The organism is Granulicella rosea (assembly GCF_900188085.1).
In the GTDB taxonomy this organism is placed as follows: Bacteria; Acidobacteriota; Terriglobia; order Terriglobales; family Acidobacteriaceae; genus Edaphobacter; species Edaphobacter rosea.
Genome location: NZ_FZOU01000003.1, coordinates 1 through 113,584, shown reverse-complemented (window position 1 = coordinate 113,584; position 113,584 = coordinate 1). Strand labels below are relative to the sequence as shown.

The following is a 113,584-nucleotide window of genomic DNA, read 5'->3' as shown; positions in this document are numbered from 1 at the left end:
GTCGGCGCATTCCTGAACACACAGCCGCACCACCAGATGAAGACCATGGCCTACATGGCCGCCTACACGCCCGGCACGAAGGAGGCCGAGAAGCTCGGCGTGCTGCGCCCCGTCGTAGCCTTCCTGCGCGGAGACCACACGGTGAACGAGGCCAAACTCTCGGCCGTCACCGGCGGCGAGCTGCGTCCCATGACGCCCGAGGAGATCGCCGATGTCTTCCACGCGCCCGCCGGCTACCTTGGCCCCATCGGCCTGACCGGCGTGGCTCCGCATCCGAAGAAGCCCGGCGTCATCGTCATCCTCGACAAGGCGCTCGAAGGCCGCAAAAACCTCATCGCCGGCGCGAACAAGGCGGAGTATCACCTGCGCAACGTCACGCCGATGCGCGACTTCAAGCCCTCGCTCGCGGCGGACATCCGCAACGTGATCGAAGGCGAGGCCGACCCCATCGACGGCTCGCCCCTGCGTCTGGGCAAAGCGGTCGAGATCGGCCACATCTTCAAACTCGGCTACAAATACTCCGAGAGCATGGGCGCGCGCGTGCTCGACCAGAACGGCAAGGAGGTCACGCCGATCATGGGCAGCTACGGCATCGGCATCGAGCGCATCCTGACGGCGGCGATCGAAACCTCCGCCGCAAAGAACGGGGGCGAGGCCTATGCTCTGCCCCCAACCATCGCCCCCTTCCAGGTGATCGTGACCGTGACGAACATCAAGGAGCCAGCGCTGCTCGAAGCCGGCGAAAAGCTCGCCGCCGACCTGACGAAGGCGGGCGTCGACGTGTTGCTGGACGACCGCGACGAACGCGCCGGCGTGAAGTTCAAGGACGCCGACCTGACCGGAGTGCCGTACCGCATCGCCGTCGGCAAGAAGCTGTCCGAAGGACAGGTGGAGCTGCTCGACCGCCTCAAGAACGAAACCGCCGACGTAGCCGTACCCGATGTAGTCCATGCCCTGCAGACCAAACTAGGCGTCTAAGCAACCAGAGCCCGGCGAAGCATCGCAAGTCGCCGGGCCTGTTTTTCCCTATTTCCTAAACCCTATTCCCTGGTCCTCTATGCCCGTCAAACTGAAACTCGGTCCGAATCGCCCGAAGGTCGGCTTCTTCACGAGCCTGCTGCGCGTCTGCGTGGTCGCGTTCGTCTTCTGCCTGCTCGTGGGCGTGGCCGTCTTCGGCTATTTCTACTTCCACTTCCAGGAAGTGGTGGACGAGCGCCTGCGCAACGGCCCGCTCTTCGCCTCCATCGCGCAGATCTACGCCGCGCCGCGCGAGGTCCGCGTGGGCCAACACCAAACCGTCGAGCTCATCGCGCAGGATCTGCGCGCCACCGGCTACAACTCCAACCCGCAGCTCGGCACCTTCGAGCAGCGGTCGGAGTCGATCCTCATCAAGCCCGGCCCGCAGTCCTATCACTCCACCGACGGCGCGACCATCTCCACCTCCGACGGCATCGTCACCGCCATCACGGGCGAGACCGGCGTCGCGCTCAAGGCCTACGACCTCGAACCGCAGCTCATCACCGCGCTCTCCGAAGACAAGAATCGCACCAAGCGCCGGCTCGTCAGCTACAACGAGATTCCGCAGCGCATGGTCGAAGCCGTGGTCGCCATCGAGGACCGCCGCTTCTTCGAGCACGGCGGCATCAACTACGTCCGCACCGCGAAGTGCGGCTTCGAGGACATCGTCTCGCACAAGATGAGCTGCGGCGGCTCGACCCTGACCCAGCAGCTCGCACGCGGCTTCTTCCTTTCGCCCGACAAGAACATCGTGCGCAAGCTGCGCGAGATCATGATCACCTTTCAGCTCGAATCGCGCTTCACCAAGCAGCAGATCTTCGAGATGTACGCCAACCAGATCAACTTGGGCCAGCGCGGCAGCTTCGCCATCAACGGATTCGGCGAGGCCGCGCAGGCCTTCTTCGGCAAGGATCTTCGCCAGCTCGACACCGCGCAGTACGCGCTGCTCGCGGGCACCATCCAGAGTCCGAACCGCCTGAATCCCTATCGCCACCCCGAGCGCGCCATGGAGCGCCGCAACGTCGTGCTGGACTCGATGGTCGAGACCGGCGCCATCTCCGACTCCGACGCCATCCGCGCCAAGGCTGAGCCGCTGAACCTGGCGCCGCCGAACGTGGACGCCAGCGAAGCCCCCTACTTCGTCGACCTCGTGCATGAGCAGCTCGTCCAGCGACTGGGCGACGACCTCAACAAGCAGTCGCTGCGCATCTACACCTCGCTCGACCCCGAACTGCAGCGCGCCGCCGCCGAGGCAGTCGCCATCGGCATGAAGAACGTCGACGAACTCGTCCGCAAGCGCAAGCACGCGCCCGGCGAACCGATCACCTACCCGCAGGTCTCGCTCGTCGCGCTCGATCCGCACACCGGACAGATCCTCGCGCTGGTCGGCGGACGCAACTACGGCGTCTCGCAGTTGAACCACGCTACCTCCGAGCGGCCCACCGGTTCGATCTTCAAGCCCTTCGTCTACGCGACCGCCTTCAACTCCTCCCTGCGCGGCACAGCGATCGACGGCAACGGCGTCTTCACCGCCATCACCCGCATCAACGACGACCCGCAGGACTTCGGCCGCAACGGACAGTCTTACGTTCCCGGCAACTTCGAAAAGGGCGAGTACCCCGGTATGGTTACCGCCGCGGACGCGCTCGCTCACTCGCTCAACATCGCGACCATCGCCCTCGCGCAGAAGGTCGGCTTCGAGAACGTCGCCGCCCTGGCCCACGCCGCGGGTATCGTCTCCGCCCGTCCCACGCCGTCGATGGCCATCGGCACCTACAGCGCCACGCCCATCGACATGGCCGGCGCCTACACCACCTTCGCCAACAGCGGCGTCCACCTGACGCCTTGGATGCTCGCCAGCGTGCGCAACAACGCTGGCGATATCGTCGCCGACTTCGCGCCCGTCGCCAAGCAGACCATCGACCCGCGCGTGGCCTTCCTGACGCAGTCGCTGATGGAGGGCGTCATGCAGCGCGGAACCGCCGCGGCCGTTCGCGCGCATGGCTTTACCGCACCCGCCGCCGGCAAGACCGGCACCTCGCACGACGCCTGGTTCGCGGGCTACACCTCAAACCTGATCTGCATCGTCTGGATCGGCAACGACGACTACACGGACGTGAAGCTACAGGGCGCACAGGCTGCCGCACCGCTCTGGGCGGAGTTCATGAAGCGCGCCATCCAGCTCCCGCAGTACTCCGACGTGCATCCGTTCACGCCGCCGGACGGCGTCTCCATCGTCCGCATCGACCGCGCCACCAACCTGCCCGCCGACGCCACCTGCCCGAACGACATCACGGTCGCCTTCCTTGACGGCACCGCCCCTGCCGGTACCTGCAGCCGCATGGGCGACAGCACGCAGAACTTCATCGACCGCATGACCGGCGACGGCAGCAACTCACCGCAGCCGGAGCAGAGCGTCCCACCCGCCGCAGCCGACCTGAACGAGGCCAGCGAACCCGGCCCGCCGAAGAAGAAGAACTTCATCAAACGGCTCTTCACCGGCGGCGACAAGCAGCAAGGAGATGCACCCCAGCAGTAAATCGATTGCAGTCAAGCTATTGGCGTATCGCGGCACAAACGCTCGTCATCCTGAGCGCGGTGAAGGACCCCTGTATTTCGTTCTTGTTGTCGCCTTCCGCCCTAGTAGCGCGTGTTCCGGTAGGCGTAATCCTGAAGGTTGATGACGCCGATGGGCACCTTCCGCTGACCCTTCCAAACGACGGAGTAGGGAGTGAAAGAGAGTGGAGCGCCCGCGCAGATGTACGCGCGGTGATTCTCATCCAGCGCCCGAAACTGGAAGTTGATATACGACCGCCAGATGGGCGTCAATCCGAACTCCACCGAAGGATTGGGCATGCCCACCCAGGTCTCGCCATAGCCGCCTTCGTCGTCGCGCGGCTCGCCTTGGAAACACTTCGACTGCGAAGCCTGCACAACCGCCAGCATGAGCGCCGGCGGACGCAAAGGCGCCAGGCAACTCAAGCCTCCCCATTCGCTCAGGGAGCAGGTGCCGCCTCCCGCAAGGGCGAGCTTGCCGCTCGGCATGGTGGTATAGGCGGTCTTGCCGGCTTCGAGCGCGGTCATCGCCAGTGTAATCGAGGCCGTCACCGGCTTGCCCTTGGCCCGCTCGTAGAAGGCGTTGCTGATCTTCAATCCAAGAGAGGCTTGCGTCGTCGCCGGACCCCAGTCCGAATGAATGCTCTGCCAGTGCGAGACCCAGCGCTCGCCCGATGCGGACGTGATCTCCACCTTGGCGTAGTCTTCGCGGATCGCGGTGCGCGACTGGATGCCCCCGATCTTGAGCGGCACGTTCAGCGCGATCTCCCGCTTGTCGTCGAAGACAAACGGATGATCCTCGCTCTTCTTGGCCTCCGGTTTGAAGGCGATATCCACGCTCACCGCCGCGCTGCCGGCCTGCGACGGATAGCTCAACCGCATCGGCAGGTTCTCCGGCCCGAAGAGTGTAAGCAGTCCGATGATCAGCGCCATTCCGGCCGTCAGCAGGCGCGACAAGCCAGTGCGGCGCTGCGCATACTGCAGCACGATCACCGTGATCAGAACGCCCAACAGCACCAGACTGGTGAGGGTTCCCATGTAATCGTCGGCAAAGCCGGAGGTCGGCAGCCGCGAATCGATATAGGCGACAAGCCCGATATAGAGAATCACGAACAGAATCCCCAGCAGCATCCTGCCGAAGTTGCTCGTCATGGTGGCGATGGCCGCCATCGGAACCACCGCGATCGCTACGAGAAACAGCATGTTCCAAGCGACGCCGGGAAGAGACGGCAGCGCCGGAAAGCCGGCGATATGCAACAAGATCAGTTGCACCAGGAAAAACGGAAACAGAAGAAAGACGAACAGAAAGAGCGCCTTCGCGCCTAGCAGCAGAGGCCAGCGATAGGGACGCGTGATCCAGAACTGGCGTTCGCCCACCAGCGTCTCGCCGTGGATGTCGCGCGTGATCATCAGCAGCCAGCCAAAGATGACAAGGAAGACGGTCGCGCCCGGCAGCCACCGGAACTGCGGCAGGACGACCGACCGCACACCCCATTCCGACGGAAAGATCCAGACGAACGCGCTAAGCGTCGCCAACGAAATCAAGATCTCTGGCCACAGCCGGCGCACATCCTTGGCGAAGATATGGAGTATCTGCTTCATCGCGCTGCCTCCGCCTTCTCCCGCGCGCTGGCCCGGCCCGCGCGTGCGATCGCCACAAAGATGGACCGCAGGTTCATCGGCGCGACGGACGCATCGACGCTCTGCGGAAAGAATCTTCCGGTCCGCAAGCCGGCCGCCTCGTCATAGCTGGAGTCGACAAAGTGAAACACGCCATCCGCCAGCTTTGGCGTCAGCCAGGTCTCCGGCAGGTTGGGCGGCAGGGTCGCGCCATCGCCGACCACGACGGTTACCTCGCGGAAGCGATCGCCCAGCGTCGACAGCTCCTCCGAAAAGAGCAGCCGGCCATCCTGCAGATACCCCACATGCGTGGCGAAGCTCTCCACCTCTTCCAGGTCGTGCGACGAGAGCAGGATGGTGCTTTCGCCCTTGCGCTCGCGCAGGCTTTCGATCAGCTCGTCGCGAACCAGTGGGTCGAGGCCGGAAAAGGGCTCGTCCAGCACGATGAACGCCGGACGATAAGCCAGCACGCTCGCCAGCGCGGCCTTCATCTTCATGCCGCGCGAAAGGTTCTTCAGCCGTCGCTTCAGCGGCAGGTCGAGCCGTTCGACGAGGTCCGCCTCCAGCGCGCGGTCCCACGTGGGATAAAAGCCACGCACATAAGCCAGGAAGTCCCCCACCGTCATGGCTTCCGGCATCTCCTGATTCTCGGAGACATAGCCGATGCGCTCGAAGACCGCGCCGGCCACCTCGGTCGAGGCGAAGCCCAGCACCGTCGCTGCACCCGCGGTCGGCTGCACGATATTCATCAGCAGCTTGATGAACGTGCTCTTGCCCGCGCCGTTCGCGCCCACCAGCGCATACACCGCGCCGGGTGGAATCGCGAGCGACACCTCGCGCAAAGCCGTCTCCGCGCGATACTGCTTCGAGAGCCGCTGGGTCTCGACGATCGGGGTCATGCTGCCTCCATGTGTTTGGGTAAGACTACATCGTGGGCGGGGATTTGGCAGGAGAAATTGATATAACCTTGACGGAATGTATTCCTTTGATGGAATATTAGCCATGCCGTATGAGGTCGAATTCACTGAAGAATTTGAGCAGTGGTGGAATAGCCTGACGGAAGACGAGCAGGACAGCGTGGACTATTCCGTCGGCTTGCTGGAGGAACACGGCGTCAATCTGAAGCGCCCGCACGCGGATACGATTCACGGCTCAAAGGTCGGCAATATGCGGGAGCTTCGCTGTCAGCATGAGGGCCGACCCTATCGTGTCCTCTACGCCTTTGACCCAAGGCGCACCGCCATGTTGCTCATCGGCGGAGACAAGACAGGCAATCCGCGCTGGTATGAAGAGTTTGTCCCGCGAGCGGAAAAGATCTACGAGCAGCATCTCAAAGAAAGTGACGTTCAACCGAACGTCCGTAACGGGTAGATCCCGTGGAGGAACAGACCGATGGCCCGTAACTTCAATGAACTTCGCACAAAGATGTCTCCCGAACGACGCGAGCGCAACGCACAGCGCGTCAAGGAAGCACTCGAGGCGATGCCTCTCGAAGAATTGCGCGAGGCCCGCGAGCTTACCCAGACGCAGCTCGCGCAGGTCTTGAATATCTCGCAGGGCGCAGTCTCGAAGGTCGAACGGCGTGCGGATATGTACATCAGCACACTGCGCAGCTACGTCCGCGCCATGGGCGGCGATGTACAGATTCGCGCTGTCTTCCCCGAGGGCGAGGTGCTGATCAACCAGTTCGAAGACCTTGCCCGGCCGAAAGAAGATACAGCCAAGGCCTCCTGATGCCATCGCGCGCATCCAATCCACATGCCTGAAGGCGACACCATCTACCGAGCCGCGCGCGCCCTGCACAAGGCGCTCGCGGGCAAGGTCGTCACGAGCTTCGAGACCGGCCTGGCGCCGCTCGCCAGCGTGAACGACAACACGCCCATCGTGGGCCGGACGGTCGAGAAGGTGGAGGCGCGCGGCAAGTGGTGCCTCCTTTACCTCTCGGGAGACCTCATCCTCGTCACGCACATGCTGATGAGCGGTTCGTGGCATCTCTATCGCACCGGCGAGCGCTGGCGCATGCGCCACAGCAGCATGCGCGTCGCGCTGCATACGGCGGACTGGCAGGCCGTCGCCTTCAACGTGCCCATCGCGCAGTTCCACACGGCGCGTTCGCTCGAACGCAGCACGCAGGTGCCGAAGCTCGGGCCGGATCTGCTCTCGAACGAGTACACCGTCGGCGCAGGCATCGCGCGGTTGAAGGAGTATGCGCGCGAGCATCCGGCCGCCGAGATCGCCGTCGTGCTGCTGAACCAGCGCGTGCTGGCTGGGCTGGGCAACGTGTACAAATCCGAGGTTGCCTTTGCCGCCGGCGTGAATCCCTTCCGCGCCATGAGCACGATCAAGGATCGCGAGTTCGAGGTGATGGCCGACGTCGCGCAGCGCTGGATGAAGGCCAACGTCGTCGACGGCGCGGGCGACGGCATCGTGACCTACGCGGGCAACCGCCGCACCACGCATGCCATGGATCGCAGCGACCGCCTGTGGGTCTACGGACGGCAGGGACAGGAGTGCAGGCGCTGCGGCGCAATCGTCGAGATGCGCAAGCAGGGCGAGCAGGCGCGCAGCACCTACTGGTGCCCCTCGTGCCAACCCTGGGTTCCAGTCGCCGGACAGAGCACCGTGGCCCCGGTCGGCAATACCGTGAAGCTGAAGGGTCCACGCCGCCGCGTGGGCTGCTGAGCTTTCTTCAAGCTGCCTGAAATGACTTGTCATCCTGAGCGAAGGTCTTCACAGTCTCATCGCGAAGACCGCAGCCGAAGGACCTGCGTCTTGCCTGGATCGCGATGGCTGCCCGAGCAGGACGCAGATCCTTCGCTGCGCTCAGGATGACAGGCATTGTTGCAAGGCTAAGCGCGGCCAAAAATAAACTTCGAAATCCGGGAACGGAATCCTCGTGCAAGCGGTCTATAACAACGCTGCATAAGGAGATCCATGCGCCCTCATTACGCCGTCCTCGTCGCCGGAGTTGGATTCGGTATCACCGCAGCAGCCCAGACCAAACCTCATCCGGCAACCGCGAAGGCATCCACCGCCACGCAGCTTCCCGTCACGCGCGTCGCGCTCTACAAGAACGGCGTCGGCTTCTTCGAGCACGACGGCCATGTCACCGGAAACCAGGCCGTCACCATTGACTTCACCACCGCGCAGTTGAACGATGTGCTGCAATCGCTGACCGCCATCGATCTGAACGGTGGACGCATCTCGGGCGCGGGCTACAACTCCACCACGCCGCTTGAACAGCAGTTGAAGTCGCTGCCGCTGGCGCTCGGGGCGGACGCCTCGGACGTGGACTTCTACAACGCCATCCGCGGCGCGCGGGTCGAGGTGCATGCGGCAGGCGCGACCATCACCGGACGCCTGCTCTCGATCGACCTGCGCACATCTCCGCCGAAAGAGGGCGAGCCGACAGCGCCCGCGGCTGGAAATCCAGAAAAGCGATTCGTCACCGTCATCGGCGACTCCGGCGCGGTGCGCACGCTGGAGCTGCTGCCGACCACCGAGGTCCGGCTGCTCGACACCAGCCTGCACACCGACGTCACGCGCTACCTCGAACTGCTGGCCAGCACGCGCAACTCCGGCCTGCGCCACCTGACGCTCCAGGACAATGGCACCGGCGCCCGCGACCTGCGCGTCAGCTACATCTCCGAGGTGCCAATCTGGAAGTCGACCTACCGCATCCTCTTCACCGATCCCAAAACCAAATCGAATACGCAGACGGCAACGCTGCAGGGCTGGTCGGTCGTCGACAACACAACCGGCACGGACTGGAACAACGTGCAGCTCTCGCTGGTCGCGGGCGCGCCGCAGAGCTTCATCCAGCCGCTGTCGATTCCCTATTACAGCCGCCGCCCGGAGATCGGCCTGCCGCAGGAGGCGCAGCTCACGCCGCAGACGCACGAGTCCGGCGATGCGAACGTCCCCATGGTCGGAGTGACGAGTGGAGGCGGCGGCTCAGGTGGCGGATTAGGCTCAGGCCACGGCAACAGCATAGGCGCAGTCAGCGGCGGTAACGCGGGCGGCGGCATTGCCCGGTACGGTATGGCGCTCGCAGCTCCCAAGGCAAGCATGAAAGCCCGCCTCGGCGAAGGCATGGGCGCCGACGCCAGGTTCACCGCCGCCCCGCCCATCGAGTACGAAGAAGCCGCCAGCCAGTCCATAGCTCCCAGCACCACCACCAACGCCTTCGACGACTTCTTCGAGTACAAGATCACCGACCCGATCACCATCCGCAAGAACGAGTCCGCGCTCGTCCCGATCCTCCAGACGAAGATCACCGCCGAGCGCGTCACGCTCTGGTCGCAGGCCCAGCCCACGCCATTGCGCGCGCTCTGGATCACCAACACCAGCGACCTCACACTCGACCGCGGCTCGTTCTCCATCGTCGAGAACGGCAGCTTCGGCGGCGAAGGCCTGCTCGACCCCATCCATCCGGCGGAGAAGCGGTTGCTCTCCTACGCGGCCGACCAGGCCATCCGGGTCACGTCCGATCATCTTAGCAACTCGCGCAAGATCAAGCAGTTCAAGATCAGCAAGGGCGTCATCCGCGAGACCTCGCTCGACGTGAACGAGGTGGAGTACCTCGTCCACAACGCCGCGCCGGAGACTCGCTCGGTGGTCATCGAGCATCCGGTCCGGCAGGGCTGGAGCGTCGACTCCGACCCGAAGCCGGTAGAAACGACAGCCACAGTCAACCGCTTCCGCATCGAAGCCGCGCCGGGCCAGACGGCGCGCCTGCACATCGGCGAGCGCCACACCAACTACGAGTACATCCGCCTGGTCGACCGCAACGAAGACCAGATTCGCCTGCTCATCAAGGAAGCCAACGTCGGCCCGGCGACGCTCGCCGCGCTCCAACCGGTCTTCGACCTGCACCACCAGGTGATCGCGTTCGACGACCAGATCAACGATCGCGAGGCAAAGGTGAAGACCATCACCGAGGACCAGAACCGGCTGCGCGAGAACCTGAAGGCGCTGAAAGGAACGGCCGAGGAGCGGTCGCTCGCCAAACGCTACACCACCGAGATGAACGCGCAGGAGGACACGCTCGCCACGCTGCACAAGGAACTCGACAGCCTGCGCGCCGAGCGCGCCGCAAAGGATCAGGAGTTTCAGGACAAGCTGGAGGCGGTCGAGATCGACGAGACGCTGTAAGTCAAAACTCCCGGATGGGTGGTTTCGAACTTCCGAAATGTCTTTAGGCTGAGATCTACTCGTTGCACTCAGCCATCTCGGAGGCTCCATGCCATCTCTGCTCTCCCGTCTGCGTCTCGCTGCATCTGCGTCTGCGCTCTTCTTCCTCGCCACCGGCTGCGCCAACATGACGACCACCGCGCCTTCGACCGATGCCTTCGCGGTCGCGGGCGCGATCCAGGGACATATCCACGGCGGCAACCAGCCGATCGCCTTCGCCAGCATCCAGCTCTACGCCGCCGGAACGACGGGCTATGGCTCCGCCGGCACGCTCTACGCGACCACCACCTCGGCCGACGACGGCAGAGGTTCGTGGAGCTTCAGCAAGCAAGCCAACACCGATACGCCCTACACTCCCACGGGCAACACCTGGGCCTGCCCCGCCAGCAGCAATCCGTTCATGTACCTCATCGCGCGCGGCGGCAACACGCAGGGCACGCACAACTCCGCCACCACCAACACCGCCGCCGTGTCGCTGATCGGCCTGGGTCCGTGCAGCTCCATCACCAGCGCCAGCTTCTACGACATGAACGAGGTCACCACCGTCGCCTCGCTCGCCGCGCTGCAGCAGTACTTCAACCCCGGCGCCGAGAGCGTCGGCGCGCCCTCAAGCACGCAGGCGCAGACCGGACTCGCGAACGCCTTCACGACCATTCCGCTGCTCGCCACGCTCTCCACCGGCGTCGCCCAGACCACCACCACGAATCCTGCCTTCACCGCGATTGCCGAGGCGCCGAAGGTCAATACCATCGCCAACATCCTGGCCGCCTGCATCAACAACGCGAGCGCTTCGAATACCTCGTGCAACACGCTCTTCGCGAACGCCACGCCGCCTTCGCCCGCAGTCACCAGCCAGCCGTCGACGACCTTCGCCACCGCGACCGACGTCCTCCAGGCCGCGTACTACATGTTGACCAATCCATCCGACGGCAGCAGCGCACGGCTTGCCACGCTCTTCGGACTCAGCTCCGCGGCCGCGCCCTTCCAGCCGTCGATCACCGCCACGCCGACCGACTGGACCGTTGGCATCTCGTACTACGGCACGCCCGGAAATCTGGAGTGCAGCACCGGATTGCCGGTCATCCACTCCGAATCCGCCATCTCCATCGACAAGAGCGGCAACGTCGTCGTCACCGCCAACGGGAACGGCTATGGCGGCTCCGTTGTGCTGAGGCCCGGCGGTCTCCTCGGCAGCTACAGCTACATCTGCTCTTCCGCCTATAACGGCCATCAGGCGACCGTCGACCCGAGTGGGAATATCTTCACCACGATCAGCAGCGGTTATAACGAGATCCTTGTCACGAACGCGCCCGCCTTCACGCTCATCAACACTCCCGTCAGCCCCTGGGCGATCGCGTCCGACGGCGCCGGAAACATCTTTTACTCCTCGACCACGAACAACGGTATCTACGAGATCGCCGCCGCTTCGATCGCCTCTGCCGTGGGCAGCCTACCCACATCCAGCTCTACCCTGATCGCCACCGTAGGCGGCACACCCAACTTCCTGGTGGCCGATCAATCCGGCAACATCTGGGTCTCGGCCAGCGGCGCCGGACTCTACGAGCTCTACAAACCCGCCGGTTACGCCGCCGCGCTGGTTCCCGGAACCGGCTCGACCTACGGCTTCACCGTGCCGCAGGCCGCCGTGCGGATCGACGGAGCCGTCGTCTTCCCTTACTACATCAGCCCGAACTACTACTACGGCGTTGTCAGGGGCACACCTGGCGCCTATACCTTCACCAACTTCACGGGCGTCTTCGCGCAGAACGGCCTCGCCTTCGACGGAGCCGTCAACCTCTTCTCCGCCAACGAAGGAAGCTACAACATCAACGGCGTCAACTCCGGCTTCTCCATCGTGGACAATAGCGCCGGAACCTCGCTCATCACGCCCTACGGCATCACCAAGCCAGCCACCTCGACCGAGTTCAGCAGCACGCTGGTGCAGAATGAGACCGTCCTCGGAACCTCGTCCAACGTCGCGGTCGATCCGTCGGGCAATGTCTGGTTCAACAACAGCTTCCCGAATATCTTCACCACCGCGCAAGGCAGCGTCTACACCGTAACGGAGGTCGTTGGCGCGGGCGTGCCGACCGTGACGCCGTTCTCCGCAGCCCTCGCCGCCGGAACCCTGGGCGAAAAACCGTAACCCTCGCAGTCACTTGCAAACGACAAAGCCCCTGCGCGGACTGCGGGGGCTTTGTCGTTTGCGGAGCCTCAAGTCGCGTCATCTCGACCGAAGCTCATGGCCGCTTCGCGTTCGTCGTCAGCGCCGCCGCCGCACTCTTGTTGGACTTGGGAAAGTAGCCGCTGCGCGTCCGCACCGTCAGCCTGCCATAGCCCTTGGCCTTGGCCTCGACATGCACCTGGCGGTAGCCGCCGTTCTGCGGCGGGTTGGTCGAGTGGTAGGCGATGGTGTACTGCGTCCGGATATCCTGAGCGACGAGCGCCGCGATGGAGTCGACCTCTTTCAGGCTCTTGGGAAAGTAGGCCTGTCCGCCGGTCTGCTCGCTCAACTGTTCGAGCACGCGGCGGGCGTGGCGGCTCTCGCGCTTGTCCGTATCCTCGCCGAAGAGCAGGCCGATCGAATAGATCACCGGGCCATCGAGATCCTGAATGCGGCGGATCGCCTGTTCGATGGTCGCGCTCGACGCGTTGTCCTCGCCGTCGGTCACGATCACCAGCACCTGCTTGGGATGCTTGGCGTTCTTGGTCAGGTAGTCGGCCGAGGCGACCAGCGCATCGTAGATCGCCGTGCCCCCCGAGCTCTTGATGTAGGTCAGCCCCTGCTTCAACTTGTTGATATCGCTCGTCAGATCCTGGTCGATGAAGGCCTCGAAGCTGAAGTCGACCAGAAACGCCTCGTCGACAGGATTGGACAGCTTCACCAGGTCGAGCGCCGCCTGATCGACCGCGCTGCGCTTGTCGTACATCGAACCCGAGCTGTCGATCAGCAGTCCGATCGAGACCGGCAGGTCCTCATGCCGGAAGGCCGCGATCTGCTGCGGCACGCCATCTTCGTAGACGTGGAAGGCGTCCTTGTCAAGCGTCTGGATGGAGTGGCCGCCGCCGTCGAGCACTGTGGCGTTCAGCGCCACCTCGTAAGCGTCCGACCGCAGCGTGTAGGTGCCGTTCGCGCCCTTGGAGACGCCGCCGATGGCTCCGGTCCCCTGCTGCCCAGGGGCAAGCGTCGGCGCCACTACCGGCTCAGGGTCGGGCGATGGCACGGGGTCGCGGTCGACCGTGAGCGACGGCTGCTGGGCCGGCGCCTGACCATGGGCCGTAGCCAAAGGAGCCATCAGGAAGATCGTGGCGATGCAGGCCAGAAGACCTTTACTGCGAAGGTGCATAGTATCCCTCGGGAGCGCGAATCTCGGCCCCCTCACTTCGATGCGCCTTGGCGAACGCGATATGTATCTGTTCCTCGTGACCGTCCCTGGCCGGCTTCCGCGCGGTCAGGGTCAGGCTGTAGCGGGAGCGCATCGCCTGCGGCAGAGCCTCGACGATCGCATTCAGATCGGCCATGGTGTGCGGCACGTAGGTCATGCCGCCGCCAAAGTCGGTGATGGTAAAGGCCGCGTTCAACCTCGGGTTACCCTGCTTTCTCAGCGCGTGACCGAAGGCCTCCGGCAGACAGATCATATGCACCACCGGGCCTCCCGCCATCTCCATGCCGCGCTTGAATGCTTCGCGGCTGGACTTCGAGTGTTCGTCGATGCCATCGCTGAACAAGATGATAACCCGGCTGCGATGCTGAGACTTCTCGCGCATATAGGTGGAGAGGTCGAGCAGCGCGTCGCGCAACTGCGTCCCGCGCGCGGGATAGATCTGCGGCAGCGCCTGCTGGTCCGCGGCCCGATCCCCGGTCAACGGCTGGACGACCCACAGGCTGGTCGAAAACGCCGCCACGCAGACCTCGTCCTCCGCCGGCAGCCTGGCGAGCAGGCGGCGCGCCTTGTTCCGCACCAGCGTCAACCCGTCGCCCACCGAGTCCGACCCGTCGATCAGGATGCAGACGCTCTGCGGCTCGGCCACCGGCGTCAGTTCGACGACCGGCGTCTTCTTGCCGCCGATGTAAGCCTCAAGCGAGTCCGCAGTCACCGGCGGCGGCAGCGGCCGGCCGTCCGCGTCGACCGCGAGCACCTCCATCTTCACCTGCGGCCAGCTCGAAAGATCCACCTGACCGATCGCGGGCAGCGCGCACGAAAGCAGCGCAAGCCCAAGGCTCAAACGTCCGATCCAGTTATTGTGAAGGCGCATAGTATCCCTGTCGAAAATGTACATTCAGTGGCGGCAGGCCCGGCGGCGGCACGAGTCGAACCTTTAATTTACGCCAGTTGCCATCCTTGTTCACCTCGGACGGACGATAGCCTGCAACATACTCATTCCGCAGCTCCGCGCTGATGCGCGTGGCGATGTCGCCCATATCGCCGAGGTCGAGCACCTTGAACATGCGCCCGCCGGTGAGCTCGCAGATGTCGGTCAGCAGGATCGGCCCGAGCTGCTCCTCGGTCGTCGGCGCATAGGCGTCGAAGATGCCGATCGAATAGATCTGCACGTCGCTCTCCCGCACCGCGCGCTTCAACTCGCCCTCGGTGTAGCGGCTGCGGTTGTCGCCGCCGTCCGAGATAATGAGCAGCGCCTTGCGGTCGTACTTGGCCTGCTTCAGCTTGTTCACCCCCAGATAGACCGCGTCGATCAGGGCTGTCCGGTTCTCCGGCTTCAACATCACCATCCTGGCCTCCACGTCGTCGACGTCCGAGGTGTAATCGACGATGACCGCCGGCCGGTCGTTGAAGCCGACGACGAAGAACTCGTCCGCCGGGTTCGAGGTCCGCATGAACTCGCTGAGCGCCTTGCGCGCGCGCAGGAACTTCGACTCCATCGACCCGCTCAGGTCGAAGACGATGCCGATCGTCACCGGCGCATCCTGGGTCGAGAAGGTCTTGATCACCTGGCCGTTGTTATTGTCGAAGATCTCGAAGTTTTCTTTTTCAAGGCCGGTCACCAGCCGGTTCAGCGGGTCGGTGACGGTCATGGGGACCAGCACCAGGTTTACATCGACGCGCAGGGTGGAGATGCCGCCCGGCTTGCCCGACAGACCCAAAGGCGTCGGCGGAGCCGCCGGCTTCGGCGCGGGCGTCTCGGTGTGGACGTTGCTCAGCGGATTCTCCTGCGCCCGCGCCACGGCGACCAGGGCCAGCAACAGCATCGCCAGCAACCCGCCCCACCGGACTTTTGTCCATCGCATTCGCCTCACGGTCTCCATGCCGCCCTCGCGAAGTATCTCGAATCCGCGCTGCTGCCCAGCTCGGGTTGTGACGTTGGATGCAGCTTCCGGTTGGCCTGCAGACTACACCAATCCCGGCGTCGTGCCTAGCCTCATCTCCCTTTCACGCCGAACCTCGTACAATGGCGGAGGCGACATAACGTCCAGATCGACGGCGCCCCCTGGAGACTTCACCCGCACATGGCACGCATCTACCCTTTCCGCGCCCTCCGCTACGACACCGATAAAGTTCAGATGGAAGATGTCGTCACCCAGCCCTACGACAAGATCACGCCCGAGATGCAGCAGGCCTACTACGACCGGTCGAAGTACAATCTCATCCGCGTCATCCTGGGCAAGAAGGAGCCGGGGGACACCGACGCCTTCAACCCGCCGACCGACCCCGACGTGGTCCCGCAGAACGTCTACACCCGCGCCGCCGAGTCGCTGACGAGCTGGCGCAAGAAGGCGATTCTGAAGCCCGAGGCCGAGCCCGCGCTCTACGGCTACTCGCAAACCTACCAGGTTCCCGGCACCGAAGAGATCCAGGAACGCCGCGGCTTCATCGCCCTCGGCCAGCTCTACGACTACGCCGAAAAGGTCGTCTACCGGCACGAGCAGACCTTCCCCAAGCACAAATCCGACCGGCTCGCGCTCTTCAAGGCCACCCGCGCCTACTGCGAGCAGATCTACATGCTCTACTCCGACCCGGCGTTCACGGCGGAAAAGCTCATCTTCGGCGATGAAGGCGAGCATGCCCGTCCCGCCGACCTGCGCATCACCGATGAGTACAACGTGCTGCATCGCGTCTGGAAGCTGACCGACCCGAAGCTCATCAACCTGATCGTGACCGCGATGGCGGACAAGAAGCTCATCATCGCCGACGGCCACCACCGCTACGAGACATCCGTCACCTACATGAAGGAGCGCGCCGCCGAGCTGGGCCGCGCCATCTCGCCCGAGGCCGACGACGACGCGCTCGGCAGCGTGCCCGAGGAAAATCCGCTGCCCGTGCCCGCCTTCCCCGAGGCCGCCATGATGATGACGCTGGTCAATATGGACGCGCCGGGCATCACCATTCTGCCCACGCACCGCGTCGTCTTCGGCCTCCACGACGACTTCGACTACGAAGACTTCACCGACGCCGCCGCCACCTACTTCGACATGGAAAAGCTGGAGACAGCCGACATGGTCGAGCTGAAGCGGACCGACGGCGTCGCCTTCATCGTCGCGCATCCGGACGGCTTCGACCTCTTCCGCGCCCGGCACGACGTCGTCAAGGCGCGTCTGAAGGAGCTACACCCGGAGATCACCGACCGGCAGGCGGAGCTGGACGTCGTTCAGCTTCACCGCATCGTGCTCGAAGACCTGCTCGCCCTGACGCACGAGTCGATCGCCAACCTCGAGAACATCCGCTACATCCGCTCGGCGGAGGAGGCCATCGAGCAGGTGCAGTCCGGCAAGGCGAACATGGCCTTCCTCATCAAGCCCGTGACCCTGCAGCAGTTGAAAGACATCTCGCTCTCGGGCGACGTGATGCCGCAGAAGTCGACCGATTTCTACCCCAAGCTGCTGAGCGGGCTGGCCATCTACGCGCTCGACTAGTTCCCTTTGTTGTCATTCCCGAAGAGAATCTGCTTTCGCGGTTTGCCGTAAGCATTACGACTGTAGCCAAGTAAACTCAACCAGTGACCCGAAACCCAAGCCGCGCACGTCTGTTCCAGTCAGCCCTGCTGCTGGGGCTTTCGTGCGCGGCGTTGCATGCCCAGGCGCCGAATCCGCCACGCAGCACCATTCTGATCGACCCGGCGCACGGCGGGCCGGATAACGGCGCACGGCTGGCGGCCGATCTCGTCGAGAAAGACGTGAACCTCGCCCTCGCTCAGCGGCTTCGCAGCCTGCTCGCCGAACGCGGCTTCAACGTCGTCTTCACCCGCGAGGACGATCCACCCGCACAGGCCGACGGCTCGCGCCCGCCCGCGGTCACCACGGACCAGCGCGCCGAGACAGCCAACCACGCACATCCGCTGGCCTGCCTGCTGCTGCACGCCACCAACGGCGGACACGGCGTACACCTCTTCACCTCGTCCCTGATACCGCTGACCATGATCGACGAGCCAAAGGCCGTGCTGAACTGGGAGACGGCGCAGGCCGGGTCCATCCCGCAGAGCCTGCGCCTGGTCAACGAGCTTTCGTCCTCCTTCAACAGCGCGCGCCTGCCGCTGGTCGTGGGCCGAGCCTCCATCCGGCCGATCGACTCGCTCACCTGCCCGGCGATCCTGATCGAGGTCGCGCCGCTTGAGGGCGAGGGGGGCGCGAAGACGCCGGTCAGCGACGCGACGTATCAGCAGAACGTCGCCGAGGCCATCGCCAACGGACTGATCTCCTGGCGCAGCCACGCCGCGCCGGCCGAGGCTGCCGAAAAGACCGTCACGCCCGAAAAGCCGGCAAAGCCTGCCTCGCCGAAGCCCGCACCCGCCAAACCCGCCGCGCCGGCGAAGCAGGAAGACGGGGACAAGCCATGATTCCCCGCTACCAGCGCATCCTTTTCTGGACCATGGCCTTCGCCATCCTGCTGATGGCCGGCCTGCTCGCGCGCGGCTGCGAGAAGGCGCATGCCCGGCTGAACGCCATCCAGGACGATAGTCCCATTGCCGCGCCCATCGACGCCCCGGAAGAGCCGACCACGCTCGAACTCGCCAACGACGCCAACGGCTTCATTACGCAGGAGCAACGCCTGATCGCGCTGCCGCACGAGCCCAGCGGGAGGGCCCGCGCGCTGCTCGAACGCCTGCTGACCGACTACGCCCTGCCCGGCTCCGTCCATCCCCTGCCGGCCGGCTCGGCGGTCGCCGACGTCTTCTTCCTCGACCTCCCAGGCACGCACACGTCCTATGCCCACCCCACCGGCGCACAGCTTGCCGTGGTGAACCTGAAGGGCAGCTTCGCCGACGCGCACCCGTCGGGCATCGAGAGCGAGGAACTGACGCTGCGCTCGATCATCGGCACTTTACACACCAACTTCCCCATGGTCGAGCAGGTTCGCTTCGTCGTCGACGGCCAGCCGCGCGATACGCTGAACGGCCATGCCGACCTCAGCCAGCCTTATCCGGCGGTCGACACCGTCGACCACCCGCTGCACAACCTCGCGCCAGACGGTACACGCCAATGAGCAATCCTTCCAAAGCCGGTCCGACGATCGGCGTCTTCGACTCCGGCTTCGGCGGCCTGACCGTCCTGCGGCGCCTGCTGCCGCTCATCCCCGGCGCGCACTACATCTACCTCGGCGACACAGCCCGCCTGCCCTACGGCGCCAAATCGCAGCAGACCATCGCGCGGTACACGCTTTCGAGCGCGCAGTTTCTCGAGCAGCAAGGCGCCGAAATGCTGGTCGTCGCATGCAATACCGCCTCCGCGCTGGCAATGGCGGAGCTGAAGGCCGGCCTGTCGATCCCGGTCGTAGGCGTCATCGAACCCGGCGTCCAGGCCGCTGGGCCAGCCGACCATGCGGGCGCCCCACGTCTCGCCTCTGCGACGTGGGATTCAACCGAGCCGACCGTGCTCGTCCTGGCCACCGCAGCCACCGTCCAATCCCACGCCTACGCCCAGGCCTGCGAGGCGCTCGGCCTCAAGGCGTACGAAAAGGCCTGCCCGCTGCTCGTTCCGCTGGTCGAAGAGGGCTGGATCGACCACCCGGTCACGGCGGATGTCCTCCGCATCTACCTCAAAGAGGCGCTCGCAGCCGCGCCCACCGTGACGACCCTCCTGCTCGGCTGCACGCACTATCCGCTGATCGAACCGCTCGTCCGCCGCACCCTCGCCGAGCTGGGCCATCCGCTGCGCATCGTCGACTCCGCCACCGCGACCGCGCAAGCCGCGTCGCTGGTGCTACCCGCCACGGCGAGCACGGAGGCGCCGACCTGCGAGTTCTACGCGACCGATTCGGTCGAGAAGTTCCAGCGGCTGGGAAGCCAGTTCCTCGGCCAGACCCTGCCAAAGGTGGAACTGATCGACCTGGGCGGCTAGACTGAAAGAGACAAAAACGGAAGCAGATTCCCTGCGGAAATGACAGACAAGAAAGACTGAATCCTATGCCTTATCTTCTTAAGACCGAACCCAACAAGTACAGCTACGACGACCTGCTCCGCGACGGCGAAACCGTATGGGACGGCATCGCCAACAACCAGGCGCTGCTCTACCTGCGCGGCATGAAGAAGGGCGAAAAGCTCGTCATCTACCACTCGAACATCGGCAAGGCCGCCATCGGCACGGCGAAGGTCGTCAGCGTAGACGCCAGCGACCCGAAGAACCCCAAGGTTGTCATCGCCCCCGTAAAGCGCCTGAAGACCGAAAAGCCCCTCGACGCCATCCGCTCCGCCGCAGTCTTCACGGACTCCATCATGTTCCGCCAGTTCCGCCTCTCGGTCGTGCCGATCACGGACGAGCAGTACGACTGGCTGGTCGCGTAACCCACTTCGAAAGCCCGTCATCTCAACCGAAGCGCAGCGAAGTGGAGAGACCCTTGCATTGGCTTTCGAGGGGCCCCGTAACTTCAAGGGAGTATTGCGGATTCTATTCACTCCGCCGTAAGCGCTCCTGCTCGAGATACACCCGCACCTCATCGGTCAGCGCCAGATCAAGCGCAGGTCCGAACACCTTCGATTTCAGCCATTCCAACGCACTTCTACTCGGTACAGGCGTCAGTTTGAAGTAACGCTGGTTCTGTAACTCCACCGGCCAGATCACACGAGATTGCCATTCCGTCGACGATGTCAGAGCAAGTGAGAGCTCTGTTCCCCAGCTCTTACTCAGGTCACGAAGCAGGGGCTCAAAATTGCTGCTGAGAACCGTCCTGTAGCTCATTTCGGCTTCAAGGCTATGAATCACCAGGAAATAGTCATCCACCGCAAAAGGCCCCGCATCCGTAGTGTATTCGGCGATGAGAACAATCGAATCCGGAGGTGGTGGCCATGGCAGCTCGTCCCCCCGATAGGCGACGAGCGAATTGGCGACCATCTCCGCTCCAGACTTCGCAGTAAGGCTCATTGCCCCAAAGCATACCCCGTAAGCCCGCCAACTGCTATCCTTGGCTTGCAGTTTTCGAAGGAGTTCCAAGCAAAATGATCGATCTCAAGGGCAAAGTCGCCGTCGTCTTCGGCCTCGCCAACAAGCGCAGCATCGCCTGGGCCATCTGCCAGAAGCTCTCCGAAGCCGGCGCCACCCTCGCCATCTGCTACCAGTCCGAGCGCCTGCAGCGCGACGCCGAAACCCTCGCCGCCGAGCTTCCCTCCGCGAAGACCTACCGCTGCGACGTCTCCTCCGACGAGGAGATCGACGCCGTCTTCGCCCAGATCGCCGCCGACTTCCCGGTCATCTACACCGTCGTCCACGCCGTGGCCTTCGCGCCGGCCGACGCCATCAAGAACGACTTCCTGCTCACCAAACGCGACGACTTCCGCATCGCCATGGACGTCAGCGTCTACTCGCTGATCGCCGTCGCGCGCGCCGCGGCCCCGCTGATGACCGAGGGCGGCTCCATCCTCACCCTCACCTACTTCGGCTCGGACAAGGTCTTCCCGAACTACAACGTCATGGGCGTGGCGAAGGCCGGGCTTGAATCCTCGGTCCGGTATCTCGCCGCCTCGCTCGGCCCGAAGAACATCCGCGTCAACGCCATCTCCGCCGGGCCGATCAAGACGCTGGCCGCGCGCGGCATCGGCGACTTCTCGAAGATCCTGAACGCGGTCGAAGAGCGCAGCCCGCTGCACCGCAACGTCGAGGCCATCGAGGTCGGCAAGACCGCGCTCTTCCTCTCCAGCGACCTCGCCAGCGGCATCACCGGCGAAGTGACCTTCGTCGACTGCGGATACAACATCACCGGCCTGTAACCCTCTTTTTGTTTGTCATCCTTCGCAAAGCGGAGGATCTGCTGTTGTCTTTTGTTTCAAGGAGCCCCATGTCCCTCAGTGCCCTGCTCCTCCCCGAACTCGAATCCGAACTCGCCAAGACCCGCAAGGTCCTGGCCAACGTCCCGGACGGCAAGAACGACTACAAACCGCACGAGAAGTCCATGCTGCTGAACCGCCTCGCCGGACACACGGCGGAGCTGGTCGGCTTCACCTCGCTCATCCTCACCACGCCCGGCATCGACATGGGCACGCCGCAGGATCCACGCAAGATCATCCGCATGACGACAAAGGATGAGCTGCTGGCCGAGTACGACGAGATGGCCGCCAAAGCCGTCGCCGCTCTCAAAGCCACCACCGACGAGGCCTTCGCCGAACACTGGTTCCTGAGCAAGCAAGGCACGCCCGTCTTCAACGGCACGCGCTACACGGCGTACCGCCAGATGAACCAGAACCACATGATCCACCACCGCGCCCAGCTTGGCGTCTACCTGCGACTGCTGGACATTCCCGTTCCCGCCACCTTCGGCCCCACCGCCGACGAGAAGTAATCAGGTTGCCCAGCGATCGCCGGGGACTTTGCCCTCGCGATCACTGGGCGCCCCCGCTACACCCCGGCCTTCTCGCTCAGCTCCGCCCACCGTGCGTAGAGAGCATCGGCAGCCTCCTGAGCATCGTCCATCTCCTTCAGCGCGGCGGTCAGCTTCACCGGATCGGTCGCGACGGCATTGTCGTCCAGCGCCTCGCGCGCGGCCTGCAGGCGATTCTCCGCCTCGTCGACCTTCGCCTCGATCCCCGCGAACTCCCGCGCATCGAGGTACGAGAGCTTCTTCTTGCCGCCCGAAGCAGGCTCAGCCGCGGCAGGATTGACCGCCACCCCCGCGCCGCCCGGGACGATCGACTCCTCCACCTTTTCGCCGCGCCACTGCTCCCACTGAGTGTAGTCCGCAAAGCGTTGCGTGCCGCCCTTGCCGTCCAGGCCGAGCACAATCGTCGAGACGCGATCGAGCATGTAGCGATCGTGCGTGACGAGAACCAGCGCGCCGGTGTATTCGAGCAGGCTCTCTTCCAGAATCTCGAGCGTCTGAATGTCGAGGTCGTTCGTCGGCTCGTCCAGCAGCAGCAGGTCGGCCGGTTCGAGCATCAGTTTGGCGATCAGCACGCGAGCGCGCTCGCCTCCGCTCAGCCGTTCGACCGGCTGATTGAGCTGCTCGCTCGTAAAGAGAAACTTCGTCGCGTAGCTGGCCACGTGGACGACCCGTCCCTGGTAGACGACCGAGTCCGAATCCGGCGCGAGCGCACGCCGCAGCGTCAGCCCCTCGTCCAGCTCGCGGGTCTGCGAGAAGTAGACGATCTTCAACATCGCCGCCTTCTTGATCGTGCCCGCGCTCGGCTCCAGTTCGCCCGTCAGCAGGCGCAGCAGCGTCGTCTTGCCCGAGCCGTTCGGCCCGACCAGGCCGACGCGCATGCCCGAGGTGATGAGGAAGTCCAGATTCTCGACGATCTTGCGCTGGTTCGCGCCCTCGCCCAGCGTCACGCTGACGCCTTCGAACTCCACCAGCCGCTTGGTCTGGCGCTCGGTGGCTGAAAAATCGATCCCGGCGGAGTTGACCTGCGTGCGCGAGTTCACATCCTTCAACTGGCCGATCAGCTCCTGCGCGCTGTCGATGCGGGCCTTGGACTTAGTCGTCCGGGCCTTGGGGCCGCGGCGCAGCCACTCGGTCTCGATCTTCACGCGATTCTTCAGCGCGTCCTGCAGGCGCGACTGCGCGTCGAGGTACTGCTCCTTGCCTTCGAGAAACTTGTTGTACGAACCCTTCACCCGCAGCAGGCCGTCGGCGTAGACCCGGTTCAGCTCCACCATTTCGGTCGCGACGTTTTCGAGGAAGTACCGGTCGTGGCTGACCATCACGCAGGCGAACTCGGCTTGGCTCAGCGTCTCTTCCAGCCACGCGATGCCGGCCAGGTCGAGATGGTTCGTCGGTTCGTCGAGCATCAGCACATCCGGCCCGCGCACGATGGCCTCGGCAATCGCCAGCCGCTTGCGCCAGCCGCCCGAGAGACGGCAGGCCTCGGCCGCCATGTCGGGGAAGCCCGTCCGCCCGCTGGTCTCGCGCAGGCGCCCTTCGCGTTCGCCCTCCGGCACGCCGGCCCGGACAAGCGCCTTTTCGAGCACGTCGCGAATCGTCAGCCCCGCGGCAAAGGTCGACTCCTGCTGCACATAACCGACGCGTGCGCGCTTGCGCGTGGCGACATCGCCCTCGTCGGCGTCTTCTTCTCCGGCAAGAACCTTCATCAGCGTGGACTTACCCGCGCCGTTCGGCCCAATCAGGCCGATCCGGTCGCCATCGGAGACGGTAAACGAGATATCGCGAAACAGGGGCGTCGCGCCAAAGGCCTTGGTGATGCCCTGCGCGTTGAGGATTGGTGGCATTTCTCCAGTCTACCCTGCCCGGCTTACTGAACGAGAATGTCCTTGCTCACCGTGCCGGAGGTTCCAAGCAGATGCATCGTCAACGGCAGCCCGCCGACCACCGGCGCGATCTTGCGCCCGGCGATCTCCATGTCCTTCCACAGGTCGGGATTCTGCACCGTCGCGTCCTTGAAGTAGTAGGTCACCACCGTGCCGTGCTCGTCCTTCGTCAGCAACGGTCTCGACCCCTGCCCATTCATATAGCCCGCCGCGACCAGCGCGTCGCCCATCGCCTTGGCCTCGGCCGCCGTCGCCATCCCGGCATACCCGACGCTGTCGCTTGCGTTGATCATCACGGCGCCGGCGTCGATCTCGACCTCGCCCCGCCGCTCACCTTTCTTGTTGTCGAGCTCGATGTCGAGCGGCGGCCCGCCGGCGGCCGAGGCCAGCACCGGCCCGATCTCACGCAGATACAGCAGGAACGACGGGCTCTTCCACGGCAGCGGCTTGCCGTTCGCGCCCGATTGCGTCTCGTCACCCTTCAGCGAGAGCGATATCGTCGTCTTGCCTTCCTCCTTGCTCAACAGCAACGTCACATTGGGACTCGCAAAGACCCTGGTCAACACCAGCGCCTTCGCCAGCGACTCGGCGTCCGCCTTCGTGGCGTCGCCGCTATAGATGACGCGATCGTTCTGACCCACCGTGACCGTGGCGCCGTCCGCCACGCCCATAAGCTCCTCCGCCTGGGTGCTGGTGACCCTCGGGGCCTTCGTCACCGCGCCGGCCAGCGCAAGGGCGATGGCCGCGACCGCTGCCAGCAGCCGCATCGGCTCCTCCGGCCCGGCCCAGGCCAGCAGGCACCCGACGACGAAGCCGACGATCAGTCCGCCGACGTGCGCCGTCAGGTCCGTCTTCACGCTCGCGACGCCATAGATCAGGTTGTAGGCCAGAAAGATGCCCGCCGACTTCGCAATCGCCCACGCCCGCTCCGTCGCGATCACGTTGCGCCGCACCAGCAGAAAGCCCAGCACGCCGCCGTACACGCCGAAGATCGCGCCTGAGGCGCCCGCCGCCACCGTCAGCGGATGGATGTACAACCCGGCAAGATTGCCGCCGACCCCAGCCGCCAGATACAGCAGAAGATACCGCGCACGGCCGTAGAGCTTCTCCGCAAACGGCCCCACCTGCCACAGCACGTACATATTCATGCCGATGTGGATGATGCCGAAGTGCAGGTAGCAGGCCGTCAACAGCCGCCACCACTGGCCCGAAGCCGTCAGAGGCCCGAAGTTCGCGCCCCACGGCAGCACCTGCTCCGCCGTCGGATCGACAAAGCCGACGCCGCGAGCCACCATGACGAAGAAGACCGCCACGTTGAGCGCAATCGTCGCGTAGGTGACAACGGGAGTGAAGACCGCGACCGGCTCCACGCTGGGTGTTTCGTAGTAGGCCGGACCATCTGGTTGACTCATATAACTCTGTGCATCGGGCATAGCGCCACCTGAACCTTAAAACTTTCGTCGACGTAGACTTACGCGTTGAGCTGTCGGCTTTCCTCGACTGCCGGTCTACATACCAATTCGGTATTGGATACCAATTCAGTATTGGGTCCAAAAGGCATCATGACTGCTTAACCTGGCCTTCGCCGTCCTCGTACGATCCCACCGTCTAGGTACGCGCAGGACCTGTCGCAGTACGAGGTATAGGAGCACCCCGCAATACACCATATCAATCGCGAGCGCGACGGGCGGAACGTACAGGAAATCCCAATGGTTGGGATGGCCCGGAAACCATAGCCCAGGGTAGTACCCAGGACTGATCAGACAGCGTAACCAAATCGGCACGGAATTTTCCGCCCAGATGAAAAGAAAGATTGCTCCAGGCGGGCAGAGAAACGCTGCTCCAGCGGCCGCGAAGATGGGATGCAGCTTTCTCATCGTGCCTCCACCTTCAGGCCAAGCCCAATCAGTTCCAATGTCATCCACGTCAGACACATTACGGCCAGCAGGCCGCACTTGTGCTGAAACGGATTGACCCACGTCGAAGGCCGCGAGATCGTCACGTAAAAATGCCGCTCGACGATGCAGATCACCGTCGCGACAAAAGCCGCGCAGACCGCGATGAAGGATCGGAAAAGCGCTGTCATACGAACTCCTGAAGACGACACAACCCTAATCCAGGTCGAAATCCCTGAGCGGCTTGCCCGTCATCGGCGTCTCTTTCGCCTTCTTCACCGCATCGGCGAACTTCTTCGACAGCAGCTCCTGCGAGTTCTTCTGCGCGTTCACACTCTGGGCAAACAGCGAGTCGCGCCGCTGGTCGGCCTCGCGCAGCGCCTTCGCGGCCTCGCCGAAGTCCTCGAACATCTTCTTCTTCGGCGCGGACTTGTGCGCCACGATTGACCGCGTCACCGGGTCGATCGTCAGCATCCCCCCGCAATCCGGACACATCACCTCAAACGTCTCGTCGCTCAGACCCATGGCAAAATCACTCCGCACTCATTCTAGATCGAAAACCATTTGCAACCCTTGCACCCGCCGATGTACTCTCATGGACAGAATGAACGCACGTCTCCACCTCGCCGACGCCTCCTTTAGCTGCTTTAGCTACTGGCGGAGCGCGGCTCCGGCTGGAAATGTGTCTGTCTCCTGATCCACGAGAACATTCACCCCATCCACCCGAGCCGCGACCCACAAGGTCGCGGCTTTTGCTTTGCGCCGAATCCAGAACCGCGTTGTAACCTTGAACGGAGACGCAACATGACCGCCACGCAAACCGACATCCAGACCCAGCCCGAACTCCAGACGAACCCCGCCATCCCGCCCACCATCCGTCGCATCGTCCTCACGGGCTTCATGGGCTCGGGCAAATCGACCGTCGGCGCCTTGCTGGCCGAGCGGCTGGGCTGGGAGTTTCTCGATCTCGACGCGCACATCGAGGCGCGCTCCGGCTCCTCCGTCCGCGATCTCTTCGCCAATCACGGCGAGCCGCACTTCCGGCTGCTGGAGTCCTCCGCACTCGCCAACGCGCTCGGCCGCAGGAACGTCGTCCTGTCCCTTGGCGGCGGCGCTCCGGAGCAGTTGACCAACCGCCTGCTGATCGAGCAGACGCCCGGCACTCACACCATCTTCCTCGACGCGCCGTTCCCCGTCCTCTTCGACCGATGCGTCCTGCAGGCCATCGCGCGCCCCGTGCTGGCCGACCCCGCCATCGCCGAGGCGCGCTTCCACCAGCGTCAGCCGCACTACCGGCGGCTCGCGCGACTCATCGTCGACACCGCCGCGCTTTCCCCGCGCGAGACGGTCGACCTCCTCGTACACTCATTGCAGACTCGCAAATAGTCTTTGGCGCGGCGGATTTTTCTGCATCCAACGGAGAAAGCCCCTTGCAGGAGAACGACTTGACCACGCCGAACGAAGCCGAAAACGCAACCCGGAGCCCCGAAACCGACCTCAAGGTCAGGGAGCAGGCCACGCGGGCCAACATCGTCTTCTTCTTTACCGTCATCCTGCTGCTCTTTCTCGCCTGGCATCTGACCAAAGAGCTGGAGATGCTCTACGTCAGCGCGCTCTTTGCCGTCGTGCTGATGCCCATCGTGGACAAGATCCGGCATCTGCACTTCGGCCGCCGGCAGCTTCCGCGCGCGGCCGCCATCGTCATCCTGATCGTCGGCGTGCTCGCCGCCCTGACGCTCTTCTTCACCATCGGTCTGCCGCCGGTCATGCGCGATCTGCACGAGTTCATGACCGAGCTGCCGAAGCGCATCCCCACCGCCGTCGGCAAGCTGAAGAAGCTGCCCATCGCGAACCAGATCGGCGTCGACACCATCGCCGCCAAGGCCGAAAACGCCGCCGCCGCGGTCGGCTCGTACGTCTTTTCATCGCTGCCCAACTGGCTCTCGCACGTCTTCGACATCCTCACCTGCGCCTTCCTCTGTATCTACTTCATGCTCGAAGGCGAGCACGCCTATGCTTTCTTTCTCTCGCTCTTCGGTCGCGAAAGCCGCATCCGGCTGGACCTGACGCTGAAGAAGGCCGAGGTAAAGATGAGCAAGTGGCTGATCGGCCAGGGTCTGCTCATGCTGACGCTCGGCGTCTGCAGCCTGACCGTCTTCGGCCTGCTGCATGTACGCTACTTCATCCTGCTGGGCGCGCTGATGGGTCTGCTGAACATCATCCCCATCGCCGGCGGCGTGATTACGATTATTCTCGCGGCGGGCGTCGCGGCGCTCGATAGCTGGACCAAGATGGCCGGCGTGCTGATCTTCTACGGCATCTATGTGAACCTCGAAAACGCGGTGCTGACGCCGCGAATCATGCGCTCGTCGGTCAACCTGATGGGTCTGACCGTGCTGGTCTCGCTGCTCATCGGCACCGCGCTGGCCGGCATCGTCGGCGCGCTCGTAGCCGTACCCACCGCCGCGCTCATCACCGTGCTGCTGGACGAATACGCCGTACGCAAGTAAAAATACCCAGCATGAACGTCGCCGACTTTCGCCGCATTGCGCTCAGCCTCGAAGGCGTGGAGGAGAGTTCGCACATGGGTTCGCCCGACTTTCGGGTCGGCGGCAGAATCTTCGCCACGCTCGCCATGCAGGCGCAGGGTTACGGCAACCTGATGCTCTCGCCCGAACAGCAGGCGGCGTTTCTCGCCGACCAGCCGAAGCTCTTCCTGCCCGTTCATGGCGGCTGGGGACGCATGGGCGCGACCCATATCCGGCTGGCCCAGGCAAACGAAGACCAGCTCGCCGGCGCTCTCCACACCGCATGGAATCGCCGCATCCAGTTGAACGGCAAGACGAAGTCTAAGCCTGCGAAGAGGGCCGCAAAGCGCGCGCGCTGAACGAAAACGCGTGACCGTTTATCCTACCCACATGGCCGATCTCGCCTTCGCCCAATCCGAGCGCCGCAGCTACGCCGGCCCGCTGATCCTCGCGCTGGCCGCCATCGTCGGCGCGCTGGTCATCGCGCGTCACTTCTTCGCCGCCACCTCCATCAAAGCGGAGCACCTTCACACCGACATCCTGGCGACGAAGACCGAGTTCAAGTCCGACTCGAACGTCGCCGTCCTCGGCGTGGACCACACGCAGTCGATGCTCTATGTGCTCACGCGCGCCCGCGTGAGCGACAACCTGCACATGCCGATCTTCCTCGACAGCTTCCACGCCACGATCGTCGAACAGGACGGCTCCGAGATCACCGCGAAGGGTCTCGACAAGAAAGAGATCGCAGCCGTCCAGCTCACCTTTCCCGCGCTCAAGCCGCTCATCACCCCGGCGCTCGAGCGCGAGCTCACCATCGAACCCGGCCACAACGCCGAAGGCATGATCCTGCTGCCCTTCCCTATCTCTCAGGCCGTCTGGGACACGCGCAAGTCCGCCACCGTGCGGATCGACTTCTACCACCAGCCGCCGTTCTTCTACGACATCCCCCCTGACGCTACGAAAAACGACGCAACCCCAAAGGCCGCACCCCAAAAATGACAAGACGCCGCTGGATCGCCGACAACTGGAGCCCCACCACCGCCACCCTCACCGGCGAGCAGGCCAACCACCTCGCACGCGTACTCCGCGCCCAGACAGGGCAGATCTTCGACGTCGTCGCGGGCGGATTCCTGCACCGGGCCGAGATCGTCTCCGTCTCACCCGAGGCAGTCGAGTTCGCGTTGCACGAGGAGCTCGAGGCCGAAGCCGCGCTGCCTCTGCACCTCTACCTCGCCGTCTTCAAGTTCGACCACTTCGAGTGGGCGATCGAAAAGTCCACCGAACTGGGCGTCGGCCGCATCACGCCGATTCTCGCGCGCCGCACGGAAAAGCACCTCGCACAGGCCGCCGTAAAACGGGTGGAACGCTGGCGAAAGATCGCGCACGAGGCCGCGCAGCAGTCCCGCCGGACCGACGTCCCCGCCATCGCCGACCCGCTTGCCCTGAAGCTCGCGCTCACCCAGGAGTCCAGCCCCACCCGCATCCTGTTGAGCGAGACCGAGCAGGAGACCACCATCACCTACGCGCTCGACCGCGCCAAGTCGCTGCGCGATCCAGGCCAGGAGTCCGAGACGTGGGTTCCAACAGACGACTCCATCGCCCTCGCCATCGGCCCCGAAGGAGGCTGGACGCCCGAAGAGATGGCCCTCTTCGCCGAGCACAAGTGGCAGCACGTCACGCTCGGGCCACGCATCCTGCGCGCCGAAACCGCGGCCATCGCAGCCATCGCCATCGCGGGAACTCACTTTGCTTAGGGCATGATCGGAAGCTGTAAGCTGAACAGCCTTGAGCTTACAGCTCCCGAAAAAACCTCTAGCTGAACATGTCCTTGACCTTCGAGAAGATGCTGCGCGACTGCGGCTCGTTCTCGACCGTCATCGTCTCCTCAAGCTGCTTCATCAGATCGCGCTGCGTCTTGGTCAGCTTGGTCGGCGTCGCCACCCGGATCTCGACGATCAGGTCACCCTTGCCATGCTCGTTCAGGTGCGGAACGCCCTTGCCGCGCAGCTTGAACTCGCGTCCGCTCTGCGTGCCTTCGGGCACCTTGATCGTCTCCGGCCCGTGCAGCGTCTCGATCTTTACCTCGGTGCCGAGCGTCGCCTGCGGGAATGAGATCGGCATCACGCAGTGCAGATCGTCGCCATCGCGCTCGAAGAACGAGTGCGGCTTTACGTTCAACACGACGTACAGATCGCCCGCCGGTCCGCCAAACTTGCCCGATTCGCCCTCGCCCTGATAGCGGATGCGCGTATCCTGCTCCACGCCGCCGGGAATCTTGACCAGGATGCTGTGCTCCTTCTGCACCGTCGTCTGCCCCGAGCAGGTCTTGCACGGATCGGTGATGATCGTGCCCGTCCCGTTGCACTGCGTGCAGGTGCGCGCGACCGAGAAGAAGCCCTGCTGGAAACGCATCTGCCCCGCGCCCTTGCACTGCGGGCAGGTGGTCGGCTGCTTGCCCTTGGCCGCGCCCGTTCCGCGGCAGTCGGTGCAGGTTTCGGCCCGGCGGATGTTGATCTCGCGCTCCTTGCCGAAGACCGCTTCCTCGAACTCGATCGTCAGGTCGTAACGCAGGTCGCGCCCACGCTGCACGCGCGAGCCCTGCCGCTGCCCGCCCATGTTGAACATCTCGCCAAAGAGATCGCCGAAGATGTCGCCCAGATCCTGGGCGTTGCCGCCGAAGCCGCCGCCCTGGAACGGATTTCCGCCGCCCGAACTCGACCCATTGAACGCCGCATGACCGTAACGGTCGTATGCCGCGCGCTTTTCCGGGTCCGAAAGCACCTGGTAGGCCTCGCTGCAGGCCTTGAACTTCTCCTCCGCCTCCGGATTGTCCGGGTTGCGGTCGGGATGGTACTGCATCGCGAGCTTGCGATAGGCAGTCTTCAACTCCTGATCGCTCGCGGTCTTCGAAACCATCAATAGCTCGTAGTAGTCGATCTTCACGTTGGCCGTCGCACTCATCTCTTCAAATTCTCTCTAGCGGTGTCGCTTTTCTTGTTTTCATTCCCGAAGGGAATCTGCTCTCTCGTCCTAGTCCGAAACCTGCGAAGGATTCGACGCAATCTTCACCATCGCCGGACGCAGCAGCTTCTCGCGCAGCTTGTATCCGCGACGAATCTCCTCCAATACCTGATGATCGGGAAACTCCAAAGTCTCAACACTTCCCAGCGCCTCGTGGACGCGCGGGTCGAACTGCGCGCCGACGGTCTCGACCGGGACGACGTTCAGCGATGCAAGCGCTCCTTCCATCTGCTTGAGAATCAGTTCGACGCCAGCACGCAACTGGTCCGCCGAACCCTGCGCCTTCAGCGCAAGCTGGAAGTTGTCCATCACGCCCAGGAACGGTTCGATCGCGCCGCCAACCGCGTACTCCCGCGCATCCTGACGCTCCTTCTCCGCGCGCTTGCGTGCATTGTCGAACTCCGCCTGCAGCCGCGCCAGACGGTCGAACAACTGGTCCCGCTCCGTCTTCAACTGCGCCAGCTCGGCCTCGAGCGGGTTCACCTGGGTCTCTTCCACTGCCGCCTCCACTGCTTCCGGCTCGTACACTCCGGTCGTCTCTTCCGCCATCTCTTCCTCGCTTCTTTCCGTTACTGTCTCGTTACTATTGTTGCCCATTCCGGCCCAACGCGCGACCCGGTTCCACGTTTTCGACTCAGCCATTCCCGCCTCAGTCCTTATTCCCTTACGTCCAGCATCCGGTCGAAGACCTGCGCGATGTAGCCCACCGCATGCATCGTCCGTTCGTACTGCATCCGCTTCGGCCCAATCACCCCGACCATGCCGCGACTCTCGCCGCCCATCCGCGCCGGCGCCGCAATCAGCACCAGTCCGGCCATCTCCGGCGCGTGCTCGTCCAAGTCGAAGACCACGCGCACACTCTCCTGCCGCGCATCGATATACGCGTTCAGCAGATCGACCAGTCGCTGCTTGGCTTCGAGCGCGCTGAGCATCTCGCGCAGCCGCTCCCGGTCGTCGGACGTCACCATCGGGTGGCTGCCGATCAGGTTCGCCACGCCCTCGACGAAGACCGCCCTCGACGGCAGATCGGGCACGGCTTTGGTCCATAGCTGCTGCACGGAGTTCAAGATACGCTGATACTCGCTGCGTTCCCGCTCGACCCGCAGAGCAATCTCCGCACGCACCCGCTCCATGCTCCAACCGCGAAAATTCTCGTTCAGGAAGTTTGCCGCCGTCTCCAGTTCCACCAGCGTCAGGTCGCGGTCGAGCGCCAGCACCCGGTCGCGCACCATGCCGCCGCGCGTCACAACCACCGCCAGCACACGCGCCGCCGCCAGCCGCGAAAAATGCACATGCTCCAGAAGGTCGCCATCCGGCGCGGAGGCGATCGCCACGCCGACGCCGCTCGAAAGCGTCGCCAGCACATGCGACGTGCGCTCCAGCACCGCTTGCGTGCCGCTCACGTCGAGGAAGCGCGAATCGATACGCGCGTTCATCTCTCGCTGCGAACGCCCGTTCGCCACTTTGACGCCGAGCCGCTCCACATACATGCGAAACGCCCGCGCCGTGGGAATGCGGCCGGCCGAGGTATGCGGCTGTTCAAGCAGGCCGTAGTCCGACAGCACAGCCATCTCGTTCCGAATCGTCGCCGGACTCATCCCCGGCCCTTCGTGCTGCAATCCCTGCAGCCGCGCGATGGCGCCCGAGCCGACCGGTTCGCCGGTCTCGATATAGCTCTCGACAATGGCCGTCAGAATCGCTCTCTGCCGCGCCGTGCAACGCTCCGCATCAGCCATCGTCCCCTCCCTGATTATGGTCCCGGGAATAGTCTACGACAGACGTCAAGTCGAACGCCAGAAATGTGAGTGCAAGACACGCAGGTTCCGATTTGCAACACCACAAATGCTGTCATCCTGAGCGTAGCGAAGGACCTGCGTCTCTTCCACCGCAGCGATGGCGCCCCGGGCAAAACGCGGATCCTTCACTTCGTTCAGGATGACAACTGTGTCTACCTAGCTGATCTCCAGCACGTCCTCCACACCCTCTTCCAGCTCGATCGCCCGTGCCGCGATCTTGCGGGCGATGTCGTAGAAGGGCTTGCGCAGCTCCGAGTCCGGCCCGGCCAGCGTTACGGGCATGCCGCGATCGCCGCCGGCACGAATCGCCGGGTCCAGGTCAACCGAGCCCAGGAACTCCAGCCCAAACTGCCGCGCTGTCGCCTCCGTGCCGCCCGCGCCGAAGACGTCCAGCACCGTGCCGTCGGGCAGCGTCATCTGCGACATGTTTTCTACCATGCCGATGACCTCCACCTTTACCTGGTGGAACATCTCGAGCGCCTTGCGCGCGTCCTGCAGAGCGACGCTGGAGCCAGTCGAAACGACCACGGCCCCGGTCAGCGGGACGGTCTGCACCAGAGAGATGACGACGTCGCCGGTTCCCGGCGGCAGATCGATGATGAGGAAGTCGAGCTCGCCCCACTCCACCTGCTGGAGAAACTGGCGGATGATCTGGTGCAGCATCGGCCCGCGCATCACCATCGGCTTGTCGCCGGGCGAGATCAGACCCACCGAGATGAACTTGACCCCATGCGACAGAATCGGCTCGATGCGGTTCTCGCCCACAATGTTCGGCTGGCGCGTCACGCCCAGCATCATCGGCACGTTCGGGCCGTAGATGTCCGCGTCGATCAGCCCGACCTTATACCCCAGCTTACCCAGCGAAATCGCCAGATTCACCGCGATGGTCGTCTTGCCAACGCCACCCTTGCCCGAACCCACCGCTACAACATGCGCTACACCTGGCAGCGGCTGAGGCCCCTGCGGCATTCCCTGTCCTGAAGCTGCCATATTCGTTCTTCCTTCTTCTATTTCAAATATTGCGTTGCCGATTCAGCAGCCTGTGCGTAGTGAATGATCCACTTCAGAGCCTGCGCCAGAAAGATTCCCATGAGGCCGATGGACGACAGCGTAGACCGTGCAAAATTCCTCTCAATCTCGGCACGCTTCTCGCGCTTCCATATCTCAACGCCGAGCATGAGGGGAATGCCGACGAGGAACATCAGGCCAATTTTGTCAGACGTCTCCGGAACATGCCTACAAGCCTTCCAGAGCATAAAGACAGGCAGAAGGATTCCGACGATGAAGATGCCTTTCGACCAGCGCAGATCGTACTCCTGCAACCACCTCGATTGCTTCGGAGCGGCCATCGAATCCAAACTTGCACCTTCCATCACAGCCTCCTCGTTGCAGCATCGGCAAAGCCAACGAAAGCGTACCTCAGCGGCTAAAGCCGCGTTGCAGCCGTTACGTTTGCGGCACGGCTCAAGCCGTGCCCTTAAGCAACATCGCAACCTCCGCATCAGCGGTCATTCTCACCCACCTCAAAATTCCTATTCCCTGCTTCTACACATACCAATCCGGCGCAAGGCTAGCCCGCAGCTCCTTCTTGCGCTTCACCTCGACCGAGTTCAACTCCCGCCGCTTGCCCGCATCCTCGAACCGGCGCTTCTGGTGCTCGGTCTCCGGCACAAGCTGCGGAACCTCGACCGATTTGCCGGTCATATCCACGGCGACGTAGGTCAGGTAGGCCGAGGCTACGTGGCGATACTGGCCCGAGAGAATATCCTCTACCATCGCCTTCACCCCCACCTCCATCGAGGTGCGGAAGGCGCGGTTGACGCTCGCGCGCAGGATCAGCAGCTCGCCCACCCGCACCGGGCCGACGAAGTCCAGGTGATCCATGCTGGCCGTCACGGTGTACGCCCGCGCATGACGCCCGGCCGCGACCGCGCCCACCAGGTCGATGAACTGCATCAGCTTGCCGCCAAAGAGATTGCCCAGAGGATTCGCATCGGCCGGAAAGATGATCTCGTTCCGCTCCGCCTGCGACTCGCTCACTGCCCGGATGTTCCTGTCGTCGCTCATCCCTACCAGTCTAACCCGCCTCCGAAGAAGGCTTAACACCGATCTGCACCGAGTACACCGATCTTAAAAATAAACTGGATTGTTTTGTAAATCGGTCCAATCGGTGCGGATCGGTGTGAAGCCTTGGCGATCTACAATCGAGGGATGGACAAGCTCGCAATGCTCACCGAAATCCTCAGCATGAACCCGAACGACGCCTTCGCCCGCTACGGCCTGGCGATGGAGCATGTCTCGCAGGGCAATACCGACGCCGGACTCGCCGAGTTCGACAAGCTGATCGAGCTGAACCCGGACTACGTGCCCGCCTACCAGATGTCCGCGCAGACGATGGCCAAACTCGACCGCCCGGCCGACGCCATCGCCCGCCTGCACGCCGGCATCGCCGCCGCCAACCGCACCGGCAACCAGCACGCGCTCGCCGAGATGGACGCGCTGCGGGATGAGTTGGTCGCCGCCGACAACGCATAAATGCTGGGGTGCCCCATCCATCGCAGTATCATCGCGATGGGTGGGACGTAAGATGCTCGGACCCCGAGCAGTTTACGTCCCACCCCTTCGATGAGATCGAAAGGATGGGGCACCCAGACCTCGGTCGCATCCTTCCATGAGTCTGAACATCTATACTGCTACACATGGCGATCTCCGCATTACCAAACACCCTCGGCGGCCTCAAGAAAAGCGAATACACCCCCGAGCGAGTCTCTCGCTCCGTCAAGGATGAGCTCCGCGACAACCTGATCGTGCGTCTGCGCGAGACGGCCAAGACCAAGGAACCGCTCTTCCCCGGCATCGTCGGCTACGAAGACACGGTCATGCCGCAGATCGTCAACGCGGTGCTCTCCCGCCACAACTTCATCCTGCTCGGCCTGCGCGGACAGGCGAAGTCGCGGATTCTGCGCTCGCTGACGCACCTGCTGGACGCCCATGCGCCGTACGTCGCGGGCTCCGAGCTGCGCGACAACCCTTACGCGCCGCTAAGCAAATTTTCGAAAGACCTGATCGCCGAGCTGGGCGATGAGACGCCCATCGCTTGGATGACGCCTGCCGAACGCTACATCGAGAAGCTCGCCACACCGGACGTGACCGTGGCCGACCTGATCGGCGACGTCGACCCGATCAAGGCCGCGCGCTCCGGCCAGGAGCTGGGCTCCGAGCTGACCATGCACTACGGCCTGCTGCCCCGCGCCAACCGCGGCATCTTCGCCATCAACGAGGTGCCGGATCTCGCGGGCAAGATCCAGGTCGCGCTCTTCAACATCATGCAGGAGGGCGACGTCCAGATTAAGGGTTATCCCGTCCGGCTGGAGCTCGACGTGGCGATCGTCTTCTCGGCCAACCCCGAGGACTACACCGCCCGCGGCAAGATCGTCACGCCCTTGAAGGACCGTATCGGCTCGGAGATTCGCACGCACTATCCGGAGTCGGTCGACGAGGGCATCGCGATCACCGAGCAGGAGGCCTGGACGGCGCGCAGCTACGCCGGCGATGACCTGATCCAGAAGATCGAAATCCCGCACTACATCCGGCAGATCGTCGAAGGCATCGCCTTTACGGCGCGCGAGGATAAGAAGGTCGACAAGCGCTCGGGCGTCTCGCAGCGACTGCCCATCTCGACCATGGAGCTGGTGGTCTCGAACGCCGAACGTCGCGCCTTGATTCACGGCGAGAGCGTCGTCGTGCCGCGTGTCGGCGACATCTACGCCGCACTGCCCGGCATCACGGGCAAGATCGAGCTGGAGTATGAGGGCGAGATGCGCGGCGCGGACACGGTCGTCCGCGAGATCATCCGCCAGACCGTCGCCAGCGTCTTCGACCAGTATTTCACCGGCGTCAACACGCAGCAGATCGAGCAGTGGTTCAACCTGGGCGGCACCGTGCAGTTGAACGACGCGCAGCCCTCGGCCGCCTCGCTCGCCGAGCTGAAGCAGATCCAGGGACTCTTCGAGAAGCTGGCGCCCTTCCACATCACCGCAAAGTCACCCGCCGAAATCGCGGTTAGCGGCGCGGAGTTCCTGCTCGAAGGCATGACCGCGCACAAGCGTTTGAGCCGCGCGGAAGAGCGCGTCTTCTCCGCCGCCGAAAAGAAGAGCCGCAACGAACAGGCCAGCCAGTACGGCGAAAAGATGCGCGAACGGGAGATCGAACGCGAAGACGCCAAGAACCGGACGCGGCGGGGCTTCAACTAGCCGCTTTTTGTCATTCCCGAAGGGAATCTGCTTCTCGCCTTTGCACTTTGCACACAGCGGAGCCGGCCCATGGACGCAACGCCAACCTACTCGCCGGAGCTATACGAGCGCACTCATGGCCCGTATGGTCCCGGCGATTTCTACGTGGAAGAGCACGAATGCATCCAGTGTGGCGTGCCTGCGGCCATGGCGCCAGACCTGATACGCGCACGTCCCGAGCCTGATGGGAGCTGCTACTTTTACAAGCAACCGGAGACGCCCGGAGAGGTGGAGCAGGCGATCTTAGCGATGAAACAAAGCTGCGTCTGCGCGGTCTGCTATCGCGGCTCCGACCCGGAGACTCTCGTTCAGATCTCCGATTGGCGGAAAGACCATTCCGCGAATGTTCCACTACCTGTTCTCTCATCGTTTGTTTTGCGGATGTGGCGTCGTCTCCGCAGTCGTCGGGTATAGTAAATCTCATCGGAAACCAAATCCCCTCCCATGGAAGCCAGCACCGCTGCCTTCAGGAGATCTCTGTGCGTTCACTCCCGGCCCTGTTTCTCGCCTTCTCTGCCTTCCTGATTCCCGCCGCACATGCCCAGTATGCCGTCTATGGGACGGCCTCTCTTACCGGCTATGGCTTCAACGACGGCAACGGAAATACCGCATTCAAGAAAGACAGCGGCGGCCCCACCGGCGGCGTGTTCTACAACTTTCCCATCCAGAGCAGGCTAAGCGCCGGAATCGATGCGCGCGCCACCTACAGCCCCGGAAACAACGGCGGCACGGCGGAGCTGGTCGGGCTCCGCATCGGCTTCGTGCCGCACAAGGTCCGGCTGCGGCCCTACTTTCAGATTGGCGGCGGCGTGGTGAGCTCGTCCGAGCAGCAGACGGTCTACCACTACTCCCCGACCGGCGCCTACACCGGCTACACCCTGCAATCCACCCGCTATACCAGCGGCGCGGCGGAGATCCTCTTCGGGCTGGACGTCCGCCTCACCGATTCGTTCGACCTGCGCGCGCTCGAATGGGGCGCTGCGGCGGGAGCTTCGTCGGTCAACTCGCCCTCCGTGGCCTTCGTCAACACGGGCGTCGTCTACCACTTTCCCTCGCGCGGCCGGAAGTAGATCGGCATCCTGTTAGCCGAACATTACCCACCTAGTTCTTCGACAACACCAAAGTCGTATCGAAAGTACCAGTTGCATACATTACATTCGTCCTCATGGAGACAGCCCGCCGGCATCTCTTCGTACCTTTCCCGATCGGCGGGCTGCCCTTCACACCCACACGTGGCAGCCTGTCCGCAACCAATAGAGACCTGAGACGTCTATCAGACTCATGATCCTGGCCGCCTTCTTGCTGCTTGCCCCGAAGCCTGCGCCCAAGCCCGCGCCGCTCTCCCTCAAGACGCTGCTGGTTGCGGCGCACACGCTCGCGCTCGACGAGGGCTACCCGATCGAGAAACCCGGTTACAGCTTCGACACCATGCGCCCGCTCTCGGCCGACGACGGCTTCGACTCCATCGGGCTCTACCTGAACCGCCACCTCGTACGCATGTACTCCATCCACCGGGTCAGCGGCGATATCGTGGACTTCATGCATGGCTGCGTGGTCTTCCAGTTCGCCAATATGCAGCCGCTGCAACGGCAGATCCGCCGCAGCTCCGGCGGCCACGCCTTCACGCAGGCAGAGCTGATGAAGCAGACCGGCTGTCCGGTCCTCGGCGTCGTGAACATGCGCCATATCGACCAGTAACGCTCCCGCACCCGCTCCGCAGTAAGCTTCTTCCATTCCCGAGTTCTTCGAGGCATCCCTCATGCGCCTGTTTACCCTGACCGCCGCTCTCTTCCTCCTGCCAGCAGCCAACGCCGCTCATGCGCAGTTCGCCGTCTACGGCACATTTTCGCCGCTGCATGGCTCGAACGTCCTGACCGGGAGCCTCCTCAACCAGGCTGGCACAAGCTCCGCCTATACCGTCGCCCCGCAGTACACCAGCTTCTGGGCGTCAGGCTTCGGCGGAGGCGTCACCTACAACTTCGTCCCCGTCGGGCCGGTGAAGCTGGGCGTCGATCTGCGCGGCTCCTCCCGGCCGCGAACGGTCGGCGCCGACACCGCCATGGCGGGCCTCAAAATCGCCTTCAAAGCGCCCTTCATCCGGTTTAAACCGTATGCCGAAGTCGCCGGCGGCTACGTGGCCACCCGCACCTTCAACAACTCGAACTACATCGTCACATCCTCTTCGACGTCTACGAGCACAGTGAGCTTCAACCCCACCTACGGCAACCAGTACGCGGCGTGGGAGGTGCTGGGCGGGGTCGACTACGCCCTCGCGCCCTTCGTCGACCTGCGCCTGATCGAGGTTGGCGGCGGCAATGGATACAGCGTCGGCAACCCCAGCTCGAGCGGCAGCCTACTCTCCAGCAGCAGCAACCGAATCGGCGTCTTCACCCTCAATACGGGTGTGGTGGTGCATTTCTAAGATCCGGTTCCGTCGCCGATAAGAACATGCATTTTATTTATATAAAATGAATTTTCCATCGCAACAGCTTATGGTTGAACCCATGAGCCAAACGACCGCAGCAGCCCCAAACAAGACCCAGGCCGTCTTCGACGCCACCGCCTCCACGTACGACAACGACCGCGCGCGACTGATTCCGGGCTGCGATGCGTTCTACCGCTGGGCGCTCGAACTGATTCCGGTGCGCGCGAAGACCATCGTCGACCTCGGCGCGGGCTCCGGCCTGTTGACGCGTCTGCTCCGCGACCGCTTCCCCACGGCGCACATTCATGTGATCGACTTCTCGGCGCCGATGCTCGACAAGGCGCGCGAACGCATGGCGGGAGACGCAAACATCACCTTCCACCAGGTGGACTACAGCGCTACCCCGCTTCCCGAAGGCCTCTGCGCCGTGGCCTCGTCGCTGTCGATCCACCACCTCGACGACGCCGGCAAGCGCGCGCTCTTCAGTCGCATCCACGCGGCATTGAAGCCGCGCGGCGTCTTCGTCAATGCGGACCAGATCTCCGGGCCGACGCCGGAGCTCGAAGAGCGGTACAAAGCCTTGTGGCTGAAGCAGGTGCGCGAGCTGGGCGCGACCGAGCCGCAGATCGAAGCATCCCTTTTCCGTCAGCAGGAGGACCGCTGCGCGCCGGTCCAAACGCAGCTCGACTGGATGCGCGAGGCGGGATTCGCCGACGCCAACTGCTGGTATAAGGACAACCGCTTCGCCGTGATGGCGGGCACGCGGTAGCCTTTGCATCGCTTCGGCCGCCCGAGCGTCTAAACTGATACCTATGAAGCGGATTCGGTATACCAAGTTCACCGGCGACCTGGCCAGCTCCTTCGGGCTCGAAGACCTCATGCAGGCGCTGTCGGACTTTTTGCTCGACTCCGGCTTCCAGGACCCGCTCTCGCGCTTTCAGGACTTCGACGGCGAGCAGACGATGGAGAACCTGCGCGAGGCCATCCGGCAGGCGCTCGAAAGCGGCGAACTGCTCGACGACGAGGCGCAAGAGAAGTTCGATGAGCTCGACGAGGAGCAGGTCGAAGAGCTCGTCGACCAGATCATCCAGAAGATGCAGGAGCAGAACTTCATCAACGCCGAGGAGCCCGGCGCGGGTCAGGGCGAGGCAGGCGACGGCGACGGTCAGGCCAAGTTCGAGGTCACCGACAAGGGCATGGACTTCCTCGGCTACAAGGCGCTGCGCGAGCTGCTTGGGCCGCTTGGGCGCTCGTCGCTCGGCAAGCACGATACGCGCCACGAGGCCGCGGGCGTCGAGACCAACGGCAGTTCGAAGCAGTACGAGTTCGGCGACACGCTGAACCTCGACATCACGGCGACGCTGTCGAACGTCTTCGCCCGCGAGGGGATCGAGAACGGCGGCATCAACGGCCTCAAGAATATTCAGTACTCCGACCTGCAGGTGCAGCAGTCGGATTACCAGTCGAGCTGCGCGACGGTCGTGCTGCTCGACTGCTCGCACTCGATGATCCTCTACGGAGAAGACCGGTTCACGCCGGCCAAGCGCGTCGCCATGGCGCTCTCGCACCTCATCCGCACGCAGTTCCCCGGCGACACCATCTCGCTGGTGCTCTTCCACGACTCGGCCGAGGAGATTCCCATCGGCCAGCTTCCCCGCGTGAAGGTCGGCCCGCACTACACCAACACCCGCGAAGGCCTGCGTGTGGCCCAGCGCATTCTGCAGCGGTCGAACAAAGACATGAAGCAGATCGTGATGATCACCGACGGCAAGCCCAGCGCGCTGACGCTGCCCGACGGACGCATCTATAAGAACGCCTTCGGCCTGGACCCGCTCGTCATCTCCGAGACGCTCGAAGAGGTGAGCCGCTGCAAGCGTTCGAACATCATGATCAACACCTTCATGCTCGCGCAGGACTTCGCGCTGATGCAGTTCGTCCAGCAGGTGAGCGCGATGTGCCGGGGCAAGGCCTACTTCACCACGCCCGAGAAGCTGGGCAGCTACCTGCTGATGGACTTCATGAACCGGCGTATGAAGACGGTGAACTAAGGAAGGTGGGAGGTTTCGATCACGCCGAAGACCTGCGGCGCGACGCGGATATCCCCCACGCCGCCGGCAACTGCCCGAAATGGGTCAATGACTGCGGCTTGCTGGAAGTGATAGAACACACTGTGCCGATTTTTACTGTCGGCGTGTTTCCAGCAAGAGGGGCCCTCATGTTCTTCCGCGCACTATCCTGTATCACGCTTTTCGCCGTCTGCAACAGCGTCTCCGCGCAGTCCGTTCCCGCAGCGCCCGCTCCGGCCAAGCCAAAGGTCGCGATCCGCTCGGGTGAGGTCATCCCCTGCCGGGTGAACCTGGGTTGCACCGACCGGACCGGACCCGACGGCCACCACACCTACATCCTCGAGGCGGACGGCTACATCGTCGAGGCCGACTTCCAGGTGGACCAGCGCTTCAGCCACGCCGATGTCACGATCGTCAACAACTCGCCGAACAAGCTGCAGTTGATCCCGGCGGAGTTCCGCATCGACGTGGTGCAGCCGAAGTACAGGCGACTCTCCTACCTCGATCCGAAGCGGGTGGAGAAGACGTCGAAGACATCGAAGAAGGTCAAGGATCTCCCTCCGCCGTCGTACTTCACCTCGGACAAGCACACGCAGGACAAGCAAAAAGAGGCCGCCGCCATCCCCGTGCCGCCTCTCAAGCCCCGGGCGCTGGGGCCGAGCGAGCGCGAGAGCGGCCGCGTCTACTTCCAGCATCCCGGCAAGGCGACCGAGATGAGCCTGGTGCTGCCCATCTCCGGAGAGCTGTTCGAGTTCACCTATCCGCCGGTCGGCAGCGGACAGTGAACGGATCCCATAGCGCCGCTTGTAAAGGTCGGAAAGTGCGCTAAGCTGGTAGGAAGAAGTCATACCGGAGGCGCCATTGGCCGCTACGATTGAGAAGATCAGCATCGCGCTCCCGCAAGAGATGGTCGCCTCGGTCCGACAGGCCGTGGATACGGGAGAGTACGCGTCGAGCAGCGAGGTCATTCGCGACGCGCTCCGTGACTGGACATTAAAACGCAACCTTCGCCGCCATGGGATAGAGGAGTTGCGTGCGGTCTGGCAGGAGGCGATGCTGGATGAGACGCCTGGGATCCCCTCCGACGAGGTCTTCGACCGCTTGGAGCGCAAGTATGAAATGATCGCCAATCGGGAGCGCGCCAAAGGATGAAGGTGGTAGTCTCACGCTTTATCGAAGATGACCTGGAGGAGATCGCGTCCTACATTGCGCTCGACAACCCTACACGTGCCTTGTCATTCATCCGAGAGATCCGCGAGAAATTCCGCCAGATTGGCGCCGGCCCCCTGCAGTACAGACTGCGGCCCGAGATCGGACCAACCGCACGGATGGCAATTCATGGACGTTATGTGATTCTGTTCCATGTGGTGGCCGATGCGGTACGAATAGAACGCGTCGTCCATGGCGCGCGTGAACTCGGCGTCATGTTTCACGATCTCTAAATCGAGCCGCTTATTCGGTCATACCCCAAGGCTCGCCCGACCACATATCCGCGTTGCGTGCACCGACCTGCGCGAGTAGGCCGTTCAGCACAGGGTCCGGGAAGCGGCGATCGTAGACGGCGGCCCAGCTTACCTGCCACGGTTCGATGCGCCGCGACATCGTCTGCTGCATGCCGGTGGCGCTGGCGAAGGGCGCCGGATCGATCAGACCGCGTGAGACGGCGTGGATCAGCAGGTGAATCCCGCCGTTGTCGAAGGCGTACATGCCCTCGTTGTTGGCCTCGCCGAACTCCGCGATCTGGACGAGAGCGGCGGCGGCAATCAGATTGAACCGCAGCGCGTTCGGACCCCGGGTGTCGTCCGGCAGCATGCCGCGTTCGTCGATGCTCTTGACGGCGGTCTTGTACTGGACGATCGCCCAGTCGTACAGCTCGCGGTCGTTCGAGGCCACTGCCGCAGCGGCGGCGGCGGACGCGACCGCCAGCCCCAGATGTCCGCGCTGGCCGCAGAAGGTCTTGCCGCAGCTCTCGGCGAGGATGTGATCGCGCTCCTGCCGTGCGATGTCGTCCAGCCAGGCATCGATCAACCCTTCGTCGTAGGCGCGGCCGATCCCGGTGTCCCGCACCTTCAGGTAGGCGATCGAGATCGATCGCAGGGCTCGATTCTGCTCCTGAAAGGCCGCGTCGCTCGACATATAGCCGGCCATGCCGTGGGTGCGCGCCGCGGTCGCCAGCAGGGCGAAGACGCAGCCCGCAGCGGCACGGCTGCCTGTGGAACGGAAGTGATTCGCCGCAGCCACGGACCGCGCCGTCAGGTCGCGCAGCGCTGCGTCCGACTCCGCGTAGACCGCCTGCCGGGTCGCGGGTGAGAGCGGGACGCGCTGGCTGTTGGTTGTGGCGACCGAGATATCCGGCGAGATGAAACGGGCCGGGCCGCAGGCGTAAGGACGGTCCGTGAGGGCGACTTGCGTTCCCTCCCAAAGCGAATGCAGATCGCCCTGCGGAACCGGCTGGGGCGCATAGGCAGCTCCCGGCGGCGGCGCCAGCTCGGTACGTTCGCAGCCGGCGAGACACACGGCGGCGGCCAGCAGCAGGATACGGCAGGGTTGTCTCATGCAGGTTCTCCCACTCGCTTCAACCCCGCCTGTTTTCAGCAGTTGCGCGGGAATCAGGGAAGTTGGCTGGACGAGATGAGCTGCTGCCCCGGTCCCGCGACGCCACGCTGTATGTTGTCGACCGGAATTTCGAGCGACCCGGTCTGATCGGCGTCGGGATTGTGGACGACCAGACGCAGGAAGTAGTTGCCCTTCTCCGGCACGGCGATGGTCTGGCGCAGAGTCAGCTTCGTCCCGCTTTCCAGCATCCGGCGATAGTTTGCGTCGCCGATTTCGCTCACCCGCGTCGTCTTCAGAGAGTTCACCATCGCCCCCTGGGCGTCGTAGACGGCGACCAGAAACTCCAACTGCGCGTGGGAGACGCCGTCCTCGGTCTGGGTGAAGCCGACGTTGTGCGGATCGACCGTATACAGCAGCTCGAACTCTCGAAACGGCTTCGTCCGAAGCGAAGGTTCGAGGTAGTTATCCTTCGGCCAGGGCGCGTCCTTCGCCAGCTTCAACGGCCTGGGCGCGGGCATCGCACTCAGCCGGAACGGCAGCTCGCCGGAGATCATGGAGCCCAGTTCGAGCGCCGCGTCCAAACCATCTCCCGCAGTCTGGACGATATCGGCGGGCGGCGGCGGGGGTTTCAACTCGGCGATGTTGTCCTGGGCGTGCTTCTTCCAGTAGGCCTTTCGGCCGCTGCGCGCAAAGTAGACATGCCGGTAGAGCAGCGTGGCGTGCTCCCTGCCAGCGACGGTGATCGTGAGATGCCGCTTATGCGCAAGCCAGACGGGATTGGTCGGCGAAAACGCGAGCGTGTAGTAGTTCGACCCGGTCTCCGTGATCTGCGCGAGCGCCTCCTTCAGGCCGTTCGTGTCGTGGAAGGATCGGCCGCCCGTTCTCTCGGCGATCTCGTCGAGCACCGCATGGCTGTACTCGTGCTCCCGAAAGACCTCCAGACCCCGGTCGTCGACCGGATAGACCGCGACCCGGCTGAGCGAGAGCGCGTTCGCAAATCGCGCGCGCATATTGTCGAAGTCGACGGAATCGGGAAAGGGATTGCCGGTCAGGCTGAAGACCTCGTGCGGAACGCTCCCGGTAAACCAGATCAGGTTCTTTCGCCCGCTGAAGCCGGCCAGATACTGCCCCATCATCTTCAACCCGACGTGCATCATCGCCTCGCGCGTGGCGCTGTTCAGATTGGCAGGCAGGCTGATCTCGTCGCGTTTGCCTTCGACCGCCTTCAGCAGCACCTGCGGGTCCGAGGTAAAGCCCTGCACCAGATGCATCCGGCGGTCCATCTGGAAGATGGCGAAGGTGTTCCCCGGCGGCATGGACTTCATGAACGCGATCAGTTGCTGGCGCAGATACATCTGCGCGGTGGTCGGGCTGTCGAGCGCGTCGATGAGGATGACGGAGACCGAGTTGGTATTGCCGGCGGGCGCGTAGTTCGTGAACTCGTTCGGCGCAAGCGGATCCGGTGCAAGTCTGGCGACCTCTTCCGGGGTCAGCGCGCGATGCTCGCTCACGGCTCTGACCACCTGCGGCGCGCCATCCTCGACCACCTGGAAGTCGCCCGCCTTCAGCCCCTGAATCGAATGCCCCTTCTTGTCGAGCACCAGCACATCGAGCACGACCTCGCGGGAGGTAATCTTCAGTGTGGGAATCTTGTCCGGAGCGGGCGCGGGCGCAGGCTGCTGTGCGGTCAGGAAGGTCGAAACGCAGACGAGGAGCAGAGGCAAAAAGCGAAGTTTGGACGCGAACATGGCGACTCCGGCGATTCCCAGCCAATCTAGCACGGCGAAAACCGAACTGGCATGCAATTTCAGACGTTCTGGCCCTATGCACAGTTTCGTAACGCATCCGCGATAAACTAAAACGTCGCAACAAACACGAGGTGAGATGAACGAAGGCCGTTGGGTATTGATGATTGCAAGCGAAGTAGGGCGCACCGACTCCGTGTCGGACCGCGCCATGGAGCGTCTCGTCGACGCGATCGGCGAAGAAGGCTACGAGGTCGTCCGTACGTCAACGCCTGAGGACGGCCTATCGCTTGTGAAGTCCGACCCATCGCACTCGGCCATCCTGCTGGACTGGGATCTCGCCGGCGATCACCAGTTCGACGAACGCGCCGCGCTGAAGATCATCCGCGCCATTCGTAGCCGCAACAAGAAGATTCCGATCTTCCTGATCGCCGACCGCACGCTGGTCTCCGACCTGCCGCTCGAAGTCGTCAAGCAGGTACACGAGTACATCCACCTCTTCGGCGACACGCCGGCCTTCATCGCCAACCGCGTCGACTTCGCCGTCGAGCGCTATCACGAGCAGTTGCTGCCGCCCTACTTCCGCGAGCTGAAGAAGTACACCGACCAGGGCGCGTACTCCTGGGACGCGCCCGGCCACATGGGCGGCGTCGCCTACCTGAAGCACCCCGTCGGCATGGAGTTCCACCGCTTCTTCGGCGAAAACCTGCTGCGCTCGGACCTCGGCATCTCCACCGCGCCGCTCGGCTCGTGGCTCGACCACATCGGGCCTCCGGGCGAGAGCGAGCGCAACGCGGCGCGCATCTTCGGCGCGGACTGGACCTTCTACGTCCTCGGCGGATCGAGCACCTCCAACCAGATCGTCGGCCACGGCGTGATTGGGCAGGACGACATCGTCCTCGCCGACGCGAACTGCCACAAGTCGATCTGCCACTCGCTGACCGTCACCGGCGCCCGCCCCGTCTACCTGACGCCCACGCGCAACGGCTACGGCATGATCGGCCTGGTGCCGCTGAAGCGGTTCAGCCCGGAGTCGATCAAGGAACTCATCAAGAACAGCCCCTTCTCGGCCGGCGCGCACTCGCAGACCCCGACCTACGCCGCAGTCACCAACTCCACCTACGACGGCCTCTGTTACGACGTGAACAAGGTCGCGACCGAGCTGGCCAAGTCCGTACCGCGCATCCACTTCGACGAGGCCTGGTACGCCTATGCGAAGTTCCACCACATCTACAAGGGCCGCTTTGCGATGGACGTGCCGGACGACATGCCGGACCGTCCACAGCTCTTCGCCGTGCAGTCCACGCACAAGATGCTGGCGGCGTTCTCCATGGGTTCGATGGTGCATGTGAAGCTGAGCCCGCGCGCGCCGCTCGACTTCGACCAGTTCAACGAAGCCTTCATGATGCATGGCACGACCTCGCCCTTCTACCCGCTGATCGCGTCGCTCGACGTCGCCGCCGCGATGATGGACGAGCCCGCCGGTCCGACCCTGATGGACGAGACGATTCAGGACGCAGTCAGCTTCCGCAAGGCCATGTCGTCGATCGCGCACCGCCTGCGCGCGGCCGAGCACAACGGCGACGGCTGGTTCTTCCGGCTCTTCCAGCCCGATATCGTCACCGATCCGAAGACCGAGCTTACCTATATCTTTGAAGAAGCGCCCGACGACCTGCTGGCCGAGAACGCCTCCTGCTGGACGCTGAAACCGGGCGAGGAGTGGCACGGCTTCGACGACGACGATGTCGCGGACGACTACTGCATGCTCGACCCGACCAAGGTGACCATTCTGACGCCGGGCGTGGACGCGCAGGGCAATGTCTCCGGCTGGGGCATTCCGGCGGCGATCCTGACGGAGTTCCTCGACGCCCGCCGCGTGGAGATCGCCCGCACCGGCGACTACACCGTGCTGGTGCTCTTCTCGGTCGGCACGTCGAAGGGTAAATGGGGCAGTCTGCTTGAAAATCTCTTCGAGTTCAAGCGTCTCTACGACTCCGAAGCCACTCTGGACGAGGCGCTGCCCGAGCTGGTCGCGCGCTTCCCGCATCGCTACCGCAACGTCACGCTCAAGGAGCTGTCGGACGAGATGCACGCCGCCATGCTCGAGCTGCAGTTGGTCGACCTGGTCGAGGATGCCTGCGAGGTCGACCCCGAACAGGTGCTGACCCCCGCCCAGACCTACCAGAGGCTGTTGCGCAACGAGACCGAGAAGGTAAAGTTCTCGGACATCGCCGGCCGCATCGCCGCCGTCATGCTCGTTCCCTACCCACCGGGCATTCCGCTGTCGATGCCGGGCGAGCGGCTGGGCGCGATCGATTCGCCCGTCGTCAAACTGATCCTGGCGTACGAGGAGTTCGGCAAGCGCTTCCCCGGCTTCGAGCGCGAGGTCCACGGCATCGAGGTCGACGCGCAGGGCGACTACTGGATGCGCGCCGTAGTCGAACCGACGCTGGCAAAGAAGCGCAGCAACGGCAAACGCAAGCCGCCCAGCTCCGCCCCGCCGGTGAAACGGAAGCGCAAGAAGCCCGTGCCGGACACGATCATCCCGCAGGAATACACCCGCTAACCCATTTTGGAATCAATACCGATCCCACCCATCGCACAGCCGCGACGGGTGGGATTTTTTTCTTGCCGATCACACCGCGGATGGTATTGTGGGCTATCCAACAAGTTTCCGAGGTCCGCTGAGCTTCATGAGCCTTTCCCGTCTCTTTCCCCAGGGTTTCCGTCTGCTGTTTGTCTGTCTTTTTGCATTCATGGCGTCACAAGCTCAGGCCCAGAAGACGATCCATGTCCCGGCGGACCAGCCGACGATCCAGGCGGGCATCAATGCGGCGAACAACGGCGATACCGTCCTCATCGCGCCCGGCACTTACTACGAAAACATCGATTTTAAAGGTAAGGCGATCACGGTCACTTCCTCGGCTGGCCCAGCCAGCACGATCCTAGACGGCAGTCTAGGCAACAACCCGGCCGTGACCTTCAGGACGAAGGAAGGTCCGAACTCGATTTTGAATGGACTTACGATCCAGGGAGGCGGATTCGAAGGCTATCCGACGCCGAGCACCACCTACAACGTGGCGGGCATCTGGATCTCTGTCGGTACGCCGACGATCTCTAACAATGTCATCACTCATAACCACTGCTATTCGATTGAATCCGATGGCAGTTCGCCGCTTATCGTCGGCAACGAGATCGACAATACCCTGGATGCCAAGGGCCTATGCTCCTTTGCGGGCGGAGCCGCCATCTGGCTTTCAGGCTCCCTCGCTTATTACAATGGGGGTACAGCGGCCAATACTCCTTACGCGCGCGTCGTTGGCAATATCATTCAGAATAATGTCCAGTCTGGGCGTGAGGATGCAGGCGGTAATGGCGGACCGGGAGTCGCCGTCTGGGGAGCAGACGCTTCGATCGTAGGGAATACGATCCGCAATAATTTGACGCTCGGCGACGGCGGCGCCATCATTGCCTTCAACACGGATGAAGTCGTCATCATCGGCAACCTGATCTACGGAAATCAGGCAGCGACAGATGGCGCAATCTCCCTCAGGCCGCCCGATGAGTCGGCAGGGCCGTTCATTGGAATCCTGGCCTCCAATACCGTCTACGGCAACAAGCAGACTTCGACGGAGGGAGGAGCCTTCGGTGACGCGCCTCCCTCTCAGGTCTATCTGGAAGGAAATCTGGGGCAGTATGTTCTGGTGAACAACATCGTGGTTGGTTCAGCCGGAGGAGTTGCTGTCTCGTGCGGCTCCATCTACAACTACCTCAGCTATACCCCACTCGTCTTCGACCATAACGACCTCTATAATCCCGCCGGTGCGGCCTACGGCGGCGTTTGCCCCGATCAGACAGGCACATACGGCAATATCTCCGCCGATCCTCAATTTATCGATCCATCCCAGGCTAACTTTCAGCTTCGTTCCGGTTCGCCCGCAATCGATACAGGAAATAACAGCGCGCCGCAGATGACGGCGACCGATCTGTCGGGTGCTGCTCGCATCCAGGACGCCACAGGCAAGGGTTATCCCCAGGTGGATATGGGAGCCTATGAGTACGCCGGCGTGCTCGATGCCACGCCGACGATCCTGACGCTTACGCCATCCACCTACTATCCTTCCTCGACGCAGCCCTTGACATTTACCGTCGCCCTGACCTCCGCAGCCGGCGCCCCGACCGGACCCGTGACCATTCTTCAGGACAACGTTCCTCTTGGTGTCGTCATGGTCGGCCCGTCGGGCATTGCAACCTATACCGGCTCAGGAATCGTTCCGGGTCTGCACGCCTACCTCGCGACCTATCCGGGTATGGCTTCATTTCCACCGGCTGTTTCCGTCAAGTTTTATCTGTTGGTGCCGAAATATACGCCGTCCATCAAGCTGAGTTCAGCCCCGAACCCTTCGATTCTCGGAAGCCCCGTCACCTTCACCGCGACGATCACGTCCCTGGCGGATAACGCCGTACTCTCACCACTCACCCTCACCGATACCAGCACCAATACCGTTCTCGCGACGCTGACTCCAAACTCCGCCGGCGTCGCCACCTTCACCTCCAGCACGTTGACGGTCGGCTACCATTATGTACAGGTCAGCTACGCCGGCGATGCGTTGCATGATGGCGTCGCGGCCAGTGTCTCACAGCAGGTAGTGACAGGCCTCGCCTCCAATACCACGCTCGTCTCCAGCCTGAATCCCTCGGTGACTGGGCAGTCCATCACATTCACTGCGACGGTTTCGAGCAATAGCGGTACCCCCGGCGGCAGCATTCTCTTCTCAGACGGGGCAACCGCACTGGGTTCGGTCAACTTGATCCCAGGAACAGGCAAGGGGACCGCCACATACACAACCAGCTCTCTCTCGGTTGGATCCCATCCCATCTCGGCTACCTACGTCCCGGCAAATACGTATGCCAGTTCGTCAGCAACTCTCAACCAAACCGTACTCTCTGGCCTCGCCACCACCACGGCTCTCGCCTGCGCACCAAACCCAGCGTATCCCGACCAGTCCGTCGCCTTTGCGGCCGCGGTCGCGATGGCAGGCAGCGCATCCGGCACACCCTCCGGTACAGTGACGATCAGCGACGGCGCCAGCCTGCTCGCCACGCTGACCCTGGCGAACGGAGCGGCCAGCTATGCTGCGCTTCTACCCATCGGCACGCACCCCATCACCGCTGCCTACGTTCCCGCGTCGGGATACGCCGCAAGCTCCGCGACCTGCAGCGAGGTGGTCGTCGGCCACCCCACGACCACGAGCCTGACGGTCAGCCCCAACCCCGCCGCCTACGGCCAGACCGTCACCCTCTCGGCCGCGACGGCTCCAACCGGTTCCGCGACCATCGCCACCGGCTCCATCACCTTCTACGACGGCGCGGCGCCGCTCGCGACTGTGCCGCTCGACGCCGCCGGTCATGCCTCGATGACGACCAGCACGCTCTCGCCCCGCACCCACAACCTGACCGCCGTCTACTCCGGCAACACGCTGCTGGCCGCGAGCACCTCGCAGGCAATCGCGGAGGTAGTCACCGCGCCGGTATTGACGGTAACCATCGCCAGCACGCCGAATCCCTCGGTCGCCTTCCAGCCCGTGCAGTTTACCGCGGCGGTCGCCGTGCAGACGCAGGGAGCGTTGCCCACCCTCACCGGCGCTGTGACCTTCTCGTCGACAAACTTGTCGGGCCTCTACGAGATGCTGGGCACGGCATCGCTGGGAGCCAACGGAACGGCCACCTTCACCACCAGCAGCCTCGGCGCCGGACGCTACCCGGTCGTCGCGACCTTCACCGGTTCCGCGGTGTATAGCGATGAGTCCGTGACCACCGCCGCCGCGTCCTCGCCTTTGCTCCAAACCGTAAACCCCGCGCCTACCGTTCTCAGCCTGGCAGCCACGCCGAATCCCGGAAACCAGAATGCGCCGCTGACGCTGGCGGCCACCATCGCGGACGCGCCCTCGACCCAGCTTCCGGGCGGTCCGGTCGTCTTTACCGAACCCGCCACCGGCGCCACACTGGGCTCGGGTACGCTCGCCGCGAACGGCACAGCCTCGATCACCCTCAGCACCCTCTCCCTCGGGACGCACCAACTGCTCGCCAGCTATGCGGGCACGACGGACTTTCTGCCTTCCAACTCCGCGGCGCTTACGGTCACCATCGCGCCCTCGACCTTCACCGTCGCCTTCACGCCGCCGACCCTGACCGCCGAGACGGCCCACACCGCGCCCGCGCCCTACGCGATCACCAGCATCGGATCGTTCGCCGATACGCTGCATCTGAGCTGCTCGAACCTTCCCATCTCGGCGAGCTGCAGCTTCGCGAGCGTCTCGCCCACGCTGGCCGCGCATGAGGTGCTGCTTGGGTCGGTCGTGCTCGACACCAGCGGCGGCCGCAACTGCGGCAACTACGACCAGGCCGGCGCCGCCCACCAGGACTTGCACGGCTCGCGAACGGTCTTCGCGTTGCTGTTTCCGCTGGGACTTGTGGCTCTGGCTGGATGTGGCGGTTCGAAGAAGCTGGGTCGCGCGCGGCTGCTGACGGCGCTGCTGCTACTCTTCGCCGCGACCAACGCGCTGACTGGCTGCGGCACGGAGATCTGGTTCCCTACCCCGCCCGGCACCTACTATGTGCAGTTGAACGTTCAGGGCGTGAACACCGGCAAGACCCAGACCGCGACCCTGACCTTCAACGTCACCCAGGCGAGCGCCAGCCAGACCTGCCACTTCTAGGCGCCGGCCGATCTTCAAGGTTCATCACGATTCAAAGCGCCCCGTGTCTCGGAATCGAGATGTGGGGCGCCGCGCAGCCGGCTATCCTTGCCGTTCGCGCCACACTTTATACAGACCCCACGCAGCGACGGTGCAGTTGTCCATGATGCGGCTGTCGAGCACCATATCCTCGAACTCGCGCACCGGCACCCGATGCAGGACGAGGTCGTGCTCCTCGGGATCGGGGTCGGTCTCGCCGTGCCGCAGCCCCTCGGCCAGGAAGACGTGGTGCTTCTGGTGCATCACCCCGTAGGCGATCCAATGGGTCCCGAGCTGGACCATGGTCTCGGCGGTCAGACCGGTCTCCTCGGCCAGCTCGCCACGCGCAAGCTCCTCGGGGACGATCTCCGCCGTCTCCCATCCGCCTTGCGGAAACTCCAGATAACGGCCCTGCACGGTGTAGCGGTATTGCTCGATCAGATAGACGAACTCACCCTCCGGCGTGGTTTCGAGCGGGATGATGATGCAGGCCGGGTCCTTGTCGATGACGCCATAGATGCCGCGCTTGCCGTTCGAGCGCTCGATGACATCCTCCCGGACACTCGTCCAGGGGTTGCGATAGACCTCGCGGGTGCTGATGGTCTTGATGGAGGGCACGGACATGGCTAGTCGGCCACCGCGATCTCAAGATGGCTGCCCGCGTACAGACTGACCGTCGCCTTCTTGTAGGCGTCGGCCGGGGCGGACATGATGTTCGGCACGAAGGTCTGGGGGTTGCGGTCATAGAGCGGGAACCAGCTCGACTGCACCTCCACCATGATCTTGTGGCCCTTCAGGAAGGTGTGGTCGGCGCCGTGAAGGCTCCACTTGTACTCTTCTATTTTTCCGGGGACAATCGGCTCCGGAGACTCGAAGCTCTTGCGGTAACGGCCGCGGAAGATCTCGTCGACGATCATGGTCTGTGTGCCGTCCGGCGCCACGTCGATCAGCTTGACGATCCAGTCCGCGTCCGAACCGGTCGTCGCGGCGAAGAGGTCCGCCTTCACATCGCCCGTCACGGTCACGGGCTTGTCCAGCACGGGCGTCGAGAACTTCGCCAGATCCTTGCGGGCGTCGACGAAGCGCTGATCTTCCACGAGCCACGTCCGCCACTTCGAGCCATCGCCGTAGGTCGACTGGATGGGCCGGTTGCGATACGGCACCGGGTCAGCCGGGTCTGCCACATAGGTCGCCGCGACCACGGTCTTGTCCGCCGCCTCCACCCGCGACAGGTTCTGGGCCGGCAGCAGGTAGAGGTTCTCCTCTTTGAATCCCTTATGCGGCGGCCACGCGTCGTAGCGCATCCACTTGTTCACGCCGGTGCGGAAGCTCGCAACATCCTTCAGATCGTAGCCGGGGCGGCCCTTCAGGTACTTCTCGAAGAACGGCGCCTCGATCGTCTTGCGATACTCCGTGCCGGTGGGCTCGCCGAAGTCCTGCGAGCCGAAGTTCGAACCCAGCGTCTGCCCCGGACCGGCCCATCCGCCGTGGTTCCATGGGCCGAGCACCATGAAGACCTCGCCCTTCTTGTCGTGCGGCTTCAGCGCCTCGTACTCGGCCTGCGTGCCCCACATATCCTCCTGGTCCCACCAGCCGCCGACCTCAAGCGTCGGAACCTCGACCTTTGTCAGCCGCTTCTCGACCGCCATATCCTGCCAGAACTTCGTATACGCCGGCTGGTCCAGGAACATCTTCGCCGTGGGCAGGTTGGTCATGCCGGCGGTCGCTGCGGCGCCGGCGAAGTTGCCGTTCTTCAGGAAGAAGTCGTACATGTCTCCCTTCATGTCGACGGTCCCGTCGGTCTTCTGCGCCTCCAGCTCCTGCACGTAGTCGAAGCCGTAGGTCTCGCGGAAGGCGCCGTTGTGGAAGAAGTCGTCGCCCATCCACACATCGGTCATTGGGGCCTGGGGCGATACGGCCTTCACCGCCGGATGCGCGTCGATGCCGGCCATCATGGCCAGAAATCCGGGGTAGGACACGCCCAGCACACCCGCCTTGCCGCTGTTGTTCGGCACGTTCTTCAGCACCCAGTCGACCGTGTCGCGCGTGTCGGTCGTCTCGTCGACGTCGGTCGGCGCCAGGTGCGGCACGATGGGCCGGTTCATGACGAACTGGCCTTCGGACTTATACCGGCCGCGTATGTCGCAGAAAACAAAGATATAGCCGCTCGCCGCCAGCTCCGGCTTGGAGCCGTTCACACGCTTCTCGCTCGCGCCGTCGACGCCATACGGCGTACGCGTGATGAGGAACGGCAGCGGCTCGCCCCTGGACTCCGAGCCCGTCGGCCGCAGGATCACCACATGCAGTTTCACGCCGTCGCGCGCGGGAATCATCGCCTCCGAGCGCGTGTACGGCGCGTCGGCTCTCTCCGCCGAGACCTTCGGCGCCTGCGCCCAGCCATGCGGCAGGCAGACGGTGGAGACACAGGCAAGCGCCAGAATCGGCACGCAGAGGCAGAGACGGGAGCGGATCGGCGTCAAAATAATCTCCAAAAATATGTCATCGCAACAACGGCAAAACTCTGGCCCGGAGCAGTTCGACCAGCTCCTGCTGCATGAATCCATAGCGGTCGGGAATGCCGAGCACGACCAGCCGCTTCGCTTGCAACGCATGGGGAAACCGGGTCTGAAGCAGCTTCTTCTGCCGATTCTCCATGCAGAAGATCGTATCCGCCCACTCGACCAAGTCCGCGTCGACGACGCACTCGGCATCCGGCGCGGTGCCCGCGGACGCGACCTCGAAGCCGGCCATCTCCGAGAAGATCGCCTCCGCGGTCGGGCTGCGGAGGCGGTTCCTCGCACAAAGAAAGAGCAGACGCCGCAACTAGCCGAGCGCCACGGGAGCCGCGGGAATCGGGCTCGCATCGCACTTCCAACCCTCGCGCCCATGCGTGCCGTCGCAGAACGGACGCTTGGACGACAGGCCGCAACGGCAGAGCGAGATGGCGGGCTTGCCCGTCAGATCCCACTCCACGCCGTTCACATCGACCAGCGCAATCAATCCCTCGACCCGGAAGGGGCCGTTCGGGCGAACCGTAATCTTGACCGACGGCACAGCCGCCTCAACCTCGGGAACAACCTTCAACGATTCGTCGGACATGAAACTCCTTGGGTCTGGCGCCGAAGCTCCCAGACAGCTTCAGCATAGCAAAGCCCGAGGCGAAAGCCCCGTGCGTTTCACCACGCGTTTCATGGGGCTGAAGCCCATGCCTCCACCCGCCGGACTTCAGTCCAGCTCGACCGTCACCTCGTCCACAAAGCACCAGGCCCAGCTCTCGCCGGGTTCGATGCTGCGCATCACGGGATGTTTGGTTGAATGAAAGTGCTTCGTCGCATGCTTGCCGATCGACGAATCGCAGCAACCCACATGCCCGCAGACCAGGCACTCGCGCAGATGAACCCAGCGCTGATGGATCTTCAGGCACTCCTCGCACCCCGCGCCTTTGGGTGGCAGCGGGGCAAACTCTTCCAGCTCGTCGAAATGGTTGCAGACCATGGCAGCCCTCGCCCCTAGCCTACAACCTTTTCGACCGAGGAGGCTCAGCCGGACCTAGGCGCGGGCTCCAAGTCCCTCAGCGTCTGCTCGAAGACGCTCCCGGATGGAGCCTGCCAGCTCCACCAGATGACGCAGCTTCGGCTCGAGCGTCGGCGAGACGCCAGGATCGCGCAAGGCCAGCTCGGACTCCAGCAGCAGCCCCGTCACCGGCGACTTCAGCTCGTTGGCGATATCGACGGCCGCCGCCCTGCGCGCCAGATTCTTATCCGCCATCCGCCTGGCCAGCGCGGCGCGTATCTCCCGGCTCAGCCGCGCACAGCCGGAGATGCCGAAGTTCAACTGAAGCGGCATCGCCATGGAGGCGTTATGCCACACCTGGTCGGCCCACTCGGGATCGCCCTCGGCCAACCCCTCCTCGACGACCACCACATCGTACTCGGTTCGCCGCAGAGCCGCGATTCCAGCCCGCCGCGTGGTAGCCACCTGGACGTCGGTCTTCGTCTCCTGTGAGATCGAAGCCGCGCACTGTTCCATACCCTGCATAGTCGAAATAATCAGAATATTTCCGCTCATAGCCTGTCTCCAGCTCTGTATACAGCGCCCATGTTTCCTACCCGATTCCCACGATCCGCGGACGTTCAATCGCCCGTTTCGATATCCTCCGTGATGCCGTACTCCTTCAGCTTGCGATATAGAGTTGTTTTGCCGATGCCGAGCAGCTTCGCCGCCATCAGCTTGTCTCCCTTCAGTTGACGAATCGTTCCCAGGATGGCGTGCTTCTCCATCTCGGCGATCGAAACGATTCCGGCCGGTGCGGCGATGCCCTCCTGTGAGGCCGCGAAGGCATTGGCCGCCGCCTCTCCCGCGACCGGCGGATGAGCGGCGGCAGCAACCGGCGCCTCACGCAAGGCGACGCTCTGCAACTGCGTCGGCAGGTCGCCCATGTGGACCACCGGACCGCTCGAGAGAGCGCAGGCACGCTCGATGGCGCTCTCCAGCTCTCGCAGATTGCCCGGCCAGTCGTAGGCCGTCATGGCGCGCAGCGCATCGTCCGAGAAGGTGTGAAAGACGCCCGTCTCGCGCTGCACTCTGTCCAGCACATACTGCGCCAGCTCCGGAATATCCTGCCGCCGGTCCCGCAGCGCGGGGATGCGCAGGTTCACCACATTCAGCCGGAAGTAGAGATCCCGGCGAAAGCGCCCCTGATCGACCATCGCACTCAGATCGCGGTTGGTCGCCGCCAGCACACGCACCGTAATCGGCGCCGGCGTCGTTCCGCCCATCGGCCGCACCTCGCGTTCCTGCAGCGCGCGCAGCAGCTTGGCCTGCAGGTCGAGCGGCAGTTCGCCGATCTCGTCCAGGAACAGCGTGCCGCCCGTCGGCGCCGAGAGCAGCCCGTCCTTCGCGCGCATCGCCCCCGGAAACGCGCCCTTCACATGTCCGAAGAGTTCGCTTTCGATCAGCGCCGGCAGCAGCGAGCCGCAGTCCACCGGCACGAACGGCGCGGTGCTGTTCGGCCCGTTGAAGTGGATCGTACGCGCCACACGCTCCTTGCCCGTGCCCGCCTCGCCCAGGATCATGACCGGATGCGTCGATCCGGCGACCTTCGAGAGGATTCGGTAAAGCTTTTCCATCTCGGGCGAGCTGCCGATCAGGTGGCCCATTCCCTTTTGCGCGCGCAGCTTCTCGCGCAGACGCCGGCTCTCCGCGTCGAAGACCACGCGACGCCCCGTGCGGTCGAGGATCGTCGTCAGCTCCTCGAGCGAGAACGGCTTGGTCAGGTAATCGCCCGCGCCGATCCGCATCGCCTCCACCGCGGATGAGACCGTCGCAAACGCCGTCATCACGACCACGCCGGCCTCCGGGTGCAGGCTCTTGACCTCCTCCAGCAGCGGCAGGCCGCCGCCGCCCGGCAGCTTCAGATCCATCAGGATCATGTCCATGCGCTGATGCTTCAGGATCGCGCGCGCCTCGGTCGCGCTCTCGGCCGAGACCACCACGAAGCCCATCTGCGTCGCGATCTCGCTGCACGCCTGCCGGATCGACTCATCGTCGTCGACCACCAGCAGGTGCAGCGACGCCGTCTTGTAGGTCGCCGTCACCGCGCTGACCTGCAGATCGCGCAACTGCTCACGAGACGCCATCCCGACCAGCAACCCGGAGGCCGCGCCCACTCCAACCCCCGCAGTGGGACGAGCAGTCGCCAGGGAAGGCGTTCCAGACGCGGACGCCGATCCCGGGGTGCGCGAACTATCCGGCGGCAAACCGTCGATACTGGGGCGCGGTTTCATGTGCATTTCGACCTCCTCCCACCCCGGACCGGCTGGCGTGGGCGTTCAGTAAGTCGAGTTTTGTTCCAAAAAGAAAAATGTTCTTCGGGAAGCCCCAAGTCAAAAGGAAACAAAGGTAAATGCGGCGCTGTGCTGCTCTGTAGGTGCACCATAAGGATTCAATCTATCCTTATTTTGAAATTTTGGTAATGCACGTAAATTACTTTCAGCCATCGATTCCCGATTTGGGAATCGTAACGAAAAAAGGCTCCTTCCACAGCCTTCCACATCGCCATCGAACGGTCCGCTCCGTGTCTGCCAAGGCGCCTATAATCGGAGCATGCCGTCTATTGCCTCGCCCATCTTTCGTCCCGATCAGCGCTCCGCCGACACCCTCCGCACCCTCCGCATCACGCCCGGCTATGTCTCCACCGCCGAGGGCTCCGTCCTCATCGAGTGCGGCAACACCCGCGTCCTGTGCAACGCGACCATCGAACAAGGCGTTCCCGGATGGCTGCGCAACTCCGGCCGCGGCTGGGTCACGGCCGAGTATGGCATGCTGCCCCGCGCCACGCTGACCCGCACCGCGCGCGAGAGCGAACGGGGCAAGGTCGGCGGACGCACGCATGAGATTCAGCGGCTGATCGGCCGTTCGCTGCGCTCGGTCGTGGATATGCGCGCGCTCGGCGAACGCACGATCATCCTCGACTGCGACGTGCTGCAGGCCGACGGAGGCACCCGCACCGCCGCGATTACCGGCGCCTGCGTGGCCCTGGCCATCGCACTCGGAAAGCTCGTGGCCGCCGGCACGCTCAAGACCTCGCCGCTGCGCCAGATGATCGCCGCCACCTCGGTCGGCATCGTCGACGGCAACGTTCTGCTGGACCTGGCATACGAGGAAGACTCGCGCGCGACGGTCGACATGAACGTGGTGATGCTGGCCGACGGCGGGCTGGTCGAGACCCAGGCTACCGCTGAAAAGGACTCCTACAGCCGCGCCGAGTTGAACCAACTGCTCGACCTCGCCGAGGGCGGCATCCGCAGCCTGTTCGTGGCGCAGAACGAGGCTCTGGCGAGAGCGCTGTAGCGACGGGTTGCGACAGGAGTGCAAGAGGGCCAGGAACATCAGTGAAAATCGTGCTTTTTTGCGCTCATCGTTCCAAGACAGAACAGACTGCCCACGATGCGGGATAAGGCCTGTGAAACTCGCGGTTCTGCTCACCATTCTTGCCGCCGTCTGTCTTGCGGCGTTCCCACCCTGGGGACGCCGCGGGCGTAAGGACTGAATCGGGACAACACAACGGCGCTAAGAGCACCCACGCAGCATCGCCAGCCAGATCAGCGAGAGGACGATCGAACCCGCGATCCCGATCGCCATCAGAGGCGTGCGCCCACTGCCCGCCTGCCCGGAGCGGCTGTTCTCGACCGGATTCAGCGGATTGTAGCGGACGGGGATCGTCTCGTTCTGCGCGATGGCGACGGGCGATTGAAACTCATCCGAATAGAGCTGGCCGTGCGCGTAGTAGTCGAAGGCGATGCGGAACTTGTCCTGCGTCTGAAAGCCGAGGGTGAGGGTGTTCATGCGCGCGAACTGATACCTGCAGCCGGTGACGGTCGCCTGGGTCTCGATCCATGGGTGGGTGGGCTCGGTCATGGCTGTAGACCTGAACGCTCACGATAAATAGCGAAAAGAAATCCTAGAACTGAAACCGTGATGGCCATGATGAGAATGAATTTGCTGGTGAGCGTACAAGCCGGCGGATAGTACGAACGGCTGGGGTTTGTAGGGTGATATCGAATTATGATCGTCTTCCCGGGATATGGAAATGTCGCCTCAGGTGCGGCTATCTCCGGTATGGCAGCCGAGTAGATCTTTCCTGCGACTTCGTAGCTCACCATCGCGTAAGAAGACCTCGACATCGCCTGATAACCGCCTCCTGGAGCGGTTGGAGTGATACCAGCGGCGGGAATGGCAAGGTGGGATTCGAGTGTCGCCTCTGTCACCGGCCACGATGTTCTGCCGAGCGCCCATGCGAGAAGCCGCTCTAACCAATCACGGAAGAGATTGGGCTCACGTACTTCCTTGTGCTTCCTCGTCATAGATCCCCGCCCCGAATGCGGCGTATGCTGGCGGAGGCAAAGGCGGAGTTGGCCGCGTCCACGCTGCCCGGCAGGTCGACGGCGCGGCATGCGTCTTCGATCACGAGGCATTCGAAGCCCAGCCTGGCGCCGTCCTCGGCCGAGAAACGCACGCAGTAGTCGTACGCCAGTCCGGCGATGAAGAGCCGCTTCAGCCCGCGCTCGCGCAGGTAGCCAGCCAGACCGGTCGGCGTGGCATGGTCGTTTTCGAGGAAGGCCGAATAGCTATCGATCTCCCGGCGAAAGCCCTTGCGGAGGATCAGCTCGGCATGCGGAATGTCGACCGCCGGATGGATCGCCGCGCCCGCCGTGCGCTGCAGGCAGTGATCGGGCCACAGCGTCTGCGGGCCGTAGTCGACCTCGGTCATCTCGAATGGCTGCGTGCCCGCGTGCGAGCTGGCAAAGGAGATGTGTTGCGGCGGATGCCAGTCCTGCGTCAGCAGCACATGGTCGAACTTCGTGGCGAGGGCGTTGATGAGCGGCAGAATCTCGTCTCCGCCGGCGACCGCGAGCGCGCCGCCGGGCATGAAGTCCGGCTGGAGGTCGATGAGGAGGAGCGCGTCCTGGCTACCGATGGCGATGCTCATAACGCTATGGTATCGCTGATAATGGAGAGATGAGTAATGCCGTCAAGATCATCGAGTGCCCGCGCGACGCGTGGCAGAGCCTTCCGAAAGTCATGCCGCCGGAGGTGAAGGCGGACTACCTCCGCATCCTCATCGCCGCGGGCTTCAAGCAGATCGACGCGGTCAGCTTCCTCGCCAAGGATGTCATGCCCCAGATGGCCGACTCCGAGCGCGTGCTCGAGTATCTCGACCCGCCGGACGACACCGAAATCATCGCGCTGGTGACGAACGAGGACGGGGCCAAGCGCGCGGCCAAGACGGGCGCCATCCAGACGCTGGCCTTCCCCTACTCGCTTTCGCCGCGCCTGCTGAAGACCTCGCAGAACCAGACGCCGGAGGAGTCGCTCGAGGCGCTGGAGGCGGTCGGGACGCTGGCCTACAAGGGCGGGATGGAGGTTGTCGCGTACCTCTCGATGGCCTTCGGCAACCCGTACGGCGAAGATTGGTCGATCGACGAGGTGGTCGCCGCCTGCGACCTGCTGGTCGACTGCGGCGTGCAGCAGATCGTGCTGGCCGATACGACCGGGCTGGCTTCACCGAAGCTCGTGGCCGAGGTGCTCAGCGACATCATCGCGGTACACGACCGCATCGAGATCGGCGTACATCTGCATGCGCGGGCCGAGTTGGCCGCGGCGAAGATCGAGGCCGCGTATGGCGCGGGCTGCAGACGGTTCGACTCGTCGATCGGCGGCATCGGCGGCGCGCCGCTGGCCGACGATCTGCTGGTGACGAACATCGCCACCGAGACGCTGATCGCCGAACTGAAGCGACTGGGCGCTGAGCTGCCGGATATGCGTCCGCTCGACGGACTGATCTCGGCTGCGGCCGCGATGGAAAAGAAGTTCGGAGTACAAGTGCAATGAGGCGTAAGACCGATCCGCACCGAGGACACCGATCACGAACAGGACAGAATCTTAAAATCATGTTTTTGGTTTGATCTGTTTTATCGGTGCTCTCGGCGACGATCGGTGTTGAGCCTTTGCTCTAAACTGGAGATATGAGCACAGAGATTGTGGGCGAGGCGCGGGTGCGCGTCCGCTACGCCGAGACGGATCAGATGGGCGTCGTCTACCACGCAAACTACCTCGTCTGGTTCGAGATCGGCCGCGTGGAGCTGATGCGGCAGCTTGGCCTGGACTACAAGGCCATGGAGCGCGACGAGGGCTGCCTGATCGCCGTGGTCGAGGCCACTGCGCGATACAAGGCGCCAGCGCGGTACGACGACGAACTCACCATCCGCACGCGGTTGGTCGAGGCGCGCGGCCCGATCGTGCGCTTCGGCTACGCCGTCGTCCGCGAGGCCGATGAGACGCTGCTCTGCGAAGGGTCGACGACGCACGTGGTCGTGGGACGCGATATGAAGCGGCGGCGGATGCCGGAGCGGTATGCGGAGGCGTTTCTTGCGGCGACGGCGGTGTCGGTTCTCTGAAATTTACCGTCCGCGCGGAGCATGCGTCGTGTGCCAGGCCTTGGCGTACTTCCAGCTTACGTAGGCCGAGTGGTACAGGTGCAGCAGCAGGCCTTCACGTCCATCCAGAAAACCCAGCCGGAAGATGTAGTTCCACGTAAACGTCCAATGCGGGACGAAGAGCACGTTCCAGTAAAAGGCGAGCCACGACTTGCTGGTGCGGCCATTTGCGATCAGCAGCTTCGCGCCCAGCGTGCTGTAGCGGTCCATGTGCTCCAGGTAATTTTCAAGCGTCGGATAGGCGTGGTGGATCAGGTCGTAGTCCAGCGTCGCCGACGAGCCGTCGAAGGAGATGGTCTCGTGAACGGGGCGGTCCTGAAACTTGGGCGAGCTGGTGAAGTTCGCCGCCGCGCGCCGGAAGAGACGTAGCTTGGGGTCCGGATAATAGCCGCCATGCTTGATCCAGCGGCCGAGAAACAGGTTGCGCCGCTTCAGAAAGTAGGCGTCCGCCGGCGGATTGCTGGGCAGCAGCGTGCGAATCTGCGTCCGCAGCTCCGGGCTCAACTCCTCGTCCGCGTCGAGCGACAGGACCCAGACGCCGCTGCACTTGGCGATGGCGGAGTTCTTCTGGGCGGCGAATCCCTGCCAAGGCTCCTGGAACACCTTCGCGCCGAACGACTCCGCGATCTCGACCGTCCGGTCGGTGGAGTTCGAGTCGATCACGATAATCTCATCGGCAAAACTGACGCTGGCCAGCGTGCGGCCGAGGTTTTCCTCTTCGTTCAGCGTGATGATCGCGACGGAGAGCATGGGCGGCATTGGGGCTGGTCCTCCGTTGAAGCGTTGAAATTTAAGTCCGGTCACGCGCCACCGCGTTCAAACACGGAAGCCTTCCGTGCAGCTCGCGCCGTAATTTTGCAGAGTTCAGGCCAATTCTAGCCTGCCCCGGCGAAGGTGGGAAGCAGAACCTTAATGAGAATTGAAAGAAACGGCGGCCGGCGGCATTACGTGAGAACGATCGCGTCGTCGCCGGTCTGTTCTCGCAGAAGCCGTTGCGTCAGCGCCTTCAAGGTCTCGCCGGTCTTCGCCAGCACGAAGGCCGCAGCCTCTTCCGACCACTCCAGCTTGAAGCTGGAGGTGCGCGCCGAGATCCAGATCTGGCGCACGGGCGTCTGCGGCGTGAAGACGAACTTCGTCGAGCCATCCTCGAAGAGGACGTTCAGGACGCCATTGTTGTCCTCGGCCTCGAAGCCGCCGTCTTCCTCGGCCTCGATCAGGGACTGCTTCAGATGGTGGAAGGCGCGGTCGGATTCGCGGCGAAACTGGGCTTCGTCGATCATGGGTTCAGTCTACCGGTCGTGGTGGAATTGTGCTTGGGACAGACAAAGACGCCGCCAGCGCGTACGTCGGCGGCGTCTAACAGGTTGAAGATTTAGAAGGGGATATCGTCGTCGGTGATGCCCTGGTCGGCGTAGTCGGGCTGCGACGCCGGGGTGCGCTGATCGTAGTTCGTCGCCGCGGGCTTGGAGTAGCTCGAACCGCCGCTGTAGGACGATCCGCCCTCTCCGCCGCGCCCGGCGCCGCCGCCCAGCAGGGTCAGCTCGTTGCACAGGATCTCGGTCTTGTACTTCTTCTCGCCGCTGGTCTTGTCATCCCAGGAGCGGGTCTGGATCTTGCCTTCGATGAGGACTTGCGTGCCCTTCTTGACGTAGTCGCGCACGACCTCGGCTGTCCGCTGGAAGCAGACGATATTGTGCCACTCGGTCTTGTCGGTCCACTGGCCATCGGCGCCCTTGGCGCGCTCGGCGGTGGCGAGCGAGAACGATGCGACGTTCATTCCGCCGGCGGTTGCGCGGATCTCGGGGTCTTTGCCGACGTTGCCGAGAAGGAAGACTTTGTTGACGCCTTTTGCCATGAGTTTTGCTCCGTAAGCTCTGAAAAGTTGAGCATAGCAGAATCTCCGGTGGGTATCCGGGTCGTTACTTGCGGGCCGGTTTGGATGCGTCCTGCGGCCAGATCTTCGCCAGATGCTCGGCCAGGCGGTCGACGAAGCCGCCCGGCAGCAGCGCCGTCAGCGGCGCCGGGCCGACGAAACGCACGATGCCGCGGCAGTCGGTCGCGATCGCCAGCGGCCATTCCGGCGCGCCCCGGTCTGTCGCACCAAAGACCTGAAGAGTTCCCGGCGGAACGGTGAGGGTCGGGGTGCCGCGCAGGCGAGCAACCGGGCTGCGCGGGTCAGGCACGATCGGCGGCGCTCCGGCTGCGGCAACCGGCGACGTAGGCTGGGCCAGCAGGCCGTAGAGTCGCACATTACGGTCCGAATCGCGGAAGAGCGCTGCACGCAGACCGCGCGCCATCTCCACACAGAGGCTGCAGCTATCGGGAAAGGCCAGCAGGATCGTCGCGGAGCCGTAGTCGCGGTTGATCCGCGGCGTCTCGTTCGCCGCGAAGAGCGATTCGGCCAGCGGAAGAGCGGGCAGCGGCTTGCCCAGCAGGGCGTACCGCCGGCGGGCGGCGGCTACTTTTTCTTCGATCTCCAGTGTGGCTGGGTGGAGCGTTTCGGCCGTGGCCAGGGCTGCTTCGACGCTCTGCGCGGTTCCGGCGGCCGCACGGCTCTCGCCGTTCAGTTGCTGGGCGGCGGCGTACTCCAGGCCACGCGCGTAGAGCTGGTCGAGCGGCGCGGAGGACGCCGGATCGCGGAGCGCTTCGAGCGTCTGGGCCAGTTCGTGAGCGGGCGGCACGGCAAAGGATTCGGTCTGGCTGCCGGTTTGGCCGCTTCCCTCCCCGGACCAGCCGAGACTCAGGCAGAGAACGACGAGGGCCAGCCGCTTCACGGCCAGTCTTCGAGGCGGCTGGAATCGCGTTTCTGGTCGCCGGCCAGTTTGGCAAAGCCGAGCAGAAGGGTCAGGCTGCCGGTCGGCAGGCATCCCATGGCGACCATCAGGGCCAGCCAGCCGGCGGTGGTGTGCGGTCCCTGCCGGCGTTCGACGCCGCCGAAGGCAAAGAGCATCAGCAGACCCGCCGTCAGTCCGGTAAGGAAGATGGCCGTGCCAGTCGTGAGCAGCTTGCGGGTATCGTTTTGCATCAGCGCCGCACGACCGCTTGGATGAAGTAGACGAAGACACCGCTGACCGAGACGTAGAGCCAGATCGGATACGTCCAGCGAGCGAGGCGGCGATGCGCGGGAAAGCGACCGGTCAGCGAGAGGAAGAAGGTGATAAGAATCAGCGGCAGCGCGACGATCGCCAGCGGAATATGCGTGGCAAATAGCACGATCGCGTAGGTGTACCAGAGCAGGCCGGTGTGGGCGATCGGCAGGTGCGTCTCTCCGTGCAGGAAGTAGGTCGCCAGGTAGCTGACGAGAAACGCCGACGAGAAGACGAACGCCGCGAACATAGCATTGCGATGCTGCTGCACCAGCCGCGCGCGGATGAAGCGGTATCCGGCGAAGAGCGCAAAGGCGGAGGCGGCGTTCAGCGCGGCGTTGAGTCCGGGCAGGAAGTTGAAGCTCGCCCCGGCCGCGTCCACCGGCGGATGAATATAGACGAGCCAGAAGATGAAGATGCTCGCCACGACGCTGACGCCGACGATGGCGGCGATGACGGCGGGTGGCGTGCGGGCCTGTTCGAGATCGGATTTTGCGGCGACGGTTGGCATAGTCTCAGTTCAGTTTACGGCTAAGCGTCTAGAAGAGCAGCCGGCCGCGTGCATTCAAAATCATTGCGGCCAACAGAAGCGGCAGGTATATCACGCTGGCCTTCAAAAGATTGCGTGCGAGGATGCGGCTGGCCGGGTCGGCGGGATTCTTCAGAATGGCTGCGAAACGGACGGTGTACCAGAGGTAGCCAAGGCCGAGGACGGTCGCGACCACCGCGTACGGGATGCCGGTGATGCCGAGCCAGGTCGTCCACAGACTGACCGGAATCATCAGCACAGCGTAAAACAGCGCCTGCGCTACGGTCGAACGCGCGGCCCAGACCAGCGGCGTCTGGTTGGCGGCGACGCGGATGCCGCCGTTGCGGTAGTCCTCGCGGTACATCCAGCCGATGGCCATGAAGTGCGGAAACTGCCAGACGAAGATCACGGCAAAGAGCGCGACAGCGGGCCACTCGATCAGCCCGCGCGCGGCGGTCCAGCCAATCAGCGGCGGCAGAGCGCCGGGAAACGCGCCGATGAAGGTGTTGACGCTGCTGATCCGCTTCAGCGGCGTGTAGATCGCCACGTAGCTGGTCGCGGTCAGCAGGGTCAGGGTGCCGGTCAGCAGGTTGGTCGAGACCGCGAGCCAGAGCGAGCCGAGAAAGATGGCCGCGAAGCCCAGCAGCAGACCATGCACCAGACCGATGCGTCCCGTAACCATCGGACGGTTGGCGGTACGCTTCATGCGCGCATCGCTTTTGCGCTCAAGTGCCTGATTCAAAACGCTCGAACCGCAGGTGACGATGGCGATGCCCGCCATGGCGATCACGGAGCTGACGTGAAACGGGCTGATCCCCGAGTGCAGATCGCCCAGGTACAGCCCCGCGCCGGCCGTCAGAACCGACATCGCCGAGACTCGCGGCTTGAACAGCGCCACATAGTCCGAGACCAGCGAGGGTGCAGCCATGGCCGGAGCGGTCAGATCGGAGGTTGCGGAGGTTGCCACGTCTTTTAGGATATCGCGTTTCGCGGCGGATAGAGGCGACGTAACTTCTACTGCGTTCCTAACGGACTGCCCGGCGACGGCGCGGGCTTCGGCTGGAAGTAGCTTTTATCCCACAGCGCGCGGTAGAACTGGCCCGTCAGCTCGGCGGCCTTTGGCCCGAAGGTCGGACGTCCGCCTTCGAGAAAGATGACCGTCACGATGCGTCCGTTCGGCGTCTCCGCGAAGGACGCGAACCAGCCGAAGCGGGTGCCGTTGTTCGAGCAGGTGCCGGTCTTCCCCATCACGGGAAACTCCTTGAAGTTCGCCCGCAGGCTGCGCGCGGTGCCGTACTGCACGGCCGCCTGCATGCCGTCCTGCATCTCGGGGATCAGCGCGGCGATGTCGAGCGTGCGCTTCACCTTCGGCTCGAAGGCGGCGATCTCCTCGTCGGTCTGCGGATGCTGCAGGTAGTAAAGAGTGCCTCCGTTGGCGATGGCCGCGACCAGCGCGCCAAGCTGCAGCGGCGTCATGCTGACGCTTTCGCCAAACGAACACATGCGGCCCACGCCGCCAAGCGCCGCCGGCAGCTCCTGGTCGGGATAGGCGCCGAGCTGCTCGCCCGCGATGTGGTATCCGGCCAGTTCGCCCAGCCCAAGCTGATTCGCATAGTGCTTCACGCGCTCGAAGCCGAGCGAGCGGCCAAGTGTTTCAAAGTAAAGGTTGTTCGAGTGCGCCAGCGCCTCCGTCAAGGTCAGGTGATAGCCGCCGCCCAGGGCGACTGGCGTATCTTTTTTGACGATTCCTTCCTGCAAAGCCGCGAGCGCGACCGAGAGCTTGATCGTCGAACAGGGCTCCGCGCCGCTTGAAAGCGCGAGCTTCTGGTTGACCATCGCGAGGATGCGGCCGCTCGCGGGATCGATGGCCAGCGCCGTGCCGTTCATATTGCCAAGCGCCGCGATGGCTGCCTCGCGAACGATGGGGTCTTCACCCACGGTCACATCGCCGCTCACCAGATCGTCCGAGAAAGAGCTTGCGGTAAAGCGCTCCGCATAGCGGATACGCCGGGTCGAGGCGGCGGCGATCACCCGGCCGTGCCGCGTACGAACGATCGCGGGAGCTGCGCTCGCCTTCGCCCTGCCATGCGCCGTAGAGGCCTTCACCGAAGTCTTCGCATGCGTCGCCGCAGCCTTGCCGTGCGTGGACTTTGCGGGAGCGGCCTTGGCGGCGGACCTGGCGTGATGTTTCACCGGCGCGGCGACCGCAGCGGTCCCGGTCGCAATGAGGGCGAAGCAATTTGCCGCGAGCACAACGCCGCCCAGCAAGCCGTTCCGGATCAAAGAAAATCGTCCCATTTCACTACCCCAAGGCAAAAAGATGAACAGCCGTACCTTTCAGGGGAGGCAAGTCGATATCCAAAACCCTGACTTTTATCTTAGTTGGACGTAGTATCCGGTGCGCTGGGTAGGCGCTACCACCTTGGCGTCAGTTGCCCCGTCGCAGAAAGGCCGGGATATCGAGTTCGTCGGCGTCGTGGTTCTCGTGCGACGGCGGGTTGAACGTGGGCCGCGCGGGCGGCTCGGGCGTGAAGTCGTGGCTCTCCGCGATGCGCGGGTTTGCCGGCGTGCTGGCCGGACGCGGTTCGAACGGATAGACCTCGCCGACACGATCGCGCGTGACGCTGCGGAAGAAATCGTCGTCGAAGACCGACGCCGGTACGGGCACCAGCTCCTGCGGGGTCGGCGAGACCGGAATCAGCGGAGCCACCACTGCCTCAGGCTCAGGCAGATGCGACTCCGCAACCTCAACCGGGTGCTGGCTCTCGTACTCGAGCGGCTCCGGCACGGAGAAGATCGGCTCCGGCGTCGCGGCCACGACCGGAACGGGCGCCGCGGCGGGCGGAACGTGGGGTGCAACCGGCGGCACAACTGTCACTGGCAGTTCCTGCCGGGCGATGGTGATGCGCGGCTGGATCGGCACATCGTAGCGGACGGTCGGCAGGGTCGCCTGGTCGAGCATCCGGTCCCGCCGCGGCTGCTGCGTCTGCTGATCCTTGAATCCCGTGGCGATGACCGTGATCTTCACCTCGTCGCCCATGCTCTCGTCCAGCACCGCGCCGAAGATGATGTTCGCGTCCTCGTGCGCCGCGTTCTGGATCACGCTGGACGCCTCGTTCACCTCGCTCAGCTTCAACGAGCTCGAGCCGGTGATGTTGATCAGGATGCCGCGCGCGCCGTCGATGGCGCCGGCTTCGAGCAGCGGCGAAGCCATCGCCGCAACCGCCGCGTCCATCGCCCGGTTCGGCCCGGAACGCTGCGAGGTGCCCATGACGGCGTAGCCCATGCCGGCCATCGTCGTGCGTACGTCGGCGAAGTCGCGGTTGATGACGCCGGGGATGGTGATGATGTCCGAGATGCCCTGCACGCCCTGGCGCAGCACGTCGTCGGCGATGCGGAAGCTCTCGAAGAAGCCCGCATCCTTGGCGACGGCCAGCAGCTTTTCGTTCGGGATGACGATGACCGTGTCGACCGAGTCGAGCAGCTCCTGCATGCCGCGCTCGGCCTGCATCATGCGGCGCTTGCCCTCGAACGCAAACGGCCGGGTGACGACCGCGACAGTGAGCGCGCCCATCTCGCTGGCGAGCGACGCGATGACCGGAGCGGCCCCCGTGCCCGTGCCTCCGCCGAGACCGGCGGTGACGAAGACCATGTCCGCGCCCTCAAGCGCCTCGATGATCTTGTCTGAATCCTCCAGAGCCGCGCGGCGGCCTACGTCGGGGTTCGCGCCCGCGCCCAGACCGGAGGTCAGCTTCACGCCAAGCTGCAGCTTCACGGGAGCGTTCGAGACCGCAAGCGCCTGCACGTCGGTGTTGGCCGCGATGAACTCGACACCCTCGACCTTGGCCGCGATCATGCGGTTGACGGCGTTGTTGCCGCCGCCGCCGACGCCGATCACCTTGATCCGCGCGCCGCGAGGCATCTCGTCGTGATACTGAATGCGAAGGTCTTCGGGCATCTCGGGCTCGTGGGACATAGGGTGGGGTTTCTCCAAGGCAAATGTGAAATAGCGAACGCCATTTGCAGCCAACTCAATTCTGTCACCCGAGGGTCAAAAAGGTGGTACACCTTTTCCACTGGCGTATCCAACTTGGTTCCAAATCAGGGCCTTCGACTTGAAGTGTTCTCATATCCTCTCTGAATTCAACGGAGCAGAACGCGTTGAACTTCGGTTTGGAGGGTGACTCTACGTGCATCCAGTGATTTTGGAAAATCTCGTCCGATTGCCAGCACGACACGGCTGTTCAGGCCTGTCTGCAAGAGCTTTTGAGTGGCTTCCATCAATGCAAGATACTTAGCACATTGAAACATTCCACGGATAATGTCCGCGTCGTCGGAGACAGGTCCTTTCACCTCTACCCCGACCCATTCCGATCCATTTTGAAACAAGACGTCGATTGTGTCGCAGGAGTCGAATGTGTACTCCAAGATAGAAACGCAATCTCTTGGCAATCCGAATAGCGAAGGATTCTCCGAGATATATTGCTTCAGTGCGCGGTGTTCTTTGCCCTCTCCAACACCATTGAATTTCGCTTTAATCGTCTCTGCTTCGCGAATCAAATCCGCCGGCGTTATCAGTATGGCAGGCTGCATGCCATAGTGTTCTAAAACAGCATCCCAGCCAGCATAATCACGCACTTCAGAGATCTTCTGATCTACGAGTCTTCGCTTTTCGCTTGAGGTTTTTTTCCTAAAATTCTTGGGATCTATAAAGTGGCCTATGCCATCCCCAGGCAAACCATGGGATTTATTTACGACCAAGCATTGGATCGGCGGTATTTCCACCTTCCAGAGCGCACCAAGAATCTTCATTTCATTCCCGACGACTCCAAGCACGGCGCCCAAGCTTCTGGGATTTGACATTCCAAGTTGCGGCGCAAGATCTGAGTAGTAGATTGTCGATCCGGCTTTTGCTTGGCGAATCAGCAGCGGAAGTGCCTGAAACGCACGTTGCTGAAAAAGTTTGGCCTTATCGCTGAATCCTTTAGAAGTCCGTTCCCCCGTCTCCATAATCCCCTCTCTTCTTGGACAGCAGATCCGGATTGAACGTTTAGAAGCTACCCGCGAACATGGCCTTCAACTTCGCTTTCAACCCCATCTCTTCGCTGGCCCGCCGAATCTGCGTGCGATGCGTGTAGAGCAGCATGCCGATGGCGGCTGCGAACTCCGGCTTCACCAGCTCCTGCGGCATGCGGCTGAGCGGCACCGGCACGCCGATGCGCGCAGGCACGCGCAGCAGGCTTTCCGCGTTGTCCAGCAGACCGACCAGGTTCGCGCCGCCGCCGGTCAGGACGATGCCCGCGCCCAGCGCCTCGAGCACGCCGCCGTTGCGCAGGTTGTCGCGCAGCATAGTGAAGAGTTCGCGGGCGCGCGGCTCCAGAATCTCCGCCAGAAAGCGCTGGCGGACGAGCCGGCCCTGCGGCGGGCCGCCAGCCAGACTGCCGGTTGCAAGGCTGCCGCCCACCTCGATCTCCGCCAGCGACGGCACGGAGGTGACGACACAGTTGCCGTACTCCTTCTTCAGGTACTCGGCCTCTTCGACTGAGACCTGCAGACCGACGGCGAGGTCGTTCGTGAAGTGGTCGCCGCCGATCGGCAGCACGGCCGTGTGGGCGATCGAACCCTCGAAGAAGACGGCGATCTCGGTCGTGCTGGCGCCGATGTCGGCGATGCAGACGCCCAGTTCGCGCTCGTCCGCCGAGAGCACGGCCTCGGCCGCGGCGATGCCTTCAAACACCGTGTCCTGCACCTCGAGTCCGGCGCGGTTGGCGCAGGTGATGACGCTCTGCGCAACGCCGCCGGAGCAGGTCGAAAGGTGGAGGTTGACCTCCAGCCGGTTGCCCACCATGCCGACCGGGTCGTGAATGCCGGCCTGGTCGTCGAGGATGAACTCCTGCGGCAGCAGATGCAACACCTCGCGGTCGGGCGGTAGAGCGACCGAGCGGGCGCGGTCGACCGCGGCGCGGACCTCGTCGCGCGTGATCTCGCGCATGCGGCTACCCATGCTGATGCCGCCGCGGCTGTTGATGCCGCGCACGTGCGTGCCGCCGATGCCGACGATGGCGGTCTCGATGCCGGTCTTCGCCCCACGCTCGGCGGTCAGGGCGGCGCGGTTGATGGCCTCCGCCGCCGGTCCCAGCTCCGCGATCAAACCCTTGCGCATGCCTTTGGATGGCTCCACGCCGTGGCCGCGATAGCGCAGCACGCCGTCCTGCACCTCGGCGACCAGCACGCAGCTCTTCTGGCTGCCGGCGTCGAGAACGGTGATGAGGTTTTCCGGCTTGGGTGTCATTGTGGGCCCGCCTGCGGGTGCTTCTTCACATCGAATGCCGTCTGCAGATGAGCCGCCGGTTTCGCCTGAGGCTTCGCGGCGACCGCCTTCGCGACGGGCTTCTTCGCCACGGACTTGGCCTTCGCGGCTGCAACCGTTTTAGCCGCCGGCTTCTCCGCTGCCTTCGGCGCCGGCGCCGCTGCATCGTCGGCGGACTTCACCGGAACCTCGGCGCCGCGCTGCATCTCCAGCACCACCTGGCGCTCGTAGCGCATGTCGGCGGAGGCGAGCTTGGGGTAATCCACCCGCCACTTCGGCAGGTTCTCTTCAAACTTCTTGTAGCGGTCGAGGAAGTCATGGTCGCCGAAGTGGACGAGAATATCGACCGAGCCTTCCGGGATAAGCGCCTTCACATCCTCGGGGTTCGAGACGTCGACCTCGGAGAGCTTGTCCGAGAGCTTCTTGCCCTCGCTGTCGAGGTCCGCCGTGAAGCTGGTGAAGAGCCGCATGCGCGCGGAGCGGGTCGACTCCGGATCGTCGCCCGAAAGACCCGTAACCACCGGGAACGAGTAGTGCGGACGCTGCGCCGCCGTGTCGTCGTCGACCGACATATCGAGCAGCACGCCGGTCTTGTCGACCAGCCCGATGTGGCCGCCCTGACGCACGAACGCCACGGGCGTTCGCTCGACGATCGAGACGCGGAGCTTGTCCGGCAGAAGACGCATGACGGTCGCATGCTCGACCCAGGGCAGGCGTTCGAGCTCGGCCCGGCGATCGGCCAGCGAGACGGTCAGGATGTTGCGGTCGACGTCCTCGCCGAAGATGCTGAGCAACTGTGGCCGGGTCAGGTGGCTGTTGCCGATGATCTGGACGGAGGCCGAGTTTTGGATCACAAACCGTTCATTATGCAGAAGATAGTGACGCACCCCGAAGATAGCGCCAGCGACAGCCGCAAGCGCGGCGACAACCGCTCCGGCTGCGATGCCGCGTCCGGCGTTGGTGCGCAGCAGACCGCTGCCCAGCCGCAGACGCATGGCGCTCCGGCTGCGCTTGCTGACGTAGCCTTCGCCGTCGGCGTCGTCCGGCGCCTCGAAGTCCTCGGCCAGATCGCGACGCAGCGAAGGCGCACCGGCAAACCGCCGCGGCGCTGCCGCCTTCTGCACACGACTCACCTGTGGCGCGTCAAGCACCGTAGCCCCACCCTTCGAAGACAATTTCCCTATCCGCACGCAGACCCGAGCAAGGCCGCGAAGAACCGCCAGCCCTCACTATACCCCGCCGTCTCTTCGCCCGCGCATGACCATTTGGGGGAGTACCCGCGCAGCAACTCTTGTCGTCATTCCTGCAGAGAATCTGCTTTTGTCCTTGCTTTTCTTGGTTGTCATTCCCGAAAGGGAATCTCCTTTTGTCTGGAAACACTCGGAATTCCCTTGCCCGCCCCATTCGGCCAGGCGTATTCTGGCCGCACCATGGCGCGCCTTCTAGAACCCGGCACACCCGAGTACGACGAGCGTATGCAAAGAGTGCGACAGCGGTTGCACGACGGTCCCAGCATGCGTACCCGCGTCCTGGTCATGACGGTGATCGCGGCCTTTTTCATGGTTCCTGCCGTCGAGATTGTTTACGCCGCATTCAAAGTGGGCTGCGATTGCAATCTGTATGTGCGCGGTTTCGCGCTGGTCATCGCCGCCGTGCTGCTCATACTGCCCGGCAGAATCGCTTATGTCATCGCCAGGCGGCGCGTGCGAACGGGCGAGTGGGCGCTTCGCCCCACCCAGGAAGAACGCGTCGAACTCGTCGCCAAATGGACCGAGCCAACCTCCGGTTCTTTGAAGCTTCTGAAGAATACAGACCGCTGGGATGTGTATCTGGACCTCATCATTACGTTCAACGGCGTCCTAAGCTTATGGAACGACCTACACTCCCCGTGGAGCCTCTTCAACGGTTTGGGCTTCGCGTTCTGGTCGGTCGTACTTTACTTTTATGGGCGGAGTCTATACCGCAGAGCGGCAAGCCGCCTCGGCAGACTGGCCATATGACCGAGCCGAATCAAAATCCGAACCCTGCGGCAGCGGCCCCGACGCAGCTATCGCCCCGCAGGCGCAACAACATCGTGTCCGGAATGATCATTGCCTTCGTCTCGACGGCGGCCTGGCTGCTTCCGAGAGCGTTCGACCGGAATCTGAGCGTCGTCAATCGTTCCATTGTGGCAGCCTCCGTCGCGTTGCTTCTCGTTATCCCCGGCATCTTTGCCTTGCGCACGATTCTCTTCCGCGTACGGCGTGGCAGGTGGAGCTTCATGCCCGATGCCGCAACGTTGGCGGCGATTCGCGCACAGTCGGCCGTGCAGAGCGAGACTGGCAAGAGGTTCAAGACCTGGCTGGACTTGTCGATGCAGACGGTGGGGCTGGCTGTCGGCTGCTTTCTGTTCATCATAGGCTGGCGACAGCTCGGAGCAAGCGGGCTAAACCTCTGCTTCAGCCGGGTCGAGACGATCGCAGGCCTGGTCTTCGTGAAGCATTTCGGCACGGCTCTCTTCAACCGATACGTTCTCAGTAGAACTTAGGTTCTTTTCAAGCGAGTACGCTAGATCGAGACCCGATCCCCCAGCGCCGCCAGCAGCAGTCCCGAAGCCTGCGAGACATTGCCCGCGCCGAGCGTCAGCACGACGTCCCCCTCCTCCGCGCCGGCAACCGTGAGGGCGACCGCCTCGGCCATCGACGGCGCGTATACCACCTGTCCCACCCCTGAGCCGCGAACCCGGTCCGCCAGGGCGGCGCCGGTGATGCCCGGAATCGGCTCCTCGCTGGCGGCGTAGATGTCGAGCATCGCGACCGAGTCGGCGTCCTTGAAGGCGGCGGCGAACTCCTCGATCAGGTCGCGCGTGCGGGTGAAGCGGTGCGGCTGGAAGATGACGTGGACCTTGCCGTAGCCGCATTCGCGCGCCGCGCGCAGGGTGGCGAGAATCTCCGTCGGGTGGTGGCCGTAGTCGTCGACGACCGTGACGCCGGCGACCTTGCCCTTCACCTGGAAGCGGCGGTCGACGCCCGTAAAGCTGGCGATGCCGGCGGCGATCTGCTGCGGCGCGACGCCAAGCTGCAGGCCGATGGCGATCGCGGCCGTCGCGTTCAGCACGTTGTGCCATCCGGGCACGCGCAGCGAGAACGGCCCCAGCAGAATGCCCCGGTAGTTGACTCCGAAGCTCGACTGCACGCCCGCGCGCGCCGGAAGCCGCTCGATACGGAAGTCGGCCTCCGGATGCTCGCCGTAGGTGAAGACTTTGCGGCGGGCCCGGTTCACGATGCCGCGCAGGCGTTCGTTGTCGATGCAGGCCGTCGTCGCGCCGTAGAACGGCACCGAGTCCATGAACTGGACGAAGGCGTCGTCGACGTCGTCCATGCTCTTGTAGCAGTCCATGTGCTCGCGGTCGAGGTTGGTGACGATGGCGAGGATGGGCGACAGCTTCAGGAACGAGCGGTCGCTCTCGTCGGCCTCGGCGACCAGGTACTGGCTCGCGCCCAGGCGCGCGTTCGAGCCGAGTGCGTCGACCCTGCCGCCGACCACGACCGTGGGATCGAGCGTGCCTGCCGTCAACACGGCCGCGACCATCGACGTCGTCGTCGTCTTGCCGTGCATGCCCGCGACGGCGATGCCGTACTTCAGACGCATCAGCTCGGCGAGCATCTCCGCGCGCTGAATGACGGGGATCTTGCGCGCGCGCGCCTCCAGCACCTCGGGGTTCGACTTCGAGACGGCCGAGCTGGTGACGACCACGTCGCTCGCCGCGGCGTTGCCCGCCTCGTGGCCCTCGAAGATGATCGCGCCCATGGCGGCCAGGCGGTCGGTCGTCGGCGAACGCCGCAGGTCCGACCCGGAGACGCTATAGCCCATCGAGAGCAGGATCTCGGCGATGCCGCTCATCCCGATGCCGCCGATGCCGATGAAGTGAACCCGCTGCGAGGCGGCGAAGAGAATGTGACCCGGTACGAACATCGTCTTGAGGCTCCAGAGTGCGTATGCGCTGGTTCAAGTCTACAGAATGGTCTCCGCGAGCTGTCAGCTCAGAGCTGCCCAGCTGACGGCTCGAGACCCATGACCCGGCGCTGAGCGCGGCGCTGCGAAAATGCAACAAATTCACCCGCCTTGTGTCTAATAGAGTGAGGCCGATTCGAGCAAACCTGCTTGCGCCGGGCTCCACAGCTTGCTGATCCCCCCGAACAACCCGGCTGCCGCAACTGGCAATGCCGGGCAGGGAGAGGGTTGAGACAAGCCACAGGACACCACCACCATGATGACGCCGAACGCCGCGAAAAATACGTTCACCGCCGCAATCGTTGCCGCGCTGCTTGCCGCGCCGCTCGCCGCGCAGACTCCGTCCTACAACCAGGGCGTCCAGAGCTACAACAGCCAGGACCCGCAGAACTACAGCACGCCCGCGCAGAACTACTATCAGGACCAGGCGCCGCAGGACCAGCCGCAGCAAGGCCAGCCGCAGCAAGGCCAGCCGCAGCAAGGCCAGCAGCAGGGCTACCCCCAGCAGGGGCAGGCCGCGCACGCGCCGTCGCCGGACCAGTATGTACCGCCCCAGGCATTCGGCCAGCAGCAGGAGCCGCCGCAGGATGGACAGGTGCAGACCGCCAACCAGGCGCCGCCGCCGATCCCGGACTACGACCAGCCCGAAGCGCCCGGCGACGGATATATCTGGACCCCCGGCTACTGGGCCTGGACCGGCTTCCAGTACCAGTGGATCCCCGGCGCATGGGTCGAAGCTCCTTATGACGGCGCTCTGTGGACGCCGGGCTACTGGGGCGCTTACAACGGCGGCTACTACTGGAACCCCGGCTACTGGGGTCCGGTCGTGGGTTACTACGGCGGCGTCGACTACGGCTTCGGCTACTTCGGTGTGGGCTTCTACGGCGGCTACTGGTATGGCAACCACTTCTTCTACAACCGCTACTACTCGCACGTCGGCCTGAGCAACCGCTACTTCTATAACCAGCGGTTTACGGGCATCGGCAATGTGCATCCCGGCGGACACAGCTTCGCGGCGGCCAGCGGCCCGCGTGGCGGCTTCGTCGGCAACCGGGGCGAGAGCTTCAACGGCGGCGCCCGCGTCGGCAATGGCGGGTACGCAGCACGCGGTAGCGCTGTGCCGAACGCCTCCGGCTACGCCAACCGGGGCTACGCCGGCGGCGGCAATGCGCAGCCAGCCCGGAGCTTCAGCGGCGGCAGCGCGGGCGGATACAGCGCTCCGCGCCCCAGCGGCGGCTATAGCGGCGGCGGTGGAGCACGTCCGGCGGCTCCCAGCGGCGGCGGAGTCCACCCGAGCGGCGGCGGAGGCGGCGCTCATGCCAGCGGCGGCGGACACAGGTAATCCAACCCCGAAACGATAAAAGGCGGACCCATCACCGGGTCCGCCTTTTATCGTTGTCATTCTTGTTGTCATTCCCAAAGGGAATCTGCTTCTCTGTCTTCTCTAAGGCCCGCCCGCTTATCTCAGGCCCGCCCGGCCAGCCGCAAACACATTCGCGCAATCTCCCCCGCCGCGTCCGTGTGGGCCAGCCTCCGCGCGGCCTCGCCCATCGCAAGCCGCATCGCCTCATCCTCCAGCAGCGCGGAGACCTCAGCGATCAGCCGTTCAGGCGTCAGTTGCGCCTCCGTGATCATCGACGCCGCGCCCGCCGCGACCAGCACGTCGGCGTTCTTGCGCTGGTGATCGTCGGCCGCCGCCGCGAAGGGCACCAAGACCGAAGGCTTGCCCGCCGCGGCCAGCTCCGCCACTGTGCTCGCGCCGCTGCGGCAGACGACGAGGTCGGCTGCGTCGATCGCGTCGACCATGGCGTCCAGATAGGGCAGGACAAGCAGGCGATCCGAACTCACCGCGCTTGCAGCGTACGCCGCTGCCGAAGACTCCACGTTGCGCCCGCCGACCTGGTGGACGATCTCCAGTTCTGGAAAACGCGTCAGCAGCCCGCCCGCTACCTTCGGCAGAATCTCGTTCAACACACGCGCTCCCTGGCTGCCGCCGAAGACCAGCAGGCGCAGCGGGCCGCTCGTCTTCGGCCGCAGCGCGAAGAACTCTTTCCTCACCGGGATGCCGGTAACGACGGCGTTCCGAAAGTAGCGCGTCGTCTGCTGAAAGTTCACCGCAGCCGCGCGGACACGCTTCCCTACCAGCCGGTTCGCGAGCCCCGGCACGGCGTTCGGCTCAAACGCCAGGGTCGGGATGCCGAGCAGGATCGCCGCCATCATCGCCGGACCGGAGGCGTATCCGCCCACCCCGACGACCACCTGCGGCTTGAACTCCCGCAGCAGGCCCATGCAACGCAGGATGCCCAGCGGCAGATCGCCCAGCGTACGCAGCCGCGTCATCAGGCTGACGCCCTTCAACTGGCCGACGTGAATCAACTCCAGCCGGAAGCCGGCCTCGGGCACCAGCTTGGTCTCAAGCCCCCGCGCCGTGCCGACAAACCGCACCTCGGCGCCGGCGGAGTCGCGCAGTTCGCGCGCAATCGCGAGCGCCGGGATCACGTGCCCGCCCGTGCCTCCACCTGCGATCAGAACGCGCAGCGGCACTTAGTCAATCTCTCGCGTAATGTTCAGCAGCACGCCCATACCCGCCAGCGTCACGAACAACGACGTTCCGCCGAACGAGATGAACGGCAGCGTGATGCCCTTGGTCGGCAGCAGTGCGACCGCGACGCTCATGTTGAAGAACGCCTGAATCAGAATCGCGGTCGTCAGCCCGAAGGCCATGAAGCGGGCGAACGGGTCGGTCGAAAGAAACGCCGCGCGCATGCCACGGTAGCCGAACATGACGAAGAGGCCGACCAGGGTCAGCGCGCCGAGCAAGCCGAGTTCTTCGCTGATATTGGCGAAGATGAAGTCCGTCCAGGCCTCGGGCAGGAAGTAGAGCTTCTGCCGGCCCTCCATCAGGCCGAGGCCCCGAAAGCCGCCTGTGCCGACCGCGATGAGCGACTGCATGATGTGGAAGCCCTTGCCCAGCGGGTCCGACTCCGGGTTCAGGTAGGTCTGGATACGCGCGCGGCGGAACGGCACCATCCAGAGCATGTAGTACATGATGGGCGTGGAGGCCAGCATACCGACGCCGATCCACTTGACCTGCATGCCTGCGAGATAGAGCATCGCCAGCGTGACACCCGCGCAGACCAGCGCCGTACCCAGGTCCGGCTGCTTCATGATGAGGCCGATGAAGACCAGCGGCGGCAGCGCGGCGCGCAGAATCGTCCCGCGCCAGTCGTCCATCTTGTGGATGCGCGTCTGCAGAAAGTATGCAAGGAAGAGGATGACCAGCGGCGTCGCCAGCTCCGACGGCTGGAAGGTAAAGAAACCGGCCTTGAACCAGCGATGCGTATGGTTGAGCTTCGGCATCGCGAAGACGCTGACCAGCAGCAGCGTCGTCAGCGCCAGCCCCGGAAAGACGACCTTGGGATTGTTGTAGCGGCGATAGTCCACGCGCATCAGGATGGTGAGAGCGCCCATCCCCAGCAGCGCGAACATCGCCTGCTTCGCGACATATTTATAGGGCGAGCCGGACTCCGCCGTCGCCATGACCGCCGAGGCCGAAAAGACCATCACCAGTCCGAAGAGGACCAGCAGCAGCACCACGCCGAACAGCCATTTATCGACCCCAACCCGCTTTGCCATCTCATTCCTTCAGGCCCAACACCAGCTCGCGAAAGACGCGGCCGCGGTGCTCGTAGTTCTCAAACTGATCGAAGCTCGAACACGCCGGCGCCAGCAGAACGACATCCCCGGCCACAGCCGCCTGGGAGGCATCCGATAACGCAACTGCTATTGTCTTCGCAGATACTATCTTCACCACACCGGCAAGCTGATGCTCAATCTTTTCCGCCGCCGAACCAATGGTGTAAACAGTCTTCACCCGCTCGCGCAGCAGACCGGCGAGCTGCGTGTAATCCGAATCCTTGTCCTTGCCGCCGAGAATGAGGTGGACGCCGCCCGGGAAGGACTCGACCGCCTTGATCGTCGCATCGACGTTGGTGGCCTTCGAATCGTTGAAGTAGTCCACGCCATCGAGCGTGCGGACGAACTCCAGCCGATGCTCGACCGCGTGGAAGCTCGCGACCGACCGGCGAATCGACTCGGCCGAAATGCCCGCCAGCCGCGCCATCGTCACCGCCGCCAGCACATTCTCGATGTTGTGCGCGCCCTTCAGACCGATCTCAACGACCGGCAGGATCGGCTCGGGCTTGCCGCCCTCCTTCTCCGTGAAGAAGACGCTCTCGCCGTGGACAAAGGCGCCCTGCTTGATCTGGCGGCGGCCGCTGAACCAGTAGATCTGCGCCTTGGTCTTGCCGGCGATCTTCTGCGTCGCGACGTCCTCGGCGTTCAGCACGAGGTAGTCCTCGGGCCCCTGGTTCTCCGTGATGCGGGCCTTCGCGGCGGCGTACTGCGCAAAGCTGCCGTGGCGATCGAGGTGGTCGGGCGTCAGGTTCAGCACGGCGGCGATGTGTGGCTTGAACTCGGCGATGGTCTCCAGTTGGAAGCTCGAAACCTCGAGCACATCCCAGCTCTCGGGCGTGCTCTCGGCGATCAGCTCGATCACCGGCAGGCCGATGTTGCCGCCGACCAGCGTCTGCCGGCCCGCGTCGGCGAAGATCTTGCCCGTGAGCGTGGTCGTGGTGGTCTTGCCGTTCGAGCCGGTAATGGCGACGGTCTTACCCTCCAGGAAGCGGCTCGCCAGCTCCAGCTCGCCGATCACCGGCAAGCCGTTGCGAATGGCCTGCGCGACCTCCGGCGTCGTGAGCGGCACGCCCGGCGAGACGACGATGAGGTCCTGCCGCCGAAACGTCAGCAGCCCGTGGCCGCCGGACTCAACCATAATGCCCGCCTCGAGCAGCGCCGGAATATCCTTCGCCAGCGCCTGCGCGCTGCGTGTATCCGACACCGTCACCCGCGCGCCGCGATCGCGCAGAAACATCGCCGCCGCCAACCCCGACTTGCCCAGACCTACGACCAGTACCCGCTTGTTCTTCAGCTCCATCATCCGCCAGGCCTCGAAATCCTTTCTTGTCGTCCTTCGCTTTTGGTTGTCATCCTTCGCGCAGCGGAGGATCTGCTTTTCTTCTTACGGCGGCAGCTCGCCATATCGTTGCGTAGAACGAAGCCAGATGGGTGCTCGCTCCAGCTTCGCATGATCAAACAGCCCCCATTCGCCCCCAAGCAGTTGGACGGTGGCAGACGAAGGACTTCGGCTGACAAAAACATAATCCAGCGAGTCATTCGGTTGGTGAATCAGCCATTCCATCCCACTTCCTTCCCGAAGAAACGTCTGGACGGACAAACTCATATACAGACCAATGTCGACATCGGGTAGATTCTCGCCACGCAGGACTGCGGCAATCTCATACCGTCTCCCCACGTCATCCGCGCTTGTGTCCGCAAGATCGGCAAGCAGTAGCGGCTGGGTTTCCGCAGTCAGCAAGGTGGTACGCCGGTCCTGGCCCCCGGCATCGCTCTCCCAGTAGCCGCCTCCGCGAATACTGCTCCAGACGATGGCGAGGGGAGATTGCACCAGCGATGCGATAAACCGCTCGCGACGGGTCTCATGATTCAGCGGGGCCGCAAAGACTCTGGGACCTGACGGGTTCTTATATTCGGTCACCAGACCCGCCACCAACCCGCGCTCGATGCTCAGCTCCATGCGTAAAGCCTACCGCGAACGCGAAATTCGCGTCACCAAGGCAGGATCAACGCCCTGTGGAGAACCACGCGCGAATCGCCGAAAGAACGCCCGCATACCGGTACTCCGGATCGAGATATCGCTCGATGACGTAGAAGGCAAAGTAGTAAAGGCGGCAAAAACTCCAGATAGCAATGACAAGCAGCGTCGCCGTGCGCAGCGTTGGCCGGTCCAGCAGCAGAAGCCCGCAGGCGAGCAGGCCCGTCAACAGGAAGAAGAACGCTTTCAGCTTGATCCAGCGTTTGCTTTCGAGGTCGCGCATGGCGATTGGACCAGAAACATCAAGGAAGGTCGCACATGCTCGGTTTGGTATCGTATTGGACAAGGAGGAATATCGTGACCCATACCATTGAGGTAGAGATCGACGCAGTCGGTGTCGTACGTCCCCTGGAATCGTCATCGCCTCTTCCCAGGGGCCGCGCCCTGCTCACTTGGCAGACTTCAGAGGTAGATGAGACTCTACTTCTTTCGGAGGCGGCGCTAGCCGAAGACTGGCTTCGACCGGAAGAGGATGAGGCATGGGCCTATTTGCAGCCGGCGAAGTAGTGCTGTTTCCCTTCCCATTTTCCGATCTTAGCGGCAATAAACTTCGTCCGGTCCTGCTACTGGTCAGTGTGAGCCGTGCGGATTGGATCGGCTGTCAGATCACCAGCAACCCATACTCCGATCCGCATGCTGTCGTTCTGACGCCGGCCTCATTCACCCAGGGAGGTCTGCAACTGCTGAGTTATGCTCGTCCCGGCAAGCTATTTACGGCCAATGAGTCGATCTTCGTTCGATCGTTGGGCAAACTTGCCGACGGAATGCTCAAAGACGTTCGAGACTCTGTCGTCAGCCTGATTCAGCCAGCCAATCCGTAGCACTGCCTACCTCAACTTCAACGTGGTCAAGGCCAGCAGCGCGAACACCAGCGCCAGAATCCAGAACCGCGCGATCACCTTCGACTCGCTCCACCCCAGCAGCTCGAAGTGGTGGTGCAGCGGCGCCATCTTGAAGATGCGTTTGCCGTTCCTCAGCTTGTAGCTGCCCACCTGCAGCATCACACTCACGGCTTCGAGGATGAAGACGCCGCCGATGAACGGCAGCAGCAGCTCCTGCTTGATGACCACCGCAACCGTGCCGATCGCGCCGCCCAGCGCCAGCGAGCCTACGTCGCCCATGAAGACCTCCGCCGGATGCGCGTTGTACCAGAGGAAGCCGATCGAGCCGCCGACCATGGCTCCGCAGAAGACCGTCAGTTCGCCGACCAGCGGCATGCGCTGCAGCTCCAGGTAGTCCGAAAAGACGACGTGGCCGCTGACATAGGTCAGCACCGTGAGCGCGCCGGCGGCGATGATCGTGCAACCGATCGCCAGGCCGTCGAGCCCGTCCGTAAGATTGACCGCGTTCGACGTCAGCGTGATGACCAGCATCACGAAGACCACGAATGGCACGAAGGCCAGCCAGTGCATATGCGGGATGCCGCCCATCCACTCCCAGACCAGGTCCGGGCGGAAGTTCTTCGCGAACGGCACCATCAGGCGTGTGGAGTAGCCTCCGCGGCCGCCCATCAGCAGCAGCGCCACGGCCACCGCGCCGCTCGCGAGGAACTGGCAAGCGAGCTTCTGCCTGCCTGTAAGGCCCTGATTATGCTTGTGAACGACCTTGGTGTAGTCGTCGGCGAAGCCAATGGCGCCAAAGGCCAGCGTCGACAGGCAGACCACCCAGACGTAGGGGTTCGAGAGGTCGGCCCAAAGCAGCGTCGGCACCAGGATCGAGATCAGGATCAGCACCCCGCCCATGGTCGGCGTGCCGCCCTTCTTCTGGTGGGACTGCGGCCCTTCCTCGCGGATGTACTGCCCGACATGAAACTCGCGCAGCCGTTCAATGACGAACGGCCCGATCAGCAGCCCGATCAGCAGCGCCGTCAGACTGGCGAAGACGGTGCGGAAGGTCAGGTAGCGAAAGATCCGGAACAGCCGAAAGTATGGAAACAGCTTCTGGTACAGCAGCCAATAGAGCAAGGATTCTCCGCCTGTCGAAACTCCTGCCTATCTTAACAGGCGGGCTGTGGAACAGGGCAGAATCTACGGCGGTTACAGCCCCGCTTCGAGCGCGAGGCAGAGTCCGCCGGCGGCTTGCAGCAGCTCGTTCGACAGGTGCGGGTCTTCCGCCGCGTGCGCCTGTTCGAGCAACTGCCACGCCATGCCAAGCAGCCGCTCGCCGATGCCGCGACGTCCCGCGCCCAGCGCCTCCAACCGAGGCTTCAGCTCGCGCAGACTCCGTTCGAGCTTCGCCGTCGAGGGATGCTCCACATTTGGCCGATGCTCCTGCCGCGCCGCATACAAAGCCGCCATGCCGAGATGGTCTGCCGCGCGCAGCAGACCCAGCGCACAGCGAACCTTGTCGGCCTCGGCGTTCGGACTGTTGCAGCAGCCGCGGTAGAGCACCATTCCCTGCTCCAGCAGCATGCGCAGATCCCCGCCCGAGTCGTGCTCCAGCAGAGACACCACCGTCGCGGCGCGGTTGAGATGGTGGAAGGCGAGCGCCAGCTCGTGATCTTCGGCCGGCGCGTGCTTCCGCTCGAAGTCGGCTCCGCCGTGCTCATGCGCGTGCTTTGCCGCCTTCTTGCCGGGATGTTTGGCAGCCTTCTCGGCGTGCTTTTTCGCGGGATGCTTCTTCGCCGCGTGCTTCTTCGCAGCGTGCTTCGCCACCGCATGCTTCGCGGCCTTTTTGGCGATCGCCTTCTTCGCCGCCTGCTTGATTGCCCCGCCCCCAACCCGTACCAGACCGTTCGCCATGACGAACTAGGATGCAGATTCTTGAAGCGGCGATCTCAATGCGTCTCCAAAACCGCCAGCGCGCCCTCCAGCCGCACGCCCCGCGAGGCCTTCAACAGCACCGCGTCGCCAGCCCGCAGGTTGGCGGCCAGCCACGCGCCGGCCTCTGCCGGGGTGTCGACGAACGCCGTCGGCACGCCAGCCTCCGCCGCGCCCAGGACGAGGTCATGTGCGTGTCCACGCACGCCGATCACGACGTCCAGCCCAGCCATCTTGCGTCCGCAGTCGGCGTGCAGCGAAGCCGCGTCCGGGCCTAGCTCCAGCATCTCGCCCGCGACCACGATCCGCCGCGTGGCCTCGGTCCGGCGCAGCGCCTCGACCATCGAGTTCAACGCCGAAGGGTTGGAATTATAGGTATCGTTGACGATCTGCGCGCCGCGCCACTCGATCATGTTGCCACGCTTCTCGCCCGGCCGCATGCTCTCGAGCGCGCCGACCATCGTCGCCCGATCAAGGCCGCTGCGCAGCCCCACCGCGGTGGCGGCCAGCGCGTTCATCACATTGTGCCGCCCCGGCAGACGCAGCGACACGGGCCAGTCCCGGTCATATTCCCCTGGCGTACCGATGGACAGGTCGAAGTCCGTCCCATCCAGCCCACGCTCCTCGATATTGACCGCGCGCACCTGCGCATCCAGGCCGAAGCCGTAGAGGACGGCCCGCTCGCCCAGTCCGCGCGCAAAGGCCGCGACAAAGCGGTCGTCCGCGTTCAGGAAGGCGACGCCCTCGGCGGGCAGCGACTCCACCAGCTCGTACTTCGCCTTTGCGATGCCCGCGATGCCTTCGGGAAAGAACTCCAGATGCACCGCCGCGACGTTCGAGACAACGGCCCAGTCGGGCTCGGCGATCTGCGCCAGCCGCGCGATCTCGCCCGCATGGTTCATGCCCATCTCGATCACGGCGACCTCGTGCTCCGGCTCCAGCCGCAGCAGTTGCAGCGGCACGCCGAAGTGGTTGTTCAGATTCCCCGCCGACCTCAGCACGTTGAACTGAGCAGCCAGCACGGTCGCGACGCACTCCTTGGTCGTCGTCTTGCCCGCCGAGCCGGTGACGCCGATCACCCGCTTGCCCCATGCGCGGCGAACGCGATTCGCCAGCGTCTGCATCGCGGCGAGCACGCAGTCCTCGCCCTCGGGCACGTAGAGCAGCCGGCAGGGGTCGAGCGTGTCCGGCGCGAGCCAGCGGTTGCTGACGACGGCCGCGACCGCGCCATTCGCGAACGCCGCCTCTACATAGTCGTGGCCGTCCATCTTCTCCCCGGTGACGGCGAAGAAAAGCTCGCCCGCGCCGATGGTGCGCGAATCGATCGAGTAGCCGACGGCTTCGAGGCTCGTGGTGAAGTCGCCCTCGGCGTGAATCCAGTCTGCGATTTGTCCCAGCGTCAGCTTCATGTATATCTCTCCGCTTTGTTTGCGTCACAAACGCTCGTCATTCTGAGCGAAGCGAAGAACCCCCGTATTGGCTCTTGCATTTGCTGTCGCTTTTCTTGTTTGTCATCCTCGAAGAGGACCTGCTACTGCCTTCAGTTCTTATGTTCACCAGTCACAAAGCGTACCTCAGCGGCTAAAGCCGCACTCCCCGCAATGTACACGGCACGGCTGAAGCCGTGCCCTTAACAAAACGTCAACACTCTAAGACAGCTCCGCCAGCACCCCAGCCGCTACCGCCACATCGTCGAACGGAACCGTCCCATCCTTCAAAATTTGCACCTTCTCATGGCCTTTGCCCGCCAGCAGCACGATGTCGCCCGCCTCGGCCGCGCGTAGCGCGATCTCGATGGCGCCCGCGCGATCCTCCTCGACAATACAGGTCGTCCCCACCTCCATCACGCCGCTGTACGCCTCGTCGAGGATCGTGGCAGGATCTTCCGTGCGAGGGTTGTCGCTGGTCAGAATGACGAGGTCGCTGCCCTCCGCCGCCGCGCGGCCCATCTTCGGACGCTTGGTCTTGTCGCGATCTCCGCCGCAGCCGAAGAGCGTGATGACGCGGCCCGGGCCGGCGAGTTCGCGGGCCAGCGCGATCAGGTTGCGCAGCGCGTCGTCCGTATGCGCGTAGTCGACGACCACCGTGAAGCCAAGCGTGTTCGGCACAGTCTGAAACCGGCCCGGAACCTGCCGCAGCTTCGACGCGGCAGACGCGATCTGCGCCAGCGTCAGCCCACGCGCCAGCGCCGCGCATCCGGCCGCCAGAAGGTTATACACGTTCACCCGGCCCGTCAGCGGCGAGACGATGTGTACGTTGCCGCCAGGAGTCTTCCAGTGAAACTCCGTCCGTCCAGCGGCGAGCTTCACCCGCTCGGCACGATACTCGCCGAGGTCCAGCCCATAGGTCATCACCTGTGACGGCAGCTTGCTCGCGAGCAGGCGCACGCCGCCTGCGTCGTCATCCTCGTTCACCACGGCGACGCGCGGCGGCGGCGCGCCAACGCCCGCAAACAGCCGCGCCTTGGCCGCGAAATACGCGTCCATCGTCCGGTGGTAGTCCAGGTGATCCTGCGTGAGATTCGTAAACATCGCCACATCGACCGGCACGCCCCAGACGCGCTCCTGCTCGAGCGCATGCGAGGACATCTCCATCACCGCCTCGGTCGCGCCCGCCCTTACGCCATCGGCGAAGAGCGCCAGCAGGTCGCGCGACTCGGGCGTGGTGTGCTCGCTCGCCCGCACCTCGTCGCCGATATGCGTTTCTATCGTCCCGATCAGCACGCATCGCCGATGGACCGACCGCAGCATCTGTTCGAGCAGGAAGGCCGTCGTCGTCTTGCCATTGGTGCCGGTGACGGCGCTGACTTTGAGCTTTTGTTCTGGGTGTCCGAAGAGATTCGCACTGATACCGGCGAGCGCGCGGCGACCGTTGTCGACGCGCCACATGGGAACATTCTGTCTTTGTGTACGCAGCTCCCAGGTCCCGGGTGAATCGGTCACGATCGCGCGTGCACCCCGTTCCAGCGCCGCGTCAATGTACCGGTTCCCGTCTGTGGACTCTCCGCGCATCGCGACGAAGACATCGCCCGGCTGGACCCGGCGCGAATCGTACTGCACTCCCGTCACGTCCACCGCCGTCCGGGTGCGATCAGCCGAAACCTCAACCCCGCGTAAAGCCTCATCCATCTGCATCTCAGCATTCTAATCCGCGGATCGAAGCGTGCGCCCTACGATCACCTACCGCGCGAAGCGCACCACAACCTCGGTCCCGACCGGCACCATCGTTCCAGCCGCCGGAACCTGCTCCGTCGCCAGCCCGCTGCCGACCGGCTGCACACGCAGTCCGGCAGCATCCGCGTGCTCGATGACGCCTCGCAGCGGCAGACCCAGGAAGACCGGCACAGCGACGCGTTGTCCGGCGTCCACCACCACGCCGCCACCTGCGCGCGCCACCGCCAGCGGAGCGATCTTCGGCGCGGCCAGCGGCGCCTTCGGCACGATGGAGTCCGGCATGATCGAGCTGCCGCCGTTGGCCTGGAACGCGGCCAGCACCTTCTCCGGAAGCAGGCCCAGCACACCCGTCTGCTTCTTTTCGACCGACGCGGTCTGCGCCGGTGCGGTCGGATTCACATCCACCGTCGCGCGAAGCGGGTCGTCCGCCGGCAGGTTGTTCACGTCGGCGAACATCGCATTCAGGTCCGCGCCGTTGTCCTTCGGCTCGTCGTCCAGCGCGGCGATCTCGACCGTCTGCTGTTGCTGCATCTGCTTCTTGGTCTTCAGCGGCATGTCGTGCGGCACGCCGAGATATTCAAGCACCTGCTGCGCGACCTCCGCGAAGACCGGCGCCGAAACCGTTCCGCCGTAGCCCGTGCCGACCGTCGGCGTGTCGATCACCACCGCAACCGTAATCGCCGGGTTCGAGACCGGCGCCATGCCGGCGAAGCTGGCGACCAGCTTGGTGTGGCTGTACGTGTGGGTCGCGACGTCGATCTTCTGCGCCGTACCGGTCTTGCCGCCGGCGCTGTAGCCGTTCAGCTTGGCCTGCGATCCGGTGCCCTCGTCGACGATGCCGCGCATCATCATGCGCATGGTTGCCGAGGTCTCTTCCTTGATGACGCGGCGCGAGCCCTCGGGCAGCTTGTCCGGCAACTGGCTGGTCGGGTGGAACGGCATCGGCGCCAGGCGCGGGTCGCCCTTCATCTCGTCGGTGGACTTCAGCAGCACGTGCGGCGGCATGTAGATGCCTCCGTTGGCGATGGTGCTCACCATGGTCGAAAGCTGCACCGGCGTCACGCCGACCTCCTGCCCGATGGACAGCGAAAGAATGCTCGTCGCGCCCCACTTGCGCGGCGCACGCAGCAGCCCGCGCGTCTCGCTGGGCAGCTCGATGCCCGAGCGGTCGCCGAAGCCGAAGCCGCGCATGTAGTCGTAAAACTTCTGGTTGCCGACCTTCATGGCCATCTTGGCCGCGCCGACGTCGCTCGAATGCTCGAGCGCGAACTGCACCGTCACGCGGCCGAAGTGATCGGACTTGTCGTCGTGGAAGGTGCGGCCGTACATGGTCATCACGCCGCCCTGGCAGTCGACGATGTCGGTCGGCTTCACGCCGGCGGCGTCGAGCGCGGCGGAGTAGGTCACCAGCTTGAAGGTCGAACCCGGCTCGTAGACGTCGCTGACGGCAAGGTTTTCAAGCGAGCCTGCGTCCATGTGCTTCGAGTCGTTCGGATTGAAGCGCGGCGAGACGGCCAGCGCAAGGATATTGCCCGTATGCGGATCCTGCACGACGACCGTTCCGTGAAGGGCTTTGACCTTAGCCATCTGCTCATCGAGCGCGCGCTCGGCCATGTACTGAATATTGGCGTCGATGGTCAGGACGAGATTCTCGCCCGGCTGCGGCTCGTTCACCTCGCTGCCGAGGCGATGCCGCTTGGCGTCGAGCGCAGTCAGCATGTGGCCGGGAACGCCATGCATGTCGTCGTCGAACTGCCGCTCGAGCCCACCCAGACCGGTGTCGTCCGTGCCGACGTAGCCCAGCACCTGCGCGGCGAGCTCCTGGTTCGGGTAGAAGCGCTTGAACTCCTTCTGGAAGTAAACGCCCTTCAGGTTCAGCTCGCGAATGCGGTCGGCCGTCTGCGGGTCGAGCCGTCGTCCCACCCAGGCGAAGCCGCGCGAGGCGTTGAAGCGCGCCAGCATCTGGTGCTCCGACGTAAAGTTGTCCTGCGGATCGGTGTGGACGATGCGCGAGAGCATCTCGGCCGCGCTCTGGCGGTTCTCCCCCAGTTCGCTCGGCACCGCGTAGACCGAGTCGACCAGCACGGTCATGGCCAGCTCGCGCAGGTTGCGGTCGTACAAGACGCCGCGACGCGGAGCGACCTCGAAGCCCGCCTGCTGCTGCCGCATCGCGCGATCCACCCAGACCTTGTGCTGAAAGACCTGCAGCCACGTCAGCCGGCTGGCCAGCGCAATCACCCAGATGCAGAAAAAAAGCGCCACGTACGTGAACCGCTTTCTCCGGATGGGAGCGGTCAACGTCTGTCGTGGCGCCTGGTAGTTCATGGTGTGATCCCTGAGTTGATGTTCTGGTTTTCAGAATGTCCCGGCAAAAAAGTGCCTGTCATCCTGAGTGTGGCGAAGGACCTGCTTGCGTACTTCGTTTGAAGCTATAACCCGGCCCGAGCGAGACACAGGTCCTTCGCTTCGCTCAGGATGGCCAGCTCTTTTGCGAGCCAAAGACGACAGAAACCTAATTCACATTCGCCGGAGCAGGCGTGCTGACCTCTGCCACCGAAGCCGGCGCATTGGCGTCCATGCCATCGGTACGGACGACCTGACCGGGCTGCGGCTGATCCAGCCCAAGCTGTTTGGCGATCTTGTCGATGCGGCCCGGATCGGTAAGCTGCGCCTCGTTCAGGCGAAGCTGGCGATTCTCTTCGCGCAACTGCTCCACCTGCGTCTTCTGCGCTTCGATCTTGTAGCCGATCTCGATGGCCGAGAAGTGCTGCCACACGAACACCATCACGAGCGCGAACAGGACCGTCATCGCGACCGCGAACGAGCGCATCTCCTTGCGGCGCTCGGGGTCGTCCTGCTTGACGATGCGGCTGTTGTCGAGGTGCTTGGTGAAGAAGACCTCGGGCGTCGGGCCGCGGCGTGCGCGGTGCTGCAGTTCGAACAGCTCGCGGTTACGCTCCGCCAGCGACTCCGCACGCGTCCGCGATACCTTGCGGGGAGCTGCAACCGTCATGTCCATGCCTGCCATCATCGTCGCCATTGCCGTGTCCCCTTGCTGCTGAAACTTGAATCGCCATCCCCTCTTCGTGTTCGAAGACGATCCGGGCCGGGATCGCTATGGGGGATGGGATGGGTGGTGCAAAGTTGTCTTTCGCCTGAAAGAAGGTGGGACAACCCCGGCCCGATCTGTTGCGTCTGTGTATGCACCGTTGCACTAGTAACGGTGCAGTAAACAGTACGTCTAAACTTTAGAGCTTCTCGGCAGCCCGTAACTTGGCGCTGCGCGACCTTGGATTTCTCAGTGATTCCTGCTCCGAAGCCACAACCGGCTTCTTCGTCAGGGTTTCCATCACCTTCGCGTCCTTGGCTGCCTTGAACGCATCTTTGACCAGCCGGTCTTCCAACGAGTGGAAGCTGATCAGCACCAGTCTTCCGGCCGGCTTCAACAGAGACCCCGCGCATTGGAGCAGCGATTGAATCTCTCCCAACTCATCATTCACGCGAATTCGGATTGCCTGGAAGGTTCTCGTCGCCGGATGAATCTTGTCGCCTTTCATGGATGGGGCCACGGCCGATACGATTCGAGCTAACTCCGCTGTCGTCGTAATCGGCCGGGCCCGTACCAAGGCTCTGGCGATTCTCCGCGACCTCCTTTCCTCTCCGAATTCGTAAATCAGATCGGCGAGTTCGTTTTCGCCAAACTGATTTACCACTTGCTCGGCCGTCAGTCCGCTGCGCGTATCCATCCGCATGTCCAGCGGTCCGTCGGACCGAAAACTGAAACCTCTGTGCGCCTCGTCGAGCTGCATGCTGCTGACGCCGAAGTCGGCCAGCAGACCATCCACGCTGCGTGGCTTCATCGCCTGGGCCGCCTCCGAGAATGCCCTTGGCTCGAACACCATCTTCGGCATCGCATCCCCCAGCTCCTGGGCGACCTCGGCGAGTCTTGCCTTCGCCTTCTCCAGCGCCTCCGGGTCGCGATCGAAGCAGATCATCTTGCCCTTTGCGCCCAGCCGGCGAACGATCGCCGAGGTGTGTCCCGCCAGCCCGAGCGTGGCGTCGACATACACGCCGCCCGACCGCACATTGAGGTACTCCAAAACTTCATCTAAAAGAACCGGCACATGCGCTGGCTTTGCCTCTGCGATGTGCTCCCCCTGGGGGGTGAAACTGACCGTACCGTTCTCGTCCACCACTTACAGTCCAAACTCGGAGAGCGCGATCGAATCGGCTTCCGACAGCGGCGCCGCTTCCAGCTCCGCCTTGATCGAGGCGTGGTTCACGACCTCGAGATACGTCTGTGCGCCGAAGACCACCACCTCCGCAGTGATCGCAGCCGACTCCCGGAGCAACTGCGGCAGCAGCAGCCGGCCCTGGTTGTCCATCTCCACCATCTGGCCGTAGTAGTTCGTCACGTCCAGAAACTTCTTCTTCGCGGGATTCATGGAGGGGATCTTCGCCAGCTTCTCCTCGATGTACTCCCATTCCTTCAACGGATAGATCTCGGCCCGCTTGCCGTCCTTGCTGGTGATGTAGAACTGAGGTCCGTAGAGTTCATCCACACGCGACTTGAACGCAGCCGGCAGCTTCAGCCGACCCTTGTCGTCTACGCGCGTTGGGTGATTGCCACGGAACATTTTGAACCTCTACCGGTGCAGAACCAGACTTGCCAGCACATCGAGGACACTGGGGAGGTCCGGGAAGCGTAAACTTTGGTCAGCGGAGGGCATTTCTTAGCCACTTTGCTCCCCTTTTGACCACTTCCAACCACATCGTCTCGCGCGCTACCCCCGCTGTCCAGCACTAAATTGAGACAGAGCGAGGATTCCTTCGCGCAAAATGTGGAAAAACCAGCCCGTTGGGCTGGCTGACTGGGATCGCACTACCGGTAGTGTTGAGGCTGTTGGTTCAGGGCAAGTTGATCACTTGCTGAGTGAAACCACATCTGGTAAGCGAAGTAAAAGCGAAAGTCCAGATGCATCGCCTGTGTATTTCCCGACAAACCAGTGGAAATTGCGTATCCAATACATGGGAAAGGACTACGCCGACGCCTGCTCCACCCGCGTCTTCTTCCGCTGCAGCATCCAGACCAGGTACAGCAGAACGCCGAGGTTGATGAGGAGCAGGCCGAACCAGAGCCAGCTCGGCTTGCGAATCAACTCATAGATCTCGTAAGGCATGAAGCAGACCGTAAGCGTCAGCGTCAGGTATTCAGCCCATACCTTCTCCGTTACGAGACCGTAGCCTTCGACCAGCGCGACGACCGAGTAGCCGAAGTCGAACAGGCCGATCTGCCGCAGGCGATGTACATCGACGAGGCTGACCTTGCTGAGGATGAAGCTGACGAAGCGGCCGTCCGTGTCGAACCGAAGCGCGGTGGCGACGCGCATCACCTCATCCGACAGGTCTTTGTGCAGCAGGTGGAAGACGCCGATGCCAAGGCAGAAGAAGAACAGCGACTTCAGCACCTTGAAGATGCCGATCAGCAACAGACCGCGGTCATGGGTTCCGGTCCTGCGTCCCGCTGCCTGCTGGCCCAGCGTTTCCTCGGTTGTATCGTGTTCTCGCATGAAGGCTTCCTCCAGTTGACGGGCAACGGCTCTAAATGTCAACGGCCTGGCCAAGTTGCTCTCATGAATGGATGGCGCCTCGGATTTCAGCGCCCTCAAGTAAGCCGAACATGTTTGCTCTATTGACAAACTTTTTAGCATAGCTTCAATCCATCCGCGAAAGCGCTTCGTAGATGTGATTGAACGCCCTGATGAGAGGGACACCTTAGCAAGCAGACAGCACACAAAGGACGAACACCATGAACATGAAGAAGAGCTTCCTCACCGCCGTTGCCGTCGCCACGCTGGCCGTTACCTCGCTTACCGCCTCCGCCCAGATGAAGGATCCCGATGTCGGCGGCGCCGCGATGTATCCCACGAAGACCATCGTCGAGAACGCGGTCAACTCGCCGATCCACACGACGCTGGTCGCTGCGGTGAAGGCTGCCGGGCTTGTCGACACGCTGAACTCCGCCGGTCCCTTCACCGTCTTCGCGCCGACCAACGACGCCTTCGCCAAGCTGCCCGCGGGCACGGTCGATACGCTCGTCAAGCCGGAGAACAAGGCGACGCTGACCTCGATCCTCACCTACCACGTCGTACCCGGCAAGATCAGCTCGAAGGAGCTGGCGAAGTTGATCAAGGCAGGCGGCGGCAAGGCGGTCGTGAAGACCGTCAACGGTGAGTCGCTCACCTTCACCATGATGGGCAAGGGCATCATGATCACCGACGCCAAGGGCGGCACGGCCATGGTCACCACCGCCGATGTGTATCAGTCGAACGGCGTCATCCACGTGATCGACACGGTGCTGATGCCCTAAAGCAGGCAATAGGGCTTCGGAAATTGAAAAGGACGCCTCGATATCGAGGCGTCCTTTTTCATTCCCTATGCCCTGCATTTGAAAGTGCGCCCGCACCATGAGGGTGATGCGGACGCACCTTCGACCGGCACGAGCGCCGGCCATTGCCCACGCCGAAGCATGGGCAATCTCGATCTTTGGATTACATCTCCGCCCATTCTCTGAGCAGGTTGTGATACACCCCCGTCAACTGCACGGCGGAGGTCTTTACCGCCTCCGTCTGCTCGCCTGCGATGCGCTGGATCGCGGTGTCGAGGTCGAACAGCATCGTGCGCTGCGCGTCGTGGCGGATCATGCTTTGAATCCAGAAGAAGGAGCTGACGCGCGCGCCGCGTGTCACCGGCGTGACGTGGTGCAGGCTGGTCGCGGGATAGAGCACCATGTGGCCCACCGGCAGCTTCACGCTGTGCGAGCCGTAGGCGTCCTCGACGACCAGCTCGCCGCCGTCGTAGTCCTCGGGCGGGGTCAGGAAGAGCGTCGCCGAAAGGTCGGTGCGGATGCGCTGCCCTGTCGTGGCGACCTGTCGAATGGCCGTGTCCACATGCGTACCGAAGGTCTGGCCGCCGGAGTAGCTGTTGAACATGGGCGGAAAGACCCGCAGCGGCAGCGCGGCGGACATGAAGAGCGGACTGCGCGCGAGGCCGGTCAGCACCATCTCGCCCAGCGCGATCGCAGCTTTGCTGCCCTCGGCGACCTGCAGGTTGCGCTTCACGCTCGCCGCCTGATAACCCGAGGTGACGCGGCCGTCGACCCACTCGGCCTGGTCCAGCATGCGCCTCGCCTCGGCGACCTGTTCGGCGGTGAGTACATTGGGAATCTCGATCAACATATGTGCTTTCTTTTATTACAAATACAGTTTGTATCCACTTCAGTTACATACAACGCGAGGGCCGAAGCGACCTGCTCCGGCCCCTGTATTGACGGTTAGAACTTGAAGTTCACGCCGATCAGAGCGGACACGCCCGCGCCGGGGATAAGGTGGCTGGGGTGCGGCAGATCGATGTAGAACCGGTTCAGCGCGTTGTAGACGTTGGCCTGCAGCTCAAGCCGGTCCGTGACCGGACGCTTCACCATCGCGTTGAAGACCCAGTAGCCCGGAACCTGCTTCTCCGCGGTTGAAAGCACCTGGTAGCAGGTCGTCGTGGACGCCGTGCCGCAGGGCGCGGAGCCAGCCGCAAAGGTCGTTGCAGGGCCATAGGTCAGCGGGATGAACGGCACCGTCGAGCTGGCCGTGCGGCTGCCCACATAGTTGCCGCCAACGCCCACGATCACATGCGAAGGCACGCGGTGCGTCGCGAAGAAGTTGAAGGTCTGCGTCGGTACGTTCGCCAGCGGCTGACCGACCGAGGTCGGATAGTCCGGCGACGAGATCACCCGGCTATCGAGGTAGGCATAGCCCACCACCAGGTCCATGCCCTGCGGCAGACGGCCCACCGCGCTGACCTGGATGCCCTTGACTGCCTGGTTGCCGGCGTTGACCGTGAGAGTGCTATTGGTCGCGCTGGTCTCGCGTGCGTTGTCCTTCTCGGTGCGGAAGATCGCGCCTTCGACCTGCAGCTTCTCGGCGAAGAAGGAGTACTTCGCGCCAAGCTCGTAGCTCTCGTTCTCCTCCGGCTTCAGGCCGGCCGAGGTGAGGGTCGCGCTGAGGCTGATGGACTCCGCCGCGGGGTTGAAGCTGGTGCCGTAGTCGAAGTAGACGCTGCCGTGGCTGTTCGGCTTGAAGACCAGCGCCGCGCGATAGGTCGGCTGCGACTCCACCAGGCTGAGCCCCGGAACGCCATTGGTCAGGACCGTAGCGGTGACCGTGCCGCCGGCCGGAGGCGCAACCGGCTGATAGATGTTGTAGCCCGTATCCATACGGTCCCAGCGCATACCGCCGCTCAGCTCGAAAAACCGGCCCAGGTGGACCGTATCGACGAAGTAGAGACCGACGCTCTCCACCTTGGTATGCACGACGGAGGTGATGTAGCCCGTGCCGCTGAAGACTGCCGCTGTGTTTGGGTTGATGAGCGTTGTCGAAGGAACGGTGTTCGCGCTGCTGATCGTGTAGCTATAACGGATCGGGTTCGAGATCTCCTGACCGCCCTCCACGCCGCCGACGAAGCTGTGCCGGATGCCGAAGGTGCGGAACCGCGCAACGATCTGCGTTTGATCCCACAGGTCGCCTTCGACGCTCTTGACCTGGATCTGGTTGCGATTGACAAGGATCGAGCTGGGATTGACCGCGCCCGGAACATACGGGCAGGTCTGCGTCGTGTTGATCGACGAGGTTGGCAGCGCGGTTACCCAGCCGCCGACGGGCGTGCTGGCCGACGGGGCGGTACAGATCTGCGGCTCCGTAATCTGCACGCTGCGCGGATAGTTCGCCGCGCGCGCAATGGTCTGCAGCGAGACGTTCGGCGTGAAGTTGTAAGCCGCCTTCGCGGTCAGAATGTCCGCGTTCGTACGCAGGTAGTTCTGGTCCGGGAAGCCGAAGTAGGCGTGGCGGCTGACGCCCGGCGCGAGCTTGTTGTAGAACCACGGCAGACCGTAGTCCGGCGTGTCGTTCTCGGACATGTGCAGGTAGCTCAACGTAAACGGCGCCTTCGAATTCATGCCCAGTTCGAGCGACGGCGCCAGGCCGAAGCGGCGCAGCGCATCGAACGGACGGCCGGCGACGCCGCCCTCCTGCCCCATGATGTTCACGCGCACGACGGCGCCGCCGGCGACATCCGGCAGAGGCTCGTTGATGTCGGCGGTGATGCGCCGCGTCGCGTCCGTACCGAACTGCGTGCCGATGCGCACGAACTGCTGGGCCTGCGGAACCTTGCTCTCCTGGTTGATGACGCCGCCGGTGGAGCCGCGTCCGAACTGCACGCCGGCCGGGCCTTCGAGCGCCTCGACTGCTTCGAAGTTGAACGAGTCGCGGTAGTAGCTGCCAAAGTCGCGGATGCCGTCGAGGAAGATGTCGTTGCGCGCCGTGAAGCCGCGAATGGTGAGGTTGTCGCCCTGCGCGCCGCTCTCGCCTGCCGCCATGCTGATACCGGGCACGTTGCGCAGCGCGTCTTTCAGCGTCGACGTACCCTGATCCTCGAGGATGAACTTCGGCACGACGCTGACCGTCTGCGGCGTATCCAGCAATGGCTCGGTGAACTTCGCAAGCGGCATCTCGTCCTGCAGGCCGGCGGTCACGTCCACCGCGTCCATATGGCGGATCGTCACGATCGCCTCGTGCTCGCTCACAAACTGCGCCGACAGGCCTGTGCCTTCGAGCAGCTTCGTCAGCGCAGCCGCATCGGTGTAGCTGCCCGAGACGCCCGGCGTCTGAAAGGTCGCCAGACGCTCCTTGCCGATCTTCACGGAGACGCCGATGCCGGTCGCCTTGTGATACGCCTCCAGACCTTCGCTGAGGGAGCCCGCGGGGATCTGGAACTGTTGCGGCGCGGCGGTGGGGGCTGCGGCCGGAGCATCGGCGCCGCCATCCACGGGGACCAGAGGCCCCTGCGCCAGGGCGAGCGAGCCGCCACATGCCGCCATCATGGCCAAGGCCGCCAGCCTGCTGTTGAAGATCTCTTTTCGTTCGTTCCTGGTGCTCGTCACGTTCTCTCTCCTCGATCGCTAAAGCAGCCGCGCCCTCACACGCCTGTCTGCCATGGTGCGGCGCGGTCCCTCAACACGCGCCAGATACAGATCTCGTCGAACCGCAGACGCAGAGCCGCGAACCCGTGACGGAGCCAATCCGCCGGGCGAGCGATCTAGGACTGCTTAGGTCCGATATGAATAATGTACACGATCTAGGACCGGAGTGGTCCGCGATGGGTTAAATTTTCTGAACGTTTTGTCATCTACGTTTGCTCCCGCGAAACGCGTGTCTCCGCCGACCGCGTATAACCGATACAGAGGTACGCATGCGCCACACGTTCGAGGCCGAGCAATGGCTTCCCTACCCGGTCGAGTTTGTCTTTGGATTCTTCTCGAACCCCGAGAACCTGCCGCGACTGATGCCCGCGTGGCAGAAGGCACGGATCGAAGAGGCCTCGTTCGCGCCCCCGCCGCCGCGCCCCGAGGGCACGCCGCGTCTGCCAGGGGTCGCCGCCGGCGCAGGCACGCGGATGACGATCAGCTTCAAACCCTTCCCCTTCTGCCCAGTTCGAGTGCCGTGGGAGGCGGAGATCACCGAATTCGTCTGGAACGACCACTTCTGCGACGTCCAGCATCGCGGGCCATTCGCCTACTGGAAGCACTGCCACCGGCTGTCATCCGTCGAGAAAGACGGCAGGCCAGGCACGCGCGTGCATGACCACGTGGACTACGAGATGCACCTCGGCCCGCTGGGCGAGCTGGCGAACAGGCTGGTCGTGCCGGGGCAGTTCAGGAGCATCTTCGAATACCGTCACAAGCGCACGGAAGAGCTGATGGCGATGATGTTCGGACGAGTAGCAGTTCGGCCCTAACGACGGCTTTGCTACCATAGGCCTACTCCGATGCTCCTCGCGCTTTCCAAAGAACCTGCCACTCCTGCTGAAATCGCCGCGTGTGTTCTATTTGGCGTGGGCGCCGTCCTCATTTCAGGGCTGATTGATATAAGCAGATCGAAGCTGCGCAGAAGGTCGATGCATCGACTGGCGGAGAACAGCGGTCTCTCGTTCATGGAACATGAGCTTCCATCGGATTTTCCGGATTACCACAATCCGTATCCAGTGAAATGGACGGACGACTGGGCTGTCGGACTTGTGGAAGGCAGGCGCGACTATGGCAAGCCCAGGAATGTAGTCTCAGGGCTCCGGAACGACAAGCTCCTCGTCGCTTTCGACATCCCCGTTTACGCCACACACTCCGGCAGGACGGGAATCGAGTATGTCACGATCGTAGCTCGACGCACGGACCGAGCACTTCGCGCTCCTGCGGTGCCATCTTCGCTGTATTACAGCGAAGATGGCCGCTGGCGTATCGTGCAGAAGAAAAGAAGCTGGCCCTACTTTCAGTATTCGCTCGTACTGAGTCCCGCATATATCGAGGCGCTTTGGGAAGGGCTGGGCTAGCGTACCGAAAGCCGCGACTCCACGATCGAACGCACGTAGAGTGCAGCCTTCTCCATGGCGCCTTCGGCGGTCAGGCCGTACTTGGCGCGCAGAGCTTCGGGCTTGCCGTGTTCGATGAAGTCGTCCGGCCATCCTACACGCACCACGGGGGTCGAGAGTTCGAGTTCGCTGACCGTTTCGAGCACTGCCGAGCCGTAGCCGCCAGCCAGCACATGGTCTTCGAGCGTGATCAGCAGGCCGCAGCGGCGGCCGTAAAGCTCTGCATTCTCGCGGTCGATCGGCTTCGCGAAGCGCGGATTGATCAGCGCGACCGAGAGGCCTTCGGCTTCGAGCATCGTCTGCAGGCGCTTGCCTTCACCCATCATCCCGCCCAACGCGAGGATGGCGACGTCGGAGCCGTCCTTCAGCACCTCCGCCTTGCCGATCGGAAGCGCGACGGGCTGGTCTTTTACGACCGACGCCGGTCCAGTTCCGCGCGGATAACGAATCGCCGACGGGCCCTCGTGCAGCATCGCCGTGTACATCATGTCGGCGAGTTCGTCTTCGTCCTTCGGCACCATGTGGATGATGTTCGGCACGCAACGCAGGTAGCTGATGTCGAACAGCCCATGGTGCGTCGGGCCGTCGTCGCCCGACAGACCGCCGCGGTCCATGCAGAAGACCACCGGCAGGTTCTGCAGGCAGACGTCATGGATGATCATGTCGTAGGCGCGCTGCAGGAAGGTCGAGTAGATCGCGCAATACGGCTTGAAGCCCTTGGTCGCCAGACCGGCGGCGAAGATCACCGCATGCTCCTCCGCGATGCCGACGTCGAAGTACCGATCCGGATGGTGCGGGCGGAAGAGGTCGAGCGCGGTGCCGTTCGGCATGGCGCCCGTGATGGCCACGACCTTGTCGTTGCGGTCGGCGAGCCGGGTGAGCGATTCGGCGAAGATCTCCGAGTAGGTCTTCTGCCCCGCGGCCGTGGTCTCGCCCGTCTCCGGGTTATAGGGCCCCAGGCCGTGGAACTTCTTCTGCTTGTCGAGCGCCGGCTGGAAGCCGCGGCCCTTCTGGGTGATCGCGTGCAGCACGACCGGGCGGTCGAGCGTCTTCAGGAAGTTGAAGGTCTCGATCAGCAGCGGCAGGTTGTGGCCGTCGATCGGGCCGTAGTAGCTGATGCCGAACTCCTCGAACAACATGCCGCGTCCGACGATGCCCTTCGCGGCCTCCTCTGCCCGGCGTGCGACATGTCGCGCAGCCTTGCCGCCAAAGCGCTCCAGCAGGCCCGCCGCGCGGTCGTGCAGGTTCAGATAGGTGGGATTCGCGGTCAGCTTGTGGAAGTATTCCGCAATGGCGCCGACGTTTTTGTCGATCGACCAGGCGTTGTCGTTCAGCACGACGATCATGCGCTTGGTCTGCGCGGCGATGTTATTAAGTGCTTCAAAAGAAACGCCGTTGGTGAAGGCGGCGTCGCCGGCCAGAGCGACGATGTGCTCCGAGCCGCCCGCCATGTCGCGTCCCACAGCCATGCCCAGCGCCGCGCTCAGCGCCGTGCCCGCGTGGCCCGCGCCGAAGCTGTCGTGGACGCTCTCGGTCCGCAGCATGAAGCCGTTCAGCCCACCCGGCTGGCGGATCGTGTGGAAGAGCTTTTCGCGGCCGGTCAGCAGCTTATGCACGTACGCCTGATGGCTCACGTCGAAGACGAAGCTGTCGGTCGGCGTATCGAAACAGTAGTGCATCGCGATGGTCAGTTCGACCACGCCGAGGTTCGGGCCGATATGGCCACCGGTCTTCGATACGCCGACGATCAGGCGCTCGCGGATCTCTTCCGCCAGTGTGGTCAGCTCTGCGATCGACAGCTTCTTTACATCCGCCGGCGACTCAATCGTCTCAAGAATCGTGCTCATCCAAACCCATTCCGCAGCTTGCCGGGTCGTACGTTTCCGGTCCTGTTGCCGCGTACAAATTGCTTTTCCAAATATTCGACGTACGACGTTCGATTTCTCAGTATACGACTGCTCCCGGATTCCGGGTAGCCTACTCGGCCATTCCTTCGAGCACGACCGCCGAAATCGGCTCCGTACCGAACTCGCCCTCCCATTGCGCGACCACTACGCTGGCCAGACAGTTGCCCACCACGTTCACCATCGTACGGGCCATGTCCATCAGGGCGTCGATGCCCATGATGACGAAGATCGGCTCGGTCGGCAGACGGAAGGTGGCCGCCGTCGCCAGCAGAACGACCAGCGTCGCACGCGGCACGCCGGCGACGCCCTTGCTGGTCAGGATCAGCGTGCCCATCATCATCAACTGCTCGCCAAACGGCATGTGAATGCCCGCCGCCTGCACTACGAAGATAGACGAGACCGCAAGATATAAGGTTGACCCATCGAGGTTGAAGCTGTATCCGGCCGGAATGACGAACGACACGATGCGGCGCGGCACGCCGAGCGCCTCCATCGCCTCCATCGCGCGGGGCAGCGCAGCCTCGCTGCTGGCTGTGGCGAAGGCGATCGTCGCCGGTTCAAGCACCGCCGCGAGGAATCGCTTCACCGGCACGCGCGCGATCAACGCCGCCGGCAGCAGCACCACCAGGCCGAAGGCGATCAGCGCACCATATAAGGTCAGCAGCAGTTTTCCGAGGTTCACCAGCACGCTCAACCCCATGTGGCCGACCGTGAACGCCATCGCGGCGCCCACGCCGATGGGGGCGAAGTACATGACGACATTGGTGAACTTGAACATGCCCTCGCTCAGGCTCTCGCAGAAACGCAGCACCGGGGCGCGCTTTTCTTCGCTCAGCATGGCCAGCGCGATGCCGAAGAAGACGGCGAAGACGGCGACCTGCAGCACCTGGCCCTCGGCGACGGACTTGGCGATGTTCTCGGGAAAGACGTGCAGCAGGAACTCGTCCCAGTGCATGGGTGCTGCCTTGATGGCCTCGCCCGCGCCCGCGACGGTCGGGATGACGAGGCCGACGCCAGCCTTCGTCAGGTGGATGGCCCCGAGCCCGATGGCGAGCGCGAGCGTCGTCACTACCTCAAAATAGACGATGCTCTTGACGCCCATGCGGCCGACGGACTTCAGATCCCCGTGCCCGGCGATGCCGGTGATCAGCGTCGCGAGGATCAGCGGAGCGACGATGGTTTTGATCAGGCGGAGAAAGATATCCGAGAAGACCCGCAGGTGAATGGCGAAGGCGGGCGCGTCGAAGCCAATCTCGGCGCCGGCGACCATGGCGACGAAGATCCACGGCGAGATCGAGCGGCGGTCGGTTGCAAAGGCCGCCAGCATCAGGATGCCGAGCCAGCGCAGCGTCAGCGGCCCGAAGAGCGGCATCCCGGGAACCGCGGCCTGCATCGCGATTCCAAACACGACCAGCCCAATTCCCGCGCCCAACAACACCGGCTGCCTCTTTGATTTGTTCATTGTGGTCGAAGAATAGCAGTTGAAACGCATTTTTGGAGCGGGGATTTATTCTTTGGTAACATACCCGCAATCCACATCGCCGCAACTGCTAGCATCGGCGCATGCCGCGCATGCGTACGATCGCGTCGATCCTGTCTTTCGCCTTTTGCGCCTCGGCCACGACCAGGCTGACCGGGCAGCAGATACCGCTCAATCCGTTCTCTTCCGGCGCCCCCGACAGCGGCGGCCACGTGCTCATCAGCCCGCTGACACAACCAACGCTGACGCCTGGCGTCCTACAGTTGATGGAACTCGAAAGTCGATTCGCGGCGGATGTCGCAAAAGGTGGCGGCAAGGCCTTCGCCGCATGGTTTACCGACGACGCCGTCGTGCTGAACAACGGCAAGCCGCCCGTGCTTGGCCGTTCCGCCATCGCCCAGCAGGCCGTGTGGGATCCCGCGACCTATCAGCTTACCTGGACTCCGCAGGGCGCGCAGATGGGTCCGTCGAACGACATGGGCTACACCTGGGGCCACTATGAGGGTAAGGCAAAGGACAACAACGGTCAGCCGATCGTCCTGACGGGCCGATATATGACTGTCTGGAAGAAGTTGCCGGGCGGCGCGTGGAAGGTCTCGCTCGAAGCCAGCGCAAACGAAGCACCGAACGCCGGCGATTGCTGCGCGCTGCCGAAGCCCTGACGCCGATGAGCCGCATCGCTTACCCCTCCGAACCCGCAGGTACGTCGAAAGTTGGAGTGTCTTCGCGTGCGTCGAGCCCTAACATTTGGCCTAGAGTCATGATGAATCCGACCCTGGTCAAAGACGATGCGTTGCGAGCGGAAGCCCTGGAGCAGTACGGGCTGGTCGAAGCCGCGCCCGATCCGGTCGTCGACGACCTCGTCCGCCTGGCCGCGCAGTTGTGCGGCGTGCCCATGGCCGGCGTCGCCATGGTGGGGGCGGAGAGCCTCTTCGTCAACTCCCGCGTAGGCCCCGGCCCATCGCGCGTGCCACGGGGAAACACCCCGATCGAACAGACCATTCTCGGCGACACCGTCTACGAGGTGCCCGACGCGCGCTATCACGCGGACTTCTCCCCCGACGGCATCATGATCGCCGGTCGCACCTATCGCTTTTTTGCCGGCGCTCCGTTGACCACGCCCGCCGGCGTCACCATCGGCTGTCTGTTCGTGCAGGATGTTGCGCCACGCAAGCTGACGCTCGCGCAGATCGACAGCCTCGCCGTGCTGGGCCGCCAGGTCGTTGCGCACTACGAACTCAACTGCCGCATCCGCCAGATGGACAAGGCCAGCCGCGCCAGCCATCGCGTGGAATCGGCCCTGACGGTCGAGCGCAACTTCGTCTCCACCGTGCTGGACACAGTCGGCGCGCTGGTCGCGGTCTTCGACACCGCGGGCCGCATCGTGCGCTTCAACCGCGCCTGCGAGGTGGCCTCCGGCTACGACTTCGCCTCGCTGGTCGGGCGCTACCTGTGGGAAAAACTGATCCCCGTCGCCGACATTCCCGAGGCCATCGCCAGCTTCGAACGGCTGCGCGGCGGCAAGTTCCCCGCCAGCTTCGAGAACCAGTGGAAGTGCCGCGACGGCAGCATCCGCCGCATCGCCTGGACCGCGACCGCGCTCGTCGACCGCCAGGGCCAGACGACCTTCCTCATCTCCACCGGCATCGACGTCACCACGCAGCGCGGCGCGGAGGCGACCCTGCGCGAGAGCGAGGCGCGCTACCGTCAGCTCGTCGAAGGCTCGCTGGGCATGGTGGGCACGCACGACCTCAACGGCAAGATGATCTCCATCAATACGACTGGCGCGCAGAGCCTCGGCTTCACCGTCGAAGAGATCGTCGGACGCAATCTTGCGGATCTGATGCCGCGCGAGCGCAAGCGCGACGTGCAGCCGTATCTGGAGGAGGTCGTCGCGAACGGCGAATCGCAGGGCCTGCACTACTTCTGCAACAAGAACGGCGAAGTCCGCGTGATGGCCTTCAGCAACAAGCTGATCGAGGCGCCCGGCAAGCTGCCCTATATCCTCAGCTTCGGCGTCGACATCACCGAACAGGTGCGCGCGGAAGAGAAGCTGCGCACGCTCATCCGGCAGTCGAACTCCATCCTCGAATCGGTCGGAGACGGCATCTACGGCATCGACCTGGAAGGACGCGTGACGGTGGTGAACCCGGCCGCCTCGCAGATGCTCGGCTACAAGGCCGGCGAACTGCTGGGGCGGCGCATGCACGAGCTGATCCATCACACCCGGCCCGACGGAACACCCTACCCCGCCGGGGACTCGCCCATCGCGAACAGCATCCGCAAGCTCGACACGGTGCGCGTCTCGGACGAGGTCTTCTGGCGCAAGGACGGCACCAGCTTCCCGGTAGAGTATGTCGCGCGTCCCCAGATCGACATCGTCCGCGAAGGCGCCGGCGCCGACGGATCCGGTGAACGCACCACGAAGTGCGTCGGCGTGGTCGTCGCCTTCACCGACACGACCGAACGACGCGCGCTCGACCGGATGAAGGACGAGTTCATCTCCACCGTCTCGCACGAGCTGCGTACGCCGCTGACCTCGCTGCGCGCCGCGCTGGGTCTGGTCTCGGGCGGAGCGCTGGCCACGCGGCCCGAAAAGATGCAGCAGATGCTCGAGATCGCCATCGGCAACACCGACCGGCTGGCGCGCCTCGTCAACGACATCCTCGACATCGAGCGGATCAGCAGCGGCAAGGCGGAGTTGCACTACACGATGTGCTCCGCCGACGACCTGCTGCGCCGCGCGGCCTCCACGCAGCAGTCCGCTGCGGATAAGCTGCACCTGCACTTCGCGCTTGGGCCGGGGCATATGTCGGGCATTCAGGTCTGGGCCGACCCAGACCGCATCGCGCAGACGCTGAGCAACCTGATCTCGAATGCGATCAAATTCTCCCCCGTCGGCGGCGAGATCGCGCTCTCGGTGAAGGCGCTCGACGAAAACGAGGCGCAGTTCGATGTGCACGACCAGGGCCAGGGCATCCCCGCCGGCCAGCTCGAGAACATCTTCAACCGCTTCCAGCAGGTGGACGCCTCGGACTCCCGCATCCGCGGCGGCACGGGTCTGGGCCTCGCCATCTGCCGCAGCATCGTCACGCAGCACCGCGGGCACATCTGGGCCACCAGCCCTCCGGGCGACGGCGCGACCTTCCACTTCACCCTGCCAACCAAGGCCAGCCAGCACCTGGGGTAGGTTTTCGGTGGAAGCATGGGGCTTCAGCCCTGCGCTTCCATCAACTACTCGTCCCCTTCACGCAGCTTGGCGATCACGCCGAAATCCTCAAGCGTCGTCGTGTCGCCCGTCACCGTTCCGGTCGTCGCAAGTTCCCGCAGGAGGCGCCGCATGATCTTGCCGGAGCGCGTCTTCGGCAGCGTCGGGGTGAAGCGCAGGTCGTCCGGCCGGGCCAGTGCGCCGATCTCCTTCGCGACCCACTGGCGCAGCTCCTGCTTCAGCGCGTCGCTGGCCTCGTGGCCCTCTTCGAGCGAGACGAACGCGGCGATCGCCTGTCCCTTCATCTCGTCCGGCCGCCCGACGACGGCCGCCTCGGCGACCTTCGGGTGCGCGACGAGCGCCGACTCGATCTCGGCCGAGCCCAGCCGGTGGCCGCTGACGTTGATGACGTCGTCGACCCGGCCCATCAGCCAGAAGTAGCCGTCCTCGTCCTGCCGCGCACCGTCGCCGGTGAAGTAACTGCCGGGAATCTCCGAAAAGTAGGCCGACTTGTAACGGTCCGGATCGCCGTAGATCGAGCGCGCGATGGATGGCCACGGCTTGCGGATGACCAGCAGACCACCTTGCCCCTTGGGTACGGGCTCGCCTTCCTTGGTGACGACCTCCGGCACGATGCCGAAGAACGGCCGCGTGGCCGAGCCGGGCTTCGTCCCGACGGCGCCCGGAATCGGCGCAATGAGGATGGCTCCCGTCTCGGTCTGCCACCAGGTGTCGACGATCGGGCAGCGCTCCTTGCCGATGTTGGTGTGATACCACATCCAGGCCTCGGGGTTGATCGGCTCGCCGACCGTGCCCAGCAGACGCAGCGAATCCAGCGTGTAAGGAGCCAGGTATGCGTCGCCCCACTTGATGAAGGCGCGGATCGCCGTCGGCGCGGTATAGAAAACAGAGACTTTATGCGTGTCCACGATGCGCCAGAAGCGATCGCAGTCCGGCCAGTTGGGCGCGCCTTCGTACATCAGCACGGTCGTGCCGTTCTGCAGCGGGCCATAGACGACGTAGCTGTGGCCGGTGACCCAGCCGATGTCGGCCGTGCAGAAGTACACGTCGTCCTTCTGCAGGTCGAAGATGTACTTCGAGGTCAGGTACGTACCAACCGAGTATCCCCCGGTGGTGTGGACCAGGCCTTTGGGCTTGCCGGTCGTGCCGGAGGTATAGAGAATGTAGAGCGGGTCTTCGGAGTCCATCCACTCTGGCGGGCACTCCGCGCTGGCGGTTGCGACGGCCTCGTGCCACCAGATGTCGCGGCCTTCGACCATGCTCACCGGCGTCTTGCGCTCGGGCGAACCCTCGACCGTCGATCGCTGGTAGACGACAACGTTCTTCACGGTCGGACACTTGCCCAGCGCCTCATCGACGATGGCCTTCAGCTTGACCTCGCCGCCGCGGCGATAGCTGACATCCTGGGTCAGCACGGCCACGCACTGCGAGTCGTTGATGCGGTCGACCAGCGCGTGTGACGCGAAGCCGCCGAAGATCACGTTATGGATCGCGCCGATGCGCGCGCATGACAGCAGCGCAATCGCCAGCTCCGGGCACATACCCATATAGATGGCCACGCGATCGCCCTTGCCCACGCCCAAACCCTTTAAGACATTGGCGAACTGCTGCACCATGACGTGCAGCTCGCCGTAGGTGATCTTGCGGACCTCGCCGGGCTCGCCCTCCCACAGCAGCGCCACCTTATCCCGCGCGTTGCTGAGCGCGTGGCGGTCGACACAGTTGTGCGACAGGTTCAGCTTGCCGCCGACGAACCACTTCGCCGATCCCATTTCGCCTTCGAGCACGGTGGTCCACTTCTCGAACCAGTCGAGCTCCGACGCGGCCTCGGCCCAGAACTCCTCGGGCTCCTCGACGCTCTTGCGGTACATGCTCTCGTACTGTTCGAGGTTCTGGATATGCGCCTTCGCGGCGAAGTCCGCCGGTGGAGGAAAGAGGCGGTTCTCGCGCAGCAATGACTGCATGTTCGTACCTACAGATAGACCCTCGGCTGTTAGAGACACGCGTTTCCTCCAAATTTCGTTCACGCAAAAGGTACCTTACGACAGCAAAGTCGAGCAACTGTGAATTGCGCCGGGCAAGCGGGAAGACGTTTACCGCACACATTCCGTTGGACTTGAGAAAAGATCGTGAAAAGGCTGTTCAAACCTTGATCCATAGGAGTACAAAACAATTCACGGTTGCATCTGTCCCGCTTCCAGTGCAATCGAAGTCGATAAGAGGGCGTGGTCCGCCCCAGGAATTGGATTCCCAGGAGTTTAAGGTTATGGCGCTTTCTTTTCTCGATCGGGAACGTTCGGTCGCACATGAGGGGTACAGCCGCTGGCTGGTCCCGCCTGCCGCACTTGCCATCCATCTTTCGATCGGACAGGTCTACGCCTTCTCCGTCTTCAAGAACCCTCTACAAGCCCTGACGGCAGCGGACGGATCGCACTGGGACCTGAAGAGCCTCGGCTACATCTTCTCCATTGCGATCGCCGTGCTGGGCCTGTCGGCTGCGATCTTCGGCGCGTGGCTTGAAAAAGTCGGCCCACGGCGCGCGATGTTCTATGCCGCCATCTGCTTCGCCGCAGGCTTCTACATTGCCGCGATCGGCGCGGATACGCATCAGATTGCGCTCATCTATCTTGGGTACGGCGTGGTCGGTGGCGTGGGCCTGGGGCTGGGTTACATCTCGCCCGTCTCCACGCTCATCAAGTGGTTCCCCGACCGGCCGGGCCTTGCGACCGGGTTGGCGATCATGGGCTTCGGCGGTGGCGCGCTCATCGGCAGCCCGCTGGCCAACCAACTGATGGCGCACTTTAAAGCTGCCGGCAAGCCAGCCATCCCGTCGACCTTTCTCGTCATGGGTACGCTCTACTTTATCTTCATGATGTTCGGCGTCTTCACCATCCGCGTGCCGCGCGACGGCTGGAAGCCCGAGGGCTGGTCCGGCACGAACAAGGTCTCCGCGCTTATCTCGACCCACAGCGTCGCCGTCGGGCAGGCGTGGCGGACGCCGCAGTTCGCGCTCCTCTGGATCATCCTCTTCTGCAATGTCACCGCAGGCATCGGCATCCTGGAGCAGGCTTCGCCGATGATTCAGGACCTGTTTAAAGGCTCCGTCGGAAAGGACGCAGCCGTCGGGTTCGTCGGTCTGCTCAGCATCTTTAATATGGCCGGTCGCTTCTTCTGGGCTTCGGTCTCGGATAAACTCGGACGCAAGACCACCTACTTCACCTTCTTCACGCTGGGCGCCGTCCTGTTCTTTGTGCTGCCGCTCTCGCGTGCCGACCATCTGAACTCCGTGCCGCTCTTCGTCAGCATCGCGGTACTGGTCATCTCGATGTATGGCGGCGGCTTCGCGACGATTCCGGCCTACCTGAAGGATCTCTTCGGCGGCTACAACGTCTCGGCGATCCACGGCCGCCTGCTGACGGCGTGGTCGACCGCGGGCATCGTCGGCCCGCTCATCGTCAACGGCATCCTCGACCACTACGTCGCCAACCATATGAGCAAGCAGGACGCATACCCGCTGATCCTGCACATTATGTCCGGCCTGCTCGTCGTCGGCTTTGTCGCCAACCTGCTGGTGCGGCCGGTGGACGCAAAGCACTGGATGAAGGATCAGACGCTCGCGCCGGTCGGCGGCGGACACTGATTTCGGCCCGCCCGTAGACACAGACGCAACATCGGCATAGCATTCACACGCTTCAGACGAAAAGGATTCCCGAGATGGCAAACGAGACCGTCCACGCAAAATCTTCTCCCCTGCTGATCGGCGCAGCCTGGCTGCTGGTGATCCTTCCGGCGGCCTGGGGATTGAACTACACCGTACGCAACGCTTTGAAGATCTTCACCGCAGGTAACACAGCGGCTGCGGCGCCGAAGTAACCCAGCACAACCAGCACCAACTTTGGTGCAGGTTATGCTTGTCTGAAGCCGGGAGTAACTGTAGAGTAAATACCGGTTGCCGTGGATTCCAAGGTTGTATCGGGTTTCGCGGCAGAAAGCAGGTTGCCATGCGTGATTGGCTGATTATCGGTTGTTTTGTCGTGATGCTGATGGCTCCCTGCGTTGTAGCGCTGGTGGCAAGCAAGGCGGCGCGACAGCCGAAGGACGAGACCGCAACGGACCCGGCGCCGCTCGAAGCCAAGTCCGAGGTTCGAGTGGAGTCCGCCGACTTCGTTCGTCCGGCCAGGGTCCGCTCCGGCGAGATGCAGACCGTGAAGATCGTCTGGACCAAACAGTTCGACTCCGGCGAGTATCCCCGGGCCGGTGGCCGGGTTCTGCGAGCGCGACGCCGGGTGTAGTCCGCGCACCGGCTGCTACACTCAGCTTGCGTGGGATTTTACTGGCCAGCTTCGATCGGATTCTTTCTGGGCTTCGCCTTCGGGGTAGGCTGCGCGCTGGCGGTCATGTACTCCATCTATATGGGTGGCTACCGGGCCGCAGTGCGGGATTTCAAACTTCCCACACCGCCCGAGAGACTGGCAAAAGAGCTGGCACGGCCTAAAGGCAGCTCTTAACTCCTGAAATCAGCCCTTCGCCGCCAACTGCTTCCGCATATCCTGCACCTCGCGGGTCAGGCGTTCGAGCGCCTCCATCAGCTCCGCCCGCTGCGCCTCGTCGGCAGAAGGCTGCACCGCTTCAATGTAGAAGGTGCCGTTCGGTTCGAGCACGCACTTGCGCACCTCGCCGAAGCTGTCGAAGCTCTGCCGGTGCAGCACCGAAAGCAGCTCCTGCCGGGTCATCGTCTCTTTCTTCAGCGCGGCCTCGTCCACCACGCCGTCGCAGATCAGCATGGTGGACGAACCCTCGGCCGCTGCATTCAACTTCGGCATATGGAAGAGCAGCCGCATGACCAGCCAGTTGACCGACAGCAGCGCGAACGCACCCACCAACCCGCCCGTCACCGAGTTGTCGTCGCCAATGATCGCGTTCTGCACCGTATTCGACAGGCTGAGCAGCACCACCAGGTCGAACGGGTTCAACTGCGCCAGTTCGCGTTTCCCGAACAGGCGCAGGTAGGCGATCAACGCCACGTAGACGATCGCTGGCCGGATGATCTTTTCGAGCAGCGGCAGATGCAGGTGGAACATACTGTCGAACAAATCGGAACCTCCGGGTCTTGCCGCGTGAAGCTGTCTCAGGCGTTATGAATCTGATGCCACTTCCAGGCGCTGGCGATGATGGCGTCGAGTTCGGCAAACCGCGGCTTCCACCCCAGCTCCGCCTTGATCTTGTCCGAGCTGGCGACCAGCACCGCCGGGTCGCCGGCGCGGCGGTCGCAGAGTTCGACCGCGATCGGCTTGCCGGTCACGCGCTTCACCGATTCGATCACCTCGAGCACCGTGAAGCCCTGGCCGTTGCCGATGTTGCAGATAATCTTCTCGGTCGTCGAAAGCGCGTCCAGCGCCAGCAGGTGCGCGTCGGCCAGATCCTGCACATGAATATAGTCGCGGATGCAGGTGCCGTCTTTGGTCGGGTAGTCCTGGCCGAAGATCTTGATGCTCGCGCGCTTGCCTAGCGCCACGTCCAGAATCAGCGGAATCAGGTGCGACTCCGGCTCGTGCGCCTCGCCGTAGCCCTCGATCGCGCCCGCGACGTTGAAGTAGCGCAGGCTGGCATAGCGCAGACCGCGCTGCGAGTTCATCCACTGCAGCATGTACTCGACCAGCAGCTTGCTTTCGCCATATGGATTGGTCGGCTTCAGGCGGGCGTCTTCGAAGATCGGCGCGGACTCCGGCTCGCCGTAGCAGGCGGCCGTCGAGCTGAAGACGATCTTGTCGTGACCGGTCGCCAGCATGGCTTCGAGCAGCGAAAGCGTGCCGGCCGTGTTGTTGCGGAAGTAGACCTCGGGCTTCTTCATGCTGTCGCCAGCCTCGATCAGGGCGGCAAAGTGCATCACCCCATCGAACGGCCCGTTGGAAAATGTTTTCTCAAGTAGCGCCCTATCGGCAAGATCGCCCTCAACGAAGGTTGCACCCGCAGGCAGGGCCTCACGGCGGCTATGGCAGAGGCTGTCGAAGATCGTGACCGTGTGTCCCTGTGCGAGAAGCAGACGGCAGACCGTGCCGCCAATGTAACCCGCGCCGCCTGTTACCAATACATTCATTCTCAGATCTCCTGGTTGCCCGTACCCCCTGAAACTTTCTGGGTACCGGGTGCAACCAAAGTATAGTGTCTGCTCTTGCCATTCTCTGCAAGACTGTAAACGTGTTACTAAAGTTTGCATTCGCTGCCGAAATGCGTTGAAGTTGTTTTGAATGAAAGCCCTCAAATGGGAGATTCATGGTTTTTCCTCTTGCATTCCTGTACGGGCGCCATAAGATGACCTGAAACGACAAAATATTTTCGGGCTCCCCAGTACGGTTACCAAATGAAGTAAGCCGCCCTGACGATGCTCGCTGGACCTTGAATCTCTTGAAGTTCTCGACTGGCGTCTTCCACAACTCCCGCCTCGCCCATTCGCGAGACTTGCATAAAGGATCTTCTTTCCATGGCAAAACCGTTGCGCAGTGAAGAAAATACCCGCCCCAAGGACGTCCAGTTCGCCCACTTCGGCGTGCTCGACTCCGGCTCTCAGGGCAAAGGCTCCATCTTTACCTCGCTCGGCCTGAATGCCGCGCTGGTGCTGATCGCGATCGTGATCGGCGCAGCGACGAAGGTGCAGATTCAAAAGCAGAAGGAAGCGGTCACGCTGGTGGTTCCGATCAAGGATGAGCCGAAGCCGAAGCCGCCGGAGCCTCCGAAGCCGCCACCGAAGCCTCTACCCAAGCCGCCGGTGATCAAGCCGGTTCCGCCGAAGATCGTGCTCGAGAAGGTGAAGATTCCCGATCCGCC

General features: G+C 63.6%; 107 protein-coding genes and 1 pseudogene (1 of these 108 cut by a window edge). 47 read left to right on the top strand and 61 right to left on the bottom strand.

Translation table 11 applies throughout. The features are described from left to right. Both CHB87_RS09700 and CHB87_RS09695 read left to right on the top strand, forming a co-directional pair. On the top strand, nt 1–978 hold the 3' portion of the coding sequence (locus CHB87_RS09700; protein ID WP_089408239.1) for a proline--tRNA ligase. It extends 795 nt beyond the left edge of the window; the window shows 978 of its 1,773 coding nt (coding positions 796–1,773); its start codon lies beyond the left edge, outside the window; its stop codon occupies nt 976–978. A 79-nt stretch (nt 979–1,057) separates the two neighbouring features. After that, nucleotides 1,058–3,556 carry a transglycosylase domain-containing protein gene (locus CHB87_RS09695; protein WP_089408238.1) on the top strand — a complete coding sequence of 833 codons (2,499 nt, stop codon included), beginning with the start codon at nt 1,058–1,060 and terminating at the stop codon, nt 3,554–3,556. Nucleotides 3,557–3,657: 101 nt separating this feature from the next. Here the strand turns inward: CHB87_RS09695 and CHB87_RS09690 are convergent, their stop codons facing one another. Next, on the bottom strand, nt 3,658–5,175 hold the full coding sequence (locus CHB87_RS09690) for a hypothetical protein (protein ID WP_089408237.1): 1,518 nt from the start codon (nt 5,173–5,175) through the stop codon (nt 3,658–3,660). Beyond that, entirely contained in the window at nt 5,172–6,092 is a 921-nt protein-coding gene (locus CHB87_RS09685) for an ABC transporter ATP-binding protein (RefSeq protein WP_089408236.1), read from the bottom strand. Before CHB87_RS09685 ends, CHB87_RS09690 begins: the two co-directional genes overlap by 4 nt. Before the next feature lie 103 nt (nt 6,093–6,195). On the opposite strand from CHB87_RS09685, the gene CHB87_RS09680 reads away from it, so the two are divergent. The 5 genes from CHB87_RS09680 to CHB87_RS09660 all read left to right on the top strand — a co-directional run bounded on the left by CHB87_RS09680 (nt 6,196) and on the right by CHB87_RS09660 (nt 12,532). Continuing rightward, nucleotides 6,196–6,564 (top strand): type II toxin-antitoxin system RelE/ParE family toxin, encoded by a 369-nt coding sequence (locus CHB87_RS09680; protein WP_089408634.1) that lies wholly within the window; start codon nt 6,196–6,198, stop codon nt 6,562–6,564. Nucleotides 6,565–6,618: 54 nt separating this feature from the next. Further along, complete coding sequence (locus CHB87_RS09675; RefSeq protein WP_217897027.1) at nt 6,619–6,927, top strand: XRE family transcriptional regulator; 309 nt, start codon at nt 6,619–6,621, stop codon at nt 6,925–6,927. A 24-nt stretch (nt 6,928–6,951) separates the two neighbouring features. After that, the gene (locus tag CHB87_RS09670; protein ID WP_089408234.1) at nt 6,952–7,875 is read left to right on the top strand and encodes an Fpg/Nei family DNA glycosylase; all 924 of its coding nucleotides are present in this window, start codon (nt 6,952–6,954) and stop codon (nt 7,873–7,875) included. A gap of 252 nt (nt 7,876–8,127) precedes the next feature. Then, on the top strand, nt 8,128–10,347 hold the full coding sequence (locus CHB87_RS09665) for a DUF4139 domain-containing protein (protein ID WP_089408233.1): 2,220 nt from the start codon (nt 8,128–8,130) through the stop codon (nt 10,345–10,347). A gap of 88 nt (nt 10,348–10,435) precedes the next feature. Beyond that, entirely contained in the window at nt 10,436–12,532 is a 2,097-nt protein-coding gene (locus CHB87_RS09660; RefSeq protein ID WP_089408232.1) for an NHL repeat-containing protein, read from the top strand. Nucleotides 12,533–12,626: 94 nt separating this feature from the next. Here CHB87_RS09660 and CHB87_RS09655 read toward each other — a convergent pair whose 3' ends face one another. The 3 genes from CHB87_RS09655 to CHB87_RS09645 are packed head-to-tail and all read right to left on the bottom strand — an operon-like array spanning nt 12,627 to nt 15,634. Beyond that, nucleotides 12,627–13,733 (bottom strand): VWA domain-containing protein, encoded by a 1,107-nt coding sequence (locus CHB87_RS09655; protein ID WP_089408231.1) that lies wholly within the window; start codon nt 13,731–13,733, stop codon nt 12,627–12,629. Continuing rightward, on the bottom strand, nt 13,717–14,643 hold the full coding sequence (locus CHB87_RS09650; protein WP_176441681.1) for a VWA domain-containing protein: 927 nt from the start codon (nt 14,641–14,643) through the stop codon (nt 13,717–13,719). The genes CHB87_RS09655 and CHB87_RS09650 overlap by 17 nt, the downstream gene beginning before the upstream one ends. Further along, nucleotides 14,627–15,634, bottom strand: coding sequence for a VWA domain-containing protein (locus CHB87_RS09645; protein ID WP_245817913.1), 1,008 nt, complete (start codon nt 15,632–15,634; stop codon nt 14,627–14,629). Before CHB87_RS09645 ends, CHB87_RS09650 begins: the two co-directional genes overlap by 17 nt. Nucleotides 15,635–15,853: 219 nt before the next feature. Between CHB87_RS09645 and CHB87_RS09640 the strand changes: the two genes are divergently transcribed. From CHB87_RS09640 to CHB87_RS09620, 5 genes are all read left to right on the top strand, one after another. Further along, nucleotides 15,854–17,257: a DUF1015 domain-containing protein gene (locus CHB87_RS09640; protein ID WP_089408228.1), complete on the top strand. Its 1,404-nt coding sequence runs from the start codon at nt 15,854–15,856 to the stop codon at nt 17,255–17,257. An 83-nt stretch (nt 17,258–17,340) separates the two neighbouring features. Next, entirely contained in the window at nt 17,341–18,177 is an 837-nt protein-coding gene (locus tag CHB87_RS09635) for an N-acetylmuramoyl-L-alanine amidase family protein (RefSeq protein ID WP_089408227.1), read from the top strand. After that, nucleotides 18,174–18,824 (top strand): GerMN domain-containing protein, encoded by a 651-nt coding sequence (locus CHB87_RS09630; RefSeq protein WP_089408226.1) that lies wholly within the window; start codon nt 18,174–18,176, stop codon nt 18,822–18,824. Before CHB87_RS09635 ends, CHB87_RS09630 begins: the two co-directional genes overlap by 4 nt. Next, nucleotides 18,821–19,678, top strand: coding sequence for a glutamate racemase (gene murI / locus CHB87_RS09625; protein WP_089408225.1), 858 nt, complete (start codon nt 18,821–18,823; stop codon nt 19,676–19,678). The genes CHB87_RS09630 and murI overlap by 4 nt, the downstream gene beginning before the upstream one ends. A gap of 65 nt (nt 19,679–19,743) precedes the next feature. Continuing rightward, complete coding sequence (locus tag CHB87_RS09620; protein ID WP_089408224.1) at nt 19,744–20,121, top strand: EVE domain-containing protein; 378 nt, start codon at nt 19,744–19,746, stop codon at nt 20,119–20,121. Nucleotides 20,122–20,224: 103 nt separating this feature from the next. On the opposite strand, the gene CHB87_RS09615 is transcribed toward CHB87_RS09620, so the two are convergent. Continuing rightward, the gene (locus CHB87_RS09615; protein ID WP_142988290.1) at nt 20,225–20,668 is read right to left on the bottom strand and encodes a hypothetical protein; all 444 of its coding nucleotides are present in this window, start codon (nt 20,666–20,668) and stop codon (nt 20,225–20,227) included. Nucleotides 20,669–20,772: 104 nt separating this feature from the next. Between CHB87_RS09615 and CHB87_RS09610 the strand changes: the two genes are divergently transcribed. After that, nucleotides 20,773–21,540, top strand: a complete 768-nt coding sequence (locus CHB87_RS09610) for an enoyl-ACP reductase FabI (protein ID WP_089408222.1) — start codon at nt 20,773–20,775, stop codon at nt 21,538–21,540. A gap of 68 nt (nt 21,541–21,608) precedes the next feature. Beyond that, nucleotides 21,609–22,109 (top strand): DinB family protein, encoded by a 501-nt coding sequence (locus CHB87_RS09605; RefSeq protein WP_089408221.1) that lies wholly within the window; start codon nt 21,609–21,611, stop codon nt 22,107–22,109. Nucleotides 22,110–22,165: 56 nt separating this feature from the next. Here CHB87_RS09605 and CHB87_RS09600 read toward each other — a convergent pair whose 3' ends face one another. The 4 genes from CHB87_RS09600 to CHB87_RS09585 all read right to left on the bottom strand — a co-directional run bounded on the left by CHB87_RS09600 (nt 22,166) and on the right by CHB87_RS09585 (nt 26,451). Beyond that, a complete protein-coding gene (locus tag CHB87_RS09600; protein ID WP_089408220.1) occupies nt 22,166–23,992 on the bottom strand; it encodes an ABC-F family ATP-binding cassette domain-containing protein in 1,827 nt (608 codons plus the stop codon). Nucleotides 23,993–24,015: 23 nt separating this feature from the next. Continuing rightward, nucleotides 24,016–25,443, bottom strand: coding sequence for a rhomboid family intramembrane serine protease (locus CHB87_RS09595; RefSeq protein ID WP_176441680.1), 1,428 nt, complete (start codon nt 25,441–25,443; stop codon nt 24,016–24,018). Between the two features lie 461 nt (nt 25,444–25,904). Next, nucleotides 25,905–26,117: a hypothetical protein gene (locus tag CHB87_RS09590; RefSeq protein WP_089408218.1), complete on the bottom strand. Its 213-nt coding sequence runs from the start codon at nt 26,115–26,117 to the stop codon at nt 25,905–25,907. Between the two features lie 25 nt (nt 26,118–26,142). Continuing rightward, nucleotides 26,143–26,451: a hypothetical protein gene (locus tag CHB87_RS09585; RefSeq protein WP_089408217.1), complete on the bottom strand. Its 309-nt coding sequence runs from the start codon at nt 26,449–26,451 to the stop codon at nt 26,143–26,145. A gap of 279 nt (nt 26,452–26,730) precedes the next feature. Here CHB87_RS09585 and CHB87_RS09580 point away from each other — a divergent pair, with 279 nt between their 5' ends. Genes CHB87_RS09580 through CHB87_RS09560 form a run of 5 tightly spaced genes read left to right on the top strand, consistent with a single transcriptional unit; the run spans nt 26,731 to nt 30,208 of the window. Next, nucleotides 26,731–27,312 carry a shikimate kinase gene (locus CHB87_RS09580; RefSeq protein ID WP_089408216.1) on the top strand — a complete coding sequence of 194 codons (582 nt, stop codon included), beginning with the start codon at nt 26,731–26,733 and terminating at the stop codon, nt 27,310–27,312. Nucleotides 27,313–27,371: 59 nt separating this feature from the next. Next, nucleotides 27,372–28,436, top strand: coding sequence for an AI-2E family transporter (locus CHB87_RS09575; RefSeq protein ID WP_245817912.1), 1,065 nt, complete (start codon nt 27,372–27,374; stop codon nt 28,434–28,436). A gap of 11 nt (nt 28,437–28,447) precedes the next feature. Next, entirely contained in the window at nt 28,448–28,813 is a 366-nt protein-coding gene (locus CHB87_RS09570) for an MmcQ/YjbR family DNA-binding protein (RefSeq protein WP_089408214.1), read from the top strand. A 10-nt stretch (nt 28,814–28,823) separates the two neighbouring features. After that, nucleotides 28,824–29,453 carry a hypothetical protein gene (locus CHB87_RS09565; protein WP_142988289.1) on the top strand — a complete coding sequence of 210 codons (630 nt, stop codon included), beginning with the start codon at nt 28,824–28,826 and terminating at the stop codon, nt 29,451–29,453. Next, a complete protein-coding gene (locus tag CHB87_RS09560; protein ID WP_089408212.1) occupies nt 29,450–30,208 on the top strand; it encodes an RsmE family RNA methyltransferase in 759 nt (252 codons plus the stop codon). The genes CHB87_RS09565 and CHB87_RS09560 overlap by 4 nt, the downstream gene beginning before the upstream one ends. A gap of 58 nt (nt 30,209–30,266) precedes the next feature. On the opposite strand, the gene dnaJ is transcribed toward CHB87_RS09560, so the two are convergent. From dnaJ to CHB87_RS09530, 6 genes are all read right to left on the bottom strand, one after another. Then, nucleotides 30,267–31,415 (bottom strand): molecular chaperone DnaJ, encoded by a 1,149-nt coding sequence (gene dnaJ, locus CHB87_RS09555; RefSeq protein WP_089408211.1) that lies wholly within the window; start codon nt 31,413–31,415, stop codon nt 30,267–30,269. A 69-nt stretch (nt 31,416–31,484) separates the two neighbouring features. Further along, complete coding sequence (locus CHB87_RS09550; RefSeq protein ID WP_089408210.1) at nt 31,485–32,024, bottom strand: nucleotide exchange factor GrpE; 540 nt, start codon at nt 32,022–32,024, stop codon at nt 31,485–31,487. Nucleotides 32,025–32,131: 107 nt separating this feature from the next. Beyond that, nucleotides 32,132–33,211, bottom strand: coding sequence for a heat-inducible transcriptional repressor HrcA (gene hrcA / locus CHB87_RS09545; protein WP_089408209.1), 1,080 nt, complete (start codon nt 33,209–33,211; stop codon nt 32,132–32,134). Nucleotides 33,212–33,427: 216 nt separating this feature from the next. Beyond that, the gene (locus CHB87_RS09540) at nt 33,428–34,261 is read right to left on the bottom strand and encodes an Mrp/NBP35 family ATP-binding protein (RefSeq protein WP_089408208.1); all 834 of its coding nucleotides are present in this window, start codon (nt 34,259–34,261) and stop codon (nt 33,428–33,430) included. Between the two features lie 17 nt (nt 34,262–34,278). Further along, on the bottom strand, nt 34,279–34,644 hold the full coding sequence (locus CHB87_RS09535; RefSeq protein WP_089408207.1) for a hypothetical protein: 366 nt from the start codon (nt 34,642–34,644) through the stop codon (nt 34,279–34,281). Between the two features lie 172 nt (nt 34,645–34,816). After that, nucleotides 34,817–35,338 (bottom strand): acyl-CoA thioesterase, encoded by a 522-nt coding sequence (locus tag CHB87_RS09530; protein ID WP_089408206.1) that lies wholly within the window; start codon nt 35,336–35,338, stop codon nt 34,817–34,819. Between the two features lie 159 nt (nt 35,339–35,497). On the opposite strand from CHB87_RS09530, the gene CHB87_RS09525 reads away from it, so the two are divergent. From CHB87_RS09525 to CHB87_RS09480, 10 genes are all read left to right on the top strand, one after another. After that, on the top strand, nt 35,498–35,806 hold the full coding sequence (locus CHB87_RS09525) for a tetratricopeptide repeat protein (protein ID WP_089408633.1): 309 nt from the start codon (nt 35,498–35,500) through the stop codon (nt 35,804–35,806). A 164-nt stretch (nt 35,807–35,970) separates the two neighbouring features. Beyond that, entirely contained in the window at nt 35,971–37,524 is a 1,554-nt protein-coding gene (locus CHB87_RS09520; protein WP_089408205.1) for a sigma 54-interacting transcriptional regulator, read from the top strand. A 518-nt stretch (nt 37,525–38,042) separates the two neighbouring features. Continuing rightward, nucleotides 38,043–38,633 carry a hypothetical protein gene (locus CHB87_RS09515; RefSeq protein ID WP_089408204.1) on the top strand — a complete coding sequence of 197 codons (591 nt, stop codon included), beginning with the start codon at nt 38,043–38,045 and terminating at the stop codon, nt 38,631–38,633. A gap of 211 nt (nt 38,634–38,844) precedes the next feature. Next, a complete protein-coding gene (locus tag CHB87_RS09510; protein ID WP_089408203.1) occupies nt 38,845–39,261 on the top strand; it encodes a hypothetical protein in 417 nt (138 codons plus the stop codon). Between the two features lie 61 nt (nt 39,262–39,322). Further along, nucleotides 39,323–39,985: a hypothetical protein gene (locus CHB87_RS09505; RefSeq protein ID WP_089408202.1), complete on the top strand. Its 663-nt coding sequence runs from the start codon at nt 39,323–39,325 to the stop codon at nt 39,983–39,985. Nucleotides 39,986–40,067: 82 nt separating this feature from the next. After that, nucleotides 40,068–40,757 carry a class I SAM-dependent methyltransferase gene (locus CHB87_RS09500; RefSeq protein ID WP_089408201.1) on the top strand — a complete coding sequence of 230 codons (690 nt, stop codon included), beginning with the start codon at nt 40,068–40,070 and terminating at the stop codon, nt 40,755–40,757. 43 nt (nt 40,758–40,800) lie between these two features. Beyond that, a complete protein-coding gene (locus CHB87_RS09495; RefSeq protein WP_089408200.1) occupies nt 40,801–42,036 on the top strand; it encodes a vWA domain-containing protein in 1,236 nt (411 codons plus the stop codon). Between the two features lie 167 nt (nt 42,037–42,203). After that, nucleotides 42,204–42,839 carry a hypothetical protein gene (locus CHB87_RS09490; protein WP_089408199.1) on the top strand — a complete coding sequence of 212 codons (636 nt, stop codon included), beginning with the start codon at nt 42,204–42,206 and terminating at the stop codon, nt 42,837–42,839. Nucleotides 42,840–42,915: 76 nt separating this feature from the next. Continuing rightward, the gene (locus CHB87_RS09485; protein ID WP_089408198.1) at nt 42,916–43,206 is read left to right on the top strand and encodes a ribbon-helix-helix domain-containing protein; all 291 of its coding nucleotides are present in this window, start codon (nt 42,916–42,918) and stop codon (nt 43,204–43,206) included. Further along, a complete protein-coding gene (locus CHB87_RS09480) occupies nt 43,203–43,496 on the top strand; it encodes a type II toxin-antitoxin system RelE/ParE family toxin (RefSeq protein WP_089408197.1) in 294 nt (97 codons plus the stop codon). Before CHB87_RS09485 ends, CHB87_RS09480 begins: the two co-directional genes overlap by 4 nt. Before the next feature lie 10 nt (nt 43,497–43,506). Here CHB87_RS09480 and CHB87_RS09475 read toward each other — a convergent pair whose 3' ends face one another. Together CHB87_RS09475 and CHB87_RS09470 are read right to left on the bottom strand one after the other, a co-directional pair. Continuing rightward, nucleotides 43,507–44,610: an alginate lyase family protein gene (locus CHB87_RS09475; RefSeq protein WP_089408196.1), complete on the bottom strand. Its 1,104-nt coding sequence runs from the start codon at nt 44,608–44,610 to the stop codon at nt 43,507–43,509. Between the two features lie 53 nt (nt 44,611–44,663). Next, on the bottom strand, nt 44,664–46,358 hold the full coding sequence (locus CHB87_RS09470; RefSeq protein ID WP_176441678.1) for a VWA domain-containing protein: 1,695 nt from the start codon (nt 46,356–46,358) through the stop codon (nt 44,664–44,666). A gap of 136 nt (nt 46,359–46,494) precedes the next feature. Here CHB87_RS09470 and CHB87_RS09465 point away from each other — a divergent pair, with 136 nt between their 5' ends. Further along, a complete protein-coding gene (locus tag CHB87_RS09465) occupies nt 46,495–48,921 on the top strand; it encodes an Orn/Lys/Arg family decarboxylase (protein ID WP_089408195.1) in 2,427 nt (808 codons plus the stop codon). Nucleotides 48,922–49,111: 190 nt separating this feature from the next. Then, on the top strand, nt 49,112–53,074 hold the full coding sequence (locus CHB87_RS09460; protein WP_176441677.1) for an Ig-like domain repeat protein: 3,963 nt from the start codon (nt 49,112–49,114) through the stop codon (nt 53,072–53,074). A gap of 81 nt (nt 53,075–53,155) precedes the next feature. On the opposite strand, the gene CHB87_RS09455 is transcribed toward CHB87_RS09460, so the two are convergent. The 7 genes from CHB87_RS09455 to CHB87_RS09425 all read right to left on the bottom strand — a co-directional run bounded on the left by CHB87_RS09455 (nt 53,156) and on the right by CHB87_RS09425 (nt 58,878). Further along, on the bottom strand, nt 53,156–53,716 hold the full coding sequence (locus CHB87_RS09455) for an NUDIX domain-containing protein (RefSeq protein ID WP_089408193.1): 561 nt from the start codon (nt 53,714–53,716) through the stop codon (nt 53,156–53,158). Between the two features lie 2 nt (nt 53,717–53,718). Then, a complete protein-coding gene (locus CHB87_RS09450) occupies nt 53,719–55,572 on the bottom strand; it encodes a CocE/NonD family hydrolase (RefSeq protein WP_245817911.1) in 1,854 nt (617 codons plus the stop codon). A gap of 19 nt (nt 55,573–55,591) precedes the next feature. Next, nucleotides 55,592–55,915 (bottom strand): low molecular weight protein tyrosine phosphatase family protein, encoded by a 324-nt coding sequence (locus CHB87_RS09445; protein ID WP_089408191.1) that lies wholly within the window; start codon nt 55,913–55,915, stop codon nt 55,592–55,594. Continuing rightward, nucleotides 55,916–56,191 carry a CDGSH iron-sulfur domain-containing protein gene (locus CHB87_RS09440; RefSeq protein WP_089408190.1) on the bottom strand — a complete coding sequence of 92 codons (276 nt, stop codon included), beginning with the start codon at nt 56,189–56,191 and terminating at the stop codon, nt 55,916–55,918. A gap of 126 nt (nt 56,192–56,317) precedes the next feature. Then, complete coding sequence (locus CHB87_RS09435; protein ID WP_089408189.1) at nt 56,318–56,587, bottom strand: ubiquitin carboxyl-terminal hydrolase 14; 270 nt, start codon at nt 56,585–56,587, stop codon at nt 56,318–56,320. A 54-nt stretch (nt 56,588–56,641) separates the two neighbouring features. Beyond that, nucleotides 56,642–57,160, bottom strand: coding sequence for a hypothetical protein (locus CHB87_RS09430; protein ID WP_089408188.1), 519 nt, complete (start codon nt 57,158–57,160; stop codon nt 56,642–56,644). Nucleotides 57,161–57,225: 65 nt separating this feature from the next. Further along, nucleotides 57,226–58,878: a sigma-54-dependent transcriptional regulator gene (locus tag CHB87_RS09425; RefSeq protein ID WP_245817910.1), complete on the bottom strand. Its 1,653-nt coding sequence runs from the start codon at nt 58,876–58,878 to the stop codon at nt 57,226–57,228. A gap of 319 nt (nt 58,879–59,197) precedes the next feature. Here CHB87_RS09425 and rph point away from each other — a divergent pair, with 319 nt between their 5' ends. After that, entirely contained in the window at nt 59,198–59,944 is a 747-nt protein-coding gene (rph, locus tag CHB87_RS09420) for a ribonuclease PH (protein ID WP_089408186.1), read from the top strand. A gap of 219 nt (nt 59,945–60,163) precedes the next feature. Here rph and CHB87_RS09415 read toward each other — a convergent pair whose 3' ends face one another. Beyond that, entirely contained in the window at nt 60,164–60,511 is a 348-nt protein-coding gene (locus tag CHB87_RS09415) for a DUF3592 domain-containing protein (RefSeq protein ID WP_089408185.1), read from the bottom strand. 442 nt (nt 60,512–60,953) lie between these two features. After that, nucleotides 60,954–61,583, bottom strand: a complete 630-nt coding sequence (pncA, locus tag CHB87_RS09410; RefSeq protein ID WP_089408184.1) for a bifunctional nicotinamidase/pyrazinamidase — start codon at nt 61,581–61,583, stop codon at nt 60,954–60,956. A gap of 29 nt (nt 61,584–61,612) precedes the next feature. Between pncA and CHB87_RS09405 the strand changes: the two genes are divergently transcribed. Further along, nucleotides 61,613–62,485, top strand: coding sequence for a beta/alpha barrel domain-containing protein (locus tag CHB87_RS09405; RefSeq protein ID WP_089408183.1), 873 nt, complete (start codon nt 61,613–61,615; stop codon nt 62,483–62,485). Nucleotides 62,486–62,619: 134 nt separating this feature from the next. After that, nucleotides 62,620–63,051 carry an acyl-CoA thioesterase gene (locus CHB87_RS09400; protein ID WP_089408182.1) on the top strand — a complete coding sequence of 144 codons (432 nt, stop codon included), beginning with the start codon at nt 62,620–62,622 and terminating at the stop codon, nt 63,049–63,051. 3 nt (nt 63,052–63,054) lie between these two features. Here the strand turns inward: CHB87_RS09400 and CHB87_RS09395 are convergent, their stop codons facing one another. The 12 genes from CHB87_RS09395 to CHB87_RS09340 all read right to left on the bottom strand — a co-directional run bounded on the left by CHB87_RS09395 (nt 63,055) and on the right by CHB87_RS09340 (nt 74,139). After that, nucleotides 63,055–63,849: a glycosyltransferase family 2 protein gene (locus CHB87_RS09395; protein ID WP_089408181.1), complete on the bottom strand. Its 795-nt coding sequence runs from the start codon at nt 63,847–63,849 to the stop codon at nt 63,055–63,057. A 185-nt stretch (nt 63,850–64,034) separates the two neighbouring features. After that, nucleotides 64,035–64,370: an iron donor protein CyaY gene (gene cyaY, locus CHB87_RS09390; protein ID WP_089408180.1), complete on the bottom strand. Its 336-nt coding sequence runs from the start codon at nt 64,368–64,370 to the stop codon at nt 64,035–64,037. 92 nt (nt 64,371–64,462) lie between these two features. Beyond that, entirely contained in the window at nt 64,463–64,945 is a 483-nt protein-coding gene (locus CHB87_RS09385) for a single-stranded DNA-binding protein (RefSeq protein WP_089408179.1), read from the bottom strand. A gap of 64 nt (nt 64,946–65,009) precedes the next feature. After that, nucleotides 65,010–65,864 carry a hypothetical protein gene (locus CHB87_RS09380; protein WP_089408178.1) on the bottom strand — a complete coding sequence of 285 codons (855 nt, stop codon included), beginning with the start codon at nt 65,862–65,864 and terminating at the stop codon, nt 65,010–65,012. Further along, complete coding sequence (locus tag CHB87_RS09375; RefSeq protein ID WP_089408177.1) at nt 65,861–66,115, bottom strand: hypothetical protein; 255 nt, start codon at nt 66,113–66,115, stop codon at nt 65,861–65,863. The genes CHB87_RS09380 and CHB87_RS09375 overlap by 4 nt, the downstream gene beginning before the upstream one ends. Continuing rightward, the gene (locus CHB87_RS09370) at nt 66,115–66,687 is read right to left on the bottom strand and encodes a DUF420 domain-containing protein (RefSeq protein WP_089408176.1); all 573 of its coding nucleotides are present in this window, start codon (nt 66,685–66,687) and stop codon (nt 66,115–66,117) included. The genes CHB87_RS09375 and CHB87_RS09370 overlap by 1 nt, the downstream gene beginning before the upstream one ends. Nucleotides 66,688–66,715: 28 nt before the next feature. Continuing rightward, the gene (gene cyoE, locus CHB87_RS09365) at nt 66,716–67,672 is read right to left on the bottom strand and encodes a heme o synthase (protein WP_342743553.1); all 957 of its coding nucleotides are present in this window, start codon (nt 67,670–67,672) and stop codon (nt 66,716–66,718) included. A 47-nt stretch (nt 67,673–67,719) separates the two neighbouring features. Continuing rightward, entirely contained in the window at nt 67,720–69,003 is a 1,284-nt protein-coding gene (locus CHB87_RS09360) for a penicillin-binding transpeptidase domain-containing protein (protein WP_089408174.1), read from the bottom strand. A gap of 130 nt (nt 69,004–69,133) precedes the next feature. Next, nucleotides 69,134–70,681, bottom strand: coding sequence for a cell division protein FtsZ (gene ftsZ / locus CHB87_RS09355; protein WP_245817909.1), 1,548 nt, complete (start codon nt 70,679–70,681; stop codon nt 69,134–69,136). Nucleotides 70,682–70,848: 167 nt separating this feature from the next. Continuing rightward, nucleotides 70,849–71,715, bottom strand: coding sequence for a hypothetical protein (locus CHB87_RS09350; RefSeq protein WP_089408173.1), 867 nt, complete (start codon nt 71,713–71,715; stop codon nt 70,849–70,851). Between the two features lie 40 nt (nt 71,716–71,755). Next, on the bottom strand, nt 71,756–72,997 hold the full coding sequence (gene ftsA / locus CHB87_RS09345; RefSeq protein ID WP_089408172.1) for a cell division protein FtsA: 1,242 nt from the start codon (nt 72,995–72,997) through the stop codon (nt 71,756–71,758). Continuing rightward, nucleotides 72,994–74,139: a cell division protein FtsQ/DivIB gene (locus tag CHB87_RS09340; RefSeq protein ID WP_142988288.1), complete on the bottom strand. Its 1,146-nt coding sequence runs from the start codon at nt 74,137–74,139 to the stop codon at nt 72,994–72,996. The genes ftsA and CHB87_RS09340 overlap by 4 nt, the downstream gene beginning before the upstream one ends. Nucleotides 74,140–74,529: 390 nt before the next feature. Here CHB87_RS09340 and CHB87_RS09335 point away from each other — a divergent pair, with 390 nt between their 5' ends. Together CHB87_RS09335 and CHB87_RS09330 are read left to right on the top strand one after the other, a co-directional pair. Continuing rightward, nucleotides 74,530–75,015, top strand: a complete 486-nt coding sequence (locus tag CHB87_RS09335; RefSeq protein ID WP_142988287.1) for a hypothetical protein — start codon at nt 74,530–74,532, stop codon at nt 75,013–75,015. After that, nucleotides 75,012–75,542 carry a hypothetical protein gene (locus CHB87_RS09330; protein ID WP_089408169.1) on the top strand — a complete coding sequence of 177 codons (531 nt, stop codon included), beginning with the start codon at nt 75,012–75,014 and terminating at the stop codon, nt 75,540–75,542. The genes CHB87_RS09335 and CHB87_RS09330 overlap by 4 nt, the downstream gene beginning before the upstream one ends. A 20-nt stretch (nt 75,543–75,562) precedes the next feature. Here the strand turns inward: CHB87_RS09330 and murC are convergent, their stop codons facing one another. After that, entirely contained in the window at nt 75,563–76,969 is a 1,407-nt protein-coding gene (gene murC / locus CHB87_RS09325; protein WP_089408168.1) for a UDP-N-acetylmuramate--L-alanine ligase, read from the bottom strand. A gap of 295 nt (nt 76,970–77,264) precedes the next feature. On the opposite strand from murC, the gene CHB87_RS09320 reads away from it, so the two are divergent. Next, nucleotides 77,265–78,350, top strand: coding sequence for a YXWGXW repeat-containing protein (locus CHB87_RS09320; RefSeq protein WP_245817908.1), 1,086 nt, complete (start codon nt 77,265–77,267; stop codon nt 78,348–78,350). Between the two features lie 122 nt (nt 78,351–78,472). Here the strand turns inward: CHB87_RS09320 and murG are convergent, their stop codons facing one another. From murG to CHB87_RS09295, 5 genes are all read right to left on the bottom strand, one after another. Continuing rightward, complete coding sequence (murG, locus tag CHB87_RS09315; RefSeq protein ID WP_342743552.1) at nt 78,473–79,552, bottom strand: undecaprenyldiphospho-muramoylpentapeptide beta-N-acetylglucosaminyltransferase; 1,080 nt, start codon at nt 79,550–79,552, stop codon at nt 78,473–78,475. After that, complete coding sequence (ftsW, locus tag CHB87_RS09310) at nt 79,553–80,644, bottom strand: putative lipid II flippase FtsW (protein ID WP_089408167.1); 1,092 nt, start codon at nt 80,642–80,644, stop codon at nt 79,553–79,555. 1 nt (nt 80,645) lies between these two features. After that, entirely contained in the window at nt 80,646–82,004 is a 1,359-nt protein-coding gene (murD, locus tag CHB87_RS09305; RefSeq protein ID WP_089408628.1) for a UDP-N-acetylmuramoyl-L-alanine--D-glutamate ligase, read from the bottom strand. An 84-nt stretch (nt 82,005–82,088) separates the two neighbouring features. Further along, on the bottom strand, nt 82,089–82,664 hold the full coding sequence (locus CHB87_RS09300; protein ID WP_089408166.1) for a hypothetical protein: 576 nt from the start codon (nt 82,662–82,664) through the stop codon (nt 82,089–82,091). 46 nt (nt 82,665–82,710) lie between these two features. Beyond that, nucleotides 82,711–83,028, bottom strand: a complete 318-nt coding sequence (locus tag CHB87_RS09295) for a hypothetical protein (protein ID WP_245817907.1) — start codon at nt 83,026–83,028, stop codon at nt 82,711–82,713. A gap of 193 nt (nt 83,029–83,221) precedes the next feature. Between CHB87_RS09295 and CHB87_RS09285 the strand changes: the two genes are divergently transcribed. Further along, nucleotides 83,222–83,563: a MazF family transcriptional regulator gene (locus CHB87_RS09285; protein ID WP_089408164.1), complete on the top strand. Its 342-nt coding sequence runs from the start codon at nt 83,222–83,224 to the stop codon at nt 83,561–83,563. Nucleotides 83,564–83,569: 6 nt separating this feature from the next. Here the strand turns inward: CHB87_RS09285 and mraY are convergent, their stop codons facing one another. From mraY to CHB87_RS09240, 9 genes are all read right to left on the bottom strand, one after another. Further along, entirely contained in the window at nt 83,570–84,706 is a 1,137-nt protein-coding gene (mraY, locus tag CHB87_RS09280; protein ID WP_089408163.1) for a phospho-N-acetylmuramoyl-pentapeptide-transferase, read from the bottom strand. Between the two features lie 72 nt (nt 84,707–84,778). Then, nucleotides 84,779–85,483, bottom strand: coding sequence for a hypothetical protein (locus tag CHB87_RS22240; protein WP_176441676.1), 705 nt, complete (start codon nt 85,481–85,483; stop codon nt 84,779–84,781). A gap of 35 nt (nt 85,484–85,518) precedes the next feature. Further along, nucleotides 85,519–86,910 (bottom strand): UDP-N-acetylmuramoyl-tripeptide--D-alanyl-D-alanine ligase, encoded by a 1,392-nt coding sequence (locus tag CHB87_RS09270; RefSeq protein WP_089408162.1) that lies wholly within the window; start codon nt 86,908–86,910, stop codon nt 85,519–85,521. A gap of 240 nt (nt 86,911–87,150) precedes the next feature. After that, the gene (locus tag CHB87_RS09265; RefSeq protein WP_342743551.1) at nt 87,151–88,629 is read right to left on the bottom strand and encodes a UDP-N-acetylmuramoyl-L-alanyl-D-glutamate--2,6-diaminopimelate ligase; all 1,479 of its coding nucleotides are present in this window, start codon (nt 88,627–88,629) and stop codon (nt 87,151–87,153) included. 51 nt (nt 88,630–88,680) lie between these two features. Continuing rightward, nucleotides 88,681–90,999: a penicillin-binding protein gene (locus tag CHB87_RS09260; protein ID WP_089408160.1), complete on the bottom strand. Its 2,319-nt coding sequence runs from the start codon at nt 90,997–90,999 to the stop codon at nt 88,681–88,683. A 187-nt stretch (nt 91,000–91,186) separates the two neighbouring features. Then, complete coding sequence (ftsL, locus tag CHB87_RS09255; protein ID WP_089408159.1) at nt 91,187–91,714, bottom strand: cell division protein FtsL; 528 nt, start codon at nt 91,712–91,714, stop codon at nt 91,187–91,189. A 208-nt stretch (nt 91,715–91,922) separates the two neighbouring features. Further along, on the bottom strand, nt 91,923–92,822 hold the full coding sequence (rsmH, locus tag CHB87_RS09250) for a 16S rRNA (cytosine(1402)-N(4))-methyltransferase RsmH (RefSeq protein ID WP_089408626.1): 900 nt from the start codon (nt 92,820–92,822) through the stop codon (nt 91,923–91,925). A gap of 48 nt (nt 92,823–92,870) precedes the next feature. After that, entirely contained in the window at nt 92,871–93,311 is a 441-nt protein-coding gene (locus tag CHB87_RS09245) for a division/cell wall cluster transcriptional repressor MraZ (RefSeq protein ID WP_089408158.1), read from the bottom strand. Between the two features lie 402 nt (nt 93,312–93,713). Beyond that, nucleotides 93,714–94,244, bottom strand: coding sequence for a DUF2127 domain-containing protein (locus tag CHB87_RS09240; RefSeq protein ID WP_089408157.1), 531 nt, complete (start codon nt 94,242–94,244; stop codon nt 93,714–93,716). A gap of 239 nt (nt 94,245–94,483) precedes the next feature. Between CHB87_RS09240 and CHB87_RS09235 the strand changes: the two genes are divergently transcribed. After that, nucleotides 94,484–95,044 (top strand): fasciclin domain-containing protein, encoded by a 561-nt coding sequence (locus CHB87_RS09235; protein WP_245817906.1) that lies wholly within the window; start codon nt 94,484–94,486, stop codon nt 95,042–95,044. Between the two features lie 181 nt (nt 95,045–95,225). Here the strand turns inward: CHB87_RS09235 and CHB87_RS09230 are convergent, their stop codons facing one another. Beyond that, nucleotides 95,226–95,912: a Fe2+-dependent dioxygenase gene (locus CHB87_RS09230; protein ID WP_089408156.1), complete on the bottom strand. Its 687-nt coding sequence runs from the start codon at nt 95,910–95,912 to the stop codon at nt 95,226–95,228. 95 nt (nt 95,913–96,007) lie between these two features. Further along, nucleotides 96,008–98,662, bottom strand: a complete 2,655-nt coding sequence (locus CHB87_RS09225) for a TonB-dependent receptor (protein WP_245817905.1) — start codon at nt 98,660–98,662, stop codon at nt 96,008–96,010. A gap of 308 nt (nt 98,663–98,970) precedes the next feature. On the opposite strand from CHB87_RS09225, the gene CHB87_RS09220 reads away from it, so the two are divergent. Beyond that, a complete protein-coding gene (locus CHB87_RS09220; protein ID WP_089408154.1) occupies nt 98,971–99,516 on the top strand; it encodes an SRPBCC family protein in 546 nt (181 codons plus the stop codon). 30 nt (nt 99,517–99,546) lie between these two features. Beyond that, nucleotides 99,547–100,104, top strand: a complete 558-nt coding sequence (locus CHB87_RS09215; RefSeq protein ID WP_089408153.1) for a hypothetical protein — start codon at nt 99,547–99,549, stop codon at nt 100,102–100,104. Here CHB87_RS09215 and dxs read toward each other — a convergent pair. Both dxs and CHB87_RS09205 read right to left on the bottom strand, forming a co-directional pair. After that, nucleotides 100,101–101,990 carry a 1-deoxy-D-xylulose-5-phosphate synthase gene (dxs, locus tag CHB87_RS09210; RefSeq protein WP_089408152.1) on the bottom strand — a complete coding sequence of 630 codons (1,890 nt, stop codon included), beginning with the start codon at nt 101,988–101,990 and terminating at the stop codon, nt 100,101–100,103. The genes CHB87_RS09215 and dxs overlap by 4 nt on opposite strands. 130 nt (nt 101,991–102,120) lie before the next feature. Continuing rightward, on the bottom strand, nt 102,121–103,443 hold the full coding sequence (locus tag CHB87_RS09205) for a dicarboxylate/amino acid:cation symporter (protein ID WP_425432474.1): 1,323 nt from the start codon (nt 103,441–103,443) through the stop codon (nt 102,121–102,123). A 170-nt stretch (nt 103,444–103,613) separates the two neighbouring features. On the opposite strand from CHB87_RS09205, the gene CHB87_RS09200 reads away from it, so the two are divergent. Both CHB87_RS09200 and CHB87_RS09195 read left to right on the top strand, forming a co-directional pair. Then, a complete protein-coding gene (locus CHB87_RS09200) occupies nt 103,614–104,192 on the top strand; it encodes a YybH family protein (RefSeq protein WP_089408150.1) in 579 nt (192 codons plus the stop codon). A 98-nt stretch (nt 104,193–104,290) separates the two neighbouring features. After that, nucleotides 104,291–106,720: a PAS domain S-box protein gene (locus tag CHB87_RS09195; RefSeq protein WP_245817904.1), complete on the top strand. Its 2,430-nt coding sequence runs from the start codon at nt 104,291–104,293 to the stop codon at nt 106,718–106,720. Nucleotides 106,721–106,764: 44 nt separating this feature from the next. Here the strand turns inward: CHB87_RS09195 and acs are convergent, their stop codons facing one another. Next, nucleotides 106,765–108,723, bottom strand: coding sequence for an acetate--CoA ligase (gene acs, locus CHB87_RS09190; protein WP_089408149.1), 1,959 nt, complete (start codon nt 108,721–108,723; stop codon nt 106,765–106,767). Between the two features lie 302 nt (nt 108,724–109,025). On the opposite strand from acs, the gene CHB87_RS09185 reads away from it, so the two are divergent. The 3 genes from CHB87_RS09185 (at nt 109,026) to CHB87_RS09180 (ending at nt 111,051) form a co-directional block, all read left to right on the top strand. Continuing rightward, nucleotides 109,026–110,399: an L-lactate MFS transporter gene (locus tag CHB87_RS09185; RefSeq protein WP_089408148.1), complete on the top strand. Its 1,374-nt coding sequence runs from the start codon at nt 109,026–109,028 to the stop codon at nt 110,397–110,399. 74 nt (nt 110,400–110,473) lie between these two features. Continuing rightward, the gene (locus tag CHB87_RS22235) at nt 110,474–110,632 is read left to right on the top strand and encodes an MFS transporter small subunit (RefSeq protein ID WP_176441675.1); all 159 of its coding nucleotides are present in this window, start codon (nt 110,474–110,476) and stop codon (nt 110,630–110,632) included. A gap of 128 nt (nt 110,633–110,760) precedes the next feature. Beyond that, on the top strand, nt 110,761–111,051 hold the full coding sequence (locus tag CHB87_RS09180) for a hypothetical protein (RefSeq protein WP_089408147.1): 291 nt from the start codon (nt 110,761–110,763) through the stop codon (nt 111,049–111,051). Nucleotides 111,052–111,276: 225 nt separating this feature from the next. Here the strand turns inward: CHB87_RS09180 and CHB87_RS09170 are convergent, their stop codons facing one another. Both CHB87_RS09170 and galE read right to left on the bottom strand, forming a co-directional pair. Next, entirely contained in the window at nt 111,277–111,852 is a 576-nt protein-coding gene (locus CHB87_RS09170; protein WP_089408145.1) for a DUF421 domain-containing protein, read from the bottom strand. A 35-nt stretch (nt 111,853–111,887) separates the two neighbouring features. Beyond that, complete coding sequence (gene galE, locus CHB87_RS09165) at nt 111,888–112,856, bottom strand: UDP-glucose 4-epimerase GalE (RefSeq protein WP_089408144.1); 969 nt, start codon at nt 112,854–112,856, stop codon at nt 111,888–111,890. A 384-nt stretch (nt 112,857–113,240) separates the two neighbouring features. Between galE and CHB87_RS22230 the strand changes: the two are divergent. Beyond that, a pseudogene (locus CHB87_RS22230) lies at nt 113,241–113,584 on the top strand (hypothetical protein); the annotation flags it as partial.

Coding starts and splice junctions, on each gene's coding strand:
- CHB87_RS09695 (WP_089408238.1), top strand. CDS start 1,058: ATGCCCGTCAAACTGAAACTCGGTCCGAATCGCCCGAAGGTCGGCTTC.
- CHB87_RS09690 (WP_089408237.1), bottom strand. CDS start 5,175: ATGAAGCAGATACTCCATATCTTCGCCAAGGATGTGCGCCGGCTGTGG.
- CHB87_RS09685 (WP_089408236.1), bottom strand. CDS start 6,092: ATGACCCCGATCGTCGAGACCCAGCGGCTCTCGAAGCAGTATCGCGCG.
- CHB87_RS09680 (WP_089408634.1), top strand. CDS start 6,196: ATGCCGTATGAGGTCGAATTCACTGAAGAATTTGAGCAGTGGTGGAAT.
- CHB87_RS09675 (WP_217897027.1), top strand. CDS start 6,619: ATGTCTCCCGAACGACGCGAGCGCAACGCACAGCGCGTCAAGGAAGCA.
- CHB87_RS09670 (WP_089408234.1), top strand. CDS start 6,952: ATGCCTGAAGGCGACACCATCTACCGAGCCGCGCGCGCCCTGCACAAG.
- CHB87_RS09665 (WP_089408233.1), top strand. CDS start 8,128: ATGCGCCCTCATTACGCCGTCCTCGTCGCCGGAGTTGGATTCGGTATC.
- CHB87_RS09660 (WP_089408232.1), top strand. CDS start 10,436: ATGCCATCTCTGCTCTCCCGTCTGCGTCTCGCTGCATCTGCGTCTGCG.
- CHB87_RS09655 (WP_089408231.1), bottom strand. CDS start 13,733: ATGCACCTTCGCAGTAAAGGTCTTCTGGCCTGCATCGCCACGATCTTC.
- CHB87_RS09650 (WP_176441681.1), bottom strand. CDS start 14,643: ATGCGCCTTCACAATAACTGGATCGGACGTTTGAGCCTTGGGCTTGCG.
- CHB87_RS09645 (WP_245817913.1), bottom strand. CDS start 15,634: ATGCGATGGACAAAAGTCCGGTGGGGCGGGTTGCTGGCGATGCTGTTG.
- CHB87_RS09640 (WP_089408228.1), top strand. CDS start 15,854: ATGGCACGCATCTACCCTTTCCGCGCCCTCCGCTACGACACCGATAAA.
- CHB87_RS09630 (WP_089408226.1), top strand. CDS start 18,174: ATGATTCCCCGCTACCAGCGCATCCTTTTCTGGACCATGGCCTTCGCC.
- murI (WP_089408225.1), top strand. CDS start 18,821: ATGAGCAATCCTTCCAAAGCCGGTCCGACGATCGGCGTCTTCGACTCC.
- CHB87_RS09620 (WP_089408224.1), top strand. CDS start 19,744: ATGCCTTATCTTCTTAAGACCGAACCCAACAAGTACAGCTACGACGAC.
- CHB87_RS09615 (WP_142988290.1), bottom strand. CDS start 20,668: ATGGTCGCCAATTCGCTCGTCGCCTATCGGGGGGACGAGCTGCCATGG.
- CHB87_RS09610 (WP_089408222.1), top strand. CDS start 20,773: ATGATCGATCTCAAGGGCAAAGTCGCCGTCGTCTTCGGCCTCGCCAAC.
- CHB87_RS09605 (WP_089408221.1), top strand. CDS start 21,609: ATGTCCCTCAGTGCCCTGCTCCTCCCCGAACTCGAATCCGAACTCGCC.
- CHB87_RS09600 (WP_089408220.1), bottom strand. CDS start 23,992: ATGCCACCAATCCTCAACGCGCAGGGCATCACCAAGGCCTTTGGCGCG.
- CHB87_RS09595 (WP_176441680.1), bottom strand. CDS start 25,443: ATGAGTCAACCAGATGGTCCGGCCTACTACGAAACACCCAGCGTGGAG.
- CHB87_RS09590 (WP_089408218.1), bottom strand. CDS start 26,117: ATGACAGCGCTTTTCCGATCCTTCATCGCGGTCTGCGCGGCTTTTGTC.
- CHB87_RS09585 (WP_089408217.1), bottom strand. CDS start 26,451: ATGGGTCTGAGCGACGAGACGTTTGAGGTGATGTGTCCGGATTGCGGG.
- CHB87_RS09580 (WP_089408216.1), top strand. CDS start 26,731: ATGACCGCCACGCAAACCGACATCCAGACCCAGCCCGAACTCCAGACG.
- CHB87_RS09570 (WP_089408214.1), top strand. CDS start 28,448: ATGAACGTCGCCGACTTTCGCCGCATTGCGCTCAGCCTCGAAGGCGTG.
- CHB87_RS09560 (WP_089408212.1), top strand. CDS start 29,450: ATGACAAGACGCCGCTGGATCGCCGACAACTGGAGCCCCACCACCGCC.
- dnaJ (WP_089408211.1), bottom strand. CDS start 31,415: ATGAGTGCGACGGCCAACGTGAAGATCGACTACTACGAGCTATTGATG.
- CHB87_RS09550 (WP_089408210.1), bottom strand. CDS start 32,024: ATGGCGGAAGAGACGACCGGAGTGTACGAGCCGGAAGCAGTGGAGGCG.
- hrcA (WP_089408209.1), bottom strand. CDS start 33,211: ATGGCTGATGCGGAGCGTTGCACGGCGCGGCAGAGAGCGATTCTGACG.
- CHB87_RS09540 (WP_089408208.1), bottom strand. CDS start 34,261: ATGGCAGCTTCAGGACAGGGAATGCCGCAGGGGCCTCAGCCGCTGCCA.
- CHB87_RS09535 (WP_089408207.1), bottom strand. CDS start 34,644: ATGGAAGGTGCAAGTTTGGATTCGATGGCCGCTCCGAAGCAATCGAGG.
- CHB87_RS09530 (WP_089408206.1), bottom strand. CDS start 35,338: ATGAGCGACGACAGGAACATCCGGGCAGTGAGCGAGTCGCAGGCGGAG.
- CHB87_RS09525 (WP_089408633.1), top strand. CDS start 35,498: ATGCTCACCGAAATCCTCAGCATGAACCCGAACGACGCCTTCGCCCGC.
- CHB87_RS09520 (WP_089408205.1), top strand. CDS start 35,971: ATGGCGATCTCCGCATTACCAAACACCCTCGGCGGCCTCAAGAAAAGC.
- CHB87_RS09510 (WP_089408203.1), top strand. CDS start 38,845: ATGATCCTGGCCGCCTTCTTGCTGCTTGCCCCGAAGCCTGCGCCCAAG.
- CHB87_RS09505 (WP_089408202.1), top strand. CDS start 39,323: ATGCGCCTGTTTACCCTGACCGCCGCTCTCTTCCTCCTGCCAGCAGCC.
- CHB87_RS09500 (WP_089408201.1), top strand. CDS start 40,068: ATGAGCCAAACGACCGCAGCAGCCCCAAACAAGACCCAGGCCGTCTTC.
- CHB87_RS09495 (WP_089408200.1), top strand. CDS start 40,801: ATGAAGCGGATTCGGTATACCAAGTTCACCGGCGACCTGGCCAGCTCC.
- CHB87_RS09490 (WP_089408199.1), top strand. CDS start 42,204: ATGTTCTTCCGCGCACTATCCTGTATCACGCTTTTCGCCGTCTGCAAC.
- CHB87_RS09480 (WP_089408197.1), top strand. CDS start 43,203: ATGAAGGTGGTAGTCTCACGCTTTATCGAAGATGACCTGGAGGAGATC.
- CHB87_RS09475 (WP_089408196.1), bottom strand. CDS start 44,610: ATGAGACAACCCTGCCGTATCCTGCTGCTGGCCGCCGCCGTGTGTCTC.
- CHB87_RS09470 (WP_176441678.1), bottom strand. CDS start 46,358: ATGTTCGCGTCCAAACTTCGCTTTTTGCCTCTGCTCCTCGTCTGCGTT.
- CHB87_RS09465 (WP_089408195.1), top strand. CDS start 46,495: ATGAACGAAGGCCGTTGGGTATTGATGATTGCAAGCGAAGTAGGGCGC.
- CHB87_RS09460 (WP_176441677.1), top strand. CDS start 49,112: ATGGCGTCACAAGCTCAGGCCCAGAAGACGATCCATGTCCCGGCGGAC.
- CHB87_RS09455 (WP_089408193.1), bottom strand. CDS start 53,716: ATGTCCGTGCCCTCCATCAAGACCATCAGCACCCGCGAGGTCTATCGC.
- CHB87_RS09440 (WP_089408190.1), bottom strand. CDS start 56,191: ATGTCCGACGAATCGTTGAAGGTTGTTCCCGAGGTTGAGGCGGCTGTG.
- CHB87_RS09435 (WP_089408189.1), bottom strand. CDS start 56,587: ATGGTCTGCAACCATTTCGACGAGCTGGAAGAGTTTGCCCCGCTGCCA.
- CHB87_RS09430 (WP_089408188.1), bottom strand. CDS start 57,160: ATGAGCGGAAATATTCTGATTATTTCGACTATGCAGGGTATGGAACAG.
- CHB87_RS09425 (WP_245817910.1), bottom strand. CDS start 58,878: ATGAAACCGCGCCCCAGTATCGACGGTTTGCCGCCGGATAGTTCGCGC.
- rph (WP_089408186.1), top strand. CDS start 59,198: ATGCCGTCTATTGCCTCGCCCATCTTTCGTCCCGATCAGCGCTCCGCC.
- CHB87_RS09415 (WP_089408185.1), bottom strand. CDS start 60,511: ATGACCGAGCCCACCCACCCATGGATCGAGACCCAGGCGACCGTCACC.
- pncA (WP_089408184.1), bottom strand. CDS start 61,583: ATGAGCATCGCCATCGGTAGCCAGGACGCGCTCCTCCTCATCGACCTC.
- CHB87_RS09405 (WP_089408183.1), top strand. CDS start 61,613: ATGAGTAATGCCGTCAAGATCATCGAGTGCCCGCGCGACGCGTGGCAG.
- CHB87_RS09400 (WP_089408182.1), top strand. CDS start 62,620: ATGAGCACAGAGATTGTGGGCGAGGCGCGGGTGCGCGTCCGCTACGCC.
- CHB87_RS09395 (WP_089408181.1), bottom strand. CDS start 63,849: ATGCCGCCCATGCTCTCCGTCGCGATCATCACGCTGAACGAAGAGGAA.
- cyaY (WP_089408180.1), bottom strand. CDS start 64,370: ATGATCGACGAAGCCCAGTTTCGCCGCGAATCCGACCGCGCCTTCCAC.
- CHB87_RS09385 (WP_089408179.1), bottom strand. CDS start 64,945: ATGGCAAAAGGCGTCAACAAAGTCTTCCTTCTCGGCAACGTCGGCAAA.
- CHB87_RS09375 (WP_089408177.1), bottom strand. CDS start 66,115: ATGCAAAACGATACCCGCAAGCTGCTCACGACTGGCACGGCCATCTTC.
- CHB87_RS09370 (WP_089408176.1), bottom strand. CDS start 66,687: ATGCCAACCGTCGCCGCAAAATCCGATCTCGAACAGGCCCGCACGCCA.
- CHB87_RS09360 (WP_089408174.1), bottom strand. CDS start 69,003: ATGGGACGATTTTCTTTGATCCGGAACGGCTTGCTGGGCGGCGTTGTG.
- ftsZ (WP_245817909.1), bottom strand. CDS start 70,681: ATGTCCCACGAGCCCGAGATGCCCGAAGACCTTCGCATTCAGTATCAC.
- CHB87_RS09350 (WP_089408173.1), bottom strand. CDS start 71,715: ATGGAGACGGGGGAACGGACTTCTAAAGGATTCAGCGATAAGGCCAAA.
- ftsA (WP_089408172.1), bottom strand. CDS start 72,997: ATGACACCCAAGCCGGAAAACCTCATCACCGTTCTCGACGCCGGCAGC.
- CHB87_RS09335 (WP_142988287.1), top strand. CDS start 74,530: ATGCGTACCCGCGTCCTGGTCATGACGGTGATCGCGGCCTTTTTCATG.
- CHB87_RS09330 (WP_089408169.1), top strand. CDS start 75,012: ATGACCGAGCCGAATCAAAATCCGAACCCTGCGGCAGCGGCCCCGACG.
- murC (WP_089408168.1), bottom strand. CDS start 76,969: ATGTTCGTACCGGGTCACATTCTCTTCGCCGCCTCGCAGCGGGTTCAC.
- CHB87_RS09320 (WP_245817908.1), top strand. CDS start 77,265: ATGATGACGCCGAACGCCGCGAAAAATACGTTCACCGCCGCAATCGTT.
- ftsW (WP_089408167.1), bottom strand. CDS start 80,644: ATGGCAAAGCGGGTTGGGGTCGATAAATGGCTGTTCGGCGTGGTGCTG.
- murD (WP_089408628.1), bottom strand. CDS start 82,004: ATGGAGCTGAAGAACAAGCGGGTACTGGTCGTAGGTCTGGGCAAGTCG.
- CHB87_RS09300 (WP_089408166.1), bottom strand. CDS start 82,664: ATGGAGCTGAGCATCGAGCGCGGGTTGGTGGCGGGTCTGGTGACCGAA.
- CHB87_RS09285 (WP_089408164.1), top strand. CDS start 83,222: ATGGGCCTATTTGCAGCCGGCGAAGTAGTGCTGTTTCCCTTCCCATTT.
- CHB87_RS22240 (WP_176441676.1), bottom strand. CDS start 85,483: ATGGCGAACGGTCTGGTACGGGTTGGGGGCGGGGCAATCAAGCAGGCG.
- CHB87_RS09270 (WP_089408162.1), bottom strand. CDS start 86,910: ATGAAGCTGACGCTGGGACAAATCGCAGACTGGATTCACGCCGAGGGC.
- CHB87_RS09265 (WP_342743551.1), bottom strand. CDS start 88,629: ATGGATGAGGCTTTACGCGGGGTTGAGGTTTCGGCTGATCGCACCCGG.
- CHB87_RS09260 (WP_089408160.1), bottom strand. CDS start 90,999: ATGAACTACCAGGCGCCACGACAGACGTTGACCGCTCCCATCCGGAGA.
- ftsL (WP_089408159.1), bottom strand. CDS start 91,714: ATGGCGACGATGATGGCAGGCATGGACATGACGGTTGCAGCTCCCCGC.
- CHB87_RS09245 (WP_089408158.1), bottom strand. CDS start 93,311: ATGTTCCGTGGCAATCACCCAACGCGCGTAGACGACAAGGGTCGGCTG.
- CHB87_RS09240 (WP_089408157.1), bottom strand. CDS start 94,244: ATGCGAGAACACGATACAACCGAGGAAACGCTGGGCCAGCAGGCAGCG.
- CHB87_RS09235 (WP_245817906.1), top strand. CDS start 94,484: ATGAACATGAAGAAGAGCTTCCTCACCGCCGTTGCCGTCGCCACGCTG.
- CHB87_RS09230 (WP_089408156.1), bottom strand. CDS start 95,912: ATGTTGATCGAGATTCCCAATGTACTCACCGCCGAACAGGTCGCCGAG.
- CHB87_RS09220 (WP_089408154.1), top strand. CDS start 98,971: ATGCGCCACACGTTCGAGGCCGAGCAATGGCTTCCCTACCCGGTCGAG.
- CHB87_RS09215 (WP_089408153.1), top strand. CDS start 99,547: ATGCTCCTCGCGCTTTCCAAAGAACCTGCCACTCCTGCTGAAATCGCC.
- dxs (WP_089408152.1), bottom strand. CDS start 101,990: ATGAGCACGATTCTTGAGACGATTGAGTCGCCGGCGGATGTAAAGAAG.
- CHB87_RS09205 (WP_425432474.1), bottom strand. CDS start 103,443: ATGCAGGCCGCGGTTCCCGGGATGCCGCTCTTCGGGCCGCTGACGCTG.
- CHB87_RS09200 (WP_089408150.1), top strand. CDS start 103,614: ATGCCGCGCATGCGTACGATCGCGTCGATCCTGTCTTTCGCCTTTTGC.
- CHB87_RS09195 (WP_245817904.1), top strand. CDS start 104,291: ATGATGAATCCGACCCTGGTCAAAGACGATGCGTTGCGAGCGGAAGCC.
- acs (WP_089408149.1), bottom strand. CDS start 108,723: ATGCAGTCATTGCTGCGCGAGAACCGCCTCTTTCCTCCACCGGCGGAC.
- CHB87_RS09185 (WP_089408148.1), top strand. CDS start 109,026: ATGGCGCTTTCTTTTCTCGATCGGGAACGTTCGGTCGCACATGAGGGG.
- CHB87_RS22235 (WP_176441675.1), top strand. CDS start 110,474: ATGGCAAACGAGACCGTCCACGCAAAATCTTCTCCCCTGCTGATCGGC.
- CHB87_RS09180 (WP_089408147.1), top strand. CDS start 110,761: ATGCGTGATTGGCTGATTATCGGTTGTTTTGTCGTGATGCTGATGGCT.
- galE (WP_089408144.1), bottom strand. CDS start 112,856: ATGAATGTATTGGTAACAGGCGGCGCGGGTTACATTGGCGGCACGGTC.